Here is a 109459-nt window from a genome sequence, read left to right on the forward strand (position 1 = left end):
AATGGCACCGGAATTTGTCTGAACAAACGGGATGTTGTTCGCCAGTGCGTTGTTCAGTGCGCCCTGGTTATTCAAGGAATTGAAGCCCGCAGTGGTGTCGCCACCGCCAAAGCCCAACGATGCCGACAAGTTTTTGGCTACAGAGCGGTTCATTTCCGCAAAGCGCACTTTCAGCATGACCTGCTGCACGCCACCGACATTCATCAGGTTCGATACACGTTCAGGGGCATACCGTTCTGCCAACTCCAGCGCACGCGCCAGTTTGGCACTGCTGGAAACTGTTCCCGACAAGACGATCCCATCATTGGCGGTCCGAACCTCGATTCGCTCACTGGGAAGAATCTGACGTAAGCGTTCTTTGAATTCCGAAACATCAGGTGAAACACGCACACGCACGTTGGTAATCAGATTACCCGCGCCGTCGAACATTGTCAGGGTGGTTGTACCCGGTGCCCGACCGAGAACATAGATAGTGCGGTCCGACAGGGTCGAAATATCCGCTATGCCTGCATTGGCAATGCTGATGTCTGCGAACGGTTGTTCGCTTTCCACCACGATTGCGCGATTTACGGGGACATCCAGCGTTTCCGCTGTACCCTTTTTAACCACGCGAAGATTTTGGGCCCAAGCGGCATCGCCGATTGGGCTCACAACTAGCGACAACCCCAGCAGGGTTGCGCTGATCCAGGAACGTATTGTCATGTGACCTGCCTCTCCGATCACCACTCGATTTTTTTTGGGTCTTATGCCCTATGCTATGAAACCCTGCGACAGAACCAGATTTATTGCAATAATCAATGGTTTCTGGAAAGTTCCTTATGTGGATTATGCGCAACAACACAAAGAAAGAGACCGCGCAAAATGCGCGGTCTTTGTCTCGTAAAGGTCTGAAACTTAGTTAGTTTGTGCAGGGAATTGGGGTCTCTACCGTCTCGCCACCACGACGGGTGCGGATTGTGCAGACCTTCTCCGGAGCTGCGACGGGGGCCGGGGCCCTCTCTTCAATGCCAAGCAAAGACTGCTGATCGACTTCAACCACCTCTGCCACCTTGTCATCTTGAGCGCCAACCAGTGCCAGCGACATGCGACCCGTGTTCTGAGCCTGTGCCAAAGCGGCGATCTGTTGTGGCGTCGCTGCAACTGTGACCGTGCGAGCAATCGTTGTGCCGGTCACATCCAGACCCGCCGACTGATCAACAGCGACCAATTCGATGTTCGTCAGCACCAAACGAGTAATCTCACCGCGGCCAGAATCGCTGGTGCCACGTAATGAGCCGGTCCAATACACGTCCACCGTATCGCCCGGGCGCAAAAAGCCCGATACGCCAGATGCCACGTCAACGCTTATCGCAAATGCGCGCATTCCCTTGGGCAATTGTGACCTGAGGCCAGCAGTCTCGCCTGGATTGGTGACTTTGACTTCCATAATCGCTTCGTCTTTCTCCATCGCGCGGAGAACGAATCGTTCATTGTTTTTGATTTCCGGGAATAGGGTTGTCATGTCCACGAAGGCACCCTCGGGAATCGCATCCTCTGGCCACTGAACGACGCGGATATCTTCCTGGTTCAAACGTTCGCCGTATTTGAAGGAGCGATTCGAAACCAAAACGCCTACGGTCGGGACGATGCCCGCCTGTGCATTGGCAAGCGCCTCTTCGCGCAACTTGCGTTCCTGTGCAAGTTTGGCCTGATTGTCCGTGATGTATTCGCGTGCCATATAGACAGCACCACCGGCCAACGCGACCCCGATGATAAGAACAAGTCCAAAAACAGCTCGCATTTGTCCCTCTTTATTTTCCGTAGACCGCGACTCTTGAAGTCACATCGATTCAGGATCCAAGATATTTTTCAATTGTGTCGAAAAAGCGGACAATCCCGGTAATTTTTGGCAGAAAATACGCTTATTCGCAGGGTTGCCGTTTCGCTAGTAAATGGGAACGGGCCCGCGCTACTCAAAGACCATCTCTTCTACTTCTACATTTGCGATCGGCTGTCCCGCTGTTAGAAGTCCTTGGCTCAGGATGAAGTAGATTATTGCGGCGAGACCTGCGATTGCAGCAGTTAAAACCACCCAGTCTACGGTTATCGCGCCGGTCTCATCGGTTCGGAAACTATATACTCTTTTTAACATTGGACTATACCGGATCGCTCTCTTCTGAAAACAAAGGGGCCACGCCTTTGAGTAAAGACATGGCCCCAAGTTGTTATGCTAGACCGATAACAGATTATTCGGTATCCGGAACTGTCACAGTTACCGAACCCAGAGCGTCATCGATGTTGCCTGCCAGGCTGCTGGCACCATTGTGGATCTGGTTGTAAGCAACGGCTGCCAGGCCAACAACAGCTGCGGTCAGAACGACCCAGTCTACAGTTACGGCGCCGTCTTCGTCTTTGCGGAAGTTCTTGATGAACTTGATCATGTTATGTCCCTCCTAAAGGATCAAAAATTAATTAACCTCGGCGTCTTTCAGAGCTTTCTCTCTCAGTCCGCTCCCGATCGTCTCGGTATGGATATATGTTTGACCCCTGTGCGTGGCAGGAATTGGGCCAAACCAATATTTTTTTGCTCAAAGCTTAATTTTTTGTTGGTGAATTTAGTAACTAATTGGAAATAAATAAAAAAAATCACACCTTTTTTGTACTTCCGTTGTGTGGGCGATGCAAAATGGCGGCAATTGAGGCGAAATTGCCCCAATTCGCTTGGTTTTTCTGGTGTTGCGGGCCGTTATGATGTTCAAAATGCTTCAAAAGATAAGAAATCGAGGCAGGCAAATGTATTTCCGGGACGCAGTATTATGCGCCGGTGCAGCAGTGTTTCTGATGGCGGGTGCAATTCCTGTCACTGCAACCGAAACCGAGCCGCGCGGCGTCTATAAGCGCATAAAGGCCCCTAAACCGGGGACACGTCCGCGCGTGACGATTCAAATCACGCCCGAACAACATGCAGCATCACCATCAGCCCCCAGCACTGGCGCCAAGCTGGAAGTGCCTGAGATTGCCGCTATCGCAAAGCCGCCCCCATCGGTTCCTCAGAAGATCGCGGGGGCGACCAAGCCAGTTGGCTCTTATAAAGCATTCTGGAGCCGGGTATCCCCCGATCTAGCGCAGGCCAGCGCAGGTAGGCTGAGAGAGGCCGTTCAAGCGCTTACTGCCACGGGTGTCGCGGCGCCGCGTCTGCAGACCTTGCAAGACATCGCAGAAAAGCGAGGGGTGGATATTCTACGTTCGACCGTAGGGACGAATGTCTCACCCGCACTTGTCCTAGCCGTGATCTCAGTGGAATCTGCGGGCCGCACACAGGCTGTCAGTTCTGCCGGGGCGCAGGGCTTGATGCAATTGATGCCAGCTACCGCCGAACGTTTTGGGGTAGAGGACAGCCTGAAACCTGAACAGAATATCAAAGGTGGGGTGAAATACCTGCATTGGCTTATGAACGAGTTCGACAATGACCCGATTCTCGTATTGGCAGGCTACAATGCCGGCGAAGGGGCCGTGCGCAAGCATAGTGGTGTGCCACCCTATGCCGAGACCAGAGACTACGTGCCCAAGGTTCTGGCCGCGTTTCAGGTCGCGAGTGCTCTTTGTACAACAACACCGCAGTTCGTTTCGGACCCCTGCATTTTTCAGACTTCGAACTAAAAAAGGCCCGCGTCGCAGCGGGCCTTATGTTTCATTGACCTAAGGTCAATCTACGATTGTTGCCTGAGTCGCTCCTCGCATCTCGTCCTCGCTGACGCCATCGGCCAGTTCGACGATCTTCAGGCCGCCTTCGACGACATCCAGAACACCCAGATTGGTGATGATGCGATCCACGACGCCCTGGCCAGTCAGAGGCAGCGTGCATTCCTTCAGCACTTTTGAATCACCATGCTTGTTGGTGTGATCCATCACTACAATCACGCGACCAACGCCAGCGACCAGATCCATCGCACCGCCCATACCTTTGACCAGCTTGCCGGGGATCATCCAGTTGGCCAAGTCTCCTTTCTCGTCCACTTCCATCGCACCCAAAATCGCAGCAGCGATCTTACCGCCTCGGATCATGGCGAACGAGGTCGCGCTATCGAAGTAAGAGGTGCGGGACAGTTCGGTAATCGTTTGCTTGCCCGCGTTAATCAGGTCAGCGTCTTCCTCGCCCTCAAACGGGAAAGGCCCCATGCCCAACATACCGTTTTCGGACTGTAGGGTGATGTCCTTGTCCCCTACATAGTTCGCCACCAGCGTCGGAATACCGATGCCGAGGTTCACATACATGCCGTCTTCCAGCTCTTCTGCCGCACGTGCGGCCATCTGATTGCGATCCCAGGGCATTATGCGTCCTCCTTCTTGCGGGTGGTGCGCTGTTCGATGCGCTTTTCGTGGCTGCCTTGGATAATGCGATGCACATAGATGCCGGGCAGGTGGATGCCATCCGGGTCCAGCGAGCCGCGCGGGACGATTTCTTCAACCTCAGCCACACAAATCTTGCCGCAAGTCGCTGCGGGCACGTTAAAGTTGCGGGCGGTCTTGCGGAACACGAGGTTCCCGGTGTCATCGGCTTTCCACGCCTTTACGATCGCGAGGTCGGCGAAGATGCCTTCCTCCATGATATAGGTCTCGCCGTTGAAGTCCTTGTGCTCTTTGCCTTCCGCGATCACCGTTCCTACGCCCGTCTTGGTGTAAAACCCGGGGATGCCAGCGCCACCGGCCCGCATCCGCTCGGCCAGTGTGCCTTGTGGATTGAATTCCAGCTCCAGTTCTCCACTCAGATACTGGCGCATGAATTCGGCGTTTTCCCCAACGTAAGAGCTGATCATCTTTTTGACCTGCTTAGTCTGCAGCAGGATGCCGATGCCAAAATCATCCACACCTGCGTTATTCGAGGCAAATGTCAGATCCTTCGCGCCTGAGGCCTTGATTGCTTCAAGCAGCATTTCCGGGATACCGCACAGCCCAAAGCCGCCCGCAGCGATCAGCATGCCGTCCGATATCACCCCATCGAGCGCCTCATCGGCATTGTCATAGATTTTCTTCATGGAAAACTCCCCCAATGACATGATGTTGGGCCGATTTGTGCCGCCACGTCACGGGGAAGTCAACGAATCCAAGGGGCAGGTGGTATTTCTACCTAACTTGCTTTCTTGGTGGTCTTCTTGGCAGCAGCTTTCTTCTTGGGGGCTGCCTTTTTCTTTGTGCCTTTCTTGGCCGCGCGTTCATTGACCAGTTCGATGGCCATTTCCTGGGTCACATCCTCGGGCTTGATGTCTTTGGGGATCGTCGCGTTGACCTTTTCCCATTTCACATACGGTCCATAGCGCCCGTCCAGTACCTGTATCGCGCCGCCATCGGGATGGTCGCCCAGCTCTTTCAGCGGCTTCGCGGCCGCCCGACGTCCGCGACCTGGATTGGCGCGTTTTTCGGCCAACAGTTCGACGGCGCGGTTCATGCCGATCTCAAACACATCGTTCGGGTCTTTGAGGTTGGCGTAGACGGGCTTTGCCTCGTCGGCCAACTGATGCATTAGATAAGGTCCAAAGCGACCAAAGTTCGAACTGATCATGCCGCCTTCGGGGTGCTCGCCGATCTGACGGGGCAAGGACAGAAGAGTCAGCGCTTTCTCCAGACCCATGTCGTCTTTGCTCCAGCCACGGGGCAGGGACGCACGAGGAGGCTTCTTGTTCTCAGGCGTGGGCTCTCCACGCTGGACATATGGCCCAAAGCGACCGGATTTCAGCCAGATCTCATCGCCCCCATCTTCGCCCAGCAAACGCTCGTCACCTTCCGCGCCCTCACCAGCGATCGGACGGGTATAAGTGCACTCAGGATAGTTGCCACAACCGACAAACCCGCCGGTGCGCGAAGTTTTCAGATGTAACTGGCCAACACCGCATTTCGGGCAAATGCGCGGGTCCGAGCCATCTTCACGCGGCGGATACAGCTGCGGTGCCAGCGCTTCGTCCAGCTTGTCCAGCACTTCCGAGATACGCAGCTCCGATGTCTCACCAATCGCGGCAGAGAAATCGCGCCAGAACTTGCCCAGCAGATCCTTGTAGTCGCGTTCACCTGCGCTGACGTCGTCAAGCTCTTCTTCCAGATTGGCGGTGAACTCGTAGCCCACATACTGGCGAAAGAAATTCAGCAGGAAGATGGTGACGATCCGGCCCTTTTCTTCGGGGATCAGCCGATTCTTGTCTTTACGTACATATTCACGATCCTGAATCGTGGTGACAATCGAGGCATAGGTCGACGGACGCCCGATCCCCAGCTCTTCCATCCGTTTGACCAGCGTGGCCTCTGTATAGCGCGGGGGGGGTTGGGTGTGGTGCTGCAGCGCCAGAACGGATTCGTTCTCGGCCAGAATGGCGGCCTTTTCCGAGTCGGCGGTGGCCTTGGCAAACTGATCACGCAGCGAGGTCTTGGCAAAACGTGCGGGATCGCCCTGCATGATCTGTGGCAAGCGCTTGTCGTCATCGTCGACCACGTCATCGCGGCCTTCTTCGTAAACGCGCATGAAGCCATCGAACAGCACCACCTGACCAGTGGCGCGCAGGCCAACCTGGCCGTCCGTGCTGGTAATCTCAACAGTCGTGCGTTCAAGCCGTGCGGCAGCCATCTGACAGGCAATGGTGCGTTTCCAGATCAGATCATAAAGCTTGCGCTGATCCTCATCGGTCACCTTCAGCGCCTTGGCATCGCGCGACATATCTGTCGGGCGAATACACTCGTGTGCTTCCTGAGCGTTTTTGGCCTTGTTTTTGTACATGCGCGGGCTGTCTGGCACGTATTCCGCACCATAACGGTCGGCGATTGCATCGCGCGCTGCCGCCACGGCCTCGGGGGCCATGTCGATACCGTCGGTTCGCATGTAGGTAATGTATCCGGCCTCATACAGCCGCTGGGCCACCTGCATCGCATGGCGTGCGCCCATGCCGAACTTGCGGCTGGCTTCTTGCTGTAAGGTCGACGTCATGAACGGGGCAGAGGGGTTGCGCGCGGCAGGCTTGGCCTCGACCGATGTCACGCTCAGATCACGGCTGGTGATCGCCTGAACCGCCAGTTCGGCTTGCGTTGCATTCGCTAGATCGTGCTTGTCCAGTTTCTTGCCTGCCAGCGTGACTAGACGCGCCTCGTAGGTCTGGCCCCGAGGCGTCTCGAACACAGCTTTGACCGACCAGTATTCGACCGGCTTGAAGGCTTCGATCTCCATCTCGCGTTCAACGATGAGGCGCAGGCAGACCGATTGCACGCGCCCCGCTGAACGGGCACCCGGCAACTTGCGCCACAGAACGGGTGACAGGTTGAACCCTACCAGATAGTCCAGCGCGCGGCGGGCCAGATAGGCCTCGACCAGCGGCATATCGACCTCACGCGGGTTCTGCATCGCCTCGGTCACGGCGTCCTTGGTGATCGCGTTGAACGTCACACGGCTGACTGGCGTGTCCTTCTTGATCGAACGCCGCTTGGTCAGCGCTTCTTGGAGGTGCCAGCTGATTGCCTCGCCTTCTCGATCAGGGTCGGTCGCGAGGATCAGTGCGTTGTCTTCTTTCAGAGCGTCGGCGATCGCCTTGACATGCTTACGGCTGTCATTGCCGACCTCCCATTTCATTGAAAATTCATGCTCGGGATCGACCGACCCATCCTTCGGCGGCAGGTCCCGCACATGGCCATATGAGGCCAAAACGGTGTAGTCGGGGCCAAGATACTTATTGATCGTTTTTGCTTTGGCCGGAGATTCTACAACAACTACGGGCATTTAAGAGGAATCCTCGCTCGACGGATTTTGCGCTTTGTATGACCGTGCAAAATGTGTGGGGCAAGATCGAATTGTCAATGCGTTCGTTTTCACCACCAAAAATACTTTGTATTAAAGCCTGATCTGGTCGTGCCGCTCGCGGAATCAGGTGTCGAATCCATTCGATAACTTAGGCGCAAAGTGACAGCAGGCCGCCTGGTTGCCGCTGAATCTTGCCCTCAAGCTCCAGATCGACCAACACAGGGCCGACTTCGCCCGCAGATGCAGCGATGTCCCGGATCAACTGGTCTTCCGCGATCGGAGATGGGCCAAGTCGAGTCAGAATCGCCTCGTGCAAGGCTTGGGGCGTGATTTCGGCTGTGTCTGCCTCGGGTCCAAGGGGCAGGATTTGTTGGGCGGAGGATTGTAGCTGTTGCTTGGGCAAAGCATCAATCACGTCTTCTGCATTGCGGACGAGTATAGCCCCGTCTCGGATCAGCAGATTGCATCCTGCCGCGCGGGCGTCAAAGGGATGGCCGGGCACGGCCAGAACCTCGCGCCCTTGGTCCAGGGCGTCCCGCGCGGTGATCAAGCTGCCGGATTTCGCCGCGGCCTCGACAACGACCACTGCCTGCGCCAGACCCGAGATAATGCGATTGCGGCGTGGAAAGTGTCTTGCCTGAGGCGTTGTGCCCATCGGTTGTTCAGACAAGCGAAGTCCGGCGTCTGCGATATCTCGCGCCAGATCGGCATTTTCGGCCGGATAGATCACATCAACCCCACCTGCCAACACTGCCACAGTACCGGTCGCCAACGCGGCGAGGTGCGCCGAGGTGTCAATGCCGCGGGCAAGCCCCGAGACCACGACATAGTCTTGCTTACCCAGATCCGTCGCCAACGCCCGCGCCATGCGCGCGCCCAGCGAAGAACAGTTCCGTGCCCCGACCATTGCAACTGCCCGGCGTTTCAAGATCGACGGATCGCCGATTGCCCAAAGCATCGGGGGCGCATCCGAAAGGTCACATAACGCGTAAGGGTAATCGGCGGCCCCAAGGCACAAAAGCCGCGCTTTTGCGATCTTTGCGGCCTTGAGCTCCGCCTCAATTACGCCGGGCGGGCAGATTTCATAATCCTCGATCCCGGCAGCGCGCGCCATTTCCGGCAACGCGGCCAGCGCGTTCTGCGCCGAGCCATGTTCGCGCAATAAGCGCCGGAATGTTGCCGGCCCTACTTTGCGTGAGCGCAACAGACGGAGCCAGGAAAACCGGTCCTCTTCCGTGGTGGGTGGGAGTGGGGGGTGATTGGAAGAAAGCTGCTCTTCGGTCATCCGATGCTCCGCCTGATTGCAAAACTGGTTTACGGTGCAGCGGGTTAACAGCCTGTGAATCTTAGAAAATTAGATCGGTATTTTTCGAACCCATCCCTCGGAGAGATGATTATGTCATTGAAAGAAAGAAAGAAAATTCGTGCGAATTATCTTGGCTCACATATCCATGGATGAGTTTTTGATTTGACGCGAAGAGTAGTGTGTTAACTCTTCGCGCCTTGATTCTTCTTTTGAGCCGACTCAGGTGGCAGAGCCGCCCACGGTCAGCCCATCCATCAAAACGGTAGGTTGGCCGACACCGACCGGCACCCATTGCCCATCCTTTCCACATGTGCCCATGCCGGGATCCAGCGCCATGTCATTGCCCAGTCCCCGAATGCGTTTTAGCGCCGAGGGGCCGTCGCCAATCAGCGTCGCGCCTTTGACCGGAGCGCCGATCTTGCCGTTCTCGACACGATATGCCTCGGTGCAGGAGAACACGAACTTGCCGTTGGTAATGTCGACCTGGCCACCGCCGAAGCCCACAGCCCAGATGCCGTCTTTGATATCTGCCACCAACGAGGCCGGATCGGCATCGCCACCCAACATGATTGTGTTGGTCATGCGCGGCATCGGTTTATGGGCATAGCTTTGACGCCGGCCGTTCCCGGTTGGAGCAACGCCCATCAGGCGTGCGTTCTGGCGGTCCTGCATATATCCGGTGAGGATTCCATCCTCGATCAGAACTGTACGCGAACTGGGTGTGCCCTCGTCATCCACTGATATCGAACCGCGTCGGTCTGCAATCGTCCCATCATCCACGACTGTTACACCTTTCGAGGCGATCTGCTGCCCCATCAGCCCGGCAAAAGCGGAACTGCCCTTGCGGTTGAAATCACCTTCAAGCCCGTGGCCGATGGCCTCGTGCAACAGAATACCGGGCCAACCGGGGCCCAACGCGACTTCCATCACGCCGGCAGGGGCAGGGACGGCATCCAGATTGACCATCGCGATCCGCAGAGCCTCACGCGCCTTATCTTGCCAGTCTGAGGGATCGATCAAGCCATCCAGCCCAACGCGACCGCCACCTCCGGCAGAACCGCTTTCGCGTCTGCCGCTCTGTTCTACGATAACCGAGATGTTCAGGCGGGTCATCGGGCGTATATCGCGCACCTGCACACCATCGGGGCGAAGAATCTCGACCTCCTGCACTGCAGCGGCAATCGTGGCGCTGACTTGCACAACCCGGGAATCCAGACCACGGGTAAAAGCGTCTATCTCGCGCAGTGTCTCGATTTTGACCGGGAAGGCGGCGGATTCGATCGGGTCTTCATCGGTATATAACCTGGTATTGGTGGCACGTGGTGGCCCGGCCAGCGTCCCTCCACCATCGCCGACCGCCAACCGCGCGGTTTCGGCTGCACGCTTCAGAGAGGGAATCGAAACATCCGTTGAATGCGCGTATCCAGCCACTTCACCCTGCACCGCGCGAAGACCGAATCCCTCGGAAGCGTCGTAAGAGGCCGTGCGCAATCGGCCGTCATCAAACACCAAAGATTCGGATTTGCGCCGTTCTACGAACAGTTCCCCATCCTCGGCGCCATCAGTTGCAGCCTTCAGTACAGCAAGCGCTTCATCCTTGGGAAGAACGCTTTCAAACGGGCGAAACGGGGCCTGTGTCATCAGTTGTGACCTTTCGGGTTTGATCCAGATCAAAAATAGCGTCTGTTTGACGCAAGCATTTTGCTTTATCTACCCGACGGAATATGGTTTTTAACGCGGCCAAAGACAACGGGAGAGGTGCGACCGATTCACACCTTTTCGCGAGAGACGCAAAGATCAAACGATCAGGACAGAAAATGAAGAATGCTTTGATGCTTTCCGGGCTTGCTACGGCCCTCTCCAGCCTTCCCGCCATGGCTCAGGAGCTTGAGATTATTGGCAAGCCGGTTGACGGCGGCATGGGGTTCCAGCCTGCTGCCACCAGCCTTGCCGAAGGGATTCAGTCGCTGGACAACATGATTCTGGTGATCATCACCGCGATCTGTGTGTTTGTTGCGGGTCTGCTGGTTTACTGCATCGTACGCTACAACCAGCGCGTAAACCCGAACCCGGCTCGGTTCTCGCATTACACTCCGGTTGAGATTGCCTGGACTTTGGGCCCGATCCTGATTCTGGTCTTCATCGGGGCTTTCTCGCTGCCGGTTCTTTTCAAGCAACAAGAGATTCCCGAAGGCGACATCACCATCAAAGTCGTGGGGAACCAGTGGTACTGGACCTACGAATATGTCGATCATGACTTTGCCTTCGATAGCTATCTCCTGGGCCACCCGGCCACCCTCGACGAGGGCGCGCGCCCGGCGGATGCCGACGTAACACCGTTTGTTCTGGACGATGCGATGCGGGCGAAGCTGGCCGATGCAGGCTATGGCGAAGACGAATGGCTGCTCGCCACCGACACCGCGGTCGTTGTTCCGGTCGGCAAGATTGTCGTGATGCAGGTTACTGCATCGGACGTGATCCATTCCTGGACCATTCCTTCGTTCGGCGTGAAGCAGGACGGCGTTCCTGGTCGTCTGGCCGAACTGTGGTTCGAAGCAGACAAGGAAGGCGTCTATTTCGGACAGTGTTCTGAGCTGTGCGGTAAAGACCATGCCTATATGCCAATCACTGTCAAAGTGGTCAGCGAAGAGGCATATGAACAGTGGCTGCAGGGCGCGCTTGAAGAATATGCAGGTCAGCCTGCTTCCTACCAAGTGGCCTCGAACTAAGCCCTTTGCGGCCTAGATAAACACATGCGAGCTGCGCGGAAATCGCGCAGCTTTTGCCCCGAAAAGGACCGGATATGAGCGACGCAAGCTTCAATGCCAGCACCGTCTCTGCGCAGACCCGCGCGGACGAGGCCAGCTTTGGCGATTATTTCGCCCTGCTGAAGCCGCGCGTGATGTCGCTGGTCGTATTCACGGCTTTGGTCGGACTGCTTGCGGCTCCGGTTCCGATACATCCATTTGTTGGCTTCTGCGCCATCCTGTTCATCGCTATTGGTGGCGGTGCATCCGGCGCGCTGAACATGTGGTGGGACGCGGATATCGACCGCGTGATGAAGCGCACCAAAGGCCGTCCAATCCCCTCTGGCAAAGTTGAAGAAGGCGAGGCATTGGCGCTGGGTCTGGCTCTGTCTGGCCTGTCCGTGATTATGCTGGGTTTGGCAACCAACTGGTTTGCAGGGGCGTTTCTGGCCTTCACTATTTTCTTCTATGTTGTCGTCTACACGATGTGGCTGAAACGCTCGACGCCTCAGAACATCGTCATTGGTGGTGCCGCGGGAGCGTTCCCGCCGGTCATCGGATGGGTCGCGGCCACTGGCTCGATGACGCTCGAACCGTGGTTGATGTTTGCCCTGACATTCATGTGGACACCTCCGCATTTCTGGGCGTTGGCCTTGTTCATGCGCTCGGACTATGACGATGCCGGGGTGCCGATGTTGACCGTCACCCATGGTCGACGCGCGACGCGCTGGCATATTCTGGTTTATACCGCGTTGCTGGCGTTGCTGGCGGTGGGGACTGCGTTCTCGGATATCGGAGGCCCGATTTATCTAGTTGTTGCGCTGGTTCTGAATGGCTTGTTTCTGCGGGGGGCCTGGCAGATTTCTCGTCGAAACGAAGACGATTCGGAGGCCGACAACTTCAAGGTCGAACGCAGTTTCTTCAAACTGTCGCTGCTGTACCTGTTTCTGCATTTCGGCGCGATTCTCGTCGAGGCCCTGTTGAAACCTTACGGATTAGGAGGCTGGTCATGAGCCTGCGCAAAACTCACGAACTTCACCAAAGACGGTTCAGCCGCAATCTGGGCGTCGGCCTGACACTGGCCGCGTTCATCGTGATCATCTTCGGCCTGACAGTCGTCAAGGTCTCGAACACAGATTTTAGTCTGGCGACGCAGCAGGTGCAGAACTGATGAAGTTGACGGGGCCACAGAAAACGGTCGCGCAACTGGTCGGCGTCGTCGTCCTTATGGGCGGTTTGGCATGGGCAGCGGTGCCGTTTTATAATTGGTTCTGCCGGGTCACGGGGTATGGAGGGACCACCGGGGTTGCCGAGAAAGCCCCTGATGACATTCTCGACCAAGTGGTGACGGTCCGATTTGATGCCTCCAAGGCCAAGGGTATGCCGTGGGAATTCAAGCCCGTCGAACGCGAGATGAAAATACGTATCGGTGAGACAGGTCTGGCGTTCTACGAAGCGTACAACCCAACCGACAAGCCCGTCGCAGGGCAGGCGTCCTACAACGTGGCGCCCTATTCCGCCGGGGGGTATTTTCAGAAAATCGCCTGTTTCTGCTTCGATGAACAGGTGTTGGAGCCGGGTGAGCGAGTCGAGATGCCCGTTACGTTCTTCGTCGATCCCGAACTGATCGAAGATCCCGAAGCAAAATATGTGCATACGATCACGCTGTCGTATACATTCTATGAGATTGATCTGCCCGAGGGCTATGCCGCCCTTGACGTGCAGGCTGAGACAAACAAGAACTAACGCCTGTAGGTGAGGGACGCTGATGGCACACGCAAAAGACCATGATTACCACATTCTGAACCCGTCAATCTGGCCACTGATCGGCGCGGTAAGCGGATTTGTGATGCTGTTCGGGGCCGTTCTTTGGATGCACGGGATCACCCCGTGGATCTTCTGGATGGGGTTGGTCGGGGTTCTTTATACCATGTTTGCATGGTGGTCCGAAGTCGTGGTTGAAAGCCGTCAGGGCGATCATACGCCGGTCGTGCGTATCGGCCTGCGCTATGGCTTTATCCTGTTCGTGATGTCCGAGGTGATGTTCTTCTTCGCCTGGTTCTGGTCGTTCTTCAAACATCGCATGTATCCGATGTACGACTATGCCGGTACTGAATACATCCAGCCGGATATCCACGCCGTTGATCCGTTCCACCTGCCGCTGATCAACACTTTGGTCCTGTTGCTGTCGGGTTGTGCGATTACTTGGGCCCACCACGCGCTTGTTCATGACAATGACCGCAAGGCGCTGATCAATGGTCTGGCCATTGGTATCGTTCTGGGCATCGCCTTTACTGCGCTTCAGGCGTTTGAATACTATGAGTTACTGGCCCATGAGGGTTGGGAGTTCGGTGGCGATCAGTTCTATTCGAACTTCTTCATGGCAACCGGTTTCCACGGCGCGCATGTGATTATCGGCACCATCTTCCTGTCGGTCTGTCTGATCCGCGCCCTGAAGGGGGACTTTACGCCCGAGAAACACGTCGGTTTCGAGGCTGCCGCATGGTACTGGCACTTCGTTGACGTCGTCTGGCTGTTCCTGTTTTTCGCCGTCTACATTTGGGGTCAGGCCCCGCTGATGTAACGCCACGCAGGTGATCCAATTGCAAAAGCCGCCCCACGGGGCGGCTTTTTCTCAATCAGGGGCGCAAGATTGCGCCCCATACAATTACATGGTTGCACTTCGGTTCACGTGCCCCTTAACAAGGCGCCGGTTCCCGCAACAAGGTCTGATCCCAATATGCATCGCATTCTGTTTCTGTTGATCTTCGGCTTTGCCGGTCTGGGCCTGCTGCTGTCGCTGGGCATTTGGCAACTGCAGCGGCTGACCTGGAAACAGGAGGTGCTGGCCGAGATCGAAAGCCGCATCGCTGCCGATCCTGTCGCCTTGCCATTGCAAGTGTCCGAGGATGTGGACAAATACCTTCCGGTGACGGTCACAGGCGAGATCGAACCGGGCGAGATCCACGTTTTGGTTTCGGTCAAGCAGGTGGGGCCGGGGTATCGGATCATCCAGTCCTTTGCCACCGACGACCGGACTATTCTGGTGGATCGCGGCTTTGTGCCGACCACAGCCAAGCAGGCTGATCGCCTGACTGGCCCGATGGAAATCACCGGCAACCTGCACTGGCCCGATGAAGTCGATGGCTACACGCCTGACGCAGATATTGACGGCAACATCTGGTTCGCCCGTGATGTGCCCAATCTGGCCGCCGCGCTGGGGGCTGAGCCGGTGTTGCTAATTGCACGCTCGGAAACCGATCCGAATGTAACGCCAATGCCGGTGAATACGGCGGGCATCCCCAACGATCATTTGCAATATGCAATCATCTGGTTTGGTCTAGCTCTGGTCTGGGCCGCAATGACCGGATACTTCCTGTGGCGCAGCCGTGCCAATTCCGAAAGTGACGCGACATGAAATACATCTCGACCCGCGGGCAGGCGCCCGAACTGACCTTTGAAGAGGCGATGCTGACCGGACTGGCCCGCGATGGTGGTCTGTACTTGCCCGCTGAAATTCCGGTGATGTCGCAGGACGAAATTGCTGCGTTGGCTGGCCTGTCCTATGAGGAAATCGCATTCCGCGTGATGTGGCCTTATGTGAGCGGCTCGTTCTCCGATGATGAGTTCAAAGATATCATAGCGCGCGCTTATGAGGGCTTTGGCCATGACGCCCGCGCGCCGTTGAAGCAGCTGAACGAGAACCATTTTCTGCTGGAGCTGTTTCACGGCCCCACGCTGGCCTTCAAAGATTTCGCCATGCAGCTAATCGGCCAGCTGTTCCAGGTCGCGCTCAAACGGCGCGAAGATCGCGTGACCATTGTCGGCGCGACGAGCGGGGACACCGGTTCTGCCGCCATCGAGGCGTTCCGTGGGCTGGACGCGGTGGATGTGTTCATCCTGTTCCCACATGGCCGTGTTTCAGAAGTGCAGCGCCGTCAGATGACTACGCCCGCAGACAGTAATGTGCACGCTTTGGCGGTAGACGGCGATTTCGATGACTGCCAGGCCGCGCTCAAAGACATGTTCAACGACTTTGATTTCCGCGACGGTGTGAAACTTGCAGGCGTCAATTCGATCAACTTCGCCCGCGTGTTGGCACAGATCGTTTACTATTTCTCCGCCGCCGTCAGCCTCGGCGCGCCACATCGCAAGGTCAGCTTCACCGTGCCGACAGGGAATTTCGGCGATATCTTCGCAGGCCATCTGGCCAAACGCATGGGGCTGCTCATCGATCGTCTGGTGGTGGCGACCAACCAGAACGACATTCTGCATCGCTGTCTCTCCGGCGAGGGGTATTTCAAGGGCGATACGATCCCCTCAATCAGCCCTTCGATGGATATTCAGGTTAGCTCGAACTTTGAGCGCGCACTGTACTACGCCTATGGCGAAGATGGCGGCGCAGTCGCTCAATTGATGGATGAACTCAAGAGCGGAGGCTTCAATGTCAGCCAAGGCGCGATGGAGGCTCTGCGAGAAAACTTTGACTCGGGCCGCGTTTCTGAGGACGAGACGCTTGAGACGATCAGGCGCACGATGGTCCACAGCGCCGAGTTGGTTTGTCCGCACACCGCCGTTGGGATCAAAGTGGCTGAAGACCACCGCGCTGCCGATGTGCCCATGATCACGCTCGCAACCGCGCATCCCGCGAAGTTCCCGGCAGCCGTCGAGAAGGCAAGCGGCGAACATCCGCCTCTTCCATCCCGCATGTCTGATCTGTATGAACGTCCGGAACGGGTGACCCGCGTTGCGAACGATCTGGGTGCCCTTGAGGATCATATCAGAAGGCATATTGCTGAGTGACAGTCAGACAGGACCAACTGAAGAACGGATTTCGTATCGTCAGTGAACATATGCCGGGGCTGCAATCTGCGGCCATCGGCATCTGGGTAACCGCCGGTGGGCGGCACGAGCGGATCGAGCAGAACGGTATCGCGCATTTCCTTGAGCATATGGCGTTCAAGGGAACCCAGCGGCGTTCTGCGCTGCAAATCGCCGAAGCGATCGAGGATGTGGGCGGGTACATCAACGCCTATACCTCGCGCGAAGTTACGGCCTATTATGCACGCGTACTGAAGGACGATGTGGCGCTGGCCATGGATGTCATCGGCGACATCGTCCTGAACCCGGTATTCGACCCGCGCGAGATCGAGGTCGAGCGCGGAGTGATCCTGCAAGAGATTGGTCAGGCCTATGATACGCCGGACGATGTAATCTTTGACTGGCTGCAAGAGCAGAGCTATCACGACCAACCCCTTGGCCGCACCATTCTGGGCCCGACCGAGCGCGTCAGTGCGTTTTCCCGCGAGGACTTGTCTGGTTTCGTGGCCGAACACTACGGGCCGGAACAGATGATCCTGTCTGCAGCTGGAGCTGTGGACCACGATGCGCTGATGAAACTGGCCGAAGAGATGTTCGGCCACCTGCAGCAGCGCAAGGGTCTGATCCCCGACGCTGCGCGGTTCACTGGTGGTGAGGCGCGGCAGGAGAAAGAACTGGAGCAGGCGCATTTCGCGCTGGCGCTGGAAAGTCCGGGCTATCGCGATGATGCGATCTATACGGCCCAGATTTACTCGACCGCTCTGGGTGGAGGCATGTCCTCGCGCCTGTTTCAGGAAGTGCGCGAGACGCGCGGGCTTTGCTATACGATCTTTGCTCAGACCGGTGCTTATGCGGATACCGGTACGACAACGATTTACGCAGGCACCTCGGCCGATCAGGTGGGCGAATTGGCGACGATTACCATCGACGAGATGAAGCGCGCTGCCGAAGACATGAGCGCAGAAGAGGTTGCCCGTGCGCGGGCCCAGATGAAGGCCGGGATGCTGATGGGGCTGGAAAGCCCATCGAACCGGGCCGAACGTCTGGCGCGACTGGTGCAGATCTGGGGACGTGTGCCCTCGCTTGAGGACACCGTGGCCAAGATCGATGCGGTCAGCACCGAGGACGTGCGTGCCTTTGCCGAAGACATGGCAGTCAAAGCCCCGGCCGCGCTGGCGCTTTATGGCCCGGTCTCGGGTGCACCGTCACTGGCTGACTTACAGGAGAGGCGCGCGGCGTGATGCTGTTAGGCAGACGCAAGCTGAAACTCGAAACCGAGCGCTTGACTCTGCGCCCGCCCATGCATTCCGACTTCAACGACTGGACCGCCCTGCGGCGTGCCTCAAAGGACTATCTGGTGCCGTGGGAGCCGGTTTGGGCCAAGGACCATCTGAGCCGAAAGTCGTTTACCAACCGGGTCTATTGGGCCCAGCGCTCAGTCGCGAGTGGAACGGCGATACCTCTGTTCCTGTTTCGTCGCACAGACAATATTCTGCTGGGGGCGATCACGTTGGACAATGTTCGCCGTGGTCCGGCGCAGGCTGGCACCTTGGGCTATTGGACTGGGCAGGCCTTCGCGCGTCAGGGTTTCATGCGCGAAGCAATTGGCGCCGTTGTTCATCACGCCTTCACCCGTCTGGATTTAAGCCGGATCGAGGCCGCGTGTTTGCCTGAGAACAAGGCCTCTCGCGGTCTGCTGGAAAGCTCAGGCTTCAAATACGAAGGCGTGGCGCAGTCTTATCTGCAGATCAATGGGCGCTGGCGAACACATGTTCTGTATGCCAGCCTAAGGTCCGATCGTCGGGGCAAGACTGAGGCAGGCTAGAGAGCTCTGCCGCCAGGCATGGCAAGCCTCCTGTCCTGGAGATATCCGTGGCCAGATCAACAAGGGCATGACTTGTTGGCCCATTGCGCTACACTTGCCCTATGTGGCGGTTTGTTGCGGGACTGATGATGATTGCAGGCGGGGCTGTGGCGCAGGAGCGGCGGCCTAGTCACTGTATCGCCATCGCAGATGCGGCACCGGGGATTGAATATCTTCACAAAGCGGCGTGGCAGGATCCCGTGCCCGAGTTTTCGGTTCGTATCAGCTATGTCGCGCATGCATCGTTTCTGATCCAGACACAGGGCGGGCTGAACGCGGTGACCGATTTCACCGGTTTTATCGGCGGCGCTGCGCTAATTCCTGACGTGGTCACAATGAACCATGCGCACAGCACCCACTGGACTGCCCATCCCGATCCGGCCATCCCGTATGTCTTGCCGGGCTGGGGCGAGTTCGGCGAAGGCATCGAGCACCATCTTGATCTGGGTGAGATGCTGATTCGCAATGTGTCGACCGATATCCGTTCGGCCTATGGCGGTATTGAAGATCGCGGAAACTCGATCTTTGTGTTCGAGGTCGAAGGGTTGTGCATCGGCCATCTGGGGCATCTGCATCACATTCCGTCGGATGAACAATTCGCTGCACTGGGTCGGCTGGATGTGGTCATGGCGGCGGTGGACGGAGGCACCACGATGCCCTTGCCCGAGATGGTTCAGGTTCTGAAACGCCTCAAAAGCTCGGTCATTATCCCGATGCATTGGTTCTCGGACTTTTCGCTCCAGCGGTTTTTGGTGGATATTCGGGATGAATTCCCGGTTGAACGGGATGGGGTGTCCGAGATTGTCGTCTCGTTGCGCACGTTGCCCGACAGGCCGACGGTTGTGGTGCTGGAGCCTCAGTACCTGATAGAGCTGGAATAGGGCTTGTCGCGGCCCGTGGCCTTTGGCAGGGAAGAGCCATGAAACTGAACCCTGCAGACAGCCGCCTTGCCGAAGCAATCAGAGCCCGATTGGGTGCTGACGTTTTGCGCCCGATTGCAGATCGTTACCTTGAAGAGCCGCGTCAGCGGTTTGTCGGGCAGCCCGGTTTGCTTGCCTTGCCGCGCACCGTGGAAGATGTGTCGGCTCTGGTGCAATTGGCCGCAGACGCTCGGGTGCCTGTTGTCCCTTATGGCGGCGGCACCGGTCTGGTAGGAGGGCAGGTTGTTCCGGATGGTCCTGTCCCTTTGATCGTTTCCCTGGAACGGATGACGGCGATACGGGCGACTTACCCCACCGAGAACATACTTGTGGCCGAGGCCGGTGCCATTCTGGCCGACGTCCAGACTGCCGCTGAAGACGCGGACCGTCTATTTCCCCTGTCGCTGGCTGCGCAGGGTTCTTGCCGGATTGGCGGCAATCTGGCCACTAATGCGGGTGGCGTGAATGTGCTGCGCTATGGCAATGCACGCGATCTGTGCCTGGGGCTTGAAGTGGTATTGCCCAGTGGTGAGATATGGCACGGGCTTAGCCGGTTGCGTAAGGACAACACCGGTTATGACCTGCGTAACCTGATGATCGGGTCCGAAGGGACACTTGGCATCATTACGGCGGCGGCGTTGAAGCTGTTCCCGCGACCCAAGGGCGTTGGAACCGCAATGTTTCAGGTCTCCTCACCCGAGGCTGCCATTGATCTGTTGTCAGTGGCGCGGGATCAAGTGGGGGAAGCGGTCAGTACGTTTGAGTTGATCCATGGGCAGGGCCTCGAATTCCTGACCGAGGTTTTGCCCGACGTGCGGCAACCCTTTGCGGCAACACCTGAATGGAGTGTGTTGATCGAGCTGGGCCTGTCTGTCGGCCAAGACCCTTCGGACATGCTTGAGGCGATTTATGTCGCCGCTGATGAGCGCGATCTGGTCCGCGATGCGGTTATCGCGCAGAGCGAAGCACAGCGGTCCGAACTCTGGGCCGTGCGCGAGCGCATCCCCGAGGCCAACCGGCTGATCGGATCAGTTTCCAGCCATGATATCTCGGTCCCGATTTCCCGCATTCCAGAGTTCATTCGGCGCGGCGCGGATGTGGTGGCCGGGCAGGGGCCGTTTCGCGTGAACTGCTTTGGACATCTGGGCGACGGTAATCTGCATTATAACGTGTTTCCACCCGCCGGGCAGGACAAGTCAGAGTTTGTTGCGCAGCGGGGCGCGGTCAAACGCGCGGTACATGATCTGGTTCATGAATTTGGTGGATCGGTCAGTGCCGAACACGGTGTCGGTCGGCTCAAGACAGATGATCTGGAACGCTATGGCGATCCGGTCAAGATGCAGGCCATGAGGGCGATCAAAGCAGCGCTTGATCCTCAAGGGATTATGAACCCCGGGGCGGTTCTGGCCTAATAGACGCGCCCCGGACGTATACCGGGGCGCTGCGGTTCTTTACGAAGCGGGCAGAATGACCTTGTCGATCACATGGATCACGCCGTTCTCGGCTTCGATATCGGCTTGCACAACGTTGGCATCATTCACCATGACGCCATTGTCGAGATCGATGGTGATATCTCCGCCCTGCACGGTGGCGGCGGTCATGTCATCGGACAGATCACCCGACATCACTTTGCCCGGGACAACGTGATAGGTCAGCACTGCGACCAACTGGTCCTTGTTTTCGGGCTTCAGCAGATTTTCGACCGTGCCCTCGGGCAGCGCTGCAAAAGCCTCATCCGTTGGGGCGAAAACGGTGAACGGCCCTTCGCCTTTCAGCGTTTCAACCAGTTCGGCGGCCTGAACGGCAGCGACGAGCGTTTCAAAACTGCCCGCGCCCACCGCAGTATCGACGATATCCTTGGCGTGCCCATCTGCCAAAGCAGAGGTGGTCAACAGAAGACTGGCAACTCCAGCAACAGCGAATTTGCGCAACATGACATGATTTCCCTTGTTGAGAATGCCCTAGGTGGCATCATTCGGGGTACGCAGTCAGGTCGCGACAAGATCACAGAATCCAGAGGCAACTGTTTCTTGAATGTGACCCCAATCGCGCTAAGCCTGCGGCGCACGCGATTTCCAGTCACGAGTTTGTGAAGTTTGTGGAGATCAGAGCCCTTCGAACTCGCACAGAACGTGCACGTCCATGCCCAAATCTTCCAGCGCTTTGCGACCACCCAATTCGGGCAGATCGATGATGAACGCGCATGAGATGATCTCGCCGCCCAGCCGTTCGATCAGCTTGATCCCCGCGGCGGCGGTGCCTCCGGTAGCCAGAAGATCATCAACGACCAGGATCTTCTCACCCGGCTGGATGGCGTCATCGTGAATTTCGACTATCGCCTCTCCATATTCCAGCTTGTAGTCTTGGCTGATCGTGGTGCCGGGCAGTTTGCCCTTTTTGCGGATCGGCACGAATCCAACGCTCAGCTGGTGGGCAATCGCACCGCCCAGAATAAAGCCGCGCGCCTCAAGGCCCACAACTTTGTCGATTCGCTCACCGGCGTAAGGGTGCAACATCTGGTCGATTGCCATGCGGAACCCACGCGGGTCGGCAAACAGGGTGGTGACATCGCGGAACATGATCCCTTCATGCGGGAAATCGACGATGGTCCGAATGTAATCCTTGACCGTTTTGTTTCTGGACATGGGCCACCCCTTTGGCATCAAACACGCGCGGGGTATTTCGCCCATAAGGTGCGGTCATGCAAGAGAACTCTGGCCCCTGCGGCTACTTGCTGCGGCCGCGCATGGCGTTAGGCAGGCCGTAGTAGCGATACAGCGCGTTCGGAAGCCAGGACAGGTGCGGCTTGCGCCAGTTGCGTTGATCCCGAAGAAGAATGGCTTGCGCGACATGAAGGTTCATTGCTTTAATCTCACTTTTGCTGTTATGTGCGCGATATCTACTTTATATTCTATGTATATACAATGCATCGCGCTTAGAATCAAGGGCAGGACGGGGACTGGACGTGTGACCAAGAAAGATGGAAAGAAATCTACCAAGAAAAACAGTCAGTTGGTTTTGCGTCTCGACAAGGATGAGCGCGATGCATTCGTCGAGTTGTGCAGGGATCTGGACACCTCCGCCGCCCGCGAAATTCGCCGGTTTATCCGGGGGTTCATGAAGGAAAACGCTGAAAACTGAAATCACGCCGGGCGGCGCAGAACCGCTGTGGCGATGCCCATTCCGATCAGGGTCAACCCTCCGAACCGGGTCATGGTCGTGATGACATTCGCGCGTCCGATCATCCGGCGCAGCTTGTCCGCCAGCAGCGCATAGGCCAGCGCGTTCAGCCCCGCGAGACCCACAAATGTTGCGATCAGGATCGCGAATTGCGGACCCAAAGGCTCGGCTGGACGCAAGAATTGCGGTACGAAAGCGATGAAGAAGGCAATGGACTTCGGGTTCAGCGCGGTGACTGCAGCGGCATGGCCAAAAACACTGCGGGCGGTCACGTCACGTTCGGTTTCAATTGCTTGCAGCCCGCCCGACGGCGCGCTGCGCAGGAGTTTGACACCAAGCCAGACAAGATAGGCTGCCCCAACCCATTTCAGCACGGCAAACAGTGTGGCAGAGGCCAGCACCAGCGCCCCCAGCCCCAGCAGCGACGCGGTCATCGCCACCAAATCCCCCAATGCGACCCCAGTGGCCGAGGCAACCGCCACACTGCGTCCTTTCGACAGCGCATAGCTAAGCACCAGCAACACGGTCGGGCCTGGGATCAGCAGCAGCGCGGTCGAAGCGGCCACAAAGGCCAGCCAGATTTCAATGGACATGGAGTATCCTATTAGAGTGTTTCCCATAGCAAGCCTTGGCACGACGTATTGGTCAAGGCTTTGCGGGCACATTCTCGTGGTGAAACACCGTCTCCAACGGGTTGGCGTTCGGATTTGCGAAGCCGGGGTCGCCTAAATACCAAGGACATGGGGCAGGGAATTCAAGCGTGCAATGCGGTCTGGGATTGCCGCAACAGGTTTAAGATTGGATGAAGCTTGGCTTATGCATCTTGAAACGCCTCCAATGTACCCCACTCTCGCAATGCGACCCAAAGGAGGGAGCCATGGTTCAAACCCAACACGCTGAGGCCGATACCGGCCGCGCCAGATCCGGTGTCGAGCGCCTCAAAAGCATCTTGGTAGGACTGCTGTTGGCCGCGGCGATCTTGTATGCGGGCGTCCTCGGATACATGTTTTTCAACCAGCAATCTCTGCTGTACAAACCCGAAGGTACGTTACCGGATCCGGCTTCGGTGGGGTTGGCGGATGTTGATGCGCTATCGCTGACAATGGCTGATGGTACTGCCCTGACGGTCTGGGCAGCACCCGCTGCAATCCCGGATGCACCGACCGTCCTATTCTTCCACGGCCAAAGCGGCAATCTGGGGGACCGTGCTGAACGGCTGCGCGAAATCCTAAACTCGGGCTATGGGCTGCTTGCCCCCAGCTATCGCGGCTTTCCGGGCAGCGAAGGCGAGCCCTCGGAACTGGCGCTGATCTCTGATGGAGTTCAGCTCTATGACAGGCTGGCGGGTCAGGGCAAAGCTGTGGTGCTGCACGGTCAGAGCCTCGGCACCGGCATTGCTGCCGCTGTGGCAGCCGAGCGTCCCGATGCAGAACTTCTGGTGCTTGAGGCCCCGTTCACTGCAACCGTTGATGTCGCGGCGGAACGCTATCCTTTCCTGCCGGTCTCAGCCTTGATGAGGGATCAGTTCGCCACACGTGATCTTATCGAACAGATCTCGGTGCCGACGTTGATTTTTCACGGCACCGAGGATGAAACTATTCCACTGCATCACGGAAAAGCTCTGGCCGAGATGTCCGATACCGCGCAGATTTACGTGATCCCCGACGGTACCCACAACGATTTGTGGTCGCATGGCCTATGGGACGAGGTGCAAAAGAAACTGTCGCAGTACTGAGTTTATAACACCCGCCCAGCCACAGCATCCAGCTTGGCCAACAATTCCGGATCGCGCTTTTCAGGCGCGGTCAGGATGGCATACTCCAGCGCCTGGTCGCAGCCATGCGGGCAGGGCGCACGGTCGGTCCCCAGCAGAGTGGGCAGACCTTTGACCAATGCCCGGCCTTTTTCCGCATTACCGGTCAGCGTGGCGATGATCGCGGCCACGTCGACTTCACCGTGATCAGGGTGCCAGCTGTCATAGTCGGTGACCATGGCGATTGAGGCATAACAAAGCTCGGCCTCGCGGGCGAGTTTCGCTTCGGGCATGTTGGTCATGCCGATCACGTCGCACCCCCATTGTTCGCGATATAATTTGGATTCCGCCAATGACGAGAATTGCGGTCCTTCCATCGCCAGATAGGTTCCACCTCGGTGGATGGTGATGCCAGCCGTCTTGCCAGCAGTCTCGCAAGCGTCCGACAGGCGCGGGCAGGTCGGATGCGCAACACTGACATGGGCGACGCAGCCAGTCCCGAAAAAGCTCTTTTCACGGGCAAATGTTCGATCGATGAACTGATCCACGATCACGAAATCACCCGGCGCCATATGTTCGCGGAACGACCCGCAGGCCGAGACCGAGATCACATCCGTTACGCCAAGCCGTTTCAACGCGTCGATATTGGCGCGATAGGGCACCTCGGTCGGCGAGTGCACATGTCCGCGACCGTGACGCGGCAAGAAGGCCATTTCGACCCCATCCAGCGACCCGGTCAGGATCTGATCCGACGGATCGCCCCATGGCGTTTCTACTGTGACCCACTCGGCATTCTCCAGACCATCGATGTCATAAATGCCCGATCCTCCAATGACGGCGATTTTTGTTTGGGTCACGAGTGCTCTCCGTTGAAAATTCCTGCTGTGTGAGTTCTGCGGGCCACAGCTTCATTTGACAAGTGGGTTCAACGGTTTGTGTGCGCTTGGGTCAAGCTATGCGCAGGGCGCATATCAGGGTCCCGCCTGGCGCGGTATCTCAAGACCGGTTTGACCGCTAGAAGGCCCCTTTCGCGCGAACAAAACCGACCAACAGGACCGATCCATGCCCCGAGCCATGCTGGCAAGCTTTGCCAATCGTATAGCCAAACCCGATTTGCGCTGGGTCCCGGATGAGGGATTGACCTTTTCCCGCCTGCGTATCGAGTTGCTGTCCGGTCTCACCGTCGCCTTGGCGCTGGTCCCCGAAGCCGTGGCCTTTGCCTTTGTCGCCGGGGTGCACCCTCTGGTCGGGCTTTACGCAGCGTTTCTGGTCGGTCTGATCACTGCTTTGATCGGCGGTCGCCCCGGCATGATCTCGGGCGCGACCGGGGCGCTTGCGGTTGTCATGGTCGCACTGGTCGCACAACACGGGGTCGAATACCTGTTCGCAACGGTGGTGCTGATGGGGATTATGCAGATCATCGCAGGTGCGATGCATTGGGGCCGGTTCATCCGACTTGTGCCGCATCCGGTGATGCTGGGCTTTGTGAACGGCCTGGCGATTGTGATCTTTCTGGCGCAGCTGGGGCAATTCAAAGTGCCCGGAACCATGGAAAATACCGGCCACGGCATGGGCGGTGGCGAGTGGCTTTCGGGCGTTCAGCTCTACACAATGCTGGGTCTGGTTGCGCTGACCATGGCTGTGATCTGGATCATGCCCCGCATCACCCGCGTCATCCCAGCGCCTCTGGCCGGGATTTTTGTTGTCGCTGCTTTGGTCATTGGCATTGGGCTGGACGTCCCGCGTGTCGGTGATCTGGCTTCGATCGAAGGCGGCCTGCCCAGCTTCCATATACCTATGGTGCCGCTGAACTGGGAGACCTTTGAAATCATCCTGCCCTATGCCCTGATCCTTGCCGCAATCGGTCTGATTGAATCCCTGCTGACGCTAAACCTTGTGGGTGAGATCACCGGCAAGCGCGGTGGTGCTTCGCAGGAATGTATCGCGCAGGGCACAGCGAACGTAGTCACCGGTTTCTTTGGTGGTATGGGCGGTTGTGCGATGATCGGTCAGTCGATGATCAACGTGAAGTCAGGCGGGCGCACGCGTATCGCAGGTATCGCTGCAGCGCTGTTTCTGTTGCTCTTCATCCTAGTGGGTTCGCCTCTGATCGAGCAGATTCCACTGGCCGCACTTGTCGGTGTGATGTTCATGGTGGTGATCGGAACCTTCGCCTGGAATTCGCTGAAGATCATGCGCAAAGTGCCTTTGATGGATGCGTTCGTGATCGTACTGGTGACAGTCGTCACCGTGATGGAAGACCTTGCGGTGGCTGTTGTGGTCGGTGTGATTGTCTCTGCCCTGGCTTATGCATGGAATAACGCCAAACGCATCCACGCGGTTACGCGCGACTCGGAAACGGAAGAAGGGGCGAAGGTCTATGAAATTCAGGGCCCGCTGTTCTTTGGTTCGTCCGAGGGCTTCGTGGAGCTGTTCGACGTAAGAAACGACCCCGAGACCGTCATCATCGACTTTGCAGCCAGCCGTGTGGTGGACCAATCCGCGCTGCAGGCTATCGAAAACATCGCCGCCAAATACGAAGCGGCTGGCAAACGCGTCATGCTGCGGCACCTGAGCCGTGACTGTCATACACTGCTGAACAAGGCCGGCCATCTGATGGTCGACAGCGATGATGACCCGGATTACGAACTGGCTGTGGATTATTCGGTCCGCACCGGTATTCTGGGCGGGCACTGAATACGCGAAAGGGCGGCCGGATTGGCCGCCTTATATCTCAGAAGCAATGCGCTCCAACGCATCGATATTGCCTGAAAGCAAGGCATCTTCGGCCCGAGTGATGGTTTCTGCGGGCCAATCCCACCATCGCAAGTCTTGCAGCCTTTCAATCACATCGCGATCAAAACGATAGCGCCGGACTTTTGCCGGATTGCCGGTAACGACTGCATAGGGTGGAACCTGACCCCGCACGACCGAGCCTGCGCCAACAATCGCGCCATTTCCGATCTGCGCTCCGGGTAAAATCAAAGCTCCGTAACCGATCCAGACATCGTGCCCGATAACGGTATCACGTGTATCAGGCTGGTAGCCTGACATGCGATCCGGATCGAAGATTGGAAATGGAAAGCAGGTCAAGCCATCGGTCGCGTGATTTGCGGAGGCAGTGATAAACCTTACTCCATGAGCGATTTGGCAGAACTTGCCCAGCATCAGCTTTTCTTCTGAAAAGGGAAACAGATACGGTGCAAGCCGCTGCGCCCAGTCCTTCGGTGCATCGAAATCCGACGCATAAGTGTAAGCTCCTGCCTCAAAGCGGGGATGATCGATGGCCTGAGACAGAAACACTGTTCCGTTGTGGCTAGAGCCGTCGGGCAGAACAATCGGATATCTGCGTGTACGATCAGGCAGTGGCATTAGTCATCCGGGCGTGAAAGGCTGAACAATTCTGTCACCACAGAATAGTCCCGATAACCCAACCGCGCGAGCGGGTTGAATGAGGTCACGTCAAGTTTGCCGTCACGGATGTGGTCATCGTGCAGGTGCACACCAGTGACCTCTCCGAACACCACCCGATTGGACTCACCCGGCAGAGTTACGATCTGAGTAAGTTTGCATTCCAGCGCTGCGGGCGCTCCCTCGACCCGAGAGCAATTTATGGTTTCGCATTCAACTGGTGTCAGCCCAGCATGAGCGAACTCGTCGACGTGCTTTCCCAAACCCTCTGAGCTGGCATTCATTGCGTCGCGATGCGCATGGGCTACCACGTTGACGCAGAATACCTTCGTGGCCTCGATATTGGCGATGCTGTCCTTGTCGCCATCCTGATCGTGTTTGGAGCCGGTTGAGGCGAACATCACCTGGGGCGGTGTATAAGCGACACCATTGAAGAAGGAATACGGGGCCAGGTTGTTGATCCCGTCAGCATCGCGCGTCGAAATCCAGCCGATCGGGCGTGGGGTTATGATGGCGTTGAAGGGGTTGTGCGGCAGGCCGTGGCCGTCTTCGGGGCGATAGAACATATGGACTCCAAGCGTTTGCCCAAGGCCTATCGAAGTGCTAGGGCGATTTCCAGCAAGGATAAGAGGGCGCGCGTGCAGCAATTCAAGATCAGGCCGGAAGAGCCGGAAGACTGGTGGGAAGTCGAAGCGCTCTATGACCTGTGCTTTGCTCCGGGGCGCGAGGCGTTATCGTCTTATCGTCTGCGCGATGACGTGCCGCCTGTCGCTGGCCTGTCGCAGGTCGCGCGCGATGGGCAGGGCATTCTGGCTGGTGCAATCCGGTTTTGGCCCGTGCATGTGGGTGAACATGACGCGCTGCTGCTAGGTCCAGTGGCGGTCCACCCGACCCATCAAGGCGAAGGGTTGGGCGGATATCTGATCCATCAGGGGGTAGAGGCCGGGCGCGCCAAAGGGTGGGATCGCGTCATGCTTGTGGGCGATGCGCCCTATTATGCCCGGTTCGGGTTCACCCCGCTGCCGGGTGTCGAAATGCCTCCGCCCACCAACCCTGATCGCATACTGGGTTTGGAACTGACCCCCGGAGTTTGGTCCGAAATTCAGGGGCTTGTTAGTCGCTGGACCCGTTGACCCATTGAAAACCCGCTGCAAAGTCCCGATGTTTTCAGGACAGGAGGGCACAGATGCAGGACGTGGTTCTTGTCGAAAAACTCGATCCCGAGGCCGAGCTTGATCGGCTTGCGCAGCTGTACGGTGCGGCAGGTGGCGCAGGAGTGAATCTGCTGAACAAGCTTGGTGGTTCGGCGGAATCCTTATTGGATCAGTTACCTAAGCCGGTGCGAGAAGGTCTGACCGAAGCAACCGAACAGGCGCTTTGGCTTGCCATGCATGCGGCCGAAGGCTCTCGGCGTGCCGTGCCGGACCAGAAACCATGGGTCAACACAGCCTTAACTACTGCCATGGGCGCAGCCGGAGGTCTGGGTGGAGTGTCCACAGCACTTGTCGAGCTGCCCGCGACAACCGCCATGATGCTGCGCGCGATCCAAGGCGCAGCGATGCGGGAAGGATTTGATCCGACCGCCGAGAACGTGAAATTCGACTCGATCCGAGTGTTGTCAGCCGCAGGTCCTTTGGCCGAGGATGACGGGGCTGATCTGGGCTTTTTCTCAATGCGCATGACCCTGACCGGACCGACCATGCAACGCCTCATTGCGATGGTGGCGCCGCGCTTGTCCGTAGTGCTGGGCCAGAAGCTGGCGGCGCAGTCTGTACCGTTGCTTGGGGCGCTTGCCGGGGGCGGTACAAATTTTGTCTATACCCGCTACTACCAGCAGATCGCGCATGTGCATTTTGGGCTGCGTCGATTGGCGATTGATGCCGACATCCCTCATGACGAGCTGGTGCGGCGTTTGTCGGGGCGGATGGCTCTGAACAAGGGGGCTTTCCCGTAAAGCTTGGCAGACTCTGCCGGATATGATAAATATCACTTTATAAACCGCAACATAAGCGGAGCGAGCAGTGGATATGAACCGTGTTTGACGGGCGCAGTATTGATGCGATTGCCGGGCTTTCGGCAGAAAACCTCTCCCTTTCCGGGGCGCTGCCTGTTTATGCACAATCCGCTGCGCTTTGCTATCGAACCAATGATGACCTGCCAGAGATTTTATTGATCACAACGCGCAGGGCACGGCGCTGGATCATTCCCAAGGGTTGGTTGATCAACGGGCTGACCCCGTCTGAAACAGCCGCCCGCGAGGCCTGGGAAGAGGCTGGTGTTTTGGGGCAGTGCGGAAGCGAAAGCCTTGGTCGGTTTGCCTATATCAAGAACCGGCCTGGCAAGCCATCGGCGCTGTGTCTAGTTGATGTGTTTCCGCTGCATGTGCAGCGATTGGAGGCGCAGTTTCCCGAAGCGGGTGAGCGCAGGCGCAAATGGGTTTCGCCCAAAAAGGCATCGTTGAAGGTGTCGTCGCCCGATCTTGCTGCGCTTTTGGGCGGATTCGGGTTGCATCGGCAATAGCGGGCCAAGATCAAGACTTGATATTGCCATGTTGGTCGGTATCTATTCGCCAACCGGACTTTGGATGTGATATGATTCAATACGCATTGAAATGCAGCAATGACCACAGCTTTGACAGTTGGTTTCAATCCGCAGCCGGCTTTGACAAACTGTCAGCGGCCGGGTTGGTAACCTGCGCGGTATGCGGCTGCGACAAGGTGGAAAAGGCGGTGATGACACCGCGTGTCCGGCCTGCGCGCAAGGCGGTGACCGAGGTTGCACCAGCGCAGCCTTCTGCGGATGAGATCAGCATGGCAACACCTTCGCCCGAGATCGCTGAGGTCCTCAGCGAACTGCGTCGAAAGGTCGAGGAAAACTCGGACTATGTGGGCAAGGATTTCGCCAAAGAAGCCCGCAAAATCCATCTGGGGGATGCGCCCGAGCGCGCGATCTATGGTGAGGCCAAGCCCGAAGAGGCGCAATCGCTGATTGAAGACGGCGTGCCGGTCGCACCGTTGCCGTTTGTTCCTAGCCGCAAGACCAACTGACCCATGCACATCGTTATTACGGGCACGAACCGAGGGATCGGGAAATCCATTGCGGATCAGTATCGTGCAGAAGGTCATGAAGTGACCGGAACTGCCCGGGACGGTAGCGCAGATATCGTGCTGGATGTCACGGACCCAGAACAGCACGCTGCAATGGCCGAGCAACTGCGAGGCCGCCAGATTGACCTGCTGATCTGCAATGCGGGCGTTTATCTGGACAAAGGACACGACATTAGTGGCTATCCCGCCGAGATGTGGGCGCAAAGCTTCGCCGCCAACGTGACAGGCGTGTTTCTTACCATCCAGTCCTTGTTGCCGAACCTGCGAACCGCGCGGGGCCGGATCGCCATCGTTTCGTCTCAGATGGCGTCACATACGCGCGCGCCGGGTGGCAGCTATATCTACCGTGCGTCAAAGGCGGCGGCGCTGAATTTGGGCCGCAACCTGGCGACTGACCTACAGGCGGATGGCATTGCGGTGGGAATCTACCATCCGGGCTGGGTGCAGACGGACATGGGCGGAGCTGCGGCAGAGATCACGGTCGATCAGGCGGCAAACGGCTTGATCGAGCGATTTGCGGCTCTCTCGCTCGATACTACCGGTTGTTTTGAAACTTGGGATGGTCGGGCGCACCCTTACTGAGAGTTCAGGGCCGCGTTGGGGATTTCGTAGACTTCACCGGGATCAATGAAGATCACCATGATATCACCGCGTGTCTCATAGGTCAGTTTCGATGTCGAACTGCTGGAATCCGGCACACCTTTGGTGAAGTAAATCCGCCGAACCTCGCCAGTGTTCAACTGAACCGCCAACGTCGCCGTTCCATCTTCGCGCTTCCGCAATTCGGCCGGACAACTGGCCAGTGTATCACCTGCCAATGCAGCGCATGGAACGGTGCCTAATGAGTTCTCGCCATCCGTTCCCGATAGGGTGGCCACTTGGGCATTTGCGGCAGTCGAAACCAGGCTTAGGGCAAGGGCAAAGCGGAACATTGAAATCCTCGTGGAATAAGACTTTGACCGAACGCTTACACCACGCACGACCAAAGTAAAGCACTGCGGTGCAGACTTTGCCCACTTGCCCTTGCGCCCCCCCTCGCATAAGAGGCACGGGATCAGAAATTCAAGGCGCGGAGACACTAGCCCCCATGCCCGTACTCGTGATGAAATTCGGCGGCACATCGGTCGCCAATCTGGACCGGATCCGCCGTGCTGCCAAACGGGTTGGTGTCGAGGTAGCCAAAGGCTATGACGTCATCGTCATCGTTTCGGCGATGTCCGGCAAGACCAACGAGCTGGTGGGCTGGGTCGATGAAATCTCTCCGCTCTATGACGCGCGCGAATATGATACCGTTGTCTCCTCTGGTGAAAACGTTACAGCTGGCCTGATGGCGCTGACCCTGCAGGAAATGGACATCCCGGCGCGCAGCTGGCAGGGTTGGCAGGTGCCGCTGATCACCAACGGTGCCCATTCAGCGGCCCGGATCGAAGAAATCCCGCCCGAGAATATCAACCAGAAATTCGGCGAAGGGATGCGCGTTGCGGTGGTCGCGGGCTTCCAGGGCATCAGCCCCGAAGGACGCATTACCACGCTGGGTCGGGGCGGATCGGACACCACGGCTGTGGCTTTTGCCGCCGCTTTCGAGGCCGAGCGCTGCGATATCTACACGGATGTGGACGGCGTCTATACGACCGACCCGCGCATCTGTGAAAAGGCGCGCAAACTGGACAAGATTTCGTTCGAGGAAATGCTCGAACTGGCCTCGCTGGGGGCCAAGGTGCTGCAGACCCGCTCGGTCGAGCTGGCGATGCGCTACAAGGTGAAACTGCGCGTTCTCTCAAGCTTTGAGGAACAATCCGACGAGGCTGGTACGCTGGTCGTCGACGAGGAGGAAATCATGGAATCCAATGTAGTCTCGGGCGTGGCCTATTCGCGGGATGAGGCAAAGATGACCGTTGTCTCGGTTGCCGACCGTCCCGGCATTGCCTCGATCATTTTCACCGCACTCAGCGATGAAGGCATCAACGTTGACATGATCGTCCAGAACATCTCGGACGAAGGGCGTACCGACATGACGTTCTCCTGCCCGACCAATCAGGTGGCACGCGCCGAAAAGGCACTGCTGGCGATCAAGGAACAGGGTGAGCTGAACTATGCCGAGCTGGTTGCGGACGAAGACGTCTGCAAGGTGTCGGTTGTGGGGATCGGTATGCGCTCGCAATCCGGTGTTGCGGCCAAGATGTTCAAGATTCTCTCGGATGAGGGGATTAACATCAAGGTCATTACAACCTCCGAGATTAAAATTTCCGTCCTGATCGACAGGAAATACATGGAACTTGCGGTTCAGGCACTGCATGATGCTTTTGAACTGGACAAGGCGGCCTGAGCATTCAGCCACGTGTCCCGTCTGAAACCGTAACGTGGGTGGGCCATGGCGGAAGGCACGGAAACAGAATCCCGCAAGCTGCTTGGGCGGCTGCGCGAAGAGATGGCGAGCGAGGCCGCCGGTCAGGAACGTCTTGACCGGATCACGCATCTGATTGCCGACAGTACCGCGCGCGAGGTCTGCTCGATCTATCTGTTCCGGGATGAAGATACGCTCGAGCTTTGCGCCACCGAAGGTCTGTCCCCCGAGGCGGTGCACAAGACCCGGATGCGTATGGGCGAAGGGCTGGTCGGTCGCGTCGCCAAATCCGGCAAGGTGGTAAATACGGCTGATGCGCCCTCGGCCAAGGGCTTTCGATACATGCCGGAAACCGGCGAGGAACGGTATTCGTCGTTCCTGGGTGTTCCGGTGCAGCGTCTGGGGCAGAAGCTTGGCGTACTGGTTGTGCAGTCACGGGACGCGCGTGAGTTTTCAGCGGATGAGGTCTATGCGCTGGAAGTGGTCGCGATGGTTCTGGCTGAAATGGCCGAACTGGGCGCGTTCGTGGGCGAAGGCGCAGCCTTGTCACCGCTGCACCAGCAATCGGTGCAACTTACCGGTGGCCCGGCGCAGGAGGGATCTGCTGAAGGCCATGTCTGGCTGCATGAACCTCGTGTTGTTGTCACCAATCCCATTGCCGAAGACCCGCATCGTGAGCGTGAGCGGCTGACCGAGGCCGTTGAAGAGCTACGCGTCGGCGTCGACAAGATGCTTGAGATTTCTCAGGGCGGCGACAAAGAGCAGTTGCAGGTTCTGGAAGCCTACCGGATGTTCGCCAACTCCAAGGGTTGGATGCGCCGGATGGAGGAGGACATCGCTCTTGGTCTCAGCGCAGAGGCGGCGGTCGAGAAAGAACAATCTCAGGCGCGGGCCCGCATGGGGCAGGTCACCGATCCGTATTTACGTGAACGGTTGGCCGATCTGGACGACCTCAGCAATCGGTTGCTGCGAATTTTGACTGGACAGGGCAACGGCAACGGGGCTGACCTGCCGCCCGATCCGATCCTAATTGCGCGAAATATCGGCCCCGGTGATCTGCTGGAATATGGCCGTTCTCTCAAAGGGATCGTATTGGAAGAAGGCTCGGTCGGAAGCCATGCCACTATCGTGGCGCGCGCGTTGGCGATCCCACTGGTGGTGCATGTAGGCCGCATCACCACCGAAGCGCTGAATGGCGATCACATATTGGTGGATGGGGATAGCGGTGTCGTACATCTGCGCCCCGAGGACACCGTCGTCAGCGCGTTCCGCGACAAGATCGCGATGGAGGCCAAGGCGCAGGAACGCTACGCCTCGATCCGTGAAACGCCCACCGTCACGCAGGATGGTGCGCGAATCAACATGGTGATGAACGCGGGCCTGATGGCCGATTTGCCCTCTCTCAGTACCTCTGGTGCCGAAGGGGTGGGCCTGTTCCGCACCGAGTTGCAGTTTCTGATCCGCAATCAGATGCCCAAGCGATCCGAGCTGGTGACGCAATACAAACGTGTCCTGGATGCCGCGGGCGAAAAGCGCGTGGTGTTCCGTACACTCGATATCGGGTCAGATAAGGTTCTGCCTTATATGAAACATGTGGAAGAGCCGAACCCGGCGCTGGGCTGGCGGGCGATCCGGGTGGGTCTGGACAAGCGCGGCGTGATGCGGATGCAGTTGCAGGCGCTGATCCGCGCAGCTGATGGCCGCCCGCTGACGATCATGTTCCCCTTCGTGGCGCAGGCTGACGAGTTTCGCGAGGCACGATGGGAGGTCAAGAAAACGATCGAGCGTGAACGGCGTCTGGGCCATGTTCTGCCTGAATCGCTCGAAGTGGGGGCGATGCTGGAAACGCCTTCACTTGCCTTTGCGCCGCAGAAGTTCTTTGACGAAGTCGGCTTTATCTCGATCGGTGGGAACGACCTGAAACAGTTTTTCTTCGCCGCCGACCGCGAAAATGAACTGGTTCGCCGTCGCTACGATACGCTGAATGTCAGCTTTCTGAGTTTCATTGAACGTATCGTTGAGAGATGCTCGATCTCGGACACACCGCTCAGCTTCTGTGGCGAAGATGCCGGTCGCCCGGTCGAGGCGCTGTGTCTCGCGGCCATGGGCATCCGTACCCTTTCGATGCGCCCGGCCTCAATCGGGCCGGTCAAAAGCCTGTTGTTGCGGTCGAACCTTCAGGATGTGCGTAAAATTATCGCCGATGCCCGCCATCGTGGGGAACAATCCGTGCGTCCGGCGGTGATGGACTGGCTGCGGACGCAGTCCTGACTGATCTTCCGCGATGCCCGCTGCAAATCCGCGCTTGATTTTTGCGCTCAGGTTTTCTATTCAGCCGGTGAATGTTAGCGATAACATAGCTAATGACGCACATGCGTTTTAATCCCGGGCTGAAACCTTGCTTATGCTGGCGGGGAATTCGAAAGGAGCCTTGCAATGGTCTCACGCGTAATTCCGGTAGATCCGTTCGACCTTGTGTTGTTCGGCGCGACAGGCGATCTGGCGCAGCGTAAAATCCTACCGGGCCTCTATCATCGCTTCGAAGTCGGCCAGATGCCTGAGGATGCGCGCATCATTGGAACCGCCCGATCCGACATGGACAGTGACGGGTTCCGTGAACAACTGCGTGCGTCGATGCAAGAGTTTGCGCCGGGTTTCAAAAAGGATACGCTTGATCGCTTTCTGTCCCGCGTCGAGTATGTTCCGGTAGATGCGCTTGGCGATGCGGGTTGGTCTGACCTAGCGAAAACGCTGCGACCGGATGTGGTACGCGCCTTCTATCTGTCAGTAGGCCCAAGCCTTTTCTCGGGCATCGCCCAACGTCTGAACGAGCACGGCCTGTCCACACCTGACAGTCGTATCGTGGTCGAGAAACCCTTTGGTCACGATCTGGCATCAGCCAAAGCGTTGAACGAAGGGCTGCGGGCCTGTTTTGAAGAACATCAGATTTACCGGATCGATCATTATCTGGGCAAGGAAACCGTGCAGAACCTGATGGCGCTGCGCTTTGCCAACTCGCTTTTCGAACCGCTCTGGAACGCCACTCATGTTGATAACGTCCAGATCACCGTGGCCGAAACCGTGGGCGTCGAAGGGCGCGGTGCTTATTATGATCAGTCCGGCGCGATGCGCGACATGATCCAGAACCATCTGGTTCAATTGCTGTGCCTGACGGCGATGGAACCGCCTTCGAAATTCTCACCCAACGCGGTGCGCGATGAGAAAGTCAAAGTGATCGAAGCGCTGGAGCCGGTGGAACCCAAGGATATCGCTCGTGGTCAGTACCGCACTGAAAAAGGGGGCGATGGCTATCTGGATCACGTCGGCAACCCCGCCAGCCGTACCGAAAGCTTCATTGCGCTGAAGGCGCATATCGGCAACTGGCGCTGGGCCGGTGTCCCGTTTTATCTGCGGACCGGCAAGCGCCTGCGCGCACGTGAATCCGAGATTGCAGTGTTCTTTCGCGATCCGCCGCATACGATTTTTCCGAATGTCGGACCATTGCATGGCAACGTGCTGGTGATCCGCCTGCAACCGGACGAAGGCATCACGCTACGCACCACCATCAAGGAACCGGGGCAGGGCGGGTTCCGCCTGTCCGACGTTGCACTCGACATGAGTTTCGCTGATGCGCTGGGCGATGACGGCCAATCCCCGGATGCCTATGAACGCCTGATCATGGATGTCATCCGCGGCGACCAGACTTTGTTCATGCGCGGCGATGAGGCCGAGGCCGCATGGGCCTGGGTCGATCCCATCATTCACGGCTGGGAAGAGCGTGGAGATAAGCCCGCGAAATACGATCAGGGCAGCTCGGGGCCTGAAGAAGCATTGATGCTGATGCATCGCGATGGACGCCGCTGGCGTCAGATCGGAGGGTAATCATGGTCAACACAGTTATATCCGACGTCACCAAACGCATCATCGACCGCAGCGACGATCTGCGTGGCCCGCATCTTGAACGAATGGAGCAGGCCAAATCCAAGGGCCCTGCGCGTGCGCACCTGTCCTGCAGCGGGCAGGCCCACGCCTATGCCGGGGCGGGCGAAGATCAGGACTCCATGGCCACCGGCACGGCTGGCAATCTGGGGATCGTTACCGCCTATAACGATATGCTCTCGGCCCATCAGCCTTTCGAACGCTACCCGGCCCTGATCCGCGATGCGATCCGCGCAGCAGGCGGCACAGCGCAGGTTGCAGGCGGCGTGCCAGCCATGTGCGACGGCGTCACGCAAGGCGAGGCGGGGATGGAACTCTCGCTGTTCTCGCGCGATGTGATCGCGCTGGCGACCGGAGTGGCGCTAAGCCACAACACTTATGACGCCGCCGTTTTCCTGGGCGTCTGTGACAAGATCGTGCCCGGCCTGATCATCGGCGCGCAAGCCTTTGGGCATCTTCCTGCCGTCTTCCTGCCTGCAGGTCCGATGACCAGTGGCCTGCCGAATGACGAAAAGGCCAAGGTCCGCCAAAAATTCGCTGCCGGAGAAGTCGGCCGCGATGAATTGATGAAGGCCGAGATGGCCGCTTATCATGGCCCCGGCACCTGCACCTTCTACGGCACCGCCAACACCAATCAGATGCTGATGGAGTTCATGGGTCTGCACCTGCCGGGCTCCAGCTTCGTCAATCCCAACACGCCCCTGCGCGATGCGCTGACCGAAGAAGGTGCGCGCCGCGCCCTTTCCCTTAGTGCACTAGGCAATCACTACACACCGGTCTGCCAGATCCTTGATGAGCGCGCTTTCGTGAATGGCATCGTCGGCCTGATGGCCACCGGCGGTTCCACTAACCTACTGATCCACCTGATCGCCATGGCGCGTGCCGGTGGTATCGTGCTGGACTGGGAGGATTTTTCCGACATCTCCGCTGTCGTGCCTTTGGTCGCGCGCGTCTATCCCAACGGTCTGGCAGACGTGAACCACTTCCACGCTGCGGGTGGCCTGGGCTTTGCCATCGGCACGCTGCTGGAAGATGGCTTGCTGCACCCCGATACGCTGACTGTCGCGGGGCAGGGCCTGCACAACTACACCAAAGAACCCAAGCTGAAAGACGGCGAGTTGGTCTGGGAAGAGGGCGCGGGCCACAGTCTGAACGAAAAGATCGTTCGCCCGGCCAAAGACCCGTTCCAACCCACGGGCGGGCTCTCTCGCTTGACAGGCAATCTGGGCACAGGGGTCATGAAGGTGTCGGCTGTAGCACCTGAACACCAAGTGGTCGAAGCGCCCGTGCGTGTATTCCACGACCAGAACGCCGTAAAAGCCGCTTTCAAAGCCGGAGAATTCACCGATGACGTCATCGTTGTTGTTCGCTTCCAAGGGCCAAAAGCCAACGGTATGCCTGAACTTCATTCGCTGACGCCGATCCTGTCGATCCTGCAGGGCAGGGGGCAGAAGGTGGCTCTGGTCACCGATGGCCGTATGTCGGGCGCATCCGGCAAAGTGCCCGCCGCCATCCATGTCTGCCCCGAGGCGCTGGATGGTGGACCGATCGCCTATCTGCAAGACGGTGACCAGTTGCGCGTTGATGCGGTCAAGGGCGAGTTGGAAATCCTGACCCCCGGTGTTCTCGACCGCAATCCGGCCACCGCCGACCTTACGGCAAACCAACACGGCGTTGGCCGTGACCTCTTCGGCGCCTTCCGTCAGAATGTCGGCTCAGCCGACACCGGCGCCAGCATTTTCGGAGTGTAACCCAATGTCCAAAACCCAACGCACCCGCGAGATCTGCGCGCTGGCCCCGATTGTTCCAGTCCTGGTCGTCGACGACGCGGCCCATGCGCGCCCGTTGGCCGAAGCTTTGGTCGCAGGTGGCCTCCCGGCGCTTGAAGTCACCTTGCGCACTCCCGCCGCGCTCGCCGCGATCCGCGCCATGGCCAACGTCCCCGGCGGTGTTGTCGGGGCGGGTACACTGGTCACGCCCGAAGATGTCCGCGCTGCCAAAGAGGCTGGCGCTCAGTTCGGCGTCTCCCCCGGTGCGACCGATGCCCTGATCGCCGCCTGCGAAGCCGAAGGTCTGCCCCTTCTCCCCGGTGCGGCTACTGCAAGCGAAGCCATGGCTCTGCTGGAAAAGGGCTATGACATGCTGAAATTCTTCCCCGCCGAGGCCTCAGGAGGGGCTCCCGCCCTAAAAGCCATCGGCGCACCGCTACCGCAGATCACCTTCTGCCCAACTGGTGGCGTATCGCCGTCAAATGCCCTCGATTACCTGTCGCTGTCGAATGTTGTCTGCGCCGGCGGCAGCTGGGTCGCGCCCAAGCAGATGGTTCAAAACGGTGATTGGTCCGGGATCGAAACACTTGCCCGCGAGGCCGCCAGTCTGCTGGATTGACGCCGCAGGGCAAGACGCTAGGGTAGGCCTCAATTCAAACAGGTTGCCCTCATGACAAACCAAACCTCCCTCGCGCATGGGCGCGAGTATCTGGCCATCCCCGGCCCTTCGGTCATGCCCGATACGGTGCTGCAGGCGATGCACCGTCCGTCGCCCAATATCTATGACGGCGAATTGATCGAGATGATGCCCGCGCTCACCCGAGACTTGAAACGCGTTGCCGGAACCCAGCACAACGTCGCCATCTATATCGCCAACGGCCACGGTACATGGGAGGCTGCGCTTTGCAACGTCATTGCACCCGGTGAAACCGTGCTTGCCCCGGCCTCTGGCCGCTTCACCCACGGTTGGGCCGAGATGGCCGAAGGAATCGGCGCCAAGGTTGACCTGATCGATTTCGGAATGTCCTCGCCCTGGGATCTTGACCGCATCGCCGAGGCCCTGCGTAACGATACCAGCCACAAGATCAAAGCGGTCCTTGCGGTCCACGTCGATACGTCCACATCGATCCGTAACGATATCCCGGCCTTGCGAGCGTTGCTCGACGACCTTGACCACCCAGCCTTGCTGATGTCTGACTGCATCGCGTCGATGGGCTGCGACCGGTTCGAGATGGATGCCTGGGGTGTCGACGTCACTGTCACGGCTTGCCAAAAGGGACTTATGACCCCGGCGGGCGCCGGCTTTGTCTTCTTCAACGACAAGGCGCAAGCCAAGCGCGCCACAATGCCCCGCGTCTCGCATTATTGGGACTGGCAGCCACGCGCCAATCCAGATCTGTTCTATCAGTATTTCAACGGCACCGCGCCAACCCACCACCTGTATGGCCTGCGCGCCGCACTCGACCTGATCCATGGCGAAGGGATCGAACAGGTCTGGGCCCGCCACGAACACCTGGCAACGGCCATCTGGGCCGCCTGTGAAATCTGGGCGCAAGGTGGCGCGCTGCATTTCAACGTCGCCGACCCGGCCCATCGCAGCCACGCGGTCACTGCCCTCCGCCTGACCGAGGGGCGGGGCACGCCGCTGCGCAGCTATACCGAAACCCAACTGGGTCTGACGCTGGGCATCGGTCTGGGAATGGAGGATTGGGACGGCTGCTTCCGCCTTGGCCACATGGGGCACGTAAACGCTCAAATGGTCATGGCCATGCTGGGTGGCGTCGAAACCGCTATGGCTGCGCTCGATATACCCCGTGGTCAGGGTGCGCTCGAAGCCGCCGCCGCGACGCTGGCCGGATAAGCCCGATCCGCCTCTTCATCTGGCTCGAAATACCTTCGGGGGAAATCGCGCATGGGCGCGATAGGGGGCAGACAGCCCCCATTACGAGGCTCGGGCTTTTGCCAGGGCCGTGGGCAGAGCAGCTTCAAACGCCGTCATTTCCACCTCACCTCCGCAGCTGACCCGAATGCACCGGTTCTGGGGCGCGGCAAATGGCATCCGCACGAACACGCCTTGTTCAACGAGCGTGTCCAACACGGCCTTGGCAAACACCCCATCGCGCCCACAATCAATCGCCACAAAGTTTGTCGCAGACGGCAAAGGCAGCAGACCATTCGACCGTGAAATCTCTTCGATGCGGTTCCGGGACCCGGCAATCCTTTGCTGCACATGCGTCAGCCAATCTTCATCTTTTAGCGCGGCCAATGCCCCTGCCTGCGCGGCTCGGTTCATGCCGAAATGGTTGCGCACTTTGTTGAAGCTCGCAATCAACTCGGATGAGCCGATAGCATAGCCTACCCGCGCCCCGGCCATGCCATAAACCTTGGAAAACGTTCGCATCCGGATCACACGTGAATCATCAGCAGCGACAGGTGCAGCGGTCCCCTCGGGCGCGCATTCGACATATGCCTCGTCAAGAACCACCAAACAGCCCTCTGGCAAAGCCTCCAGAGCGGACACGATATCCTTACCTGCATGCCATGTTCCCATCGGGTTGTCCGGGTTGGCCAGATAGACCAACTTGGCGTCTACCTCCGCCGCTTTGGCGAACAGCGCCGTCGGGTCCTCGTGATCGTCGTGGTAGGGGACCTTGTGCAATACCCCACCAAACCCGGCCACGTGGTAATTGAAAGTCGGATAAGCTCCATCCGAAGTCACAACTGCATCGCCGTGACCAACCAGCAGGCGCACCAGATAGCCCAGCAACCCGTCAATGCCTTCGCCAACCACGATGTTTTCAGGCGCGACCCCATGATGTACCGCCAGCGCATGGCGTAGTTCGTAATTCTCGGGATCGCCATACATCCATATCTCGCCCGCGGCCCGTTGCATTGCATCGATGGCGCGCGGGGACGGGCCAAACACGCTTTCATTCGCACCGATCCGGGCCACGAAGGGCGCGCCACGTTGGCGCTCCTGCGTTTCGGGGCCGACAAAAGGCACGGTCGCGGGCAGCGTGAGGGCAAGCGGGGTATAACGAGGACCAGTCATGGCCGCAGATAAGCGCAACCGATCAGGCGGGGCAAGCCTTGCCAGAAGTTCAAAGGAGGCTTCGGATGCGCGGTTTGCCCTGACGTCGCTGTGGTGCTGCTGGCGTCTTGCTGGCATGTTTATACAGCAAATCACGCCCCGGAGGTCCCATGTCCCGCGTATCCATCGAATACAAAGACCACATCGCACGTGTCACGCTGACCCGTGGCGACAAGATGAACGCGCTGGACGATGCGATGATCAAGGCGATCCTTTCGGCCGGTCAAGAGGTCGCCGCAGCCGACATCCGCGCCGTGGTGCTATCGGGGGAAGGCAAAAGCTTTTGCGCTGGGCTCGATATGGCCAGCTTTGCCAGCATGGCGCACACAGACCCAACCGAATGGCTGATGACCCGCAGCCACGAAGATGCCAACGAAATGCAGGAACTTGCCTTGATCTGGCGGCGCGTCCCGGTGCCGGTGATCTGCGCTATTCAAGGCGTCGCCTATGGCGGTGGGCTACAGATCGCGCTGGGTGCCGACATCCGCATCGCGCATCCCGAAGCCAAGCTGGCAGTGATGGAGATGAAATGGGGCATTATCCCCGACATGGGCGGCATGGTTCTGCTGCCAGAGCTCGTGCGCTCGGACGTGCTGCGCCTGCTGACCTATACCGCCCGCCCTATCGGTGCGCCACAGGCGGCAGATTGGGGGCTTGTTACCAAACTGTCGGATGATCCCCTGACCGAAGCGCTGGCGCTGGCCGAGGACATCGCGGGTAAAAGCCCGTCCGCCATCCGCGCCGCCAAACGGTTGATTGATGTGGCAGAAACCCGTGACCGTGCTGATGTTCTGTTGGCCGAATCTACCGAACAGGTCGACCTGATCGGTAAGTCGGATCAAATGGAAGTTGTCATGGCACAGATGCAGGGCCGAAAGCCCGAGTTCAAATGATCACCGCATGAATGCGCGCCGTGCATCGCGGGCCATGTTGTATCGCATCTCAAGATCAGCAATCTTTTTCATTGCTGCCCTGCGGTCCTGATTGTCAGTCAGCGCTGCAAACTCCTTGCGGGCGGCGTCGAGCTGTTTCTTGATGTCGAACTCCTCGGGCAGAACTCCGGCCTGCGCCATTATCCGATGACCCGCAGCAATGACGGGATCGCCTTGTGCCTCGCCCGAGCGGTCGGGTAACGGGGCACCTTCGCCTTCAAGACCCTGCAGTTGGCCTTCGGCCTGCGCCTTTTTGATCTGGCGTTCAATCAGTTTTCCAAGCGATCCGAACATGCACTTATTTTACCGCCTGAGGGGTTCTGATGAAAGGGCTCAGCGCACTCGGTTTGTTGCCAGATATGCGATACCCCCAGCCAACAGCCCCCAGACTGCCGCGCCCAACCCAAAAACCGTTATTCCAGAGGCTGTGATGGCCAGTGTCAAAATAGCCGCTTCGCGCTCGACAGGGACGTCCAGTGCGGCATGCATGGCATTGGCCAGGACCCCGATCAGGGCCACACCTGCCAGAGTGCCCATAAGCAGCGGGTCGGCATAGGCGGCAAAACTGGTGATCGCCACGGCAAAGATACCGAAGAGGCAGTAGAACACGCCCCCCATGATTGCCGACCAATTACGCTGCGCCGGATCGGGGTGGCTTTCCTCGTTGGAACACATCGCTGCGGTGATTGCGGCCAGGCAGGTTGCAGGCGCCCCGAAAGGGGCCGAAAGCATGCTTGCGCCACCGACGGATGAAAACAACCGGCCGGGAACAGGATCAAAGCCAAAGCTGCGCATCACCGCGACGCCGGGGATATTCTGTGTCGGCATCGTGACGATAAACAGCGGTACGCCGATCCCGATGGCCGACGCGACCGAGAATGATGGCATGGTCCAGATCGGAGCCGCGATCAAACGATCCGGCATCAATTGGGCATCTCCTGCGTTCAGCGACACAATGATAGCCGCCGCGACCACAGCTGCCGGAACCGCGATCAACCGATTGAAACGGCCCGCGACAAACCACGTCAGGATCACCGGCAACGCCTGCCATGGAATCTCGACCGCCGCCTGGAAGGGCACAAGGCATAGTGGCAAGAGCACGCCTGCCAGCATTGCTTGCGCCAGTGTTGTGGGAATTGCTGCTGCCAACCGTCCCAGCGGCTTCCACAGCCCTGCCAGAACCGTTAATGCTCCGGCGCACAGGAACGCACCAATCGCGCCTGAAAATCCCTCGACCGGGGTGGCCGAGACGGCTAACAGAGCGGCCCCCGGGGTCGACCACGCAACGCTGATCGGCATTTTGTACCGCAGGCTGAGGACGATGGCTGCAAGCCCCATGGCAATCGCCGCACTCATCAGACCCGAGGCGGCTTCCTGCGATGAAGCTCCCATTGCGCCCAACCCTTGCAATACGATGGGAAACGAGCTGAAGAACCCGACAATGGCCACAACCAACCCGGTTGAGACGGTCTGCATCGGAGGGAAAGATCGCATCGTCAGTGCCTCGCCAGGTTGTGTCGCCGAAGTGCTAACAAGCGGGGCGTGGCGTGAACAAGGGGAAAGCTCTGAGGGTAAAGAAAAACCTCACCGCCGGTTGGGTGGTGAGGTTCGATTTCAATATATCAGCAGCAGGAAAAAGATCAGGCAATTTCAGCCAAACGGGCGAGAGCTTCGTTTAGCTTGGCTTCTTCTTCTTCGCGGGCGGCAAGGTTAGCTTTGGCTTCCGCAACAACCTCTTCCGGGGCCGATGCCACGAATTTCGGGTTGTTCAGGCGCCCGCGCAGACCGCCGAGTTCCTTGGCCAACTTGCCTTTGGCTTTTTCCAGCCGTTCCTTTTCCGCACCAATGTCGATGATGTCCGCCAGTGGCAGGCCAAAGGAGGCACCGGGGGCGGCAATCGAGATCGTGCCCTTTGGCAGTTCATCCTCCTTGGTCAGGCTGTCGATCCGCGCCAGACGTTTGATCAGCGCTTCGTTGCGGTCCCATGCAGCTTGGCCGTGCGCGTCAATCTCAGTCACCAGCATCGGCACGTATAGGCCAGCAGGAACTCGCATCTGCGCGCGGGCCGAGCGGGTGTTTTCGATCACCGAGATCACCCAGTTCATCTCGCGATCCGCATCCGCGTCGATCAGGTTAGCCGCCGTATAGGTTGGCCAATCTGCGTGTACGACCATTTTGGCACGCTTACCGGTCAGGCCCCACAGCTCTTCGGTGATGAAAGGCATGATCGGGTGCAGCATGACCATGCACTGGTCCAGAACCCAGCGCATGGTGGCGCGGGTCTCGGCCTGTGCCTCGGCGTCATCGCCTTGCAGCAAGGGTTTAGAGAGTTCCACGTACCAGTCGCAGACCTTGCCCCAGACAAAGGCGTAGAGCCCGTTGGCCGCGTCGTTGAAACGATAGCTTTCCAGCGCCGCGTCGACCTCTTCCCGCACACGGGCGGTTTCACCGATGATCCAGCGGTTCACGGCGGCTTTGGGTTTCAGGTCAGCCACGTCCAGTTGCGGGACAGCGTCGGTGAAGACCTCATTCATCTCGGCAAAGCGGACGGCGTTCCACAGTTTGGTGCCGAAGTTACGGTAACCTGTGATGCGCTCGCGCGACAGTTTCAGTACCCCGCCAATAGCCGCCATCGAGGCATTGGTAAAGCGCAGCGCGTCAGCACCGAATTCGTCCACGATCTCCAACGGGTCGATCACGTTGCCGGTGGTTTTGGACATCTTCTTGCCCTTCTCGTCGCGGACGAGCTGGTGCAGATAGACGGTGTGGAACGGGATCTCGTTCACTACGGCCAGTTGCATCATCATCATCCGCGCGACCCAGAAGAACAGGATGTCAAAGCCGGTGATCAACACATCGGTTGGGAAATAGCGCTCTAACTCTTCGGTCTTTTCGGGCCAGCCCAGCGTGCCGATAGGCCAGAGGCCGGAAGAGAACCATGTGTCGAGCACGTCGGGGTCGCGCCAGACCGGGTAGACCAGCTTGGTCGGGTCTTGTTCGACTGCGTATAGGGCAAGGCTTTCGGCGAACTGATGGATCGCTTCCTGCTTATCGGCAACTTCGATGACCGTCGCGTGGCTCAGCGGGCTGGGTATGTTGGCATTGTCGTCGAGGAATTTCTCTGTAACTGCCTCAAGGCTTGCCGCGCATTCCATGACATTGCCACGATGCAGCATGCCGCCTTCGTTCAGCAAACGACCCAATTCGACCAAATCAAGGTCGCCGTCGTTTTCGTCGTCCTTGAAATTCTCAGCCGAGAGATCGAGGCCATACCAAACCGGTATCTGATGCCCCCACCACAGCTGGCGCGAGATGCACCAGGGCTCGATGTTTTCCAGCCAGTGGTAATAGGTCTTCTCGCCCGATTCAGGGATGATCTTGACCGTGCCGTCCTTGACCGCGTCCAGCGCAGGGCCGACGACCTTGGCGGCGTCGACGAACCATTGGTCGGTGAACATCGGCTCGATGACGACTTTCGAGCGGTCGCCGAAGGGCTGCATGATCGGTTTGCTTTCGACCAGCGGCACCAGCTTGTCCGCGCCTTCGTGTTCCGGCTTTAAAGCGGTCGAACCCAGACGTGGATCATCGGCGCGAGTCATGACAGCCAGACCGTCTGCAGTGATCTCCTCGACGACCTTCGCACGTGCCTCGAACCGGTCGAGGCCGCGCAGATGATCAGGGATCAGGTTGATCGCGTCGATCTCGTTCTCGGTGAACTCACGCCCGCGCGCGTATTCCTGCGCCTTGTCCGCCTCTTCGGCATAAGGCGCACCATCGGCGCGCATTGCGCCTTTGGTGTCCATCAGGCGATACATTGGAATGCCGCCGCGCTTGGCGACCATATTGTCGTTGAAGTCATGTGCACCGGTGATTTTCACCGCGCCCGAGCCGAAATCTGGATCAGGGTAATCATCGGTGATGATCGGGATCTGACGGCGATGCTCTTTCGGGCCAACCGGGATTTCGCAAAGTTTTCCGACGATGGGCGCATAGCGCTCATCCGATGGGTGAACCGCAACTGCGCCGTCGCCGAGCATGGTTTCGGGGCGAGTCGTGGCGATCGAGATATAGTCGCGCTCTTCCTCCAGCACGATATTCCCGTCCTCATCTTTCTCGACGTAGGTATAGGTCTCACCGCCCGCCAGCGGGTACTTAAAGTGCCACATATGGCCCGCAACTTCGATATTCTCGACCTCAAGGTCCGAAATTGCGGTCTCGAAATGCGGGTCCCAATTGACCAGCCGCTTGCCGCGATAGATCAGGCCCTTTTCGTACATGTCGACGAAGACCTTGATGACCGCGTCGTGGAAGTTCGGCGAGTTCTCATGACCTGTACGCGGGTCGCGCGGCGCACCTGCCATGGTGAAGGCATTACGCGACCAGTCGCAGCTGGAGCCCAAACGCTTGAGCTGCTCGATGATCGTGCCGCCGTATTCTCCCTTCCATTCCCAGACCTTGTCCAGAAACGCCTCACGTCCCAGCTCACGACGTCCCGGCTGCTGGGTGTTGGCCAACATCTTTTCCACCTGCATCTGCGTAGCGATACCAGCGTGGTCCTGACCGGGCTGCCATAGCGTGTCGAACCCGCGCATCCGGTGCCAGCGGGTCAGAATATCCTGCAGTGTGTTGTTGAACGCGTGGCCCACATGCAGCGCACCCGTCACGTTCGGTGGCGGGATCATGATGGTAAAACTCTCGTCGCGCGATTTGTTCGCGCCTGCCTTGAAGGCTCCGGCCTGTTCCCAGGCCTCGTAGATGCGGGCCTCGGCCTCGGCCGCGTTGAATGTCTTTTCCATCGCCATGGGATGCGTCCTGCGTCGTCTATCTTGGGTCAGCGCCTGCAATAGCGAATGGACGCAGGAAGGGGAAGGCCTTGCGCGGCGGTCCTGCGCTGATCAGCCGGGATTTGACGGAGCGGGCGCGTAAAGATCCAGCTTTTCGCTGGCACCTTGTCCCATCGCCTTGGCCTGATCGCTGCGGATTTGTGCGTGCAGGTCCAGCGCCTCGGGCGCAAACAGCTCGGTTGGCTCAGGGATATGGATGAAATTTCCCACCCGATCCTCGCCCCGCGCCAGAATGGCATAGTCGCGATCCGCCACTTTCTGCTGCGCATTGGGGTTGAGATAGCGGATGGCGAGGCCAATTCGACGATCATCCGACACGTTCGGCCCTGACCCGTGAATGGTCAGACCGTGATGCAGCGACATCTGGCCGGGCTGCAGCTCGATATGGGTTTTGTCTTCCTCTGTGACATCGACCGCCACCTCTTGCCCACGCGACAGCAGGTTGTTGTCGGAAAACGTATCATTATGCGGCAGGATCGGGTTCTTGTGGCTGGCCTTCACGAAATCCATGCAGCCACTTTCAACCGTCGCAGGGGACAGGGCGATCCAGGCGGTCAACTGGTCCGAGGTTTCACCCATACCCCAATATGTCAGGTCCTGATGCATGCCCACCACTTGCGTCGTGCGCGGTTCCTTGATGAACAGCTCAGCTGACCACAGCAGCAGGTCTGGGCCCAAAACACCTTCGACAACGTCCAAAACGCGCGGATCCAACGCGATGCGAGTGGCAAATGGCATCACCACATGCGCGTTGATGCGTTTGTACATGTTCAAGGGTAGCGGCAGGTCAGCCTCGCGCCAGCTGGCCTCGACATCTTCCAACTCGGCACGGTACCCGGCGGCTTCTGCGGCAGAGAACACGGGGATCGGAAATATAAACCCATCATCCCAATAGGCCTCGGCACTTTGGCTGTCCAATCGGCCATTCGTCAGCTTGATTTCTTTGGGCATGGAAACCTCCACTCGACTGAGTTTAGGTTCAGCCTAGGCGCGGCCCAGATCGGCGCGCAACGCTGTTTCTAGACATGAATGTCGCTTTCAGACCGTGCGGAGTTAATTTTCTCAGCCACTGGACAAGGTCCTGCTTCACGCTAGGGTCGCGCATTCAGGCAGCCAGAGGATCATCCCATGGAAAAATTCGGCAAAAGCCAGCCCATCAAACGGACCGAGGACCAGCGGTTTCTGACCGGGCAGGGGCAATACATGGACGATTCTGTGCCCGAGAATGCGCTGTTCGCAGCATTCTTTCGCAGCCCGGTGGCGCATGCCACGATCACGTCGCTGGACCTTGAAGATGCACGTACAGCGGATGGGGTGCGCTTGGTCATGACGCTGGAAGATCTGACTGCTGCCGGGATCGATACGGTGATGAACGCGACTACAGTCGCCAACCGCGACGGCAGTCAAGGCGCTGCGTCCGAGCGGAACATGCTGGCCAAGGACCGCGTGCGTTTCGTCGGAGAACCCGTTGCGGTCGTCATTGCCGACTCGTTGTTACAGGCCCGCGATGCAGCCGAATTGATCTGGATGGAAACCGAGGACCTGCCGGTCAAGACGGATGTCGCTGCGGGTGGGGAACCTTTGCATCCACAAGCCCCCAACAACCGCGCCTTTAACTGGGGCTTGGGTGATGAGAAGGCGACCAATGCCGCCTTTCATGCAGCGGCGCGCACCGTCGCGCTGAACGTGCATGACAACCGGGTCATCGTGAGCTCGATCGAACCGCGTGGCTGTCAGGCCGATTGGTCGGATGGCCGTATGCATTTCTCATATGGCGGGCAGGGTGTCTGGGGGATGAAAGCGCAACTGGCACAAAAGCTGAAACTGGACCCCGAGGCGATCCGCGTCACTACGCCAGATGTCGGCGGCGGATTTGGTATGAAGGCGATGCCTTATCCCGAATATTTCACCGTTGCTGTTGCTGCCATGAAACTGGGCCAGCCGGTGCACTGGATGTCGGACCGGTCCGAAGCGATGTTGTCCGATCACCACGGCCGCGACCTGACCTCACTGGCGGAGCTCGCCTTTGATGCCGATCACAAGATCACTGCTTACCGGGTCCACAGCAAGATCAACCTTGGCGCTTATAACAGCCATTTCGCGCAGGCGATCCAGACCAGCCTGTTCAGTAAGGTTTTGATGGGTGTCTACGATGTTCAGACCACCTACTTGCGGGTCGAAGGATTCTTCACCAACACCACGCAGGTCGACGCCTATCGCGGTGCCGGGCGACCCGAGGCGATCTATGTGCTGGAACGCGTCATGGACCGTGCTGCGCGTGAGTTGGGGATTGATCCGTGGGAGTTACGGCGCAAGAATTTCATCCGACCCGAAGCTTTCCCCTATAAGACCGCAACCGGCGAAACCTATGATGTGGGTGAGTTCGACATGGTCCTCAGCCGCGCCGCCGAACAGACTACGGGCTTTGAGGCCCGCAAGGCGGCGGATGCCGAAAACGGTCTGATCCGGGGGCAGGGGCTTTGTTACTATATCGAAAGTATTTTGGGAGACCCTTCCGAAGGCGCGAAGATCGAGTTTTGCGAGGACGGAACGGTGAACCTCTATGTCGGCACTCAGTCCAATGGGCAAGGGCACGAGACCGTCTATGCCCAGTTCCTTTCGGACCAGACAGGGATTCCTTCGCACCTGATCAATGTTGTGCAAGGCGACACGGACAGGCTGGCGCAGGGCGGCGGGACTGGCGGTTCACGCTCGGTCACGACCCAAAGCAACGCGACACTGGTCACAGTTGATACGATGATCGCCGCATTCACGCCCTATCTTGCGGATAAGATGGGGGTCGAGGAAAGCGATGTGACCTTCGACCATGAAACCTTCCGCGCGCCGGGGTCCAACCTGACCCCCACGCTGACCGAGGCGGCCGAGATGGCGCGCGCGGACGGACGCACGGATCTGTTGCATCACGAAGCCCGCGCCACGCTAGATGCACGCAGCTATCCCAATGGTGCACATGTTGCCGAAGTCGTTATCGATTCTTTCACTGGTGAAACATGGGTCGACCGCTACACGGTGGTGGATGATTTCGGCAATCTTATCAACCCGATGCTGGCCGAGGGGCAGGTGCATGGCGGCGTAGTGCAGGGTATCGGCCAAGCACTGACCGAGCATGTTGTTCATGATGCCGAGGGGCAACTGCTCACGGCTTCGTTCATGGACTACGCCTTGCCCCGCGCTGCTGAGATACCCATGATAGAGTTTACCTCGGCGCCGGTTCCGTCAACCGCCAACCCGATGGGGATGAAAGGCTGTGGCGAGGCAGGCACCGTGGGCGCACTGGCCGCAGTGGCGAACGCGGTACAGGATGCGCTCTGGGATCACGGGGTGCGGCAGGCGGATATGCCTTTCACACCTCACAAAGTTTGGGAATTGTTGACGCATGGTTCTGTCGCGGCTGAGTAGAAAGGTACTGGGATGGCTCGGACGGCCTCTGCGGTCCGAGCACTCGGCCGAAACGCGCCACCGCGAACCTGTCAGCCATGTCATCATTCTTGACGGTACCATGTCGACGCTGGAAGCAGGGCGGGAAACCCACGCGGGCCAGACTCTGCGCCTGTGCTGCGAGATGGGCAGCCAGGTTTCGGTTTTCTACGAATCCGGCGTGCAGTGGGAAAGCTGGAAGTCGACTATGGACGTGATGATGGGGCGGGGTATCAACCGTCAGATTCGTCGGGCCTATGGTTATTTGGCTTCGCGTTACAAACCCGGTGATAAGATCTTTTTCATCGGCTATTCACGCGGCGCATACGGGGTCCGCAGCCTTGCGGGCGTGATCGATGCTATCGGGTTGCTCAAGGCCGAACACGCCACTGTCCGCAATATCAAACAGGCCTATCGACACTATGAATGTAACGCCAATGGCGAAGCGGCGGCGGTCTTTCGTCGGGAGTTCTGTCACGAGGATGTCGCCATCGAGATGGTCGGCGTCTGGGACACGGTCAAGGCGCTGGGCCTGCGCCTTCCGCTGCTCTGGCGCTGGGCCGAGGAACGCCATGCCTTCCACAACCACCAGCTTGGCCCTGCCACCCGCCACGGCTATCACGCCATGGCGCTGGACGAGACCCGCGAGGTGTTCGAGCCGGTGCTGTGGAAATGCACGCCTGACTTCAAAGGCCATATCGAGCAGGTTTGGTTCCGCGGCACCCACGGCGATGTTGGCGGCCAGCTGAACGGGTTCGAAGAGGCCCGCCCCCTCAGCAACATCTCCCTGATCTGGATGCTCGACAAGGCCGAGCTGCACGGCCTGCCCCTGCCCGAAGGTTGGCGCGACCGTTTCCCTACCGATCCGCATGCGCAATCCGTGGGCACCTGGCGTGGCTGGGGTAAGATTTTCCTGCTGCGCAAGCATCGCAAAGTAGGGCGTGACCGGTCAGAGAAACTGCATGTCTCGGTTTCGCCTGAGGAACTACCCCGATGGGTGCCGATGCCAAATCTGCCTTCGCATCCGGCGCAGTAACAGAAGCAACAGCTTGCCTTCCTATGAAAGTTGTATCAACAGCAGCCACAGCATTTCTGTCCCGTCAGTGCCGGGTGGACGTCTTAGCATCATCGAAAGACATGTGATTTATGCCGGATCCATACTTTTCTGAGCTCAAATACTTAGGTGGCCCGACCCTGGATTTTATTGAGGTCGCGGTTGACGCTGGTACGGATGTCTCGGGGTTGGTCGTGACGATCTATTTGAGCAATGGCTCGATCCGAACCACCAATACTCTGGCCGGTATCACGCCGACAACGGTTGCCGGTCGCGATATCTATGTTATCGACACGACAAGTTCCGGGACATTTAACGGATTGGGTAAAACCAATGGTATCTCGCTCTCCGAAGGGACAACGGTTTATCAGTTTAATTCTTTCAGCGATCCTCCAAGTCCCGGCCCGATCACTGCGAACACTGGCCCGGCCAACGGTATGCAATCGACAGTCATCGGGCAGGCCGGCGCTGGCGATTCGCTGGTCTCGACCGACAATGGCGGCACATATACAGTCAATACCGATCCGACCCCGGGCAGCATCCCCTGTCTGACTGCGGGAACACTCGTATCCACTGATTTGGGTCCGGTGCCGGTAGAAGATCTGAAGCCTGGCCAGCTGCTTTTGCTGGCGCGGGGTGGCAACCAGCCTTTGCTGCAGATCTTGCGCCGTTCACTCACTGCGCGCGAGTTGCGCCGCAATCCGAAACTTTATCCAGTGCGAATTTGCGCGGGCGCACTTGGACAAGGCCTGCCCCGACGTGATCTGCTTGTCTCGCGTCAGCATCGCATGCTGGTGTCCTCGGCGATTGTGAAACGCATGTTCGGTCGTTCTGAGGTTCTGGTCGCCGCGATAAGGCTGACCGATCTGCCGGGGATTTATGTCGATGAAACCGTAGACAGCGTCACGTATTTCCATCTGGTCCTGGCGACGCACGAAGTGATTATCGCCGAGGGTGCCCCGACCGAAAGCTTGCTGATAGGACAGGAAGCGTTGAATTCACTCCCTCCTGCAATGGTCGAGGAACTTACTGTATTGTTTTCGGGCATTTCGACCGGGGGCCTCTCGGATACCAGTTATCTGGTGCCGGACAACGCGCGTCAGAAACAGCTGGTGTCGCGCCACGCTCAACACGCCCGATCATTGCTATCCGACTATACGGAAAGCACCCGTTCCGCAGACTAATGTCGATCGGGCGCTGGCCAATCAAGGCCAACCCCCGCTGTCATGTCTAAGAATTACCGCCGCCGATCTCTGCGCGAACTCATCGGCTGGAACGCCACGCCCACATGCGCTTCGCAATAGGGTTTGCCTGCCTCGACGGGCAGGCCGCAGAACCAGAAATCCTCGGTCGCGGGGTCGCCGACAGGCCATTTGCAGGTCTTTTCGGTCAGCTCCATCAAAGACAGCTTCTTGGCCTTCTTTTCAATCTCGTTGACCTTGGCCAAAGCCTCGGGGCTGATCTCATTGGCCGACGGTTGCGGAGGCAGCGGCTGGCCGGCGGGTATGATCTGGCGACGGGCCGGGGTGACCGGTTTGGCCTCGGGGGCTGGCACCGGGCGGGCCGGTTCAGTCTTGGGTGCCGGTTTCGGTTTGGCCTCGGCCTTGGGCGCGGGGGCCGGTTTTTCCTTAGGCTCGGCCTTTGCCGGGCTTGCACCGGTGGCGCGGTTCGACAGGCCCAGACGGTGAACCTTGCCGATCACCGCATTGCGGGTCACGCCGCCCAGTTCCTTGGCGATCTGGCTGGCCGACTGGCCCTCGCCCCACATCTTTTTCAGCAGCTCTACACGCTCGTCAGTCCAGGACATCATTTGCCTTTCAAAAGCGGAAAGCGGCCCCGGATTCGGGCCGCCTTGGGAAATCATCTCAGCGCCCTATTCTAAACACTGCGGCCCGAGTTACAAGCGGTCTTCGAATCAGGTATGGGGCAGAGCATGCATAATCTCATGGATCACGACGCACGCCGCTTTGGCGCGGTGAATTGGATGGGCCTCTATACACTGGCGCAGCGCGAAACCCTGCGCTTTCTGGCCGTGTGGACGCAGACCCTGCTGGCACCGCTGGTGACGGCAGGCCTGTTCCTGCTGATCTTCAACATTGCCATTGGCCCCAGCCGACCGGATGTGATGGGGGTGCCGTTTCTGACCTTTCTGGCACCGGGCATCATGATGATGACCGTGATTCAGAACGCCTTTGCCAATACATCGTCATCGATGGTGATCGCCAAGGTTCAGGGTAATATCGTCGATACGCTGATGCCGCCGCTATCGCCGCTGGAAATCCTGTTGGGTTATCTGGCCGGAGGCATCGCCCGCGGTATCCTGATCGCCCTTGTCGTCGCAATCGCTCTGGCGTTGGTTCTGGGCATCGTGCCGCAGAACCCGATGATCGCACTGATATTCGTGGTTTTAGGCGGCGCGTTCATGGGCGCGCTTGGGCTTTTTGCCGGGATTTTTGCCAACAAGTTCGACCAGATGGCGGCTATCACCAATTTCATCGTCACGCCTTTGGCTTTCTTGTCCGGCACTTTCTATTCTGTGCAGGCGCTACCGCCAGTGCTCAATCGGCTAAGCCATGCGAACCCGGTCTTCTATCTGATTGACGGGTTGCGCTATGGGATGATCGGCGTGTCCGACAGCTCTCCTTGGTTGGGCATGGCGATCTGCGCCAGCGCGACATTGTTGGTTGGAGGATTGACCTGGCAGATGTTGCGCACCGGCTACCGGCTCAAGGCCTGACGGTGTATCGCCTCGCGCCAGACCAGAATCAGACCTCCGGTCAGGATGATGGCCGAGCCGATCAGGCTGATCCCATCCGGTATCACCTTGAATACCGCGAAATCGTAGAAGGCAGCGAAGATCAGCGTAGCGTAGCTGATCGGAGCCACAAAAGAGGCATCCGCCCGCGCCATTCCGTTGACGAAACAAGCCTGCGCACAGGCCATTAGCACACCAATCGAGGCCAGCGCCGCCCATTGCTGAGGCGTCGGCATCTGGAAAACGAAACTTACCGCGACTGTCGCAATGGTCAGACCCATCGCATTGTTGATCAGCAGAATCTGGATCGGTATTTCTCGGCCCGAGAGCTTTTTGATAAAGATCAGTTCCATCCCAATTATCACTGCTGCGGTCAGGGCCAGTAATGCAGCGGGTTGAAAGCTAGCGGGCGTTGGACGCAACAGAACCAAGGCACCGATCAAGGCCACGATGGCGGCCAACCAGCGCCACGGGCCGACACCTTCTTTCAGCAGCGGGATCGCCAACATCATGGCAAAGACCGGGTTCAGGAACGAGATCGCCGTCGCATCCGCAATCGGTATGAAAGCAACGGATGCAAACATCAGCGTGATCCCTAGCCAGCCGAAGCTTGTCCGTCCGATATGCAGACCCCAATGCGGGCGGCTCAGGCGGGGGCGCATGATGCCGACGGCTGTCACGATTACCAGAAAGGCAAACAGAAACCGTCCATGGCTGATCTGCATCGGATGCAGGGCGGGGCCAAGCACATCCGTCCCCAGTGCTTTCGCCAGCAATGTGGTCCCTGCGAGAAGGGCGCTGGCCGCAAGGATCAGCAGGGCCGCAAGGGCAGGATTCTGACGTATCGGTGTCATGGTTCAGCCGTGCGCCAGCGTCGGGTAAATGACAAGCGGTAAATCCCAGTCTCAGAATGATTTTTGCCCCGATCGCAAAAACGGGGTTTTCAGACCCGGTGCACCCCGCTATACGGCCTCACATGATCAATACCGCACATATCCTGCGCCTCCGACGCCGACGCCTGACCGCATAATCGGCCCGTTTGATCCATTTGCGCTGTCCAAATCCGCGCAAACCCCACCAAATCAGTTGACGACCATGGCCCCAGTGTATCACTCACAGGGCTCAAGCTATTCGAAAAGGATGATCCGATGATCCCGTCCGTTCTGCCGACCTATAACCGCGCGCCCCTGACATTCGTGAAGGGCGAAGGCGCCTGGCTGACCGAGGCGGATGGCCGACGTTTTCTGGATCTGGGCGCGGGCATAGCGGTGAACGCGCTGGGTCATGCGCATCCGGCGCTGGTGGCGGCCCTGACGGAACAGGCGCATGCGCTGTGGCATGTTTCAAACCTCTATAACATCCCGCAACAGCAGGCACTGGCGGACAAGCTGGTGGAACACACCTTTGCCGATACGGTGTTCTTCACCAATTCGGGCACAGAATCCTGCGAATTGGCCGTCAAAATGGCCCGCAAGTATTTTTATGACAAAGGTCAGCCCGAGAAGGTCGAGATCATCACCTTCGACGGCTCATTCCATGGCCGGTCATCGGCGGGTATCGCCGCCGCCGGGTCCGAGAAGATGACCAAAGGCTTTGGACCGCTGCTTCCCGGCTTTGTGCATCTGACATTCGGAGACCTCGACGGTGTCACCAACGCCATCACCGACACCACGGCAGCCATCCTGATCGAACCGGTTCAGGGCGAAGGCGGCATCCGCCCCGTTCCGGATGCAGAGCTGAAAGCCTTGCGCCAGATTTGCGATGATAACGGCCTTTTGCTGATCCTCGATGAAGTCCAATGCGGCGTGGGGCGGACCGGCAAACTCTTTGCCCATGAATGGGCCGGCATCACGCCGGATATCATGATGGTCGCCAAAGGCATCGGCGGCGGTTTCCCTCTGGGTGCGGTTCTGGCCACCGAAGAGGCCGCCAGGGGCATGACGGCAGGCACCCACGGCTCGACCTATGGCGGCAACCCCTTGGGCTGCGCTGTAGGCTGCGCGGTGATTGATCAGGTCGCTACTCCGGCCTTCCTCGAAGGTGTGAATCGCAAGGCAGGCCTGCTGCGTCAGAAGCTCGAAGGCCTGATCGCGGACCACCCCGAAGTATTCGAGGAGGTGCGCGGCTCAGGCCTGATGCTAGGCCTGAAATGCAAGCCCACCAATATCGACGTGGTCAACGCTGGCTATGACAACGAGGTCATAACGGTTCCCGCCGCAGATAACGTGATCCGCCTGCTGCCGCCGCTGACCCTCACCGAGGATGACATCGCACAAGCCCTGATCCGCCTCGAGAAAACTGCGGCACAAGTCGAAAACGCAATGGCTTCGGCCTGAACTCGCCTGATTAAAAAGTGAATTAAAATGAACCACTTCCTTGATATCCACAAAACTGACGCAGGTGATCTGCGGAACATGATCGATCAGGCCAGCGCGATGAAACAGGCGCGCCTTGGGCGTCCCAAAGCCGCCCCCGACGACGAGCAGCCTCTGGCAGGCCGCATGGTTGCGCTGATCTTTGAAAAGCCATCAACGCGGACCCGCGTGTCCTTCGATGTTGGCGTGCGCCAAATGGGCGGGCAGACCATGGTGCTGTCCGGCAAGGACATGCAGCTGGGCCATGGCGAGACCATCGCCGACACCGCCCGGGTCCTGTCGCGCTATGTCGACATGATCATGATCCGGACCTTTGATGAAACCATCCTGACCGAGATGTCCGAATACTCGGACGTTCCCGTCATCAATGGTCTGACCGATCGTACACATCCCTGCCAGATCATGGCCGATGTGCTGACCTATGAAGAGCATCGCGGCCCCATCGCAGGAAAAAAGGTCGTTTGGACCGGCGACGGCAACAATGTCTGCGCTTCATTTCTGCATGCCGCCGGTCAATTCGGTTTCGACCTGACATTCACCGGCCCGGCGCAGCTGGACCCGGAAGAAGAATTCATGGGGCTTGCACGTCAGAAGGGCTCGAAAATCGTGATCGAACGGGACCCGCACAAAGCTGTTGAAGGGGCCGACCTCGTGGTCGCCGATACTTGGGTCTCAATGCACGATTCTCAATCCGCGAAGGAGCGCCGCCACAACATGCTGCGCCCCTATCAGGTCAACGCCGAGCTGATGTCGCATGCCAAGCCAGACGCGTTGTTCATGCACTGCCTGCCTGCGCACCGCGAAGAAGAGGCCACATCCGAGGTCATGGACGGCCCGAACTCGGTGATCTTTGACGAGGCCGAAAACCGCCTGCATGCGCAAAAAGCCGTGATGCGCTGGTGTCTGGGCGTCTGAGGCCGACAGCAATCTGGGAGAGCGATAGATGGCTCTCTTAAATCTCGGAGCAACCAATGCCACACATCACTCTGGAATTCTCTGCCGGGCTCGAAAAAACTCATGATTTTCAAGCCATCTGTGAGCAGCTCTATTCCGAGCTCGCCGCGCATGAAGTATTCGATGCCCCAACACTCAAAATCCGTGCCACCTCGTTTCCGTATTTCCGCATCGGGACCGAACCGCAGACCTTCATTCATGCCACGCTCTTGTTGTTGCAAGGCCGAGATGAGGCAACGCGCGCCGAGTTGAACGCGATCATTCTGAATGTTCTGGCTGCGTCTGCGCCCACGGTCGGCAGCATCACCGTGCGGGATGTTGAAATAGATCGCGCGACCTATGCCAAACGCCTGTCAGCCTGACGCGGCCCCGGTATGCGTATGGGAGGACTAAACGCGTCGGGACACTTCCCAGACCCGTAATCTGGCGAGCGTAGCGACGCACGCCAGAACTACCAGCACACACAATGCGATCTTGGTCATGATCTCCATCGTGCCCTCAATCAGCAGGGCGTGTACGACACTGCCCAGAATGGTTACCAGCGCCAGTCCTGTGTGCCCCAGACGCCAGAGCCGAAATCGCAGGTTCAGGCGTAGGCGCAGAACGCCCATCGTTGCTGCAGCAAAACCCGTCCACATCGCGATCACACCCCAGACGGAAAAGGGTGTGGCTGATACGAATAGAAGCGCGTCCACGACATCCGGCGGGCTCGTAATCCACAAACCGCCCACATGGATTACGATCGCTGCGACAAGGGCCAGACCGCACCGCCTGTGCCATAAGCGGCTGCGCACAGGTGAAAGCCCAGGCAACCAGCGTCCGGCCAGCAAGGGTTGCATCAGCAGAAGGCACATCCCGACGATGCCCGCAAACCCGGCAAGGATGTAGATCGGCTCGCGCCACGCCAGATAAGGGCTGAATGCTGCCGCGATAACCGGCACCAGAAGGGCGACAATCAACGCTGCCCAGATCAGTATGCGCCTCAACACGTATCAGGCAGGCTGCAAGACGAAATGCGCGGCAAGCGTTTTATCCTTCGCGCTCGACATCACCGGGCGTAGGAAAACCGTTTCGAATTCGCCGCTGTCATAGGCCAGATGCCCGTGCGGTTGGCCAAAGGCGGGCACGATTTGTGGCATCTCAAGCCGAAATTCACCGTTCGCATCCGTCAGCGTCGCCCCATGGCTGCGCTGGTCGCGCTCGTGCCCCTCGGTCGTATGCGCCCAGATCTGGATACGTTGGCCGGGCAAGGGGGCACCGTCGCCTGCGCGGCGCACGGTGCCGGTCATCCAGAAACCTCCGCCGCCGATGCGCTGCACAATAGGGGCGCCGGGGCGATAGTTGTTCGATCCGCCCCGCATGGACGGGGTCGGTGCAACGCCCTGCGCCCGCGCGGGCGTGGTCAGCCCGGCCGTGCCTAGCGCTGCAAAACAGCCCGCCGTAACCAACGCGCTGCGGCGGGTAAGAAGAACGTGCGACATCGAGAGGGCTCCTTTCGATAACGGGCATGTTGTCTGGCCTGATACTCAATCTAGCACGTTTGTTGCGAAAGCCGAGTTAAGCTGGTCTGAAGATCGGGTCATTTCATCACCGTCACGTGAGCGTTGCCGCCGTTTCCGCCCATCGTGCACTGTATATGTGCACTCATGCGCTATGCCAGATAATAAATCATACTATATTCCACATTATCAAACATATTGAAGCCCAAGCCAGATCCTGACCTAAGGGAGAGCGAGAATGAGCTGGAATCCGACCCATACCCCCGACTGCCGGTCCGAGAACCCGGCGCTAGACAGCCTGATCATCCCCCGTGCCCGTGATCTGGGCGGGTTCGAGGTGCGCCGCGCGCTACCCTCGGTCAAACGGCAACTGGTCGGCCCCTTCATCTTCTTCGACCAAATGGGTCCGGCCGAATTCATCACCGAAGGCGGTATTGACGTACGGCCGCATCCCCATATCGGACTTGGTACCGTGACCTATTTATATCAGGGCGAGTTTGAACACCGCGACAGTCTCGGCACGCATCAGATGATCTATCCCGGCGAGGTCAACTGGATGGTCGCTGGGCGTGGTGTGACCCATTCCGAACGTACCAGTGACCAAACACGCGGCAAGAAACACAGCCTGTTTGGCATCCAGACTTGGATCGCCCTGCCCGAAACTCACGAAGATATGGCCCCCGATTTCGAACACCACAAACAGGGCGCGTTGCCCCATATTCAGGATGCAGGCGTCAGCGCCCGCCTGATCCTTGGTTCCGCCTATGGCGAAACCAGCCCGGTCACCATGCTGTCCGAGACCTTTTATCTCGACGTCCAGCTCGAACCGGGTGCCTCCTTCCCGCTGCCCGACAATCACGAGGATCGCGGTGTCTATGTCACCACAGGCTCGGTCGAGATCGCAGGCGACAGCTTCGAGGCGGGTCGCATGATGGTCTTCCGCCCCGGCGATCACCTGTCCGTGAAGGCCGGACCACTGGGTGCGCGGCTGTTGCTGCTGGGCGGCGCGACCTTGAACGAAGATCGTTACATCTGGTGGAACTTCGTCTCCTCTTCGAAGGAGAAGATAGAAACGGCCACACGCGAATGGAAAACTGCCGACTGGGCGGACGGCGCCTTCCACCTGCCGCCCGGTGATGATCAGGAGTTCATTCCGATCTCGGAAGACCTCGAACGCACCCGACCCAGACGCGCCCGCGTCTGACCTCACGTCACGCTGGCTCCGTTGAACGATCCCGGCGATCCTTGGAGGCACAGCGGAGGTAAGCCATGAATATTGTCATCGCCGGTGCAGGCAGCATTGGCTGCTTTTGCGGCGCATTGCTGGCCGCAGCGGGACACAGCGTGACGCTGCTGGGCCGCGCGCGGGTGCTGAACGCCATCCGGGGACAAGGGCTGACGGTGACAGATTTCTCGAACCTGCATCGCCACGTCGCCGCCGCACAACTCACGCTCAGCGAAAACCCTGCCTGTCTTGGGGATGCCGAGTTGGTCATCGTCACGGTAAAAACCGGCGCGACCGCCGAGATGGCAACGCTGATCGCCGCACACGCCACGGAAACGGCCCCGGTTCTGTCTTGGCAGAATGGGCTCGAGAACGCCCGCACCCTGCGCACCGCTCTTCCCGGACGCGACGTTCGGGCTGGAATGGTGCCGTTCAACGTGGTGCCGACGGGCCCGGCAACCTATCACCGCGCCACATCGGGCGAGATCGTCATCGAGCATGGCTCCCGGTTTCTGGCTGAACGCCTAAGCGCCCCAGATCTACCCGTCAGCGAAAGCGACCAGATCGAGGCAGTGCAATCGGGTAAGCTGGTGATCAACCTCAACAATGCATTGAACGCATTGTCCGGCCTGACCTTGCAAAACCAACTGCTCGACCGAAACTGGCGTCGCCTGATGGCTGATCAGATGGCCGAGGCGCAGCGTGTTTTGAAAGTCGCCGAGATCGAGGCCACCTCCACAACGCCACTACCCGCATGGATGACACCGCACATTCTACGTCTGCCAACGCCAATTTTTACACGAATTGCGGCAAAAATGCTGACCATCGACCCAAATGCGCGCACCTCGATGGCTTATGATCTGACGGCGGGTCGCCCGACCGAAATCGACAGTCTACAGGGCGAAATCATCAAACTCGGCCAACAGTACGCGATCCCAACCCCGATCAATAGCCGAGTCTCTCAACTCATCCACCAATCACCGGACACGCCGCTCACAGTCGACCAGATCATAACCTGATCCGTCTCTTCATCTGGCCTAAAATACCTCGGAGCGCGAGGCAGAGCCTCGCAAATTCCGATCAAGCGAACGCAGTCAAAACCCAGAAAATTAGCGCCGACATCACTGCCGCTGCCGGTACCGTGACCACCCAGGCCGCCACGATGGTCATGAAATGCGACCGCCGCACCAGCTTGCGCCGCCGCCGTTCCTCGCGCGCCAGTCGCAGCTCCGCCGGCCGCTGGCGGTTCGAGTATTTCCACCGCCGTTCTGCATGCCACTCCCGATAGAAGCCAACACCAAAGACGGCCCCAACCGCGATATGAGTCGAACTGACCGGCAGACCCAGCCAACTGGCGACGATGACCGTGATCGCCGCCGATAGCGCGACACAGAACGCCCGCATCGGGTTCAGTTTGGTGATCTGGCTGCCGACCATACGGATCAGCTTGGGACCGAACAGGAATAGGCCGAACGAGATACCAAACGCGCCGATCACCATGACCCATGTCGGGATCGATACTTTCGTGGCAAAATCTCCGAACTCGGCCGCATGCACGATTGCCGCCAGTGGACCCACCGCATTGGCCACATCATTGGCCCCATGCGCAAAACTCAGAAATGTGGCCGAAATCACCAGAGGCAGGCCAAACAACGTCTTCAACGACCGGGTCCGGTTCTCCAACCCTTCAGACTTGCGCTTGACCCACGGTACCGTCGCAGCCCAGACCAGGCCGCCAAAGGTCAGGCCGATCAAAAGGGCAAATTGAAGATCAATTTTGACGATCCGCTTCAGGCCTTTGACCGACAAGTAGGTGGCAAACGCCCCTGCCATCACGGCAACCAGAATGGGCACCCAGCGCCGTGCTGCCGCGATCTTGTCGTCCTGATACTGGATCTTGTGTTTGATCAATGCCAGAAAGGCGGCTGCAATCATCCCGCCCAAAACGGGTGAGATCACCCAACTGGCGGCAATCGCGCTCATCGTGCCCCAACTCACCGCACTTAGGCCCGCCGCAGCAATGCCGGCACCCATCACGCCGCCGACCACCGAATGCGTGGTCGAAACCGGTGCCCCGACCCAGGTAGCCAGATTGACCCACAGTGCCGACGATATCAGGGCCGCCATCATCGCCCAGATGAACACATTGCTGTTCTGCACCGACATCGGATCGATGATGCCCTTAGAGATGGTCGAAACCACATCCCCCCCTGCCAGCAACGCGCCTGCGCTTTCTGCGATGGCGGCAATCAGGATGGCTCCGCCCATGGTCAGAGCATTGGCCCCCACTGCCGGGCCCATATTGTTGGCTACGTCGTTGGCACCGATATTGATCGCCATGTAAGCGCCGAATGCCGCAGCTGCGACAACGATCACGCCACCATCGGCCCGTCCGAACAGAAGCGCTGCAGCCAAACCTGCCAGCGCGATAAAGGCCAGTGCAATTCCGGGGGCCAACAGAGGACGCGATACTTGGGCATTGGCGTGCTCAACGCGCGAGATACGCTGCAGGTCGCGGTCCAGTGCGTGCCAACGGGCTTTGGTGGGGTGGTCTGACATCGGTTCACAGCGGCTGTTTTGAATGATGCCCGCCGCTAAACGGTTCCAATGGGCGCGGCAACCTTTGTCATCAGTTTTTTACAATATTGTTACAATTGCAGTAGCAAGTCGCGCAGTTCCGGCTCTTGCACGCGTTCGGCGGCCACCTTTGGGGACACCCAGCAGCGCTTACGCTGATCGGACTCGGGGAATACATCCGCCAGATCGGTCACCTCGATCCGATAAACGCTGGTGATAACCGGCAACGCCGTGCCGTCATCCAACCTTTTGTCGTAAGAGTAATGACCAACGGGATCTTTCTGCACCTCAGTCGCGCGCACTCCAGCCTCTTCCCAGGCTTCCCGCAATGCGGTTTCCGGCCCGTTGAGCCCATCAATGGGCCAGCCTTTGGGGATAATCCAGCGTCCGGTGCCCCGACTGGTGATTAACAAAACGTCGTCACCGGGACCTGCCTTGCGGGTACACAACGCAGCAACCTGCACCCGGCTTGGGCGCTGGATCAGCGGTCGCGCGACCTCTTCCCAGATGTTGCGTATCCATGTCGTCATGCCAGGCCTGCTCGGGCGTGTTCTTTTTGTAATTCGAAGAAGTTACATAATCATGTATTGCTGAGTTAACAATACCGCCCTCGGATAACCGCAAAATATGGCCTGAACTTTCGGTGTTTCGTGTATTTTTGCAGCAATTTGTGCGCTTTGCACTGTTTCCGCCAATGAGGCTTATTTACGCCCACCTGATCAACTCAGCCTTTGCGCCGCTTCGCGCGCAGCGTCGGATCCGCCTGAGTTGGATCTTCGGGCCAGGGATGTTTTGGGTACTGCGCCCGCATGTCCTTGCGCACATCGGCATATGACCCGGCCCAGAATCCGGGCAGATCACGGGTGATCTGGATCGGTCGCTGGGCCGGTGACAGCAGCGTGATCTTCAAAGGCTCGCCCCCAACCACCGGATGTTGCGTAACGCCAAATACCTCTTGTAGCCGAACCGAGATTTCGGGCACCGCACCGCCATAGTCAATTGGCAGCTTGCGGCCCAACGGAGTCACAAACGAGCCCGGCGCCCGCCGATCCAGTTCCTGCATCTGGTCCCAGTCCAGCCGGGCGCGCAGCGCGGGCAGCAGGTCGAACCGCTTCCAGTCATCGGCATTGCGCACACCCGAGAGCATCGGCAGCAGCCAGTCTTCCAGCGTATCCATCAGCCCGGTTTCCGAGAAGTCCGGCAAATCAGCGCCTTCCGCGCGGATCAACTCGACCCGAGCGGCCAATCGCGCTGCGGCCCCGTTCAGCCGCACACCCAGATCGCGCACCCCGTCCAACATCGCCCGCGCCAACGCATCCTCGGGGACATCTTTCCAGATGCGGTCGTCCAGCGTGATTGCTCCGAACCGCTCTTGCCTGCGCGCCACCACACGGCGTTCGCGTTTCGACCAGTCGCAGCTGTCGACCCACGCGATCTGATCGCCGAATAGATCGCGAATTTCCCCCTCGGAAATCTGCGCTGCCATGCGCACGCGCGCTTCACGCGGGTTCCCATCCGTATCCGTCACCACAAGATAGGGTGCACCCGCCAACGTATCACCGGCTTCCAGCACGACGCCTTTGCCACCCGACAGGACATAACGCGGGACATCTCCCTTGCGTCGCTGTCCGATGCGATCGGGATAGGCCAGCGCCGCCATCGCCGCCGGGCTCAGACCGCCCGCATCCTTAGATTGCGCGCGCAACCGTTTTGCTTCGCCCTTGATCCGATCCAGCGCGCCCATGTTGACCTGCCAGACCCGATTGCGCTGAAACGCGCGCACGTCCCGCAGCACCTCAAGCCTCAAAGACAGATCGACCGGCGCGCCCCGCAGCGGATCGCGTTCCGCCATCAGCGCCGCCAGTGTCGCGGCCTCAGGTCCCGCGTGCAGCAGCATGTGCCCCAGCCGAGGATGCAGCGGCAGCGCCGCCAGCGCCCGCCCATGTTCGGTGATCCTACCTTTGCCATCCAGGGCACCCAGCATCGCCAGCAACGCGCGCGCCTCGGCCAGCGTGCCTTCGGGCGGAGCGGTCAGAAACGCAAGATCACCCGGTTCTGCGCCCCAGAGCGACAATTCCAACGCCAGCCCGGTCAGATCGGCTGCCTCGATCTCGGCAGGCGGGTAGGCGGCTAGTGCACCTTCTTCGCCCTTGGACCACAACCGATAGCAGACACCTTCGGCCACACGCCCCGCACGGCCTGCGCGCTGCGTCGCTTCGGCCCGCGTCACCCGCTCGGTCACCAGCTGCGACATGCCTGATCCGGGATCGAACCGTGCCCGCCGGGCTTGCCCCATATCGACCACCACGCGGATATCGGGAATAGTCAGCGAGGTTTCGGCAATCGACGTCGCCAGAACCACCTTGCGACCTTGCTTAACCGGCGCAATCGCCGCGCGCTGGGCGGCAAAGGGCAGTGCTCCGAACAATGGCCGCACTGAACAGGTGTCGGGTAGACGGCTGGCCAAAGCCGCCTCGGCCCGCCGAATTTCACCTTCACCGGGCAGGAACACCAGCATGCCCCCTTTGGTTTCCCGTTCGGCTCGCACCACCAGATCGATCAGCGCGTCCAGTCGCCGCGCCTGCGGCGCCAAAGGCCGGTCCAACCAGCGGGTCTCGACCGGATAGCTGCGCCCTTCGGATGTCACCAGAGGCGCGTTCATCAGCTGGCCCACCGGTTCAGCATCCAGCGTCGCGGACATCGCCAGCAAGATCAGGTCATCGCGCAACGCTCCAGTCACCTCAAGGCACAGTGCAAGCCCAAGATCGGCGTTCAGGGACCGTTCGTGGAATTCATCGAATATCACAGCACCTACGCCGGGCAGGTCAGGTTCGGATTGCAGCATCCGTGTCAGGATACCTTCGGTCACAACCTCGATGTGCGTCGCCTTTGAAACTTTCACGTCTCCACGGACACGATAGCCCACGGTCTGGCCCACGGGCTCACCCAGCGTCTCGGCCATGCGTTCGGCGGCGGCGCGGGCGGCCAGCCGCCGGGGTTCCAGCATGACGATCCGGCCCTCGCACAGACCGGCCTGCAGCATCTCAAGCGGCACGCGGGTTGTCTTGCCCGCACCCGGCGGCGCCTGCAGCACCGCGCGCCCATGCGTTCGCAAGGCGTTCAGAAGATCGGGAATGGCGTCATCAATGGGCAACCGGGTCATATCGCCTTATCGCCAAAGCCTCGGCCAAGGTCCAGCGTCGCCAAACTCGGCTTCGGTTGGGGCTGGACAAACCGGGTCATCCCCCCTCATCTAGGGCAAATTCCAGCCGGGGACTTACCGATGAACATTGCCGAGCTTGGCGACAGGATCTTGAACGGAGAGCGCAGGGCATTGGCCCGTGCGATCACACTGGTCGAAAGCGGGCGTGAAGATCATCGGGCGCAGGCAACCGCGCTGCTGGATCAATTGAGCGGCGCCGGACGCCAGGCGTTGCGGATCGGCCTGTCGGGCACGCCGGGTGTGGGCAAATCGACCTTTATCGAAAGCTTCGGCATGATGCTGACGGGGCTGGGGCTGCGCGTTGCGGTTCTTGCAGTTGACCCCAGCTCGGCCCGTTCGGGGGGCTCGATCCTGGGCGACAAGACCCGCATGGAAAGGCTGAGCCGCGAGAAAAACGCCTTTATCCGCCCGTCCCCCAGCCAGAGCCATCTTGGTGGCGTGGCGCGCCGCACACGCGAAGCGATTGCACTTTGTGAGGCGGCTGGTTTTGACGTCGTGCTGATTGAAACCGTGGGTGTGGGCCAATCGGAAACCGTTGTGGCCGAGATGTCTGACCTGTTCCTGCTGCTGCTGGCCCCGGCGGGTGGAGATGAGTTGCAGGGCGTCAAGCGCGGCATCATGGAGATGGCCGACATGATCCTGATCAACAAGGCCGATGGCGACCTGAAAGCGACTGCAACCCGCACCTGCGCCGATTACGCGGGCGCGCTGCGTCTGCTGCGCAAACGCCCGCAGGACCCCGAAGGGTTTCCCAAGGCCATGACCGTTTCAGCAGTTGAAGAGCATGGGCTGGAACAGGCCTGGGACGAGATGCAGGCCCTGACAACCTGGCGGCGCGAAGCCGGGCATTGGGTATTGAACCGCGCCACACAGGCAAAATACTGGTTCGAGCAAGAGGTACGCCACGCATTGCTTGCGCGTCTCGAAACGCCACAGATGCGCAGTCGGATGAGCGATCTTGGCGCTCAGGTCAGTGCGGGCCACCTCAGCCCATCGGCGGCGGCCGAACAAATCCTCTCCGGGCTGTCCGACGCGTAACACTCTGGCGGTATGATGCGTGCGCGGCTGGTGCGCTGACCGCTAATCGTGTATTAAAGCTACATATATTGTTGTGTTTGAGTGTAAGTCACTGCGTTTGAACCGGGTTGAGAAAGGGCTTGGTCAGCTCGGATCGTGCCCGGATTCTCCGAGGAACGGGACACGTCAGAATGCCCAATATCAATGGTACCAACGGCGACGACGATATCGATGTCACAAATGACAACGGTACTCTGAACGGAAACCCGGCGACGCCTCCGGTGACCGGTATCCGCGGCCGTGGCGGCGATGACGATATCACCATCACCAATAGCACCATTGCCAACAATGTCCTGGGCAATGCAGGCACCGACACGATCATTGTCACCAACAGCACGGTTGGCGGGCGCATCGCTAGCGGGTCGGATGCGGATACGGTTGATATCAGGGGGTCAACCGTCGGCGATATCCGGCTTGGTGCCGGTAATGACACGCTGAATTTCACCAGCACCACGGTGTCGGGTGACATTCGCGGCGGCAGTGGAACCGACACGCTGAACCTCCCTGAGGGCACTGTTATCACGGACGATACTTTCGGGGTGATTACGGTCGAAGACGGGGTTGGTTATTCAGTCTCGAGCGGCACATTTACCCTGCCTTCAGGCATCACCGTCACGTATTCAGCGTTCGAGAACGGGTCGGGTATGCCCTGTTTCACGCGCGATACATTGATCACGACACAGGATGGGCGATCCCTGATCCAGTCGTTGCGCACCGGTGACCTGATCCCCACGCTGGGGCAGGGCCTGCACCCGATCCGTTGGATCGGGCGGCGCGAATTTGATCGCTTCCAGCTTGAAGCCAACCCCAGACTCTGGCCTGTGCGTATCCTTGCAGGGGCATTGGGCGAGGGGCTGCCGCATCGCGATCTGCTGGTCTCGCGCCAGCATCGGATGCTGGTGCACTCAAAGATCGCCCAACGCATGTTCGGCACGACCGAGGTTCTGATTCCGGCCATCAAACTCACCGCAATGCCGGATATCTACGTTGATGAAAGCGTGGAAAGCGTCGAGTATTACCACCTGCTGTTCGACCGCCATCAGGTGATCTTTGCCGAGGATGCGCCAACCGAAAGCCTCTATACCGGCCCCGAAGCGCTGAAAATGCTGAGCGCCGCGTCGCGTCGCGAGATATTCGAGATTTTTCCCGAACTGACAGACCTTGACTACCGCGCCGACCCGGCCCGCATGATCCCCGGCGGGCGGCTGCAAGCGCAGTTGATCACACGGCATTTGAAGAATAACAAGCCGCTGTTGCGGATGTCCCCGATCTTGACCTCAAATGAATTCAACTCGGGTGCAAAGATTTCGCCGCAGCCGTCTTGACCCTTCGCGCGATTCCCACTAAACGCATCCAACCAGTTTTCGGGCGCGACTTCGGGTTGCGCCCCTTGTGATTTGGCCACGGGTCTTGTACCCGGCCTCCAGAAACAAAGGAAGAAACCATGTCGCGCCGTTGCGAACTGACCGGAAAAGGCCCGATGACTGGCAACAATGTCAGCCACGCCAAAAACAGAACTCGTCGCCGTTTTCTGCCCAACCTGAACGACGTTACCCTGCAGTCGGAAACTCTGGGTCGTGGCGTCAAGCTGCGCATCTCGGCAGCTGCCCTGCGCTCGGTCGACCACCGCGGTGGTCTGGACGCGTTCCTGGCCAAAGCCAAGGATGACGAGCTGTCGGCGAACGCCCTGAAAGTGAAGAAAGAAATCGCCAAGGCACAAGCCTCGGCCTAAGCGCTTTCTCACGCAAGAATTCAGCCCTGCACCCTGCGGTGTGGGGCTTTTCTTTTTTGCATTCGCTGCCCCTGTGCGAATGATTGTCTCTGAAATGGTAATAAAACGCCCCGCTTCGTGACGTTGTTCACAGAACGCCTGCTGAATATCGCATATGTTTATGCATATTCATGTTGAGGGGGTTACCATGTCACTCAAAGCAAAGAATTTTCTGTTTTTACTGCCACGATCAATTGCAAAAGCCGTGATCCGCTGCACCCGGATGCAGCGCCGGGTAAACCGACTGCATACGGGGATGAATGCCGAGGCGTTCAGGCCGCCGAAAAGCTGAGCTAGGCCATACTGTCTCAGCCACTGCTTTGCGCTTGAAGCCGGTTCAGTGGGCGGCGTATATACCAAGCTGACATGACAGGCTTTTTCCGCACATTTCTGCCTTATGCGCTGTCCTTGATGGTGATCCTCACCGGGCAGGGACTGGCCGTGTCGCGGGGTATGGAGCGCGCGGTCGGGCAGATGGTTTTGTGCACCGGCAGCGGGCCGGTCGTCGTCTATATGGACGAAGACGGCCAACCGACCCGCGCACCGCAATACTGCCCTGACTATGCGCTCAACCTTCTGGGCGCGATCCATGAAGCCTCGGTTGCCGTACCTCCGGCCCCGTCGCGCGCGCTCCCCGCGCCGTCGCTCCTTTCCCAGCATCTGATTGCCGCGCCGTTGCCGCGACACCCAGCTCGTGCCCCGCCGGTTTCTGCCTGATTCCAGTTTCCAAACTCTATCAGACAGTTACCAAGGAGAGGCATAATGACCCTCAAATCCAGCCTGCTTGCAGTCCTGACTACCTTTTCGCTGACCGGTGCGGCGCTGGCTGCCGATACCATCTCGGTCGTAGACCCTTATGCACGGTCTTCGGGCAAAACCGCGAAGGCGGGTGCCGCCTTCATGATGATCCAGAATCAAGGCGATACCGATGACCGCCTGATCGGCGTGACCTCGGATGCGGCTGCCCGAGTGGAACTGCACACTCATAAGGTTGACGAAAACGGTGTCGCCAAGATGGTGCATGTGAAGGAAGGCTTCGCCATTCCGGCGGGCGAAACCCACATGCTGAAACGCGGCGGTGATCACGTCATGTTCATGGGCCTGACCGCGCCTTTCGAACAGGGCGGAACCGTTCCCGTCACTCTGATCTTCGAAAATGCTGGAGAGGTCGCGGTCGAGATCCCGGTCGATCTTGAGCGCCAGGACAAAGGCGGCCATTCGAACTAACGCCTGTCTTCAGGCTGTGGTACAGCCATCATCCATACGACAGGCCGGGCAATGCCCGGCCTGTTGCGTCATCTGTTGACGGTTTTCATCTCCAATCGATCGCCCGCTTTTTTGAACCGTGCCGCCAGAAAGAACATCACCACCGCCGAGGTCAGCGCGAAGAAGGCAATTGCCCAGCCCAACGCCACCATGCCGCTGCCGGGCCAGAAGATCAGCACCAGCCCGACGATGAGTGCGAAGATACCTGAATTACGCACCGTTGCGCGCTCGGGGTCTTGTGGATGCATTTGCGGCAGCGCCATGAACGAGCCGATCGCAACGAACAGCGCCATCGCCCCCATGAGGGTGAACGCCAGCCAGGCCACGCCCTGTGGCCAGATCAGCAACACCAAACCGATCAGCGCGGCACCGATACCGACGCCTCCGATCAGCCCGCGCCGCCCAAAACCCAGCCAGGTCAGCGCGCCATCCAGAATCAGCAGCGCCCCTACCAATCGCAGCAATAATGAGATGCTGCTGGTCGGCCAGAACAGCGCTGCAATCCCGATCAGACCCGCGAGAATTCCACGCAGCAGAAAGGTCCACCACAGGCTGGCCAGATTGGTACTTAACGTATCGCGCGCGTCGATACTGCTGTCGTCAAGGATTTCTCCGTCTTTGGGCGGTAGATCGGTCATGTCACTCACTCGGGTTTGCGTTTTCTGCACCATAGACGGGAAGACGCGCCGCTGTCTGCCCCTATCGCGTGCTGCCTCGCGCCAACAGCTCATCGACCCAGCGCGGTACTGCCTCTGAGGCTGGCCCCAGCCGGGTTTCATCAAATATTCCGGCGGATGGCTCAAGGTTCAATTCGATGGTCCGCGCGCCCACGGCCCGCGCCTCTTGTACAAACCCTGCCGCCGGATAAACCTGCCCCGAGGTGCCGATCGAGGCGAACAGCGATGCTTCCATCAGATGGTCGTAGATCTCATCCATGAAATATGGCATCTCGCCGAACCATACGACGTCGGGCCGGGCCGAGGGCTGGTGACAGGACGGGCAGGGCTCATCCACATCCATTTCGGGTGGCGAAGCCCAACGATATCCGCACGCCGCACACAAAGCCCCAGCCAAGGTGCCATGCATATGGATCACATGCGCGGCCCCTCCTGCCTCGTGCAGGCTGTCGACATTCTGGGTGACAAGGATCACCTCTCCAGGCCAGCCCTGCTGCAACCGGGCCAGCGCCTGATGCGCCGCGTTGGGTTGCGCCTTGGCGGCCTGTACTCGGCGGGCATTGTAAAACTGATGCACCAGCGACGGATTGCGGGCAAAGACCTCGGGCGTGGCCACATCCTCGATCCGGTGCTGCGCCCACAGGCCCCCTTCATCGCGGAACGTGCCCAACCCGCTTTCGGCGGAAATCCCAGCCCCGGTCAGAATGACGATCTTTTCCATACCTGCCCCACGCGCTAAACCTCTCTTATGTCACACCGTATCCTTTTCGTCTGCCTGGGCAATATCTGCCGGTCCCCCGCCGCCGAGGGTGCTTTTCGCGCCCGCGCCCCGCATCACCAGACCGACAGCGCCGGAACCTCGGGCTGGCATATCGGAGACCCGCCTTACGGCCCAATGCAAAAGGCCGCCCGCGCGCGTGATATCGACCTCAGCGACCTACGCGCGCGCCAGTTCTTGGCCCAGGATTTCAACCACTTCGACCTGATCGTCGGAATGGACGCAGAAAACATCGCGAACATCGAAGATTTGCGCCCGGACGGCAACGACACCCCGGTCCGCCTGTTGACCGATTTTGCGCCTGACAGCGGCGCGGACCACGTGCCCGATCCCTATTACACCCGGGATTTCGACGGCGCGCTGGACCTGATCGAAGAGGCGGTGCAGGGGCTCGAGGCACATGTGCGGGCCTAGCTTGAATATACCATTCATTTACGACGGCAGATGCGGACGGCATTGTTCCCCATGCGATATATGTCCAATTCTGGACTGATGGGTATGTCGAACTCAATTTGTAACAACTAAATTTGAGCCAAGTGTTTCAAATAGGTTCTACGGCAAAAATGGGGCAAAGCAGGTGGTGGCTGAAGCTTCCTTATGTAGCGCTATCCTCATCCGGGCATGGGCAAATCTCATCCATTGCTTCCAGAACGATCTTAGCAATAACAGTAACTGGAACAACGGTGTCGGCCGTAAATTCAGCGATTTCAGTCGTCAGAGCCATCGCTTCCTCAAGTAGTATAGCTATTGTCTCATTGTTCTCTCGGAACTTATCGTATGCCTCGGTTGCCAACAGTACGCGATCTTCCTGAAGGCTCCGGATAAAGCCGACAGCAGTCCGGGCTTGTTTGCGCCGTCGGCAATAGTCGATTTTGTCACAAAAATCCTCAGGTTCGCCAGGTGGTTTTCTCTTGACTTGTCGAGCAAGCAAGCGACCCGACCAGCCAATAAACCGTGCCTTCTGCTCTTGCCACCAGCTAACAATCGAGTAGCTTCGACCATGCGCGTTAGCTATGCGTCTGAGATCGCTTGAAATTTGTCGATCGAGCGCTTTGGGTGTCAGAAGCAACGCTTGTTCAAGAGTTAGAGCATCTTTGTAACCCGGCGGCTCTGCACCGATGCCATCTATAGTCATCGTCATTCTAAAAAAACTTTCGTAGCAAATTCAAAACATGAAGCGCACACTATGTTGCAAAGGCAATGCTTGGCAACGTACTTTAATGAAAATGGTGACTTGCCGCTAAAAAGAGAGGCGCCAGAGTCCATCTGGTTTCGTTGTAGAAGAAATGCTGCGTTCTTGAGATAAACTTTTGAAAGTCGCAAATTAGAGCGATAGCAAATAATCGTATTCGCTGCCTCTCGCTCTATCCCACCACCTTCAACTGACCACCTAACCACGGCAATTGCGCAATCGCTGGATCAACGATCTGGCTGCGCATCAGACGTCGGATCATGTCGGCCACTTCCTGCGGTACCTGATCGGACCAGTCGGTCCGTGTAAACAAGGAAATGGTGCGTGCGAACTCACCGAACGGGGCAGGGTGCGCCTCCATCCCGTCGTGGAAGCGGGCGGCGCGCATATAGCCCAGCGGCGTGGTAATCGCCCAGCCGAGGCCGCGCGCAACCATCGCCATCAGCGCGAGGTGTGAGCCGATTTCGAACCGTTCCTCGAATTCCAGCTGCTGCCGGGCCAGATGGCTTTCGATCTGACGGCTGATCAACTGCTCGCGGGCATAGCGCAGAAAGGGCAGATCCTGCACTGGTTGCGCAACGCCCTTAGGCGCGACCAGAATGAACGGATCCTGCACCAGCGGATATTCGACCACGCCCTCCAGCACCTCGCCAGAATGGGCCGAGACCGCCATGTGCAGGCGCTGCGCCTCAAGCTCGGCAAACAGGTCCAGACTGGGCAGCGTGATCAGCTTGAATTTCGACCGGGTCAGACTGTCGGCCAGCAACGTCGCCAATCGCGGCGTCAGGTCGTTGTCGAAATCGTCGATCAAGCCGATGGACAGGGTGGTCAGATGCCCCAGATCCATCACCGCCAGTTCGCCTTGCGCCATCTGCAACTCGGCCAGCACTGCCTCGGCCCGCGCCAGGAAACTGCGGCCGGCCTGCGTCAGTCGCATCGGTCGCCGCCCGTGATCCACCAGATCGGTGCCCAAAGCCTTTTCCAGATTGCGCAACTGCTGGGAAACCGAGGGCTGGCTGAGCCCCGTGATCTCGGCCGCCTGCGCCACCGATCCGGTCCGCGCCAGCGCCTCGAACACTTCAAGGCCCCGCAGGGTCAGCCCTTTCATCACCATCGCAAATACCTTTCGCTGCGCCATTTCTGAGGCGCAGCGGGCATCAGGTCAAGGATTGACAGGGCTCAGTTGCAGATCGCTTGCGCCATCTGGCCAAAGTTCTGATACCGATCCCACAGCGCATCATCGCGCGCGGTCTGCGACATCTTTAACTCCTGCGCCTGATGCGGGTTGGTGAACCACTTGGCGACGGTCTTCTGATCACTACGCGTCAGCGCCTGATCCGCCACGCGCTGAATACACCGGCACCGCGCCCGCGTCGCCGCTTCACGGTCTGATGCCAGACACGCCCGCTTGATCTGCGCCGCGTCCACTGTGTGGGCCACCGACGTCAGCGATGCCGCACAAAATGCGATTAAGAGGAACTGTTTCATACTCGAGCCTCGTTTTTTGCCTGCCCGGACGGGTCTTATGCCCCTCTCGGTCTGCGGCGGAGTATGAATCAAAGTGGATTCGGGATCAATTGGGTGGTTCGAAAAAGTGATTGCACGCGGCTGGGATGTCGCGTTTTCTGGCCAGACATTGTTTAAATCTCTTTCATGAGACCACTATGCTTAAGAAATACGGGCGCACTTCCATCTGCCGGAGTCTCCCGGGGCGACCAGCGATGATAAGATCATGTCCAGCGTTGATAAACTGGCTTCGGCTGAGGAGGCCGTCTTCACCGAAAAACTGGACGGTGAGAATACAACGATTCATAGTCAGGGCTGCCACCCCCGCAGTATTGACGCGCGTTACCACCCGTCCCGAGATTGGATGAAGGCCTTCGCTACCGGAATTTCGCCACAGCTTGACGAAGATGAGCGCATAGTCGGTGAATATCTGTTTGCGCGCCGCTCGATAGCGTACTCGGCGTTGCCGACTTATTTCCTGGGCTTCGCCTGGATCAAGGCAAAGCGCGTGCAATCGTGGGACGCGACGCTTTCACGCTTTCTCGAGCTGGGGATTGCTGCCGTTCCCGAACTCTATCGCGGACGGTTCTCTGTTAAGGTTCTGGCAGATGTGATCGCGGGCCTGGATCTGGATACTCAGGAGGGTTTTGTCGTTCGCACAACTGCAGCGTTTAACGAAGAAGACATGCCCACTCACCACGCGAAATACGTGCGCGAGGGTCATGTGCAAAGCGAGACGCATTGGATGAACGCGGAGTTGGTCAAAAACAGGTTGCTCTGAACGGTCAGAGGCCTCGCAATCAAAGGGTTTCGCTGGGGCTTCGTCCCACCTTGACCACAGCCCATTTCCGACGCATATCCCCAACCCATGACAGACCTCGCTCATATCCGCAATTTCTCCATCGTCGCGCATATCGACCATGGCAAATCCACCCTTGCTGACCGGCTCATCCAAGAGACCGGAACGGTTAAGGATCGCGACATGAAGGAACAGTTGCTCGACAGCATGGATATCGAGCGTGAGCGTGGCATTACCATCAAGGCCAACACGGTTCGCATCGACTATACCGCCGACAATGGCGAGGCGTATGTGCTGAACCTGATCGACACTCCCGGCCACGTGGACTTTGCCTATGAGGTCAGCCGGTCCATGCGCGCGGTCGAAGGGTCTTTGCTGGTTGTGGACTCGACCCAAGGGGTCGAAGCGCAGACGCTGGCGAATGTCTATCAGGCCATCGACGCAGATCATGAGATCGTGCCGGTGCTGAACAAGATCGACCTGCCTGCATCCGACTGTGACCGCGTGGCCGAACAGATCGAGGATGTGATCGGCATCGACGCCACCGACGCCATTCAGGTCTCCGCCAAGACGGGGCAGGGCATCCACGAAACGCTCGAAGCCATCGTGCAGCAACTGCCCGCGCCACAGGGCAATCTGGACGCGCCGCTCAAGGCGATGCTGGTGGATTCCTGGTACGACGCCTATCTCGGCGTCATCGTTCTGGTCCGCATCATGGACGGCACGCTGAAAAAGGGGATGCGGGTGAAGTTCATGTCGAACAACACCCTGCACCATGTCGACCGCGTCGGCGTCTTCCGGCCTGAGATGGAGATGGTGGATTCGCTGGGCCCCGGTGAGATCGGCTTCCTGACCGCCTCGATCAAACAGGTCCGCGACACCCGCGTCGGCGACACCATCACCAATGACCGCAACGGCACCGAAGAGGCCCTGACGGGATTCAAACCCGCGCAGCCGGTGGTGTTCTGCGGCCTCTTCCCCGTCGACAGTTCCGAATTCGAAGACCTGCGCGATGCGATCGACAAACTGGCCCTGAACGACGCCAGCTTCAGCTTTGAAATGGAAACCTCGGCGGCATTGGGCTTTGGCTTCCGCTGCGGTTTCCTCGGCCTGCTGCACCTAGAGGTCATCCGCGACCGGATCGAACGCGAATACGATATCGAGCTCATCACGACGGCTCCCTCGGTGATCTATCACGTCTACATGAAAGACGGCGAGATGATCGAGCTGCACAACCCCGCCGACATGCCCGACCCGTCGAAGGTCGACCATATCGAGGAACCGCGCATCAAGGCGACCATTCTGGTGCCGGATGAATACCTCGGCGACGTGCTGAAACTCTGCCAAGACCGCCGTGGCATCCAGCTGGACCTGACATATGCGGGCACCCGCGCCATGGTCGTCTATGACCTGCCGCTGAACGAGGTTGTCTTTGACTTCTACGACCGCCTGAAATCGGTGACCAAGGGCTATGCTTCGTTCGACTACCAGATGACCGGCTACACCGAGGACAATCTGGTCAAGATGTCGGTGCTGGTGAATGACGAACCGGTCGACGCGCTGTCGACCATGGTTCACCGCGACCGGGCCGAGATGCGGGGCCGTGCAATGTGCGAAAAGCTCAAGGACCTGATCCCGCGCCACATGTTCAAAATCCCGATCCAGGCCGCCATCGGAGGCAAGGTCATCGCCCGCGAGACCCTCTCGGCCTTGCGCAAGGACGTGACCGCCAAATGCTACGGAGGCGACGCCACGCGGAAACGCAAACTGCTGGACAAGCAGAAGGCGGGTAAGAAAAAGATGCGTCAGTTCGGGAAGGTGGATATCCCGCAGGAGGCGTTTATTTCAGCGTTGAAGATGGACAGCTAAGGCTGTCCTTCCTCTCCGTTGATCGGTTCTATACGGCCTCAGGATCAGCGTCACTCTGACCAAGTTCCGCGAGTTCACTCCAAACCGCTCTTGGGATATCCCAATCCGCCCATTCGAGTGTTTGTCTCACATGCTGTGGCCAAGTCACTCCACACACCGTTGACGCAATTTTTGCGTCCCGCATCGAGAATTGCAGCGCTAAGGCGCCTAAGGGCACGTCATAGCGGGCACAGATTTCCTCAACCGCGCGCACGGGTGCGAGCGTTTCTTCTGTTGCTGGCTGATAGACGTAGAAATGATGGATTGCGCTGCCTCTGGCCAAGATTCCGCCGGCGTAAGGCGCTGCGTTCAATACCGTAACGTCCTTCGAGTTGGCCAGTTCGATCAGCGGCGCCGCATTCATGTTTACAAGCGTGTGCCGGTTGTGAGTCATCACCACGTCGAAATCCCGTTCGCGCAGCATTGGCATCAACACATCCAACTGCCCGCCCGCCAGACCAACTGCAGTTGCCAATCCTTCCTCTTTAATTTTGAATAATTCGTCCAGCGCACCTCCGCTGCGGGTAATCTCAGTTACGTCACCAGCGTATTCCGGGTCGTGCAGATGAAGGATGTCCACGCGATCTACCTCAAGAGCCTTGAGGCTTTGTTCAAAGGACCGCCGCGCTTGGGCGGCGTCGAAAACATTCGTTTCCATGTCACGGTCTACTTTTGTGGACAGAACGCGGCCTTTCGGCCAGCCACCGAGTTCACGGATGACACTCCCGATGCGCTCCTCGCTACGCCCCAACGCATAGCCTCGGGCGGTGTCGATAAACCCGTCGGGCCGGGCAAGTATGGCGCGTATGGTCTCGTGCGCCCTATTCTCATCAACTTCGTAACCGTAAATCTGTGGAATGTTGCCTATACCGGTTGATCCAAAGCCAATTCGTGGGATTCGCACTACGGTTTGACCTATTTCGCAAAGTGTTGTCATTGCACCCCTCCCCAGTCGCATATGAATAATTGAATTTTGAACAGGTCGACCCATCACTGCAAGTTCGGGGGCAAAAAACACTAGAAGAAAAGCGAGAATGGAACCTGAAACTGTGACCCACCTCACAGCCCTAAATCAGCCCATCTGCTACAGTTGACCCAACGGCAACCTTTGCAGGAGGCCCTTATGTCTACATCGCTTGTTCCCCTTATCGCTTTTGGATCAGCAGGCCTTTATTCCGTTGCCATGATCGCGATGAAGTTCTGGTGGAAACTCCCCGGCGTGGGTCTTGGTCTACTGATCGTCGCGACCCTGCTGGCCGGGGCCACGCTCGAACTCGCCGCTCTGCGCGAGGAACGGCTGGGCATCATCTATACCGGCATTCTTGGGGCCGAGGTGGTTCTGATCGCCATCGCCTCATTCTTTCTGTTCGGCGAGAACTTCTCGTATCGCGAGGCGGCAGGTATCGGTCTGGTCATCCTCGGCACTGCGCTGGCCTGGGCCTGACGCAAACATTACCGGTTCATGAAGTTTCCCTTAGGTAAGTTGTAACCGGCGCACCTCCGCCCAATCTGTATGCCACAGCAAGGATGTTCGCTTTTGAACTCCAAAGGGTCGCTTTCAGGAGGAGATCCCCATGACCAGATACATGACTGCCGGAGCCGCCGCTCTGGCCACGTCCCTCGCCCTCGGAACCGCAGCACTGGCCGATACCACACCGGATCTGCGCGGCACGTGGGTCGGGTCCTACACGACCGTGCAGCCCAGCCATTATTACAAGGGCGATCAGCCCCGCTTTAATCAGGCCGAATGGATGCTCGACGTCCAGATGCAGGAAGACAATGTCTTCTGGGGGCCCAGCAAGTGGCGTCGGGATGGCGACACTGAATGGAATGAATACGAGGCCACCGGAACCATCAGCCTCGATGGGTCTGGCTCGATCGGCATCGTTGAAACTTCCCCGCTGGTGATTGGCGCCAATGCGTTGATCGATGCGCGGTACGAGGACGGCAAGATCTTTGCCGATTTCCGTAGCCTGCGGAACGGAACGACCTACAGCACAGTTCTGGAACGTCAGGTGAACTGAAGCGTTTCCGGCCCGATCGGATGTTAAAGGGGGTTAATGCCGCTGAGATTTGTGACTGCGGCAGGAGTAGTAGGTACCCCGGTCAGGTCGGAGCGCTTCTCATAAACAACTGTCTCCACAGGGAGGCGACGGGCCGGGCGGCGATCTCGCCGCCCGCGACAGGGTCCAGACCCCCGCGCTTGAGAATGCGGCGTTCCTCGGCACGGGTCATCTGGATCTCGCGGACCTTCAGCGCGGCGTCGCGCGCGGTGAGGTAAGAACCGTCCGGCCCAGGTTCCATCCCCGGAATACCACGCCCCTTCGACCACCACCCGCGCACCCCGCTGAGCGGGTGTTTGCGTCCGATGGTGTCATCATCCATTAACTCCCAAATCCGCTGCGCCTCGTTCATCGACACCAGTGCGGCGATCGGTTTGCCATAACGGGTCAGCACGATCACTTGCCGGGGGTCTTGCGACAAGGTGGCCAGTTCGCCCAAACGGGCGCGAGCTTGAGAAATGGTCAGGCGCATAGGCGAATCTCCGGTTGTACGATTCGAAAGATTGGGGGCTTGAGTGTTGTACAACTCGGACAATACCCCCCTAATTCAGCGCGCGGGACCTTCGCAGGTGCAGAAACCAAGCGAATTCTGGCCGGCGATCCATATTTGACTTTTTCCATCCCCAAGCCCGCGCGATGACGCGAATTCTCGGGTTATCCACATGGCTCTCCCGGCGGATATCAACAGCTTATCCCCGTCTAATTTTTATGCTGCAGTGCTATTTTCTTGCCGGATCATGACGCTGATGTAACAGTCTGGTTACTGCTTCTGATCTTCGGAACAGGGGCGGGACGCAAGGGCCAAGGGGGCCACAGCAGCGAAGGCGGATTTTAGGATTTGTTTGTAGTTGCAATGGCTTACCGGTGGTGGAGCAGGTGGTCTGGGCTTCGGTTCGGGTTAAATGCTCAGCCTCTCAGAAGGTCCGCGCGGACTGCGACGCGACATAGCGCGTGTGGCAGTGGCCAAAGTCCCTTCGGGGGCCGAGGCAACTGGACCGGGAAGCCCCTCGGGCGGAACGGACCGGCAAGGCGTCAGGAGTGTCCGCAAGGATGCATGCAAAGACCGCGTCTGAGCACCTGACGCCTTTTCCTTTTTGAGAACCCAAGGTTCATACAGGCTACCACGCACCACCCTCCGGACCAAAACGGGGTTCTTTCGCTTGCGCAAAAGAACCCCGTCAAAGTGTCAGAAATGCAATGCCGCGTCTATGCACCTGTACCGGCACACTACTCGGGTTGAGTCGGTGTGGCAACTACATATTGCGGGTAAGCGTTGCCTGAACGCAACATCCCGTCACGATCAGATGTTTTCCTGCACGTCCTCGGCCGCGTTCTGGATGGCATCTCCGGCGTTTTCGATATCTTTGCCAGCGCCCTTTGCGGTTTCACAGGCGGTCAAGGTGAACAGGGCCAGGCCAATCAGAATTGCGCGGATCATCGGTTGCTCCATAAGTGCTTGTTTCGAATTGACTAGCAGCTTTCCCGGGCCATAGCTACAGGTTTTGCATGGCCGATTTCGAAGGGCTAAAAACTAGGCTCAGGTCGCATCCTGAGCGCAAAACAGTTCGTACACCACTTCCAGTATTCGGGCTGGTCGATCATCTGCCAGCCGGTAATATATCGCCTTGCCTTCGCGACGAGGAACAACCAGCCCCTCAAGTCTGAGCCGCGACAGTTGCTGAGAAACGGCGGCTTGGCGGGCCGATAGCAATTGTTCCAGTTCAGTAACGGATTTCTCGCCCGAGACGAGGTGACACAGGATCATCAAACGCCCTTCGTGGCTTATGGCTTTCAGAAAGTTCGACGCGCGCGTTGCGTTTTCAACCATCCGGTCAAGGTCGCCGGGTGACATATCCTCGGTCATTTGCGGAAAAGCCATGATCGTATTCCCTCGTTAGTGCCGCCGAATCCCGTCGCCTGACCGGCGCCGCATCCGCAGCGAGAACTCTTGGTACAATTTCCAGGCATGTATTTCCATATGCATGGATCAAAATAGCGTGATGTAACCAGCACGTTTCCGCGCAATCCGTCAACCGACCTGTAGCGGCGTGTGCATTCGGGTCGAGCAGGTAGACGGAATTCGTGGGAACGTTCGGCCCCCCTTGCAGCCCCCCTGTGGCGGCACTAAGACTCGGGTAACTACTCTTCGGGTAATGTCCCGATCCATCGCAAAACAGGCAGGTTCCGAATGTTCGATCCAGTTGATACATATATGAACACACTCGTCCCCATGGTCGTCGAGCAGACCAGCCGGGGCGAGCGCGCATACGACATCTTCTCGCGCCTTCTGAAAGAGCGGATCATTTTCATCAACGGCCCCATCCATGACGGTATGAGCCATTTGGTGGTCGCTCAGCTGCTGCACCTTGAGGCGGAAAATCCGAACAAGGAAATCTCGATCTACATCAACTCTCCCGGTGGCGTGGTCACCAGTGGTTTGTCGATTTACGACACAATGCAGTATATCAAGCCGAAATGTTCCACATTGGTGATCGGTCAGGCGGCGTCGATGGGTTCGGTTCTGCTGGCCGGGGGCGAGAAGGGAATGCGCTTTTCGCTGCCTAACAGCCGGATCATGGTGCACCAGCCCAGCGGCGGTTATCAGGGCCAGGCGAGCGACATCATGATCCACGCGGCCGAGACGCAAAAGCTGAAAGATCGCCTGTATGACATCTATGTGCGCCATACCGGGCAGACCAAAAAGGCGGTTGAAAAGGCGCTGGATCGTGACAATTTCATGAGCCCGGAAGAGGCCAAGGATTGGGGCCATATCGACGAGATCGTCGAGAACCGCGCCAAGATGGATGGTGAAGAGGCCTAGGTTCAAATCCGCGCGCGTCCGGCGTGAGGGATGATTTTGAGATTGTAGCTGCCAGAACGCTGGCCTAAGCTGCAGGCATATACGGCAAGCGCGGTCCTTGAGAGGGGCCGCTGAGACGGAGCCCGAGGGGTAAAGCATGGCGACGAATTCAGGCGGTGACGGCAAGAACACGCTCTATTGCAGCTTTTGCGGCAAAAGCCAGCATGAGGTGCGTAAGCTGATCGCAGGCCCGACCGTGTTCATCTGCGATGAGTGTGTCGAGCTGTGCATGGATATCATTCGCGAGGAAACCAAGGCCAGCGGTCTGAAATCCTCGGACGGTGTGCCAACACCCAAGGATATCTGCGAAGTGCTGGATGACTATGTGATCGGTCAGGCCACCGCCAAGCGGGTGCTGTCGGTTGCGGTACACAACCACTACAAGCGTCTCAATCATGCCCAGAAAGCGGGCAGCGATATAGAACTGGCAAAATCCAACATCTTGCTGATTGGCCCCACCGGCTGCGGCAAAACCCTGCTGGCGCAAACGCTGGCGCGGATTCTTGACGTGCCGTTTACGATGGCGGACGCAACCACGCTTACCGAAGCCGGTTATGTGGGTGAAGATGTTGAAAACATCATCCTCAAACTGCTGCAGGCCAGCGAGTACAATGTCGAACGCGCACAGCGCGGCATCGTCTATATTGACGAGGTCGATAAGATCACCCGCAAGTCTGAAAACCCTTCGATCACCCGCGACGTATCGGGCGAGGGCGTTCAGCAGGCCCTGCTGAAACTGATGGAAGGCACCGTGGCCAGCGTTCCTCCGCAGGGTGGGCGCAAACATCCGCAGCAGGAATTCCTGCAGGTGGATACCACCAACATCCTGTTCATCTGTGGTGGCGCATTCGCCGGACTAGACAAGATCATTGCACAGCGTGGCAAAGGCTCGGCCATGGGCTTTGGTGCCGACGTGCGTGACAATGACGAGCGCGGCGTGGGCGAGATCTTCAAGGATCTGGAACCCGAAGACCTGCTGAAATTTGGCCTGATCCCCGAATTCGTCGGCCGACTGCCGGTTCTGGCGACGCTGGAAGATCTGGACGAAGACGCTTTGGTCACCATCCTGACCAGCCCGAAGAACGCTCTGGTCAAGCAATACCAGCGGTTGTTTGAGTTGGAAGATGCGGAACTGGCCTTTACCGATGATGCGTTGAAGGCGATCGCCAAGAAAGCGATCGAGCGTAAAACCGGTGCACGTGGTCTGCGTTCTATCCTGGAAGACATCCTGCTGGATACAATGTTCGAACTGCCGGGCATGAAGAACGTGACCGAAGTTGTGGTCAACGAAGAGGCTGTGACGTCGGATTCTCAGCCTTTGATCATCTACGCAGACGCGGCGGAATCGGCTTCGGCGGGTTGAACCGCATAGATTGATGCACACACGGCGCGGCAATGCCCGCGCCGTTTTCGTTTGAGGACACGATGACAGTAAGACGTATCTCTTCGGGTGGTGAGTTTGAAGCCAAGGTTGGCTATTGCCGCGCGGTTGTCGCGGGTGGCTGGGTTCATATCGCGGGAACTGTTGGGCAAGGTGAAACGGTCGTGGAGCAATGCCGCTCGGCGCTGTCTATCATCGAAAACGCGCTGGCCGAGGCGGGTGCTTCATTCTCTGATGTCGTGCGCATCACTTATATGCTGCCGGATCGAACCGAATTTGAACCTTGCTGGCCCATTCTGGCCGAAACCTTTGGCGCGAACCCTCCTGCGGCGACGATGATCGAATGCGGATTGATCGATCCGAAATACCGGATTGAAATTGAAGTCACCGCTATCCTGCCGGAATGACGCAGGTAGCGCTGGCAGTACTGGACCTTAGCGTGCCTTTGGTCCATATCTTCGGGGACAGAAATGCCGGAGGCAGCCGATGGGAATCCTGAACAGTCTTTTGCGGGCCGTGACCTGGTGGAACGGGGCCACCCTGAACACGCAATTCTATACTGCGCGCAAGGGGATCAAGGTCGGTGAGGACGACGAGGGCAACGTGTTCTATCGCAATGCCGACGACAGCAAGCGCTGGGTGATTTTCAATGGCGAAGCCGAGGCCAGCCGGATCGATCCCGATTGGCATGGCTGGCTGCACCGCACATGGGATGAACCGCCAACCGATAAACCTCTGGCGCACAAGTCCTGGGAAAAACCGCATCAGGAGAATCTGACCGGCACCGCGCTGGCCTATGCACCTGCCGGTTCTCTGCGTCGTGCCGATCCGGTTGAACGTAGCGATTACGAGGCGTGGAGCCCGGAATAAGCGAGGCCAGATGTCTAATCATACGAAGACCGAAGTTATCGTCGGCGGTGCCGTGCTGGCCTGCGCCATTGCGTTCGGTGTCTACGCCAGCCAATCCACAGGCCTGTCTCAATCCGGCGCAGGATACGAGCTGGGCGCGTCTTTCCGCTCGCTCGAAGGTGTGGGCGTTGGCACGGATGTACGCCTTGCCGGGGTCAAGATTGGGACGGTGACCGGCGTTACGCTAAACTCTGATACGTACCGCGCGGACACCCGATTTTCCGTGGCAGATGGTATTCTTATTCCAGACGATAGCGCCGCTGTGATTTCTTCCGAAGGCTTGCTGGGTGGCAACTTTGTTGAGGTTATGCCGGGCGGTTCCCCGTTCTATTTTGAGGCGGGTGATGAGATTACCGATACGCAAGGCGCGGTCAGCCTGATCTCGTTGCTGGTCAAATTCGTGGCCGGGGACGGAAGCGAATGATCCGCGCTGCACTGGTGGCTCTGATGGTCACCGCAACCGGAGCTGCTGCGCAGCAAAAGGTCGAATCCGGCCCCGGCGCAATGTTGCGCGGGTTGGACAAGGTCAGCGGGCAGACGGTGGACATCGAAATGCAGAACGGCGAGACCACGTCGGTCTTTGGTCTGGATGTCGCGCTGGGTGATTGTCGCTATCCAGCCGAAAACCCGACAGGTGACGCCTTTGCCTATCTGACCATCTGGGAACAGGGTAAGGCGCAGCAGCTGTTTGATGGCTGGATGATTGCGACCTCACCCGCGCTGAACGCGTTGGATCACGCCCGCTACGATGTCTGGGTGATACGTTGTATCACACCCTGAGGGGTCTGCTGCAGATCAGCGGTGAAATCTGCTTTCAGGTCAAGCGCTTGTTTCAATTCGCTATGATAAACCGCACGCGGGATCTCGATCGCGCCTAACGAGGCCAGATGCGCCGTCAGAAACTGCGTATCGAACAGTGTGAACCCGGTTTGGCGCAGTCGATCCACCAGATAGGCAAGTGCAATCTTCGATGCGTCCGTGCGACGCGAGAACATGCTTTCGCCAAAAAAGGCCGCGCCGAGGACTACGCCGTAAACGCCGCCAATCAGTGAAGCGCCGTCCCAGACTTCGAGGGAATGCGCGCGGCCGGTCCGGTGTAGTTCCTGATACAGACGGCGCAGTTCGGGATTGATCCAGGTATCCGATCGGTCGGCGCAGCCATCCACGACGCCCGCAAAATCGCGATTGATGCTTACCGAAAACCCACAGGTCCGGATACGCCGCGCTAGGCTGCGGGAGATGTGGAACCCATCCAGGGGGAACACGCCGCGAAACTTCGGGTCGACCCAGAACAACTCGGGGTCGTCGCGATGCTCAGCCATCGGAAAAATGCCGATGGAATAGCCATGGAGCAGAAGTTCAGGGGAAAGGCTCATGCCGGGTGCCTCGGGGCCGAAGGGGGGTTGTCCTTCGGCCCTTTGGTCAGATTAGGCCATGTTCTCCGCAAGCCAGTGCTCCAGCCAGTGGATGTTGTACTCGCCGCTGTGCAGGTCAGGTTCCTGCAGCAGCGCGTGGAACAGCGGCACGGTGGTGTCGATACCGTCGACGATCAACTCGCCCAAAGCACGTTCCAGACGGGCCAAAGCTTCAGCCCGGTCACGGCCCTGAACGATCAGTTTGGCGATCAACGAGTCGTAATATGGCGGGATCGAATAGCCGTCATAGAGCGCGGAATCCATCCGCACGCCCAGACCACCTGGCGCGTGATAGGCCGTAATCTTGCCCGGGCAGGGCGAGAAGTTCGGCAGTTTTTCCGCGTTGATGCGAACCTCGATGGCGTGGCCATTGATCTCAAGATCGTCCTGACCGAACGACATGTCCTCACCAGCGGCGACGCGGATTTGTTCGCGCACCAGATCGACGCCGAAGATGCCTTCGGTCACGGGGTGTTCCACCTGTAGACGCGTGTTCATCTCGATGAAGTAGAACTCGCCGTTTTCATAGAGGAACTCGATGGTGCCTGCGCCGATATAGTTGATCTTGGCGACCGCATCGGCACAGATCTTACCGATCTTGGCGCGTTCTTCCGGCGTGATACTGGGGCCGGGGGCTTCTTCGAACACCTTCTGGTGGCGGCGCTGCAGCGAACAGTCGCGTTCGCCCAAATGCACTGCCTTTCCCTTGCCATCGCCGAAGACCTGAATCTCGATATGGCGCGGGGTTGTCAGATATTTCTCGATATAGACCTCGTCATTGCCAAAGGCGGCCTTGCCCTCGGCGCGTGCGGTCATGAAGGCGCTTTCCATCTCATCGGCGTTTTGTGCCACCTTCATGCCGCGACCGCCGCCACCGGCGGTTGCCTTGATGATGACGGGATAGCCGAACTCTTCACCAATGCGCTTGGCGTCGGCCAGCGTTGGCACACCGCCGTCAGAACCCGGAACGCAAGGTACACCCAGTTCCTTCATCGTGTCCTTGGCGGTGATCTTGTCACCCATGACACGAATATGTTCGGCGGTGGGTCCGATGAAGGTAATGCCGTGATCTTCGACGATCTGCACGAACTCGGCATTCTCGGACAGGAAGCCATAGCCGGGATGGATCGCCTGCGCGCCGGTGATTTCACAGGCCGAGATGATCGCGGGCACGGACAGATAGCTTTGCGGGCTGGGCGGGGGGCCGATGCAGACCGATTCGTCCGCCATGCGCACATGCATCGCATCGCTGTCGGCGGTGGAGTGCACGGCAACCGTCTTGATCCCCATCTCGCGCGCAGCACGGATCACACGCAGGGCGATCTCGCCTCGGTTGGCAATCAGGATTTTGTCGAACATGGGCCCGCCTTACTCAACGATGACCAGAGGCGTGCCGAATTCCACAGCATCACCATCGCCGACTAGAATGCGTTTGATGGTGCCCGACCTGGGTGCGTGGATGTGGTTCATTGTCTTCATGGCTTCGACAATCAATAGCGTGTCACCTTCCGAGACCGATGCACCGACCGAGATAAACGCAGGCGCGCCCGGTTCCGGTTGCATGTAAACCGTGCCTACCATGGGCGAGGTCACAGCGCCTGGATGGCTGGCGGGATCATCCACGGCAGCGGGCGCTTCGGCAGCGGCCGGCGCGGCAGCAGGTGCGGCAACCGGTGCAGCCGCAGGAACCGCAACCTGAACCGGAGCGGCCACGGTCTGCGACATGCGGCTGACACGGACATTCAGGCTGTCTTCCTCGCCATATTCGCGCTTGACCTGCAATTCGGTCAGGTCATTCTCGCGCAGCAGTTCGGCCAGTGCCTTGATAAACGCGACATCCGCTTCGTGTTTGGTATCTGTCATGAGTGTCCTCGAAGGTTCCCCTATGCCCGTCTGTTTGCTGCGGGCTTGGTTTGATTACGCAGGGTTATAAGCCATGCAGACGGCCATGAAAAGCGCCGTCTAAGCCTGCCAAATGGGGGTTTTTGCGCGAATTACGAGGGCTGTCGCGATTACAGCGGCGTTCCAGACAATTTTGCGACCAGTTCTGGTAGCTTGCGGGCTCCGTATTTTTCCAAAAGGCGGGCGCGATAGGCCTCGATCGTGCGGTAACTTAGCCCAAGTTCAACGCCAATTTCCTTCGCGGACAAACCCCGGCATGACAGGATGGCCACTTCGCGTTCGCGGGTTGTTAATTGCACCAAGGGGCGCTCTTCCGAGATGTCCGAAAAGCTCCATATCCCGTGCCGGAACGGATCGTCTGGCGTCAGCGAACGCCCCCGCGCGCGGCACCAGAACAGGTCACCGTCGCGTCGCCGCATCACCCGTTCGTCTGTGTAATAGCCTGTATCGCGCATCACCTGCAGACTACGCGCGCCGATCCGTTCCCAATCGGCGACCGAAGGATAAAGATGCAGCAGGGGCATGTTGCGATAGTCAACCTCATCCCCGCCAAAGGTCCGCGCAAATTGCAGATTGCACCGTCGGATGATCCGGTTCTCAAGCTCAACAAGGCCGATGGGGGCGTATTCAAAGGCGGGATCGCTCATGTTCTTATGGTGACGGGTATTGCGTCGAAAGAGAAGGGTGGGCGGCAGGAAAGGGCGGGTTTCTTTCTGTTGCTGTTGTCAAAGTTGTAAATCTTCTTTGAAAATTAGTCAGCAACAGATAATAAATACTTAGTTAATCTGCAAATCCAGCCGCAACAGCCAAGGATCTAAACGCCATGCGCGACACGCTGACCGGCAGCCGGATACGCGAAAGACGGCAAATCTCTGGGCTGCGACAGGCGGAGCTGGCGCGGCAGGTGGGGATTTCGGCATCGTATCTGAACCTGATCGAGCACAACCGCCGCCGCATTGGGGGCAAACTGCTTGTCGATATCGCGGCGGCTTTGTCCGTCGAGCCGTCGCTGCTGACACAAGGGATCGAAGAGACGCTCATCGCCGCTCTGCGCGAAGCCGCGGCGGATGCAGTCGGTCAAAAGGCCGAGGTGGACGGGCTGGAAGAATTCGCCGGCCGCTTTCCCGGTTGGTCGGGTGTTCTGGCGCAGATGCATCGCCGCGTAGTGTCGCTGGAGCGCACTGTCGAAGTTCTTTCCGACCGACTGACCCATGACCCGCATCTGGCGGCCTCAATGCACGAGGTGCTGTCGACCGCCGCCGCCATCCGCTCAACAGCTGCAATCTTGGCTGAACCGGGAGAGATCGAACCGGAATGGCGCGACCGTTTCCATCGCAACCTGCATCAGGATGCCGAGCGACTGGCCGAAAGTTCCAAAGCGCTGGTGACCTATCTGGATGACAGTGACGGGCAGCGCGATCTGCGCGGTATCCCACTGGACGCGGTCGAGGCGTTTTTTGCCGAGCAAGGATATCATTTCCCGGAACTCGAAGCCGGTGGGCAATTGACCGAAGTGCCGCTGGATGGGCTCGATTCCGCTGCGGCCAACACTGTGGCCTCGGGGTTGCTGGACCTTTATACCGCCGACGCGCGCGCTATGCCGCTGGATCAGGTGTGTGCGGCGCTGGATGCAGCAAACCCCGATCCTCTGGCGTTGGCGACGGTGTTTTCAGTGGACCTTGCTACGGTGCTGCGACGGTTGGCCTTTCTGCCTGAAGGCACGCTGGCGCGTCCGGCTGGCTTGGTGATTTGCGACGCCTCCGGCAGCGTTCTGTTCTTTAAACCCGCGCCGGGGTTTGCCCTGCCGCGCCATGGCGAGGCCTGTCCGCTCTGGCCCTTGTTCACCGCCTTGAATCGGCCCTTGGTCCCGATCCGGAAACGGGTCGTTCAGCTTGGTCGAACTGCTGCTGAGTTTGAGTGTTTTGCAATCGCAACCCCTCAGCCAGCTAAGGAATTCGGGGCCGAGCCGGTCTATCGTTCGGTCATGCTGGTGCTGCCGGTCGAAGACACGGTGCAGCCTGCGGAAAACGCGGCGCAAGCCGGAGCCAGTTGTCGGATATGCCCGAAACGCGAATGCAGCGCGCGGCGCGAGCCATCGATCCTGAGCGAAGGGTTTTGACAGTTTCGTGACGCAGCGCTTAATCTGGGCTGGACGGGTGGCCGGACGTGCAATCCGTCATGGGGAGGATATGCAAATATGAGCCGCAAGGTTCTGTTGATCGAGGATGAGCCCAACATCACCGAGGCGATCCGGTTTCTGCTGACACGCGAGGGGTGGCAGGTTGAAACCCATGCCGAGGGAACGGATGCGGTGCAGGTGATTCTGTCCGCGCGGCCGAATCTGGTGATTCTGGATGTGATGTTGCCGGGAAAAAGCGGGATGGATGTGCTGCGTGATCTGCGCGAACATGATGATATGAAGGCGTTGCCGGTTTTGATGCTGACCGCGCGCGGGCAATCCCGCGATCGTGAAATGGCCGAGCAGGCAGGGGTCAGCCGATTCATGACCAAGCCGTTTTCGAACACCGAAGTCCTGACAGCGGTGCGCGACCTGCATGCGCAGGCGTCTCAGTTATGAGCTCCGCGGGCGACGGCAAAGATCGGCCCTCGCCAGTTCGTCCGTCCCTGTTTCTGGAACGGCAAAGCTATCGTCGGCGCAGGCTGGCGGATGCAGCGCGGCTGCTGCCGTTTCTAGGTGCCGCAATGCTCGCGCTGCCGCTTCTATGGCCGGATGATAGCGCAGGCGCCGAGGCTCTGTCGCTATCGACGGCCATGTTCTACATCTTTGCGTGCTGGGGTGTTCTGATCCTGATCAGCGTGATCTTCGGCTTCGTCGCCAAACGCATGACCGCGCGCGAGACTGCCGAGCCCGAGGCCGAGACATGGCAACCCTGAATGTCCTGATTCTGGTCTGTCTTGGCTATGTGGTTCTTCTGTTCGGCGTCGCCTTCGCAGCGGACCGGCTGGCTGCGCGTGGCGGCGGGAAATGGTTGCGTTCCCCGCTGATCTACACCCTGTCACTGTCGATCTATTGCACTGCATGGACGTTTTATGGCGCGGTTGGCAACGCCGCGCGTTCTGGGCTTGAATTCGTAACCATCTATCTGGGTCCTACACTGGTGATGATCAGCTGGTGGTGGGGCCTGCGCAAACTCGTGCGCATCGGACGCAGCCAGCGCGTGACGTCGATCGCTGACCTGATCTCGTCACGATACGGCAAGTCCAACACACTGGCGGTGTGCGTGACCATTCTAGCCGTTCTGGGCGGCACACCTTATATCGCGCTGCAATTGCAGTCGATCACGCTGTCCTTTTCGATCTTTGCCGAGGCCGATCCCTCAGGTCTCTATCGCGAAGGCTCCAGTGTGTTCTGGGTCGCGGCGGGCTTGGCCGTCTTTGCGATCCTCTTCGGGACGCGCAATCTGGATGCCAATGAGCGCCACCACGGCGTTGTTACCGCTATTGCGTTGGAATCTGTGGTGAAACTCTTCGCCCTTCTGGCCGTTGGCATCTTTGTTGTCTGGGGCGTCGCTGGCGGCTTGGGGCCGATGATGGATCAGATCGATGCCTCGGAAATTGGCCAATGGCATGTGGATGCTGGGCGCTGGACCACTTTCATTTTCCTTTCGGCAGCGGCCTTTGTCTGCCTGCCACGGATGTTTCAGGTCATGGTGGTCGAGAACGACGATGAGAGCCACCTGCGCACCGCCGCCTGGGCCTTTCCGCTCTACCTGCTGCTGATGAGCTTGTTTGTCGTGCCCATCGCCGTCGTTGGGTTGGACCTGATGCCCGAAGGCTCGAACCCCGACCTGTTTGTGCTGACCGTGCCGCTGTCGCAGGGCAATGACTGGTTGGCGATGCTGTCGTTCATCGGCGGGTTTTCCTCGGCCACATCAATGGTGATCGTTACCGCGATGGCGCTGTCAACCATGGTCTCGAACCATGTGGTCATGCCGATCTGGCTGAATACGCAGGAAGGCACCGCGTCGGTCTCTGGTGATGTGCGAACAGTCGTGCTGATGGCGCGGCGCGTCTCGATCGCGGCGATCATGGCGTTGGGCTATTTCTACTTCCAGCTTTCGGGGGGCGGGGCTGCCCTGACCTCGATCGGACTGGTGGCCTTTGCCGGGATTTCCCAGATTCTGCCCGCACTGGTGGGCGGCCTGTTCTGGCGCGGCGCGACCCGAACTGGGGCGTTGGTCGGGCTCAGCGTCGGGTTCTTTCTCTGGATTTACACACTGCTGCTGCCTGGCATGGGTGGCGGCATTGTCCCGGCATCGGTGATTGAAAACGGACCCTTCGGCTGGGGCTGGCTGCGCCCGCAGGCGTTGTTCGGGATCGAAGGGATCGACCCGATGGTGCATACGGTCATGTGGTCGCTGTCGCTGAATACAATCGCCTTCTGCGTCGCCTCGATGCTCAGCTTCCCCAGCCCGCTGGAACGCCTTCAGGGTGCGCAATTCGTAAATGTATTTGACCATTCGGTTTCAGCCCGTGGCTGGACCGGTTCGGTGGCGCAAAGCGAAGACCTGATGATCATGACCCAGCGGATTCTGGGCACTATTCCCGCGCAAGAGTTCTTTCAAGCCGAAGCCGAGCGCCAGAATGGTCGCCCCGGACGACTGCCCGAGCCCACGCCGCAGTTTCTGGAACGGCTGGAACGCGAACTCAGCGGCTCGGTCGGGGCCGCAACCGCGCATGCGATGATCGGTCAGATCGTTGGCGGGGCGTCTGTGTCTGTCGAAGACCTGTTGGCCGTTGCCGACGAGTCCGCGCAGATGTTGGAATATTCCAGCCAGCTTGAGGCGAAATCGACTGAGCTCAGCCGCACAGCGCGGCAATTGCGCGAGGCGAATGCCAAGCTTACGCAAGTCTCGAAACAGAAAGACGCGTTTCTTAGCCAGGTCAGCCACGAATTGCGCACGCCCATGACCTCGATTCGGGCGTTTTCTGAAATTATGCGCGACACCGATGGCCTCAGCGCCGAGGAACAAATCCGTTATGCTGCGATCATACATGATGAATCGCTGCGTCTGACCCGGCTACTGGATGATCTGCTCGACCTTAGCGTGCTGGAAAGCGGCCAGGTTAGCCTGAACATGGGCGAAGCCACCCTAAGCGAAGTTCTGGACCGCGCCGTTTCAAGCGCGCTGGCGGGCAGTGATCGAAAGATTGGCGTACGGCGGGTGCGCGCAAGTGAACGTATCCCGCTGCACACGGATCTCGACCGGCTGGGGCAGGTGTTCATCAACCTGATTTCCAACGCCCAGAAATATTGCGACGCCATTGAACCGGTGCTGACCATCTCGGCCCATGATGTCGGCGGGCAAGTGGTAATCGATTTCATCGACAACGGTGGTGGTATCCCGGCCGAGGCGCAATCGATGGTATTCGAGAAATTTGCCCGCGTCGGCTCGGACAAGGCAGGCGGGGCAGGGTTGGGGCTGGCGATCTGCCGAGAGATTATGCAGCGCTTGGGCGGCGAAGTTGCCTATCTGCCGGGGCAGGGAGGGGCGGCCTTCCGCGTCAGCCTTCCGCTGGCTTTTCGTCAGGCCGCGCAATGAGGGCGTCATAAAGACATTCGTAACCTCCGCCGGGTTAGACAAATTGTCATCGCATCGACAAACGGCGGAACGGGGCCATGACCACATCAGCACTGGCACGAAAGCTTTCAGCGGGGCAATGCGGTGCCGACACGCCCCGCTCGGTCCTGCGCGCCTTGCGGCTGGGGTTGGCACGCGCCTCCGGCGAAAGCATGGGGCTGGCGCTGTCGGTCATCGGGGCAAAGCAGGCCGTACGTGCGCAGGAAGATATAGCCGACCGGCTGAATGAGGGGTGGTTGATGCTGCTGTTTACCTCGGATCAGGGCGGCCTGGCTGCGGCCTGTCTGGACCCGGGTTGCGTCTCTGCCATCGTCCAGCAGCAAACGATTGCCATGGTCACCTCTGACCCACCACCCGAGCGTGCGTTTACCGACACCGACGCTGCCATGGTCGCCCCTCTGATCGAGGATATGCTGAGCCGGGCTCTGAAACTGGTTGAGTCCCCGGCAGACATGGCCAGCCTGTCCGGGTATGAGTTCAGCTCACGCGCCGAAGGTCGGCGCGCACTGAACCTGGCGCTGGTGGATGAGGTCTATCGCATGTTTGATCTGACGGTCGAACTTGCCGGTGGTCCGCGTCAGGGCGAGGTCAGTATCCTGCTGCCCGAACGCCCGCTCTCGGATCAGGAACAGGTTGCGGATATCACCCAATCGGGGGTGAATCTTGATCAGGCATCCGGGGTAATTCGGGCTGAGCTGAACACCGTGATCTGCCGCCTGTCTTTGCCGCTGACAGCGCTTTCGGAATTGTCCGTTGGGGATGTCCTGCCGCTGCAGGGCGCGCGGGTGGATCGGGTTGAAGTTCTGTCAATCGATCGTGCACGAACCGCCATCGGACGTCTGGGTCAGTGCGGCGGAATGCGTGCGGTACGGATCAACGAACAAGGCCCTCCTTCTGCGTTGCCCGCCAAGGACTGCGCCGGATTTCTGGCTAGCAAATCAAGCTTGACGCCCTCGGCCCCGGATGACGAGATGTCGTCCCCGCTTGATGACGATATAGTAGCGCATGATCTGACGACCGAGGATTCCCTCCTGGAACCCGACGACTTGTTGCCTGCCAGTTCCGAACAGCGTGTCACGGAAATCTCGCACCTCGCCGGTCTGCCAGCGCCCGAAGGCAATGGCCGCGACTAGGAGGCTTATCCGCGCCCTCGCAGCTGTTCCAATGCCGGGCGCAACCCGTCGAGCGCATAGCCTGCTTTTCCGGTCGCATCGAGGATTTCATCCGTGCTTAGCCGATCGCACTGTCCCAGCGCCCAGACCACCGAACATCGTGTGCCAGAGGCGCAATAGGCCAGAACCGGCCCGCTGCAGCTTTCGGCCAGATCGCGTTGCAGCGCCACGTTTTCCGGTGTCATCGTCTGGTGTGTCAACTCCAGAACCTCATATTCCATCCCGGCCTCGCGAACGGCTTGACCGATGGCGTCTGACTGCTGATCCGGCGGAACTTCGGTATTGGGACGGTTGCAGATCACCTTGACGAAACCGGCCTCGGCAATGGCTGGCACGTCCTCCACCGAGATCTGAGGTGAGACGGCGTAGCGGGGGGTTATCGGTCGAATCTCCATGGCAATTGCTTAGGCTGCGTCGGCGATCCTGTCCAGTTGCGCACCCAGCTTTGGTGCCGCAAACATGCCCGCGATCATCGCAATCAGGAACACAATCCCGCCAACGCCTCCATATCCAAGCGAGGCCATCGCCGGGCCCGGGCACAAACCCGCCAATCCCCAACCGACGCCGAACAGGACCGACCCGACGATCAGACGGCGATCCAGTTCAACACGGGGCGGGGCGGGGAACTGTCCGCCCACTACAGGGATCCTGTTCCGTGTCAATCGCCACGCCACCAGCATCGGCAGGATCGCCCCGCCCATGACAAAGGCGAGCGTCGGGTCCCAATTGCCGAACACATCCAGCCACCCCCGCACCTTGGTGGTGTCGGTCATGCCTGAGATCAAAAGCCCGATGCCGAACAGCGATCCGGCGAGAAAAGCAAACACTGAGCGCATTAGATCACCCCCAAAGCATGGCGAAACAGCGCAACCGTCAGACCACCTGCAAGAATGTAGAACACCGTTGCGACGATCCCGCGCAACGAGAAGCGAGAAATCCCACAAACGCCGTGACCCGAAGTGCAGCCATTGGCGATCCGTGTTCCAGCCCCCACCAGCAGCCCAGCAAGGATCACGATCGCCAGATCCGGGGTCAAATGGGTCTCGGCCTGCGGCGCAATCAATGGGCGCAGCAATAAGGGCATCCCGACCAAGCCAGCGACGAAAGCCAGGCGTTCCGTTAATACGCTCCGGTCGCTGCGTTCCAGCAGTCCGCCCAATATGCCGCTCGCCCCCATGATCCGCCCATTACACAGCAGATAAACGCTGGCACCCAGCCCGATCAGCAGACCACCAGCCAGACCCGAAATCCATTCGATATTCATTGTCTCGTCTGCCCTCGTATCAAAGCTTATTGACTGGGATTTTCATGAAAACGTCGCCCTGCTCATCCGCTGGTGGCATCTGACCGGCCCGCATATTGACCTGCAGCGAGGGCAAAATAAGGCGCGGCATCGCAAGGGTTGCATCCCGCGCATCACGCATCTCGACAAATTCTTCGACGCTGCGGCCCTGACCGATATGAACGTTCAGCGCCTTCTGTTCGCCAACTGTGGTCTCCCACGCGTATTCATCGCGACCAGGCGCTTTGTAATCATGGCCTACAAAAATCCGCGTCTCGTCAGGCAGAGACAGGATTTTCTGGATCGAGGCATACAGGTCCGCCGATGACCCGCCGGGAAAATCGCATCGGGCAGTTCCGAAATCTGGCATGAACAGCGTATCGCCCACAAAGGCCGCATCGCCGATCACATAGGTCATGCAGGCTGGCGTATGGCCTGGCGTGTGCAAAACGTCCCCGCGCATCTGGCCGATGTGAAAGCTGGACCCTTCGGCAAACAGTGCATCGAACTGGCTGCCATCACGCTGAAACTCGGTGCCTTCGTTGAAGACCTTGCCGAACGTGTCCTGAACGACCACGATATTCTCGCCAATCCCGATCTGACCACCCAGCTTTTCCTGTAGGTAAGGGGCTGCTGACAGGTGGTCGGCATGGACATGGCTTTCCAGAATCCACTCCACCTTCAGTCCCTGTGCCGTCACATAGTCGACAATCTGGTCGGCCGAGCTGGTGTCGGTCCGCCCCGAGGCGTGATCGAAATCCAATACACTGTCGATGATGGCGCAGGCCTGCCCCTGAGGTTCCTGCACAACGTAAGAGACGGTGAAGGTCTGCGGGTCGAAAAAAGCTTTCACACTTGGCGTCATGGGTTCCTCCGTTCAGCTTGCATACATATAACAATAGTGGAATATGTTTAAAGCCCCTAATCACGAGTTGATGTCTGTCAAAGCAATCTCCGCAATTTGAGCGTATGCTTTAGGCGACCATGGACATATTGACGGTTTTTTGCCTGACTAGGCAAGAATTCGCGATGTTTTGTTCCGGTCTCGTGCTCGTCTTAAACTCGTTACCTATATCAGGCACATTGGCACCATATGGGAGGAAGGAAATGACTGCTCAGGATCTTTTTACCGAAGCGGAACGGCTTGAACAAAAGCTGAATGGTGCGTGTCTTGAGACCCGGCTAGAGCTTCAGCCACATGTCAGCATGGTTCTGGATAAAATGCGCGCGCAGGGGGTTCATATCCCATCGCGCTTGCGTCGGCTGGATGCTGCGCTATGCGAAGACGTGCTTGAAGCGCGGTTCGACAATATGCCGATCTGATCGATCTGGTTATCCCAGCGAAATGCCCAGGATAACCATCATCAGCCCAAGTACCGACAGGAAAAGCGACGCCAGATTCCAAGGCAGAACACCCTGAACTGCAGCGCGCAACTCGTCATCCGTCAGGTTGGCTTTGCGCGCTTTCATCACTTGCAGGATGCACCAGACCAGACCGACCAGCCCGGCCACAGACAGGGCGGCCCCGCCCCAGACGATAATGTCGAACATGGTTGTTTACGCTCACCCTTTGAATCCGTGACCGCGCTTATCGGATCGGCGCAGGTCAGACAAGCCCGCCGTGCAGAATGCACGCTTGCGGTCGGGTCGGTGCCGATGTATCCGGCACCTTATTTTCAGCCCTTGGGAGAGACGCAGATGGAAGACATCACCGAAGATCAGGCCGCAGCCAACTACCGAGTGACCGCAGGCGAGCTGCGCCAGTTCGTCGAACGGTTCGAGCGTCTTGAGGCCGAAAAGAAAGATATCGCCGACCAGCAGAAAGAGGTCATGGCCGAGGCCAAGGCCCGCGGCTACGACACCAAGGTCATGCGCAAGGTCGTCGCCCTGCGCAAGCGCGACAAGGACGACATCGCCGAGGAAGAGGCGGTGCTGGAAATGTACAAGGAAGCGCTGGGCATGTAGCGCCAGCCGGTTACGGGTTCAGAAAACGTATATCTGGCATGGCCTGCAGCCGTGCCAGATCCTGCTCATAAAGCTCGGTAAAGGCGGTAACGATATCTTCGTTCCAGCCAGGCAGCTCCACCTCTTCTTCGATTTCATCCGTCAGCGCATGCTGCTGAAACACCTGCGCCAGCCTGCCCCTGAGCACGGGATCATTGGGGGCCGCTTGATGCTCTAACAAGCTCTGAATCTCCTGTTTGCCCATGTCTGAGACAAGTGAGGACAGCAGCGCGTATTCCTGTTCCAGCGGCGTGTCCTCGGGTAGCCCCACTAGCGCGCGCGCGATGTCGCCGCAGATCAGCGGCGAATCCTCGTTGCTCCACAAAGTGATTTTGACATCTGGCGCTAGGTCGCGAATGTCTTCGATCATGGCGAGCCAACTCAGGCAACTCAGATCGGTGGTGGCAATGATATGCTCGCGCTCAGGCGCCGACAGCAGCATCAGCACCTTGGGAATAAAGCTGCCGGGATTACGTAGCCCCACGAATAGCTCAACCGTCGAATCGCTGAACAGATTATCCAGATAGGCCAACCTTTGACCGGCATTCGCGTAAAATTGCCCATCCATGATGATGGAAGGCCGTTCCCCCAGGTAAAGCGCGCTCGACAAGATCGCCCGGTCAACCTGCTGCCCATTGGGGAACAGTTTATGAAATCGCGCCAGTGTATCCTGATGTGATGGCCGGTCGGCAGAGGGTTTCAGCGCAGGTCGAAAGATCTTTCTGAACGGACGAAGCCCCCAAAAGGCAGTATGATTTCCCGCAACCAGATCCGCATTCGCCTGCAGCAGATTGAGCAGGTGATCATGGTCGGTAAAGTGCGCTCCGGCTTGGATGACCATCTGCATATCGGAATTGTCCTTACCTCGGTCGGGATCGCCGCTTGGGTTACAACCTGTCCCCGGTGCAGTCAAATTCGGATGAGGCCTGTTATTACTGTTATCCTAAGGCAAACCAGCACAAAGTTAAGATGACCCGAAATTTCGGGCTTGCAGTCCCTGTTCCGAGATATTAATCGACACCCAGTGCCCCTATAGCTCAGCTGGTAGAGCAACTGATTTGTAATCAGTAGGTCCGCGGTTCGAGTCCGTGTGGGGGCACCACTCAATCACTTAAAATTTTGATAAATAAAGATTTCCAGAAACGACTGCTCTGTATCCCCTGATTTATCCCCCGAATTTTCATTGATAACCGCTGATTTTGAACAGGTTGTGATTCCGCGCCTCTTGCCCATTCCTGCCTTTAAGAAATGGTTGGCATAATTTCACGTTTTTTCAGGTTCTGCAGTTGTTGATTGGAGGGGCCTCCATAGTATGGATAGCCTTTACGGATCCCGCGAAACGTCGACGCGCGTAGAAAATCACAACCGGGCTGCTATTGAATAACTGTCGCAGGGGTATCACAGTCATATGATGAAGCTTTTGTTGCACCGATATCGTCAGGTTCGTCTCAGCATCGAAAACTCACGGATTTGGGAATTTGCCACAAAAACCACCTTAAGACTTGTAATCAGTTCATTGATTGTCTTCACGGCTGCAATGCTCACGATGCTTGTCTCAGTCTTTCTCTTCACATGGAGCAAGGTTCTCGGTTTATTGGCCTGCGCAGCATTTGTAGCGCTATTGTTAGTCGTCAACATTTTGGCAGATGAAGGTCGTCGGCGGGGAAAGGTGCGCTAGGGGCTCCGCGCGGACATTGGCAACAAAGAAACCGCCCGGTTCAATGGGCGGCTTCCTGCGGTGGAGGTGGGTGGCGGCACAGCCTAGATATTCACGAAGCCTAGCAGCCTATCCGAGTCGGCCCGTATGAGCCGGTGGTGATTGTCATCGATGACCCCATCGGAGCGGGCTGATATGCGGCCCTTGATGGCAAGGTCTTTGAAATCCTGCGATGGTATTTCCATTATCTTGTCTTCAAGCGCCATGAACTCGACGCACAAAGGGTCTACGCATTTCTTGTAGTGGTCTTCTATCAGCCCGTAGCGGTCTGGATGGTTTTCAGCCATCAAGCGCTTTTCAACAGCATGGTTTTCATCAATGGCGTTACCGTAACGGTTTCCGATGTCAGCCCACGCGGGGTACAGGCGCTGAATTGGGGTGGCAGAATTGCTGTCCAGCAGGTTGCTGGCAACAGCGCCAGTTGCGATTGTTCCAGCTAACATGGGCAGGCTCGATTTCAGCATAGTTCTACGATGGATAGTCATGTGCACCTCTCAAGTCAGGGATTTCAGGGTGGCAAGAACGTTGCGCAGGATTTGGCCGTCCAGATCCCCAGCAACGCCGCCAACCAGTTCAAAGTTGGCTTCATCGCTCATGGCAAATTCCAACTGTGCCACTGCACCCTCGGGTGTCGTCGCGGGCGTCTGACAAAGCTTGTCCTCAATTTCCTTGGCGCGAACCCAGTCCGGGTTATCGGACTCAAGATCCGGGGCATCAGGTGCAAACAAGTGTGCAAGAATGGCCTTGTGTTCAGCGGCCCACGCGGAGTGGGGGTCTTTGGTCTCTACCTGCACTGCGCCCCCGATAGCGAGTGCAGCAAGGGGCGCAGATTGGACTACTGTGCGGCGGTTAATCATGTTGGTATCTCCTTTCGTGTGGATCAGTCGTTAATGGCGTCCAGAGCAGTATTGAGTTTGGCGGCGCGCTGATGGGCCATCTCAATGAGCAATATTGTCTCGTCGTTCGGATCGGGTGCGTTGCGCATGGCCATTGCTGCGTTAAGCAAGCACTTGATGGTCAGCGCTTCGGATTGCATTTCATCGCGGGTCATGTGGTCCCTCTCATTGCGTGAAGTGGTGAATGTGGCCGTCAGCAGCGATCCGGGAGACGGTTGCGAGGTTTACAGAACGCGGGGCCTGTGCCTCAGTATCCCAGACAGCCAACAGGTGCGGGTGGCGATGTGCGCGCGTCTCAATGGCCTTGCGGGCCGCTTTCGACGCTGCATCGCCCTTGATGTGCCGGCGCAGGGTGGCGGGCTGTACGCGCATGGTGCGCTGTGTGCCGTCCTGCTTAGTGAAGGTGACGGAAACGAACCGGCCTTTTGCGCTGGCAATCAGGTCGCGCTTTTCTGCGTAGTCGTCTGCCTTGGCTTCATGGTCCTGCGCGGTACGCAGAGCCAGAACCAATTCGTCATGTTGGCGGTAGTCCGCCTCTGTCCATGTGTCCTTGTTTTCCAGCATGCTAATCGCTTCGCGGATGTGGTCCGCCTCGGTCATGCTGGCACGGCGCACAGCTTCCTTTGCCTCACCCCATGCCTGCCACAGTGATTGCCGCCAGAACACGCGATGAAACGGGCGGTTGCCCATGATGGCCCAAGCGCGGTTCATGATGTTCTGACGGTCGTACATGGTGAATTTCCTTACCTTGCCGTTTTGTTTACTGTGTATTAAGTATAGATACAGTGTAAACACAAAGTCAATATGCTGTATAAAGTAGTTTATATGGAGTATACAGAATGAGGCCAGAGCAAGTCAGAATGGCACGTAGCGCACTAAGAATTTCGGTTCGGGAGTTAGCCGAAAAAGCTGGCGTGTCGTTCATGACCATCAACAGATTCGAAACGGAAAAGGGGGGAATGCAGCACAACAATGCAGAGGCGGTACGAAAGGCCTTAGAGGCCGAAGGCATCCAATTCATCGACAATGGAGACACGGCTGACGGTACTGGTGTTGTACTGGTCAAAAAAGGTGACCAGCCATGAAAGCAACTGCCTTACCTACCATTGCGGCACTGCTGCATACTACCGGTCATCTGAATGCCCAACCAGAACCCGATCCGTGCGATTGGGCGTTCTCGGACAAGCTCATAAGCAAACTTTGCGACTGTATGAATCTTGATAATGATATTGAACGACTGGCCTGTTATGACCAGCAAGCAGCGCTGCAAGTATTGGTTAAGCGCGCGATGTATGAGCGTGTCAGGCGTATTGCGGAAACAGAGGCTGGACGGGCAGCAATGAGTGATGTTTTGCGCGGATACGAAACGGAATCCACAGATGGCAGTGACTGACGAAATATACCGAACAACCATTCATGAAGCTGGCCACGCCGTTGCCCTCGCGCGCATCGACAATATTGATAGGGCAGGCTATCCGTGGCCCAGTGTTCATTTATCAGTTTAAACAAAGTGATTTCAGAAAGTACCCCATTGGGGTTGCAAGGGTGCCCCATTGGGCTATATAACAAAAATGCAGACAGTAACAGAACTTCCCTTCTTCACTGCTCAGGCAGAATCTATCGTAACTGAGGCGCAAAAGAAGGAAATCATAGACTTATTGGCTGCCGATCCTGAATGCGGGGATGTGATTCCTGGCACGGGTGGAATTAGAAAGGTTAGAGTTGCCCTTCTGGGTAGAGGAAAGCGTGGTGGCGCACGGGTAGTTTACTATTACCTAGACGAAACCATACCAATATATGCTTTGGCTATCTATGCGAAGAACGTGCAGACTGACCTAACGCAGGAACAAAAGAAGGCTCTGGCTGCATTGGCGAGAGCAATCAAGAAAGAAGCAAGGAACAAAGCATGACACAGTTTGGTGACGACCTGATTCAAGCAATGAGTGAAGCCCTTGCCCATGTTAAGGGTGAAGGCCCTGGCGTCGTTCATGAGCCTGCCGACCCGAAAGCTGTCCGCGCAAAAGCTAAGCTGACACAAAAAGAAATGGCCCCCCTTATGGGAATGTCAGTATCCGGTTACCGGAAGTGGGAGCAAGGTGAGCGCTCTGTAAGCGGGCCAGCAGAGGTGCTTCTTAAGGTGATTGAGAAAGAACCCGAGGCAGTCGCGCGGGCTCTGGCGTAAATCGCAAACTGTGGCGGCACTGCTGCAAAGCATCCGCATTAAGACCCTACCAAGGGCCACTGGCCATCAGGACGAAAGCAAGTCTCCGGCCAGTGCTGAATACGGCCCCGCTTCGGCGGGGCCTTTGCTCTTCTAAGCTGTACTTTTATCAATTTGATAAGTGGCCATTCTTCCGCTGTTGCCTACGCTCGCCCTTCCCAAGTTCCTTAAGAGCCTGTGCCGCTCTGCTTGCCGATGCCAGCATTTCGGCCTCGCTCGGATAACCGCGTAAGTCTCTGAAATCCACCATACGCGTTTTCGGCGGCTCCTTACATCTTTCAACCAACTCCCCGAGTTGGCTTTCATCCAAACGAATTACTCTGCCAATGCGGACCAAGAACCCGTGTTCTTCGGCGGCAGTGCGTAGAGAGCCTTTTGGTACGTTAAGAAGTTCGGCGGCTTGCTCGATGGTTAAGAGCTTAGTCACGCTTGTCTACCTCCAGTGTTCGGCTGCCTCAGTCATGAAAGCCGCTTATACGCCTTTCGCCGCTCCACAAAGGCAATATCACCCTCGGTACGCACGTTAACTAGCGCCGGTGGTATTATTGAGCGCTTGCCATCAGATTGAACTCGCTCGTGGGCGCGTCTCAGGTGAGGCCTCGGGCTGGCGCGTGCGCCGCCGCGATCCACGCTTTCTTTGGGGGAATTGAGCGCGGTTAGATACTCGCCTGCGTCAGTATTGTAGTGTGCAGGTATCGGAGTTTTCCCGGCCCTTATACGCCTTTCGTTCTTGATGCTTGGCGCACGCTTCAAATCAATTCGGCACCCCCGCGTATTTAGGATTGCGACAGCGAGTGGGTAATTGGACATCGCTGCAAGTTCTTCAGTGTCGTCATCGCGCATAGCAGACTTGGCAATTACAATGCGAGTGCCGGTTTCGGTGTGTTGGAACACTAATTGGGACATGAAATGAACACGCCTGGGCATCACCATGTACTGATTGACCAAAATTCTGCCGTCAACATGCGGCCTAACTACCTCCAAAATGGTCAGCGGCTTCGTTTCCCCATCCGTCTCAAAGGTGGAGTAGTCCAGCACAAAGGCCCAGGGGTGCACCCCGAATGGCTGGAACACGTGATCCTTGAGCCCCTCCAATACATCTACCACGCGCTCATGGTCCAAATTGGTCCGACTGAAGGTACCCAATGCAAAGATCCGGCCTTCATCAATAACTCCCTGCGGAACCACGTTGCGACCAACCAAATTGGGCATCATCTCTAATGTTCGGGACAGTTTCATGACGGCATCATTGCCTCAAGTCTTAGCGGAGTGCCAGTAACCAGTTGCTTCTATTTTGGATTTCCAAGTTGGGCTGGGTGACATTCGCAAGGATTGCATCACTGGGTAGCGCGGAGTTTAGCCTTATGCCGGAACGAGAAGTGGTCTATGTCGTCATCGACAAGGCGAGAATTGAAAAACTAGAGCGTCAACTGAATCGCATCGCGGCTGCGCTGAATGTAGTGCTCAAACCAAAGCGCCAAGATTGGATAACTGTTCAGGAATGCGCCAAGCTAGTAGGCCGAAGTGAGTCCACGGTAAACCGCTGGGCGCGTGAGAGCAGAATTGAAGCAAAGTCTGTAGGTGGGCAGCGACTGGTCAGGAACCCCTGCTAAATTCGCTAAACCTGCTAAACGTCGAAGGCGTAATTTAAGGTATTGCCGCTATAACGTCTCCTGAGTGACAAAATTCACTGTGATTGAACCACTAAGTTGATTGAGTACAGTGGATCAGTAACAAGGTGAGTTCCAAATGAAGTTTATTCCCGCAACCGCCCAATCAGTCGTTGTCCATGCATACGAGCTGGCTGCCAACGACCAGGAAAAGAGCATGGCAATGTGGGCGGGTAGTCAACTCATGGCGCTTTACGATACGCGCTCGGTGCTTTTGCAGGAACATGCTGACATCTGGGCCGAGAAGCTCAAAACACGAGATCCTCTTTCTACGGCAAAGAGATGAAACCACGCACCACAGAAAACACGAGGGCGGCTTAGCCACCAACCTCACGTTCTTCATTACGTTCAAAATACCGCAAAGCAGCGTTTCCAACAGGCAATCCGATTAAGAACCCTACGACAAAGGAAACGATGTGGTATGCGATGACCTCAAGCATAGCGGGCTCCAAATTTCGAATCTGAGAGCAGGATTACCGAGGTTTCATGACAATTTGGCTACAGGCGCTGATACGTTTCTATCCTAGGTGGCACTGCCCTAGGAGGAGTGGTTGGAAATCGGTTCGGTGGCGGAACAGGCAAGACCCTGGCGACAGCAGCGGGCGCAGGCGTCGGGATGTATGCAGGGCAATCAGCCTGTAACTAACAAATTACGGAGGGCGACATCGCCAACGGAGCTAGCGCGGATTTGGCAGCCTAGCACTTAATGAATGGGCTGGCTAAACTAGCTGTCGACTAATCTGAACGGCTCGAAACTATTGCCAAGACCATTTCCAACCAATGCGGGTTGTCTCATCAATACAGGTCTTAGGTTCACTTTCTATCCTCTCGGAGTATGGCTCACTACCACACGCGGCGGATCTTTTCGCAACATACACCGGACCCCATTTTGCCGGGATTGAGCAATGATAGTTGTATTCGACGTGTCCCAGAAAGTCCTTTTTGCTATCCTCGCTTCTTGTTTCTTGCCCCCAAATGATTGACTCACCAACGGCTTGTTCTTTGCGTCGCTTTACATCATTGCACCAGGCCAACTGATTGTACCCTCCATCTCGCCAACCACTCGAACCGCGTACCGTTTCCGAATGCTGATAGCTTGATACACCGTGACTTGGATCTGCGCATAGTTTGAACTCGTGTTCGCGGTAAGAAACTGTTTTTTCGTTAAACCCACATACTTCGCCACTAGTAACCAGCGCATACTTTGGTTCCACCAATGAAAGGACGCCAATCGCCAATCCTGCTAAAGCTAGGAAAAAAGTCATATATGGATGTTCAACAAACCAACGCATTGGGCACCTTAAGGTAGATTTAGAAGTTCATGTGGTAGATTGAGCTCTGAAACTGCCACTCCTTTATACCTTTGTAAGCAGTCGAAGCGGGCACGTCCCTATTTCTCGTTGAAATAACTTAGGGCTGAATTGAGAAGTTCGCGACTACCGGGCGATGGTCGGGGCCGCCAACCATCTCTGCATCGCAGAAAGCGCTATCAGTCTCGTGAATGGTAACGTCTATCGTGTCGATGTTAGGGCCTCCTTTCAAAAAGAAGAGATCCAGCATGGAGTTGAAATCATCACTGCACTGGGTCTTTATCGGGTTCTGTGGGCGCTCCCACTTCACTACGCTTTCGAGAGTTTTGAAGGCATCCGAGCCTTGGTTGCCATCCGCGCTGGAAGGCTCGACTGGAATGTTGAAATCACCTGTCAAGATGACCTGAACATCAGACCTTTCTATCCATGACTTGATGATTTCGGCTTGATGGGCTCGGGTATCTTTACCTTCTCCGCAGCACTTCAGGTGAACATTTCCGACATAGAATTCAACACCGGTATCTTTGTCTTGCAGACGAATGAACAATGCGCCGCGCAGGTTCCAGTCAGGCTCACCCAATCTGCCACCAACCGCGCCGGGCTTGGATCGAATGCCGTGAAGCTCGACGTTTTCGACCTGCCTAAACCGGGATGAGTTGTACACGATGGCGAGTTGGTCGTCTCGGCGGTGCTGCTGAGTAATAGTGCCACTCTCGCTAACTATTGCGCGATAGCTGCTTCTCCGACCAACCGCGCCAGCCGCTACTGTGTATTCCTCGACTGCTGTTAGGCCCGCTACTTCCTGTAGCGCCCAAATATCGACCTTACCAATATTGCGTATGGTTCGGCTGACAATGAAGGGTTGCGTATCCGACGCAGATTCTGTGTTCAGTGTGCCTACCTTGAAGTCCTGGGCAAAGACGGGAGTGGCAGAAAGAAAAGATACCAGTGCAATTAACCGCAACATTTGAATCTCCAATAACTAATCAAAAAAGAATTTGAGTATTATACACTGATTCAAGTGGAACTTCGAAACTCAATCTCTTTCAGCAAAAGGTCACGGTGCTCAGACCCTGGTTGGTATCAGCAACCGGTGGTTCGACTATGTTGTCAAACAGTGCGGTTCTTCAGCTTAATGCCATGACCAACTCGACCTCGCCTTCGACAATCCTACCTGTCCGACTAAATCCAAACCGCTCATAGAGCGGCAGTGCACCCCCAGGTTCATCGACCACGCTTATGACCAGATTTGCACGACCCTTTTCCTGAGCAAGAGCCTTTGCAAAATCCAATGCAGAACGTCCAAAACCATTCCCCTGATAGGCTTGGTCAACCATGAGTCGCCAGATATACACCCTATCCGGGTCGTCACCTTCATCCAGATCCGCGTCGGGGTGCGACATGTCCACGACTGCTAGTAGTCCGACAGGAGTTTCATCTTCCCAAATGCCGTAAATCTCGGAGCCAGGTTCGAACAACGATTGGGCCATTGTCATGAGGTTCGGCGCAACGAATGTCGTTTGGTCGTCGCGTACGCTCAGCGCCGCGATGGGACGGAGTGTCTCCCGCGTCAAAAGTCGAAGTTCAGGCATATGAACATCCTATGCGAATAGGGCTGCTCTGTGAAGTTCGCCGGAGGGCGAAGATTGGTATAAAAGGCCCCCCGCACCGGGCGCAGCCGGTGCAGGGCCAGAACACTAGCGAGTAATGCTATATGCAGTCGCTCGCAACAATTCAGCTATAGTGTTCCCGTAAGTCGTCATTAGCACTTGCAACAATTGATTATGTTGGTTCAGTTCTTCAGCCGTAAGGCTAAGCGTGCCACTCTCCATCAGTTCTTGCATGTCGCGCAACTTTTGCAGGTCCGCGAATTCGCCTAGAAATTCAGACGTCCATTCTGCATTTGGTGAATGATCCAACGAGTCTGCCCATTCTTCAAATCCAACATCCAAATCATTGGAATCCAAGTTCAAACCCAAATCATTGGAATTATTCTCATAATCCTGCGATCCAGCTTCAATCACATATGAACTGTCCACGTCGAAAGTGACGTCACTAAAGTCAAACATTGCCGCACTCCATTAACTTAAAGAACTCGGGAAGTGTTATTAATGAAGTCGCGTTATGGTTTGAAAAAGCCAAAGTTAACTTTGCTTAATGTGCGTTAATCCATTGCATCGCCATGGTATGCTAGCCAGCCCGACAGGTCATGAAGCATTGAGCCGACGCGTGTTTAGACCAAAACTGCCGCCTATCAGAATCACACGCTTTAAGGTAAGCACATCGTATTGATTTAAGCTTTGAGGTGTTTCCATGACCACTGTACGCACCCCGACTGAATACCGTGCCGCCCTACGCGAAATTGAGTACCTGTGGGGATCAGAACCAGATACCGAGGAAGGCAAGCAACTCGTGGAGTATCTGGCAGCCGTTGAGCGATATGAACAACTAATCACGCCAGAGCCAGCGTTGCAGGGATAGCGCTCTTAGCGCCGGAGAGCGGCCTGTGTCGGGAACTGCGACCAATGACATTGAATGGCTACATCGCATTCTTAACTTTCGATTTGGCCCTTGCGTCCATCTGCGCTAGCGCCTTGCTCCGATTGAGCTTTGTTGGCAATCCAAGGCATCAATCGCTCTTGGCCTTACTGGAGCTAGTGCTTTTGGTATGGGCGTTTTATACGGCGTTTTCGTACCTTTTTCTGACACCGGTATCCGTGTGGTGGTTAGTATTGATTGCATTCGCAATCTACCATTTCAGCCTCTTCTTAGTTTCAACCGATATGACAACTGCAGTTGTGTTTTCGATCACGCAATTCATAGTGATTTCATTATTGTCATTTTTTTTGCTAGTTGCGGCTTCTGGAAACGGCATCTTTCTTTCGCTTGCAAGCTCTTTGGCTATATTCGGATTAACTATAGCGGCACAAAAAATATATCATGCCGCCTTCACGTTGTATGGACATGAAATATCGGACGATGCGATGGAAGAGATAGAAAGCATTGGAGAGCTACCAGGACGCGAGCCATCACCCCTTGAGAAGCTATTTATAAAAGCTCTGGCAACGGCATTAGTACTGATAGTGTCGCTGCAATTATTCGCGGCATGGTATTGAACTAAATCGGTTTAGACCTTCGCTTCCGTGCGGCCATCTTGCGACAGCCTTCTTTGCAATACCTGGCGTCCACCCGTTTCCAT

The 109459-nt window shown here is 58.1% G+C and carries 126 protein-coding genes, 1 tRNA gene and 1 pseudogene (2 of these 128 only partly in view); 70 read left to right on the top strand and 58 right to left on the bottom strand.

The annotated features are described in order from the left end of the window. The 3 genes from I5192_RS02535 to I5192_RS02545 all read right to left on the bottom strand — a co-directional run. A protein-coding gene (locus I5192_RS02535) for a type II and III secretion system protein family protein (protein ID WP_170397343.1) crosses the window boundary here: on the bottom strand, window positions 1-702 show its 5' portion. It extends 705 nt beyond the left edge of the window; 702 of the gene's 1407 nt are visible here — the first part of the coding sequence; its start codon is at window positions 700-702; its stop codon lies off the left edge, out of view. 196 nt (window positions 703-898) lie between these two features. After that, window positions 899-1780, bottom strand: a complete 882-nt coding sequence (cpaB, locus tag I5192_RS02540; RefSeq protein ID WP_170424295.1) for a Flp pilus assembly protein CpaB — start codon at window positions 1778-1780, stop codon at window positions 899-901. Window positions 1781-2225: 445 nt separating this feature from the next. Next, complete coding sequence (locus tag I5192_RS02545; protein WP_170397337.1) at window positions 2226-2420, bottom strand: hypothetical protein; 195 nt, start codon at window positions 2418-2420, stop codon at window positions 2226-2228. 352 nt (window positions 2421-2772) lie between these two features. Here I5192_RS02545 and I5192_RS02550 point away from each other — a divergent pair, with 352 nt between their 5' ends. Further along, window positions 2773-3639: a lytic transglycosylase domain-containing protein gene (locus I5192_RS02550; RefSeq protein WP_223117677.1), complete on the top strand. Its 867-nt coding sequence runs from the start codon at window positions 2773-2775 to the stop codon at window positions 3637-3639. Between the two features lie 45 nt (window positions 3640-3684). On the opposite strand, the gene I5192_RS02555 is transcribed toward I5192_RS02550, so the two are convergent. The 5 genes from I5192_RS02555 to tldD all read right to left on the bottom strand — a co-directional run bounded on the left by I5192_RS02555 (window position 3685) and on the right by tldD (window position 10700). Further along, entirely contained in the window at window positions 3685-4311 is a 627-nt protein-coding gene (locus I5192_RS02555) for a 3-oxoacid CoA-transferase subunit B (protein WP_170397333.1), read from the bottom strand. Then, a complete protein-coding gene (locus I5192_RS02560) occupies window positions 4311-5015 on the bottom strand; it encodes a CoA transferase subunit A (protein ID WP_170404323.1) in 705 nt (234 codons plus the stop codon). Before I5192_RS02560 ends, I5192_RS02555 begins: the two co-directional genes overlap by 1 nt. 92 nt (window positions 5016-5107) lie before the next feature. Continuing rightward, the gene (topA, locus tag I5192_RS02565) at window positions 5108-7732 is read right to left on the bottom strand and encodes a type I DNA topoisomerase (protein ID WP_223117678.1); all 2625 of its coding nucleotides are present in this window, start codon (window positions 7730-7732) and stop codon (window positions 5108-5110) included. 169 nt (window positions 7733-7901) lie between these two features. Continuing rightward, a complete protein-coding gene (dprA, locus tag I5192_RS02570) occupies window positions 7902-9038 on the bottom strand; it encodes a DNA-processing protein DprA (RefSeq protein ID WP_223117679.1) in 1137 nt (378 codons plus the stop codon). Between the two features lie 240 nt (window positions 9039-9278). Next, window positions 9279-10700 (bottom strand): metalloprotease TldD, encoded by a 1422-nt coding sequence (tldD, locus tag I5192_RS02575; protein WP_223117680.1) that lies wholly within the window; start codon window positions 10698-10700, stop codon window positions 9279-9281. Window positions 10701-10876: 176 nt separating this feature from the next. On the opposite strand from tldD, the gene coxB reads away from it, so the two are divergent. The 11 genes from coxB (at window position 10877) to I5192_RS02630 (ending at window position 20823) form a co-directional block, all read left to right on the top strand. After that, complete coding sequence (coxB, locus tag I5192_RS02580; RefSeq protein ID WP_170397324.1) at window positions 10877-11788, top strand: cytochrome c oxidase subunit II; 912 nt, start codon at window positions 10877-10879, stop codon at window positions 11786-11788. Between the two features lie 74 nt (window positions 11789-11862). Further along, a complete protein-coding gene (gene cyoE / locus I5192_RS02585) occupies window positions 11863-12819 on the top strand; it encodes a heme o synthase (protein WP_170397322.1) in 957 nt (318 codons plus the stop codon). Then, entirely contained in the window at window positions 12816-12977 is a 162-nt protein-coding gene (locus tag I5192_RS02590; RefSeq protein ID WP_170397320.1) for a hypothetical protein, read from the top strand. The genes cyoE and I5192_RS02590 overlap by 4 nt, the downstream gene beginning before the upstream one ends. After that, window positions 12977-13552 carry a cytochrome c oxidase assembly protein gene (locus tag I5192_RS02595; RefSeq protein ID WP_170397318.1) on the top strand — a complete coding sequence of 192 codons (576 nt, stop codon included), beginning with the start codon at window positions 12977-12979 and terminating at the stop codon, window positions 13550-13552. The genes I5192_RS02590 and I5192_RS02595 overlap by 1 nt, the downstream gene beginning before the upstream one ends. 22 nt (window positions 13553-13574) lie before the next feature. Beyond that, window positions 13575-14390 carry a cytochrome c oxidase subunit 3 gene (locus tag I5192_RS02600; protein WP_170397316.1) on the top strand — a complete coding sequence of 272 codons (816 nt, stop codon included), beginning with the start codon at window positions 13575-13577 and terminating at the stop codon, window positions 14388-14390. 156 nt (window positions 14391-14546) lie between these two features. Beyond that, window positions 14547-15224, top strand: coding sequence for an SURF1 family protein (locus tag I5192_RS02605; protein ID WP_223117681.1), 678 nt, complete (start codon window positions 14547-14549; stop codon window positions 15222-15224). Continuing rightward, the gene (gene thrC, locus I5192_RS02610; RefSeq protein ID WP_223117682.1) at window positions 15221-16609 is read left to right on the top strand and encodes a threonine synthase; all 1389 of its coding nucleotides are present in this window, start codon (window positions 15221-15223) and stop codon (window positions 16607-16609) included. The genes I5192_RS02605 and thrC overlap by 4 nt, the downstream gene beginning before the upstream one ends. Continuing rightward, window positions 16606-17868, top strand: a complete 1263-nt coding sequence (locus I5192_RS02615) for a pitrilysin family protein (protein ID WP_223117683.1) — start codon at window positions 16606-16608, stop codon at window positions 17866-17868. Before thrC ends, I5192_RS02615 begins: the two co-directional genes overlap by 4 nt. Beyond that, window positions 17868-18452 (top strand): GNAT family N-acetyltransferase, encoded by a 585-nt coding sequence (locus I5192_RS02620; protein WP_170397308.1) that lies wholly within the window; start codon window positions 17868-17870, stop codon window positions 18450-18452. The genes I5192_RS02615 and I5192_RS02620 overlap by 1 nt, the downstream gene beginning before the upstream one ends. Before the next feature lie 128 nt (window positions 18453-18580). Further along, on the top strand, window positions 18581-19372 hold the full coding sequence (locus tag I5192_RS02625) for an MBL fold metallo-hydrolase (RefSeq protein ID WP_255612132.1): 792 nt from the start codon (window positions 18581-18583) through the stop codon (window positions 19370-19372). A 38-nt stretch (window positions 19373-19410) separates the two neighbouring features. Continuing rightward, entirely contained in the window at window positions 19411-20823 is a 1413-nt protein-coding gene (locus tag I5192_RS02630; protein WP_223117684.1) for an FAD-binding oxidoreductase, read from the top strand. A gap of 39 nt (window positions 20824-20862) precedes the next feature. On the opposite strand, the gene I5192_RS02635 is transcribed toward I5192_RS02630, so the two are convergent. The 3 genes from I5192_RS02635 to I5192_RS22425 all read right to left on the bottom strand — a co-directional run bounded on the left by I5192_RS02635 (window position 20863) and on the right by I5192_RS22425 (window position 22273). Continuing rightward, window positions 20863-21345 (bottom strand): fasciclin domain-containing protein, encoded by a 483-nt coding sequence (locus I5192_RS02635; protein WP_170424274.1) that lies wholly within the window; start codon window positions 21343-21345, stop codon window positions 20863-20865. Between the two features lie 171 nt (window positions 21346-21516). After that, the gene (locus I5192_RS02640) at window positions 21517-22056 is read right to left on the bottom strand and encodes an adenine phosphoribosyltransferase (protein WP_010441681.1); all 540 of its coding nucleotides are present in this window, start codon (window positions 22054-22056) and stop codon (window positions 21517-21519) included. A gap of 82 nt (window positions 22057-22138) precedes the next feature. Further along, window positions 22139-22273: a hypothetical protein gene (locus I5192_RS22425; RefSeq protein WP_255612018.1), complete on the bottom strand. Its 135-nt coding sequence runs from the start codon at window positions 22271-22273 to the stop codon at window positions 22139-22141. Window positions 22274-22378: 105 nt separating this feature from the next. On the opposite strand from I5192_RS22425, the gene I5192_RS02645 reads away from it, so the two are divergent. After that, window positions 22379-22552, top strand: a complete 174-nt coding sequence (locus tag I5192_RS02645; protein ID WP_170397300.1) for a hypothetical protein — start codon at window positions 22379-22381, stop codon at window positions 22550-22552. A gap of 2 nt (window positions 22553-22554) precedes the next feature. Here the strand turns inward: I5192_RS02645 and I5192_RS02650 are convergent, their stop codons facing one another. Next, entirely contained in the window at window positions 22555-23184 is a 630-nt protein-coding gene (locus I5192_RS02650; RefSeq protein ID WP_223117685.1) for a LysE family translocator, read from the bottom strand. Between the two features lie 284 nt (window positions 23185-23468). Between I5192_RS02650 and I5192_RS02655 the strand changes: the two genes are divergently transcribed. Beyond that, window positions 23469-24326, top strand: coding sequence for an alpha/beta hydrolase (locus I5192_RS02655; protein WP_223117686.1), 858 nt, complete (start codon window positions 23469-23471; stop codon window positions 24324-24326). Window positions 24327-24328: 2 nt separating this feature from the next. On the opposite strand, the gene I5192_RS02660 is transcribed toward I5192_RS02655, so the two are convergent. Beyond that, window positions 24329-25201, bottom strand: coding sequence for an S-methyl-5'-thioadenosine phosphorylase (locus I5192_RS02660; RefSeq protein ID WP_223117687.1), 873 nt, complete (start codon window positions 25199-25201; stop codon window positions 24329-24331). A gap of 205 nt (window positions 25202-25406) precedes the next feature. Here I5192_RS02660 and I5192_RS02665 point away from each other — a divergent pair, with 205 nt between their 5' ends. Next, window positions 25407-27041 carry a SulP family inorganic anion transporter gene (locus tag I5192_RS02665; protein WP_170564740.1) on the top strand — a complete coding sequence of 545 codons (1635 nt, stop codon included), beginning with the start codon at window positions 25407-25409 and terminating at the stop codon, window positions 27039-27041. Window positions 27042-27071: 30 nt separating this feature from the next. Here I5192_RS02665 and I5192_RS02670 read toward each other — a convergent pair whose 3' ends face one another. Together I5192_RS02670 and I5192_RS02675 are read right to left on the bottom strand one after the other, a co-directional pair. After that, window positions 27072-27716, bottom strand: coding sequence for a CatB-related O-acetyltransferase (locus I5192_RS02670; RefSeq protein WP_223117688.1), 645 nt, complete (start codon window positions 27714-27716; stop codon window positions 27072-27074). Then, window positions 27716-28321 carry a flavin reductase family protein gene (locus tag I5192_RS02675; protein WP_223117689.1) on the bottom strand — a complete coding sequence of 202 codons (606 nt, stop codon included), beginning with the start codon at window positions 28319-28321 and terminating at the stop codon, window positions 27716-27718. The genes I5192_RS02670 and I5192_RS02675 overlap by 1 nt, the downstream gene beginning before the upstream one ends. A gap of 72 nt (window positions 28322-28393) precedes the next feature. On the opposite strand from I5192_RS02675, the gene I5192_RS02680 reads away from it, so the two are divergent. The 5 genes from I5192_RS02680 to I5192_RS02700 all read left to right on the top strand — a co-directional run bounded on the left by I5192_RS02680 (window position 28394) and on the right by I5192_RS02700 (window position 31444). Then, window positions 28394-28888, top strand: coding sequence for a GNAT family N-acetyltransferase (locus I5192_RS02680; protein ID WP_223117690.1), 495 nt, complete (start codon window positions 28394-28396; stop codon window positions 28886-28888). 53 nt (window positions 28889-28941) lie between these two features. Next, window positions 28942-29709, top strand: coding sequence for an EcsC family protein (locus I5192_RS02685; protein WP_170404266.1), 768 nt, complete (start codon window positions 28942-28944; stop codon window positions 29707-29709). An 80-nt stretch (window positions 29710-29789) separates the two neighbouring features. Then, on the top strand, window positions 29790-30275 hold the full coding sequence (locus tag I5192_RS02690) for an NUDIX hydrolase (RefSeq protein ID WP_170736487.1): 486 nt from the start codon (window positions 29790-29792) through the stop codon (window positions 30273-30275). Between the two features lie 71 nt (window positions 30276-30346). Beyond that, window positions 30347-30802, top strand: coding sequence for a DUF1178 family protein (locus I5192_RS02695; protein WP_170736481.1), 456 nt, complete (start codon window positions 30347-30349; stop codon window positions 30800-30802). A 3-nt stretch (window positions 30803-30805) separates the two neighbouring features. Further along, window positions 30806-31444 carry an SDR family NAD(P)-dependent oxidoreductase gene (locus tag I5192_RS02700; protein ID WP_223117691.1) on the top strand — a complete coding sequence of 213 codons (639 nt, stop codon included), beginning with the start codon at window positions 30806-30808 and terminating at the stop codon, window positions 31442-31444. On the opposite strand, the gene I5192_RS02705 is transcribed toward I5192_RS02700, so the two are convergent. Next, entirely contained in the window at window positions 31438-31794 is a 357-nt protein-coding gene (locus tag I5192_RS02705; RefSeq protein WP_223117692.1) for a hypothetical protein, read from the bottom strand. The genes I5192_RS02700 and I5192_RS02705 overlap by 7 nt on opposite strands. Before the next feature lie 155 nt (window positions 31795-31949). Here I5192_RS02705 and I5192_RS02710 point away from each other — a divergent pair, with 155 nt between their 5' ends. The 6 genes from I5192_RS02710 (at window position 31950) to I5192_RS02735 (ending at window position 40775) form a co-directional block, all read left to right on the top strand. After that, complete coding sequence (locus tag I5192_RS02710) at window positions 31950-33188, top strand: aspartate kinase (RefSeq protein WP_223117693.1); 1239 nt, start codon at window positions 31950-31952, stop codon at window positions 33186-33188. 45 nt (window positions 33189-33233) lie between these two features. Further along, entirely contained in the window at window positions 33234-35477 is a 2244-nt protein-coding gene (ptsP, locus tag I5192_RS02715) for a phosphoenolpyruvate--protein phosphotransferase (RefSeq protein ID WP_223117694.1), read from the top strand. Window positions 35478-35642: 165 nt separating this feature from the next. Then, window positions 35643-37088 carry a glucose-6-phosphate dehydrogenase gene (gene zwf, locus I5192_RS02720; protein WP_223117695.1) on the top strand — a complete coding sequence of 482 codons (1446 nt, stop codon included), beginning with the start codon at window positions 35643-35645 and terminating at the stop codon, window positions 37086-37088. 2 nt (window positions 37089-37090) lie between these two features. Beyond that, complete coding sequence (edd, locus tag I5192_RS02725) at window positions 37091-38896, top strand: phosphogluconate dehydratase (protein WP_255612019.1); 1806 nt, start codon at window positions 37091-37093, stop codon at window positions 38894-38896. A gap of 4 nt (window positions 38897-38900) precedes the next feature. Further along, the gene (gene eda, locus I5192_RS02730; protein WP_223117696.1) at window positions 38901-39533 is read left to right on the top strand and encodes a bifunctional 4-hydroxy-2-oxoglutarate aldolase/2-dehydro-3-deoxy-phosphogluconate aldolase; all 633 of its coding nucleotides are present in this window, start codon (window positions 38901-38903) and stop codon (window positions 39531-39533) included. A 51-nt stretch (window positions 39534-39584) separates the two neighbouring features. Further along, window positions 39585-40775: an alanine--glyoxylate aminotransferase family protein gene (locus I5192_RS02735; protein ID WP_223117697.1), complete on the top strand. Its 1191-nt coding sequence runs from the start codon at window positions 39585-39587 to the stop codon at window positions 40773-40775. Window positions 40776-40856: 81 nt separating this feature from the next. Here I5192_RS02735 and I5192_RS02740 read toward each other — a convergent pair whose 3' ends face one another. Then, window positions 40857-41966 carry a pyridoxal phosphate-dependent aminotransferase gene (locus I5192_RS02740; RefSeq protein ID WP_223117698.1) on the bottom strand — a complete coding sequence of 370 codons (1110 nt, stop codon included), beginning with the start codon at window positions 41964-41966 and terminating at the stop codon, window positions 40857-40859. Window positions 41967-42115: 149 nt separating this feature from the next. Here I5192_RS02740 and I5192_RS02745 point away from each other — a divergent pair, with 149 nt between their 5' ends. Further along, window positions 42116-42898: a crotonase/enoyl-CoA hydratase family protein gene (locus tag I5192_RS02745; RefSeq protein WP_170612155.1), complete on the top strand. Its 783-nt coding sequence runs from the start codon at window positions 42116-42118 to the stop codon at window positions 42896-42898. On the opposite strand, the gene I5192_RS02750 is transcribed toward I5192_RS02745, so the two are convergent. From I5192_RS02750 to I5192_RS02765, 4 genes are all read right to left on the bottom strand, one after another. After that, a complete protein-coding gene (locus tag I5192_RS02750) occupies window positions 42899-43231 on the bottom strand; it encodes a DUF1992 domain-containing protein (protein ID WP_170404239.1) in 333 nt (110 codons plus the stop codon). A 39-nt stretch (window positions 43232-43270) separates the two neighbouring features. Continuing rightward, entirely contained in the window at window positions 43271-44431 is a 1161-nt protein-coding gene (locus I5192_RS02755) for a benzoate/H(+) symporter BenE family transporter (RefSeq protein ID WP_223117699.1), read from the bottom strand. Window positions 44432-44577: 146 nt separating this feature from the next. Then, complete coding sequence (locus tag I5192_RS02760; protein ID WP_223117700.1) at window positions 44578-47739, bottom strand: valine--tRNA ligase; 3162 nt, start codon at window positions 47737-47739, stop codon at window positions 44578-44580. Window positions 47740-47832: 93 nt separating this feature from the next. Further along, window positions 47833-48732 (bottom strand): phytanoyl-CoA dioxygenase family protein, encoded by a 900-nt coding sequence (locus tag I5192_RS02765; RefSeq protein WP_223117701.1) that lies wholly within the window; start codon window positions 48730-48732, stop codon window positions 47833-47835. Window positions 48733-48909: 177 nt separating this feature from the next. Between I5192_RS02765 and I5192_RS02770 the strand changes: the two genes are divergently transcribed. The 3 genes from I5192_RS02770 (at window position 48910) to I5192_RS02780 (ending at window position 53457) form a co-directional block, all read left to right on the top strand. Continuing rightward, the gene (locus tag I5192_RS02770) at window positions 48910-51201 is read left to right on the top strand and encodes a xanthine dehydrogenase family protein molybdopterin-binding subunit (RefSeq protein ID WP_223117702.1); all 2292 of its coding nucleotides are present in this window, start codon (window positions 48910-48912) and stop codon (window positions 51199-51201) included. Beyond that, on the top strand, window positions 51179-52255 hold the full coding sequence (locus tag I5192_RS02775) for a DUF2235 domain-containing protein (protein ID WP_170397244.1): 1077 nt from the start codon (window positions 51179-51181) through the stop codon (window positions 52253-52255). The genes I5192_RS02770 and I5192_RS02775 overlap by 23 nt, the downstream gene beginning before the upstream one ends. A 110-nt stretch (window positions 52256-52365) precedes the next feature. Next, window positions 52366-53457: a Hint domain-containing protein gene (locus tag I5192_RS02780; protein WP_223117703.1), complete on the top strand. Its 1092-nt coding sequence runs from the start codon at window positions 52366-52368 to the stop codon at window positions 53455-53457. A 53-nt stretch (window positions 53458-53510) separates the two neighbouring features. Here I5192_RS02780 and I5192_RS02785 read toward each other — a convergent pair whose 3' ends face one another. Continuing rightward, on the bottom strand, window positions 53511-54080 hold the full coding sequence (locus I5192_RS02785; RefSeq protein WP_170564771.1) for a GcrA family cell cycle regulator: 570 nt from the start codon (window positions 54078-54080) through the stop codon (window positions 53511-53513). A 126-nt stretch (window positions 54081-54206) separates the two neighbouring features. On the opposite strand from I5192_RS02785, the gene I5192_RS02790 reads away from it, so the two are divergent. Continuing rightward, window positions 54207-55010, top strand: coding sequence for an ABC transporter permease (locus I5192_RS02790; RefSeq protein ID WP_170511463.1), 804 nt, complete (start codon window positions 54207-54209; stop codon window positions 55008-55010). Here I5192_RS02790 and I5192_RS02795 read toward each other — a convergent pair. After that, window positions 54992-55882, bottom strand: a complete 891-nt coding sequence (locus I5192_RS02795) for a DMT family transporter (protein WP_170397236.1) — start codon at window positions 55880-55882, stop codon at window positions 54992-54994. The two genes, I5192_RS02790 and I5192_RS02795, sit on opposite strands and share 19 nt — an antisense overlap. A 294-nt stretch (window positions 55883-56176) precedes the next feature. Here I5192_RS02795 and I5192_RS02800 point away from each other — a divergent pair, with 294 nt between their 5' ends. Genes I5192_RS02800 through I5192_RS02810 form a run of 3 tightly spaced genes read left to right on the top strand, consistent with a single transcriptional unit; the run spans window position 56177 to window position 58719 of the window. Continuing rightward, window positions 56177-57364, top strand: coding sequence for an aspartate aminotransferase family protein (locus tag I5192_RS02800; RefSeq protein ID WP_223117704.1), 1188 nt, complete (start codon window positions 56177-56179; stop codon window positions 57362-57364). Window positions 57365-57391: 27 nt separating this feature from the next. Further along, the gene (gene argF / locus I5192_RS02805) at window positions 57392-58318 is read left to right on the top strand and encodes an ornithine carbamoyltransferase (protein WP_170404219.1); all 927 of its coding nucleotides are present in this window, start codon (window positions 57392-57394) and stop codon (window positions 58316-58318) included. A gap of 56 nt (window positions 58319-58374) precedes the next feature. Further along, window positions 58375-58719 carry a 5-carboxymethyl-2-hydroxymuconate Delta-isomerase gene (locus I5192_RS02810; protein ID WP_170647577.1) on the top strand — a complete coding sequence of 115 codons (345 nt, stop codon included), beginning with the start codon at window positions 58375-58377 and terminating at the stop codon, window positions 58717-58719. 27 nt (window positions 58720-58746) lie between these two features. On the opposite strand, the gene I5192_RS02815 is transcribed toward I5192_RS02810, so the two are convergent. Further along, window positions 58747-59343 carry a ferric reductase-like transmembrane domain-containing protein gene (locus tag I5192_RS02815; protein WP_370644448.1) on the bottom strand — a complete coding sequence of 199 codons (597 nt, stop codon included), beginning with the start codon at window positions 59341-59343 and terminating at the stop codon, window positions 58747-58749. A gap of 6 nt (window positions 59344-59349) precedes the next feature. After that, window positions 59350-59838 carry a twin-arginine translocation pathway signal gene (locus I5192_RS02820; protein ID WP_170397223.1) on the bottom strand — a complete coding sequence of 163 codons (489 nt, stop codon included), beginning with the start codon at window positions 59836-59838 and terminating at the stop codon, window positions 59350-59352. Between the two features lie 256 nt (window positions 59839-60094). On the opposite strand from I5192_RS02820, the gene I5192_RS02825 reads away from it, so the two are divergent. Both I5192_RS02825 and I5192_RS02830 read left to right on the top strand, forming a co-directional pair. Further along, on the top strand, window positions 60095-61060 hold the full coding sequence (locus I5192_RS02825) for a pirin family protein (protein WP_170663849.1): 966 nt from the start codon (window positions 60095-60097) through the stop codon (window positions 61058-61060). 65 nt (window positions 61061-61125) lie between these two features. Then, window positions 61126-62100 (top strand): 2-dehydropantoate 2-reductase, encoded by a 975-nt coding sequence (locus I5192_RS02830; protein ID WP_223117705.1) that lies wholly within the window; start codon window positions 61126-61128, stop codon window positions 62098-62100. A 61-nt stretch (window positions 62101-62161) separates the two neighbouring features. On the opposite strand, the gene I5192_RS02835 is transcribed toward I5192_RS02830, so the two are convergent. The 3 genes from I5192_RS02835 to hrpB all read right to left on the bottom strand — a co-directional run bounded on the left by I5192_RS02835 (window position 62162) and on the right by hrpB (window position 66821). Then, window positions 62162-63640: an inorganic phosphate transporter gene (locus I5192_RS02835; protein ID WP_223117706.1), complete on the bottom strand. Its 1479-nt coding sequence runs from the start codon at window positions 63638-63640 to the stop codon at window positions 62162-62164. A gap of 89 nt (window positions 63641-63729) precedes the next feature. Further along, window positions 63730-64188 (bottom strand): NUDIX hydrolase, encoded by a 459-nt coding sequence (locus tag I5192_RS02840; RefSeq protein ID WP_170404203.1) that lies wholly within the window; start codon window positions 64186-64188, stop codon window positions 63730-63732. 194 nt (window positions 64189-64382) lie between these two features. After that, window positions 64383-66821, bottom strand: coding sequence for an ATP-dependent helicase HrpB (gene hrpB / locus I5192_RS02845; RefSeq protein ID WP_223117707.1), 2439 nt, complete (start codon window positions 66819-66821; stop codon window positions 64383-64385). 120 nt (window positions 66822-66941) lie between these two features. Here hrpB and meaB point away from each other — a divergent pair, with 120 nt between their 5' ends. The 5 genes from meaB (at window position 66942) to I5192_RS02870 (ending at window position 70956) form a co-directional block, all read left to right on the top strand. Beyond that, complete coding sequence (gene meaB, locus I5192_RS02850; RefSeq protein ID WP_170511476.1) at window positions 66942-67919, top strand: methylmalonyl Co-A mutase-associated GTPase MeaB; 978 nt, start codon at window positions 66942-66944, stop codon at window positions 67917-67919. A 170-nt stretch (window positions 67920-68089) separates the two neighbouring features. Next, entirely contained in the window at window positions 68090-69283 is a 1194-nt protein-coding gene (locus tag I5192_RS02855; RefSeq protein WP_170612173.1) for a Hint domain-containing protein, read from the top strand. A 119-nt stretch (window positions 69284-69402) separates the two neighbouring features. Continuing rightward, window positions 69403-69690 (top strand): 50S ribosomal protein L28, encoded by a 288-nt coding sequence (rpmB, locus tag I5192_RS02860; RefSeq protein WP_008756960.1) that lies wholly within the window; start codon window positions 69403-69405, stop codon window positions 69688-69690. Between the two features lie 405 nt (window positions 69691-70095). Beyond that, window positions 70096-70446, top strand: coding sequence for a hypothetical protein (locus I5192_RS02865; protein ID WP_170424215.1), 351 nt, complete (start codon window positions 70096-70098; stop codon window positions 70444-70446). A 45-nt stretch (window positions 70447-70491) separates the two neighbouring features. Then, complete coding sequence (locus tag I5192_RS02870) at window positions 70492-70956, top strand: copper chaperone PCu(A)C (protein ID WP_223117708.1); 465 nt, start codon at window positions 70492-70494, stop codon at window positions 70954-70956. Between the two features lie 68 nt (window positions 70957-71024). Here the strand turns inward: I5192_RS02870 and I5192_RS02875 are convergent, their stop codons facing one another. Both I5192_RS02875 and I5192_RS02880 read right to left on the bottom strand, forming a co-directional pair. After that, window positions 71025-71633, bottom strand: a complete 609-nt coding sequence (locus I5192_RS02875) for an HdeD family acid-resistance protein (RefSeq protein ID WP_170397206.1) — start codon at window positions 71631-71633, stop codon at window positions 71025-71027. Between the two features lie 61 nt (window positions 71634-71694). After that, window positions 71695-72393 carry an NAD-dependent deacylase gene (locus tag I5192_RS02880; RefSeq protein ID WP_223117709.1) on the bottom strand — a complete coding sequence of 233 codons (699 nt, stop codon included), beginning with the start codon at window positions 72391-72393 and terminating at the stop codon, window positions 71695-71697. Between the two features lie 27 nt (window positions 72394-72420). Between I5192_RS02880 and I5192_RS02885 the strand changes: the two genes are divergently transcribed. After that, window positions 72421-72864, top strand: coding sequence for a low molecular weight protein-tyrosine-phosphatase (locus I5192_RS02885; protein ID WP_223117710.1), 444 nt, complete (start codon window positions 72421-72423; stop codon window positions 72862-72864). Window positions 72865-73045: 181 nt separating this feature from the next. On the opposite strand, the gene I5192_RS02890 is transcribed toward I5192_RS02885, so the two are convergent. The 3 genes from I5192_RS02890 to I5192_RS02900 form a co-directional block, all read right to left on the bottom strand. Further along, on the bottom strand, window positions 73046-73591 hold the full coding sequence (locus I5192_RS02890; RefSeq protein WP_223117711.1) for a hypothetical protein: 546 nt from the start codon (window positions 73589-73591) through the stop codon (window positions 73046-73048). 223 nt (window positions 73592-73814) lie between these two features. Then, window positions 73815-74756, bottom strand: a complete 942-nt coding sequence (locus tag I5192_RS02895; RefSeq protein ID WP_170397757.1) for a LysR family transcriptional regulator — start codon at window positions 74754-74756, stop codon at window positions 73815-73817. A gap of 65 nt (window positions 74757-74821) precedes the next feature. Further along, window positions 74822-75130, bottom strand: coding sequence for a hypothetical protein (locus I5192_RS02900; protein ID WP_170404173.1), 309 nt, complete (start codon window positions 75128-75130; stop codon window positions 74822-74824). 244 nt (window positions 75131-75374) lie between these two features. Between I5192_RS02900 and I5192_RS02905 the strand changes: the two genes are divergently transcribed. Next, entirely contained in the window at window positions 75375-75929 is a 555-nt protein-coding gene (locus I5192_RS02905) for an RNA ligase family protein (RefSeq protein WP_223117712.1), read from the top strand. Window positions 75930-76016: 87 nt separating this feature from the next. Continuing rightward, the gene (gene lepA / locus I5192_RS02910; protein ID WP_170397199.1) at window positions 76017-77816 is read left to right on the top strand and encodes a translation elongation factor 4; all 1800 of its coding nucleotides are present in this window, start codon (window positions 76017-76019) and stop codon (window positions 77814-77816) included. 28 nt (window positions 77817-77844) lie between these two features. Here the strand turns inward: lepA and I5192_RS02915 are convergent, their stop codons facing one another. Further along, window positions 77845-78792 carry an aldo/keto reductase gene (locus I5192_RS02915; RefSeq protein ID WP_223117713.1) on the bottom strand — a complete coding sequence of 316 codons (948 nt, stop codon included), beginning with the start codon at window positions 78790-78792 and terminating at the stop codon, window positions 77845-77847. Window positions 78793-78978: 186 nt separating this feature from the next. On the opposite strand from I5192_RS02915, the gene I5192_RS02920 reads away from it, so the two are divergent. Continuing rightward, the gene (locus I5192_RS02920) at window positions 78979-79299 is read left to right on the top strand and encodes a hypothetical protein (protein WP_170397195.1); all 321 of its coding nucleotides are present in this window, start codon (window positions 78979-78981) and stop codon (window positions 79297-79299) included. A gap of 130 nt (window positions 79300-79429) precedes the next feature. Beyond that, window positions 79430-79879: a hypothetical protein gene (locus tag I5192_RS02925; protein ID WP_170466098.1), complete on the top strand. Its 450-nt coding sequence runs from the start codon at window positions 79430-79432 to the stop codon at window positions 79877-79879. A gap of 82 nt (window positions 79880-79961) precedes the next feature. Here the strand turns inward: I5192_RS02925 and I5192_RS02930 are convergent, their stop codons facing one another. The 3 genes from I5192_RS02930 to I5192_RS02940 form a co-directional block, all read right to left on the bottom strand. Beyond that, the gene (locus I5192_RS02930) at window positions 79962-80390 is read right to left on the bottom strand and encodes a type II toxin-antitoxin system Phd/YefM family antitoxin (RefSeq protein WP_223117714.1); all 429 of its coding nucleotides are present in this window, start codon (window positions 80388-80390) and stop codon (window positions 79962-79964) included. Between the two features lie 828 nt (window positions 80391-81218). Continuing rightward, the gene (locus I5192_RS02935; protein WP_010443271.1) at window positions 81219-81356 is read right to left on the bottom strand and encodes an entericidin A/B family lipoprotein; all 138 of its coding nucleotides are present in this window, start codon (window positions 81354-81356) and stop codon (window positions 81219-81221) included. 99 nt (window positions 81357-81455) lie between these two features. Next, a complete protein-coding gene (locus I5192_RS02940; protein WP_170397190.1) occupies window positions 81456-81797 on the bottom strand; it encodes a helix-turn-helix transcriptional regulator in 342 nt (113 codons plus the stop codon). A gap of 309 nt (window positions 81798-82106) precedes the next feature. Here I5192_RS02940 and I5192_RS02945 point away from each other — a divergent pair, with 309 nt between their 5' ends. From I5192_RS02945 to I5192_RS02970, 6 genes are all read left to right on the top strand, one after another. Then, window positions 82107-82739, top strand: a complete 633-nt coding sequence (locus tag I5192_RS02945) for an ATP-dependent Clp protease proteolytic subunit (protein WP_170564807.1) — start codon at window positions 82107-82109, stop codon at window positions 82737-82739. Window positions 82740-82875: 136 nt separating this feature from the next. Beyond that, entirely contained in the window at window positions 82876-84141 is a 1266-nt protein-coding gene (clpX, locus tag I5192_RS02950; RefSeq protein ID WP_170397188.1) for an ATP-dependent Clp protease ATP-binding subunit ClpX, read from the top strand. A 62-nt stretch (window positions 84142-84203) separates the two neighbouring features. Beyond that, complete coding sequence (locus tag I5192_RS02955) at window positions 84204-84566, top strand: RidA family protein (protein ID WP_170663838.1); 363 nt, start codon at window positions 84204-84206, stop codon at window positions 84564-84566. Between the two features lie 79 nt (window positions 84567-84645). Continuing rightward, window positions 84646-85029 carry an NADH:ubiquinone oxidoreductase subunit NDUFA12 gene (locus I5192_RS02960; RefSeq protein WP_010443266.1) on the top strand — a complete coding sequence of 128 codons (384 nt, stop codon included), beginning with the start codon at window positions 84646-84648 and terminating at the stop codon, window positions 85027-85029. Between the two features lie 10 nt (window positions 85030-85039). Next, on the top strand, window positions 85040-85492 hold the full coding sequence (mlaD, locus tag I5192_RS02965; protein WP_170466091.1) for an outer membrane lipid asymmetry maintenance protein MlaD: 453 nt from the start codon (window positions 85040-85042) through the stop codon (window positions 85490-85492). After that, window positions 85489-85848 carry a DUF2155 domain-containing protein gene (locus tag I5192_RS02970; protein ID WP_170466088.1) on the top strand — a complete coding sequence of 120 codons (360 nt, stop codon included), beginning with the start codon at window positions 85489-85491 and terminating at the stop codon, window positions 85846-85848. Before mlaD ends, I5192_RS02970 begins: the two co-directional genes overlap by 4 nt. On the opposite strand, the gene aat is transcribed toward I5192_RS02970, so the two are convergent. The 4 genes from aat to I5192_RS02990 form a co-directional block, all read right to left on the bottom strand. Next, window positions 85812-86444, bottom strand: coding sequence for a leucyl/phenylalanyl-tRNA--protein transferase (aat, locus tag I5192_RS02975; protein ID WP_170663837.1), 633 nt, complete (start codon window positions 86442-86444; stop codon window positions 85812-85814). The two genes, I5192_RS02970 and aat, sit on opposite strands and share 37 nt — an antisense overlap. 51 nt (window positions 86445-86495) lie before the next feature. Then, entirely contained in the window at window positions 86496-87842 is a 1347-nt protein-coding gene (accC, locus tag I5192_RS02980; protein ID WP_170397180.1) for an acetyl-CoA carboxylase biotin carboxylase subunit, read from the bottom strand. Window positions 87843-87851: 9 nt separating this feature from the next. Next, on the bottom strand, window positions 87852-88346 hold the full coding sequence (accB, locus tag I5192_RS02985) for an acetyl-CoA carboxylase biotin carboxyl carrier protein (protein WP_170564810.1): 495 nt from the start codon (window positions 88344-88346) through the stop codon (window positions 87852-87854). A 149-nt stretch (window positions 88347-88495) separates the two neighbouring features. Continuing rightward, the gene (locus I5192_RS02990; protein ID WP_170397176.1) at window positions 88496-89032 is read right to left on the bottom strand and encodes a helix-turn-helix transcriptional regulator; all 537 of its coding nucleotides are present in this window, start codon (window positions 89030-89032) and stop codon (window positions 88496-88498) included. Window positions 89033-89208: 176 nt separating this feature from the next. On the opposite strand from I5192_RS02990, the gene I5192_RS02995 reads away from it, so the two are divergent. From I5192_RS02995 to I5192_RS03015, 5 genes are all read left to right on the top strand, one after another. Next, window positions 89209-90504, top strand: coding sequence for a helix-turn-helix domain-containing protein (locus I5192_RS02995; RefSeq protein ID WP_170818042.1), 1296 nt, complete (start codon window positions 89209-89211; stop codon window positions 90502-90504). Between the two features lie 78 nt (window positions 90505-90582). Then, on the top strand, window positions 90583-90963 hold the full coding sequence (locus tag I5192_RS03000; protein ID WP_170397172.1) for a response regulator transcription factor: 381 nt from the start codon (window positions 90583-90585) through the stop codon (window positions 90961-90963). Continuing rightward, complete coding sequence (locus I5192_RS03005; RefSeq protein WP_170397170.1) at window positions 90960-91280, top strand: hypothetical protein; 321 nt, start codon at window positions 90960-90962, stop codon at window positions 91278-91280. Before I5192_RS03000 ends, I5192_RS03005 begins: the two co-directional genes overlap by 4 nt. After that, window positions 91268-93949 (top strand): ATP-binding protein, encoded by a 2682-nt coding sequence (locus tag I5192_RS03010; RefSeq protein ID WP_170397168.1) that lies wholly within the window; start codon window positions 91268-91270, stop codon window positions 93947-93949. The genes I5192_RS03005 and I5192_RS03010 overlap by 13 nt, the downstream gene beginning before the upstream one ends. A 77-nt stretch (window positions 93950-94026) precedes the next feature. Further along, the gene (locus tag I5192_RS03015; protein ID WP_223117715.1) at window positions 94027-95121 is read left to right on the top strand and encodes a FliM/FliN family flagellar motor C-terminal domain-containing protein; all 1095 of its coding nucleotides are present in this window, start codon (window positions 94027-94029) and stop codon (window positions 95119-95121) included. A 5-nt stretch (window positions 95122-95126) separates the two neighbouring features. Here I5192_RS03015 and I5192_RS03020 read toward each other — a convergent pair whose 3' ends face one another. Genes I5192_RS03020 through I5192_RS03035 form a run of 4 tightly spaced genes read right to left on the bottom strand, consistent with a single transcriptional unit; the run spans window position 95127 to window position 97307 of the window. Continuing rightward, a complete protein-coding gene (locus I5192_RS03020) occupies window positions 95127-95555 on the bottom strand; it encodes a TIGR01244 family sulfur transferase (protein ID WP_170397163.1) in 429 nt (142 codons plus the stop codon). 9 nt (window positions 95556-95564) lie between these two features. Further along, window positions 95565-95996: a DUF6691 family protein gene (locus I5192_RS03025; protein ID WP_223117716.1), complete on the bottom strand. Its 432-nt coding sequence runs from the start codon at window positions 95994-95996 to the stop codon at window positions 95565-95567. Continuing rightward, window positions 95996-96424 (bottom strand): YeeE/YedE family protein, encoded by a 429-nt coding sequence (locus I5192_RS03030; RefSeq protein ID WP_223117717.1) that lies wholly within the window; start codon window positions 96422-96424, stop codon window positions 95996-95998. The genes I5192_RS03025 and I5192_RS03030 overlap by 1 nt, the downstream gene beginning before the upstream one ends. A gap of 19 nt (window positions 96425-96443) precedes the next feature. Further along, the gene (locus I5192_RS03035) at window positions 96444-97307 is read right to left on the bottom strand and encodes an MBL fold metallo-hydrolase (protein ID WP_170397158.1); all 864 of its coding nucleotides are present in this window, start codon (window positions 97305-97307) and stop codon (window positions 96444-96446) included. Between the two features lie 242 nt (window positions 97308-97549). On the opposite strand from I5192_RS03035, the gene I5192_RS03040 reads away from it, so the two are divergent. After that, window positions 97550-97765: a hypothetical protein gene (locus I5192_RS03040; protein ID WP_170397156.1), complete on the top strand. Its 216-nt coding sequence runs from the start codon at window positions 97550-97552 to the stop codon at window positions 97763-97765. A gap of 9 nt (window positions 97766-97774) precedes the next feature. Here I5192_RS03040 and I5192_RS03045 read toward each other — a convergent pair whose 3' ends face one another. Further along, window positions 97775-97993 (bottom strand): hypothetical protein, encoded by a 219-nt coding sequence (locus tag I5192_RS03045; protein ID WP_170397154.1) that lies wholly within the window; start codon window positions 97991-97993, stop codon window positions 97775-97777. Between the two features lie 147 nt (window positions 97994-98140). Between I5192_RS03045 and I5192_RS03050 the strand changes: the two genes are divergently transcribed. Next, window positions 98141-98407 (top strand): DUF2312 domain-containing protein, encoded by a 267-nt coding sequence (locus I5192_RS03050; RefSeq protein WP_170397751.1) that lies wholly within the window; start codon window positions 98141-98143, stop codon window positions 98405-98407. Window positions 98408-98417: 10 nt separating this feature from the next. On the opposite strand, the gene I5192_RS03055 is transcribed toward I5192_RS03050, so the two are convergent. Beyond that, a complete protein-coding gene (locus I5192_RS03055; protein ID WP_223117718.1) occupies window positions 98418-99293 on the bottom strand; it encodes a hypothetical protein in 876 nt (291 codons plus the stop codon). Window positions 99294-99472: 179 nt separating this feature from the next. On the opposite strand from I5192_RS03055, the gene I5192_RS03060 reads away from it, so the two are divergent. Further along, a tRNA-Thr gene (locus tag I5192_RS03060) sits at window positions 99473-99548 on the top strand. A 309-nt stretch (window positions 99549-99857) separates the two neighbouring features. After that, window positions 99858-100124 (top strand): hypothetical protein, encoded by a 267-nt coding sequence (locus I5192_RS03065; RefSeq protein ID WP_223117719.1) that lies wholly within the window; start codon window positions 99858-99860, stop codon window positions 100122-100124. 83 nt (window positions 100125-100207) lie between these two features. On the opposite strand, the gene I5192_RS03070 is transcribed toward I5192_RS03065, so the two are convergent. Genes I5192_RS03070 through I5192_RS03085 form a run of 4 tightly spaced genes read right to left on the bottom strand, consistent with a single transcriptional unit; the run spans window position 100208 to window position 101791 of the window. After that, entirely contained in the window at window positions 100208-100648 is a 441-nt protein-coding gene (locus I5192_RS03070) for a hypothetical protein (protein WP_223117720.1), read from the bottom strand. A 9-nt stretch (window positions 100649-100657) separates the two neighbouring features. After that, window positions 100658-101020 carry a hypothetical protein gene (locus I5192_RS03075; RefSeq protein ID WP_223117721.1) on the bottom strand — a complete coding sequence of 121 codons (363 nt, stop codon included), beginning with the start codon at window positions 101018-101020 and terminating at the stop codon, window positions 100658-100660. Window positions 101021-101043: 23 nt separating this feature from the next. Continuing rightward, the gene (locus tag I5192_RS03080) at window positions 101044-101214 is read right to left on the bottom strand and encodes a hypothetical protein (protein WP_223117722.1); all 171 of its coding nucleotides are present in this window, start codon (window positions 101212-101214) and stop codon (window positions 101044-101046) included. A gap of 10 nt (window positions 101215-101224) precedes the next feature. Next, entirely contained in the window at window positions 101225-101791 is a 567-nt protein-coding gene (locus I5192_RS03085; RefSeq protein WP_223117723.1) for a hypothetical protein, read from the bottom strand. 191 nt (window positions 101792-101982) lie between these two features. On the opposite strand from I5192_RS03085, the gene I5192_RS03090 reads away from it, so the two are divergent. From I5192_RS03090 to I5192_RS03105, 4 genes are all read left to right on the top strand, one after another. Continuing rightward, window positions 101983-102144 carry a hypothetical protein gene (locus tag I5192_RS03090; protein WP_255612026.1) on the top strand — a complete coding sequence of 54 codons (162 nt, stop codon included), beginning with the start codon at window positions 101983-101985 and terminating at the stop codon, window positions 102142-102144. Continuing rightward, window positions 102141-102452: a type VI secretion protein gene (locus I5192_RS03095; RefSeq protein WP_223117725.1), complete on the top strand. Its 312-nt coding sequence runs from the start codon at window positions 102141-102143 to the stop codon at window positions 102450-102452. Before I5192_RS03090 ends, I5192_RS03095 begins: the two co-directional genes overlap by 4 nt. 160 nt (window positions 102453-102612) lie before the next feature. Then, window positions 102613-102969 (top strand): type II toxin-antitoxin system RelE/ParE family toxin, encoded by a 357-nt coding sequence (locus I5192_RS03100; RefSeq protein WP_255612027.1) that lies wholly within the window; start codon window positions 102613-102615, stop codon window positions 102967-102969. Further along, on the top strand, window positions 102966-103241 hold the full coding sequence (locus I5192_RS03105) for a DNA-binding transcriptional regulator (protein WP_223117726.1): 276 nt from the start codon (window positions 102966-102968) through the stop codon (window positions 103239-103241). The genes I5192_RS03100 and I5192_RS03105 overlap by 4 nt, the downstream gene beginning before the upstream one ends. A gap of 148 nt (window positions 103242-103389) precedes the next feature. Here I5192_RS03105 and I5192_RS22735 read toward each other — a convergent pair whose 3' ends face one another. Further along, window positions 103390-103707 carry a helix-turn-helix domain-containing protein gene (locus I5192_RS22735; protein ID WP_223117727.1) on the bottom strand — a complete coding sequence of 106 codons (318 nt, stop codon included), beginning with the start codon at window positions 103705-103707 and terminating at the stop codon, window positions 103390-103392. Window positions 103708-103739: 32 nt separating this feature from the next. Next, window positions 103740-104492: a hypothetical protein gene (locus I5192_RS03115; protein ID WP_223117728.1), complete on the bottom strand. Its 753-nt coding sequence runs from the start codon at window positions 104490-104492 to the stop codon at window positions 103740-103742. A 152-nt stretch (window positions 104493-104644) separates the two neighbouring features. Between I5192_RS03115 and I5192_RS22740 the strand changes: the two genes are divergently transcribed. From I5192_RS22740 to I5192_RS03125, 3 genes and pseudogenes are all read left to right on the top strand, one after another. Further along, window positions 104645-104893, top strand: a complete 249-nt coding sequence (locus I5192_RS22740) for a helix-turn-helix domain-containing protein (protein ID WP_370644369.1) — start codon at window positions 104645-104647, stop codon at window positions 104891-104893. Window positions 104894-105029: 136 nt separating this feature from the next. Further along, a complete protein-coding gene (locus I5192_RS03120; RefSeq protein WP_223117729.1) occupies window positions 105030-105236 on the top strand; it encodes a hypothetical protein in 207 nt (68 codons plus the stop codon). Window positions 105237-105467: 231 nt separating this feature from the next. Continuing rightward, window positions 105468-105578, top strand: a pseudogene (locus I5192_RS03125) (glycine zipper 2TM domain-containing protein); the annotation flags it as partial. Between the two features lie 127 nt (window positions 105579-105705). Here I5192_RS03125 and I5192_RS03130 read toward each other — a convergent pair. The 4 genes from I5192_RS03130 to I5192_RS03145 form a co-directional block, all read right to left on the bottom strand. Next, window positions 105706-106242, bottom strand: a complete 537-nt coding sequence (locus tag I5192_RS03130; protein ID WP_223117730.1) for a hypothetical protein — start codon at window positions 106240-106242, stop codon at window positions 105706-105708. A 118-nt stretch (window positions 106243-106360) separates the two neighbouring features. Further along, window positions 106361-107239: a hypothetical protein gene (locus I5192_RS03135; protein ID WP_223117731.1), complete on the bottom strand. Its 879-nt coding sequence runs from the start codon at window positions 107237-107239 to the stop codon at window positions 106361-106363. Window positions 107240-107387: 148 nt separating this feature from the next. Beyond that, entirely contained in the window at window positions 107388-107852 is a 465-nt protein-coding gene (locus tag I5192_RS03140; RefSeq protein WP_223117732.1) for an N-acetyltransferase, read from the bottom strand. A 105-nt stretch (window positions 107853-107957) separates the two neighbouring features. Continuing rightward, window positions 107958-108329: a hypothetical protein gene (locus tag I5192_RS03145; protein ID WP_223117733.1), complete on the bottom strand. Its 372-nt coding sequence runs from the start codon at window positions 108327-108329 to the stop codon at window positions 107958-107960. Between the two features lie 244 nt (window positions 108330-108573). On the opposite strand from I5192_RS03145, the gene I5192_RS03150 reads away from it, so the two are divergent. Then, window positions 108574-108741 carry a hypothetical protein gene (locus tag I5192_RS03150; protein WP_223117734.1) on the top strand — a complete coding sequence of 56 codons (168 nt, stop codon included), beginning with the start codon at window positions 108574-108576 and terminating at the stop codon, window positions 108739-108741. Window positions 108742-108785: 44 nt separating this feature from the next. Beyond that, complete coding sequence (locus I5192_RS03155; RefSeq protein ID WP_223117735.1) at window positions 108786-109376, top strand: hypothetical protein; 591 nt, start codon at window positions 108786-108788, stop codon at window positions 109374-109376. 1 nt (window position 109377) lies between these two features. Here the strand turns inward: I5192_RS03155 and I5192_RS03160 are convergent, their stop codons facing one another. Continuing rightward, window positions 109378-109459: the 3' end of a hypothetical protein gene (locus I5192_RS03160; RefSeq protein WP_223117736.1), read on the bottom strand. 179 nt of this gene lie beyond the right edge of the window; only the last 82 of its 261 coding nucleotides appear in the window; the start codon falls outside the window, past its right edge; its stop codon occupies window positions 109378-109380.

Source organism: Ruegeria sp. SCSIO 43209, from assembly GCF_019904295.1.
Taxonomy (GTDB): Bacteria; Pseudomonadota; Alphaproteobacteria; order Rhodobacterales; family Rhodobacteraceae; genus Ruegeria.

Coding starts and splice junctions, on each gene's coding strand:
- cpaB (WP_170424295.1), bottom strand. CDS start 1,780: ATGCGAGCTGTTTTTGGACTTGTTCTTATCATCGGGGTCGCGTTGGCC.
- I5192_RS02545 (WP_170397337.1), bottom strand. CDS start 2,420: ATGATCAAGTTCATCAAGAACTTCCGCAAAGACGAAGACGGCGCCGTA.
- I5192_RS02550 (WP_223117677.1), top strand. CDS start 2,773: ATGTATTTCCGGGACGCAGTATTATGCGCCGGTGCAGCAGTGTTTCTG.
- I5192_RS02555 (WP_170397333.1), bottom strand. CDS start 4,311: ATGCCCTGGGATCGCAATCAGATGGCCGCACGTGCGGCAGAAGAGCTG.
- I5192_RS02560 (WP_170404323.1), bottom strand. CDS start 5,015: ATGAAGAAAATCTATGACAATGCCGATGAGGCGCTCGATGGGGTGATA.
- topA (WP_223117678.1), bottom strand. CDS start 7,732: ATGCCCGTAGTTGTTGTAGAATCTCCGGCCAAAGCAAAAACGATCAAT.
- dprA (WP_223117679.1), bottom strand. CDS start 9,038: ATGACCGAAGAGCAGCTTTCTTCCAATCACCCCCCACTCCCACCCACC.
- tldD (WP_223117680.1), bottom strand. CDS start 10,700: ATGACACAGGCCCCGTTTCGCCCGTTTGAAAGCGTTCTTCCCAAGGAT.
- coxB (WP_170397324.1), top strand. CDS start 10,877: ATGAAGAATGCTTTGATGCTTTCCGGGCTTGCTACGGCCCTCTCCAGC.
- cyoE (WP_170397322.1), top strand. CDS start 11,863: ATGAGCGACGCAAGCTTCAATGCCAGCACCGTCTCTGCGCAGACCCGC.
- I5192_RS02590 (WP_170397320.1), top strand. CDS start 12,816: ATGAGCCTGCGCAAAACTCACGAACTTCACCAAAGACGGTTCAGCCGC.
- I5192_RS02595 (WP_170397318.1), top strand. CDS start 12,977: ATGAAGTTGACGGGGCCACAGAAAACGGTCGCGCAACTGGTCGGCGTC.
- I5192_RS02600 (WP_170397316.1), top strand. CDS start 13,575: ATGGCACACGCAAAAGACCATGATTACCACATTCTGAACCCGTCAATC.
- I5192_RS02605 (WP_223117681.1), top strand. CDS start 14,547: ATGCATCGCATTCTGTTTCTGTTGATCTTCGGCTTTGCCGGTCTGGGC.
- thrC (WP_223117682.1), top strand. CDS start 15,221: ATGAAATACATCTCGACCCGCGGGCAGGCGCCCGAACTGACCTTTGAA.
- I5192_RS02620 (WP_170397308.1), top strand. CDS start 17,868: ATGCTGTTAGGCAGACGCAAGCTGAAACTCGAAACCGAGCGCTTGACT.
- I5192_RS02625 (WP_255612132.1), top strand. CDS start 18,581: ATGATTGCAGGCGGGGCTGTGGCGCAGGAGCGGCGGCCTAGTCACTGT.
- I5192_RS02630 (WP_223117684.1), top strand. CDS start 19,411: ATGAAACTGAACCCTGCAGACAGCCGCCTTGCCGAAGCAATCAGAGCC.
- I5192_RS02635 (WP_170424274.1), bottom strand. CDS start 21,345: ATGTTGCGCAAATTCGCTGTTGCTGGAGTTGCCAGTCTTCTGTTGACC.
- I5192_RS02640 (WP_010441681.1), bottom strand. CDS start 22,056: ATGTCCAGAAACAAAACGGTCAAGGATTACATTCGGACCATCGTCGAT.
- I5192_RS22425 (WP_255612018.1), bottom strand. CDS start 22,273: ATGAACCTTCATGTCGCGCAAGCCATTCTTCTTCGGGATCAACGCAAC.
- I5192_RS02650 (WP_223117685.1), bottom strand. CDS start 23,184: ATGTCCATTGAAATCTGGCTGGCCTTTGTGGCCGCTTCGACCGCGCTG.
- I5192_RS02655 (WP_223117686.1), top strand. CDS start 23,469: ATGGTTCAAACCCAACACGCTGAGGCCGATACCGGCCGCGCCAGATCC.
- I5192_RS02665 (WP_170564740.1), top strand. CDS start 25,407: ATGCCCCGAGCCATGCTGGCAAGCTTTGCCAATCGTATAGCCAAACCC.
- I5192_RS02670 (WP_223117688.1), bottom strand. CDS start 27,716: ATGCCACTGCCTGATCGTACACGCAGATATCCGATTGTTCTGCCCGAC.
- I5192_RS02675 (WP_223117689.1), bottom strand. CDS start 28,321: ATGTTCTATCGCCCCGAAGACGGCCACGGCCTGCCGCACAACCCCTTC.
- I5192_RS02685 (WP_170404266.1), top strand. CDS start 28,942: ATGCAGGACGTGGTTCTTGTCGAAAAACTCGATCCCGAGGCCGAGCTT.
- I5192_RS02695 (WP_170736481.1), top strand. CDS start 30,347: ATGATTCAATACGCATTGAAATGCAGCAATGACCACAGCTTTGACAGT.
- I5192_RS02700 (WP_223117691.1), top strand. CDS start 30,806: ATGCACATCGTTATTACGGGCACGAACCGAGGGATCGGGAAATCCATT.
- I5192_RS02705 (WP_223117692.1), bottom strand. CDS start 31,794: ATGTTCCGCTTTGCCCTTGCCCTAAGCCTGGTTTCGACTGCCGCAAAT.
- I5192_RS02710 (WP_223117693.1), top strand. CDS start 31,950: ATGCCCGTACTCGTGATGAAATTCGGCGGCACATCGGTCGCCAATCTG.
- ptsP (WP_223117694.1), top strand. CDS start 33,234: ATGGCGGAAGGCACGGAAACAGAATCCCGCAAGCTGCTTGGGCGGCTG.
- zwf (WP_223117695.1), top strand. CDS start 35,643: ATGGTCTCACGCGTAATTCCGGTAGATCCGTTCGACCTTGTGTTGTTC.
- edd (WP_255612019.1), top strand. CDS start 37,091: ATGGTCAACACAGTTATATCCGACGTCACCAAACGCATCATCGACCGC.
- eda (WP_223117696.1), top strand. CDS start 38,901: ATGTCCAAAACCCAACGCACCCGCGAGATCTGCGCGCTGGCCCCGATT.
- I5192_RS02735 (WP_223117697.1), top strand. CDS start 39,585: ATGACAAACCAAACCTCCCTCGCGCATGGGCGCGAGTATCTGGCCATC.
- I5192_RS02740 (WP_223117698.1), bottom strand. CDS start 41,966: ATGACTGGTCCTCGTTATACCCCGCTTGCCCTCACGCTGCCCGCGACC.
- I5192_RS02745 (WP_170612155.1), top strand. CDS start 42,116: ATGTCCCGCGTATCCATCGAATACAAAGACCACATCGCACGTGTCACG.
- I5192_RS02750 (WP_170404239.1), bottom strand. CDS start 43,231: ATGTTCGGATCGCTTGGAAAACTGATTGAACGCCAGATCAAAAAGGCG.
- I5192_RS02755 (WP_223117699.1), bottom strand. CDS start 44,431: ATGCGATCTTTCCCTCCGATGCAGACCGTCTCAACCGGGTTGGTTGTG.
- I5192_RS02760 (WP_223117700.1), bottom strand. CDS start 47,739: ATGGCGATGGAAAAGACATTCAACGCGGCCGAGGCCGAGGCCCGCATC.
- I5192_RS02765 (WP_223117701.1), bottom strand. CDS start 48,732: ATGCCCAAAGAAATCAAGCTGACGAATGGCCGATTGGACAGCCAAAGT.
- I5192_RS02770 (WP_223117702.1), top strand. CDS start 48,910: ATGGAAAAATTCGGCAAAAGCCAGCCCATCAAACGGACCGAGGACCAG.
- I5192_RS02775 (WP_170397244.1), top strand. CDS start 51,179: ATGGTTCTGTCGCGGCTGAGTAGAAAGGTACTGGGATGGCTCGGACGG.
- I5192_RS02780 (WP_223117703.1), top strand. CDS start 52,366: ATGCCGGATCCATACTTTTCTGAGCTCAAATACTTAGGTGGCCCGACC.
- I5192_RS02785 (WP_170564771.1), bottom strand. CDS start 54,080: ATGTCCTGGACTGACGAGCGTGTAGAGCTGCTGAAAAAGATGTGGGGC.
- I5192_RS02790 (WP_170511463.1), top strand. CDS start 54,207: ATGCATAATCTCATGGATCACGACGCACGCCGCTTTGGCGCGGTGAAT.
- I5192_RS02795 (WP_170397236.1), bottom strand. CDS start 55,882: ATGACACCGATACGTCAGAATCCTGCCCTTGCGGCCCTGCTGATCCTT.
- I5192_RS02800 (WP_223117704.1), top strand. CDS start 56,177: ATGATCCCGTCCGTTCTGCCGACCTATAACCGCGCGCCCCTGACATTC.
- argF (WP_170404219.1), top strand. CDS start 57,392: ATGAACCACTTCCTTGATATCCACAAAACTGACGCAGGTGATCTGCGG.
- I5192_RS02810 (WP_170647577.1), top strand. CDS start 58,375: ATGCCACACATCACTCTGGAATTCTCTGCCGGGCTCGAAAAAACTCAT.
- I5192_RS02820 (WP_170397223.1), bottom strand. CDS start 59,838: ATGTCGCACGTTCTTCTTACCCGCCGCAGCGCGTTGGTTACGGCGGGC.
- I5192_RS02825 (WP_170663849.1), top strand. CDS start 60,095: ATGAGCTGGAATCCGACCCATACCCCCGACTGCCGGTCCGAGAACCCG.
- I5192_RS02830 (WP_223117705.1), top strand. CDS start 61,126: ATGAATATTGTCATCGCCGGTGCAGGCAGCATTGGCTGCTTTTGCGGC.
- I5192_RS02835 (WP_223117706.1), bottom strand. CDS start 63,640: ATGTCAGACCACCCCACCAAAGCCCGTTGGCACGCACTGGACCGCGAC.
- I5192_RS02840 (WP_170404203.1), bottom strand. CDS start 64,188: ATGACGACATGGATACGCAACATCTGGGAAGAGGTCGCGCGACCGCTG.
- hrpB (WP_223117707.1), bottom strand. CDS start 66,821: ATGACCCGGTTGCCCATTGATGACGCCATTCCCGATCTTCTGAACGCC.
- meaB (WP_170511476.1), top strand. CDS start 66,942: ATGAACATTGCCGAGCTTGGCGACAGGATCTTGAACGGAGAGCGCAGG.
- I5192_RS02855 (WP_170612173.1), top strand. CDS start 68,090: ATGCCCAATATCAATGGTACCAACGGCGACGACGATATCGATGTCACA.
- rpmB (WP_008756960.1), top strand. CDS start 69,403: ATGTCGCGCCGTTGCGAACTGACCGGAAAAGGCCCGATGACTGGCAAC.
- I5192_RS02865 (WP_170424215.1), top strand. CDS start 70,096: ATGACAGGCTTTTTCCGCACATTTCTGCCTTATGCGCTGTCCTTGATG.
- I5192_RS02870 (WP_223117708.1), top strand. CDS start 70,492: ATGACCCTCAAATCCAGCCTGCTTGCAGTCCTGACTACCTTTTCGCTG.
- I5192_RS02875 (WP_170397206.1), bottom strand. CDS start 71,633: ATGACCGATCTACCGCCCAAAGACGGAGAAATCCTTGACGACAGCAGT.
- I5192_RS02880 (WP_223117709.1), bottom strand. CDS start 72,393: ATGGAAAAGATCGTCATTCTGACCGGGGCTGGGATTTCCGCCGAAAGC.
- I5192_RS02885 (WP_223117710.1), top strand. CDS start 72,421: ATGTCACACCGTATCCTTTTCGTCTGCCTGGGCAATATCTGCCGGTCC.
- I5192_RS02890 (WP_223117711.1), bottom strand. CDS start 73,591: ATGACGATGACTATAGATGGCATCGGTGCAGAGCCGCCGGGTTACAAA.
- I5192_RS02895 (WP_170397757.1), bottom strand. CDS start 74,756: ATGGTGATGAAAGGGCTGACCCTGCGGGGCCTTGAAGTGTTCGAGGCG.
- I5192_RS02900 (WP_170404173.1), bottom strand. CDS start 75,130: ATGAAACAGTTCCTCTTAATCGCATTTTGTGCGGCATCGCTGACGTCG.
- I5192_RS02905 (WP_223117712.1), top strand. CDS start 75,375: ATGTCCAGCGTTGATAAACTGGCTTCGGCTGAGGAGGCCGTCTTCACC.
- lepA (WP_170397199.1), top strand. CDS start 76,017: ATGACAGACCTCGCTCATATCCGCAATTTCTCCATCGTCGCGCATATC.
- I5192_RS02915 (WP_223117713.1), bottom strand. CDS start 78,792: ATGACAACACTTTGCGAAATAGGTCAAACCGTAGTGCGAATCCCACGA.
- I5192_RS02920 (WP_170397195.1), top strand. CDS start 78,979: ATGTCTACATCGCTTGTTCCCCTTATCGCTTTTGGATCAGCAGGCCTT.
- I5192_RS02925 (WP_170466098.1), top strand. CDS start 79,430: ATGACCAGATACATGACTGCCGGAGCCGCCGCTCTGGCCACGTCCCTC.
- I5192_RS02930 (WP_223117714.1), bottom strand. CDS start 80,390: ATGCGCCTGACCATTTCTCAAGCTCGCGCCCGTTTGGGCGAACTGGCC.
- I5192_RS02935 (WP_010443271.1), bottom strand. CDS start 81,356: ATGATCCGCGCAATTCTGATTGGCCTGGCCCTGTTCACCTTGACCGCC.
- I5192_RS02940 (WP_170397190.1), bottom strand. CDS start 81,797: ATGGCTTTTCCGCAAATGACCGAGGATATGTCACCCGGCGACCTTGAC.
- I5192_RS02945 (WP_170564807.1), top strand. CDS start 82,107: ATGTTCGATCCAGTTGATACATATATGAACACACTCGTCCCCATGGTC.
- clpX (WP_170397188.1), top strand. CDS start 82,876: ATGGCGACGAATTCAGGCGGTGACGGCAAGAACACGCTCTATTGCAGC.
- I5192_RS02955 (WP_170663838.1), top strand. CDS start 84,204: ATGACAGTAAGACGTATCTCTTCGGGTGGTGAGTTTGAAGCCAAGGTT.
- I5192_RS02960 (WP_010443266.1), top strand. CDS start 84,646: ATGGGAATCCTGAACAGTCTTTTGCGGGCCGTGACCTGGTGGAACGGG.
- mlaD (WP_170466091.1), top strand. CDS start 85,040: ATGTCTAATCATACGAAGACCGAAGTTATCGTCGGCGGTGCCGTGCTG.
- I5192_RS02970 (WP_170466088.1), top strand. CDS start 85,489: ATGATCCGCGCTGCACTGGTGGCTCTGATGGTCACCGCAACCGGAGCT.
- aat (WP_170663837.1), bottom strand. CDS start 86,444: ATGAGCCTTTCCCCTGAACTTCTGCTCCATGGCTATTCCATCGGCATT.
- accC (WP_170397180.1), bottom strand. CDS start 87,842: ATGTTCGACAAAATCCTGATTGCCAACCGAGGCGAGATCGCCCTGCGT.
- accB (WP_170564810.1), bottom strand. CDS start 88,346: ATGACAGATACCAAACACGAAGCGGATGTCGCGTTTATCAAGGCACTG.
- I5192_RS02990 (WP_170397176.1), bottom strand. CDS start 89,032: ATGAGCGATCCCGCCTTTGAATACGCCCCCATCGGCCTTGTTGAGCTT.
- I5192_RS02995 (WP_170818042.1), top strand. CDS start 89,209: ATGCGCGACACGCTGACCGGCAGCCGGATACGCGAAAGACGGCAAATC.
- I5192_RS03000 (WP_170397172.1), top strand. CDS start 90,583: ATGAGCCGCAAGGTTCTGTTGATCGAGGATGAGCCCAACATCACCGAG.
- I5192_RS03005 (WP_170397170.1), top strand. CDS start 90,960: ATGAGCTCCGCGGGCGACGGCAAAGATCGGCCCTCGCCAGTTCGTCCG.
- I5192_RS03010 (WP_170397168.1), top strand. CDS start 91,268: ATGGCAACCCTGAATGTCCTGATTCTGGTCTGTCTTGGCTATGTGGTT.
- I5192_RS03015 (WP_223117715.1), top strand. CDS start 94,027: ATGACCACATCAGCACTGGCACGAAAGCTTTCAGCGGGGCAATGCGGT.
- I5192_RS03020 (WP_170397163.1), bottom strand. CDS start 95,555: ATGGAGATTCGACCGATAACCCCCCGCTACGCCGTCTCACCTCAGATC.
- I5192_RS03025 (WP_223117716.1), bottom strand. CDS start 95,996: ATGCGCTCAGTGTTTGCTTTTCTCGCCGGATCGCTGTTCGGCATCGGG.
- I5192_RS03030 (WP_223117717.1), bottom strand. CDS start 96,424: ATGAATATCGAATGGATTTCGGGTCTGGCTGGTGGTCTGCTGATCGGG.
- I5192_RS03035 (WP_170397158.1), bottom strand. CDS start 97,307: ATGACGCCAAGTGTGAAAGCTTTTTTCGACCCGCAGACCTTCACCGTC.
- I5192_RS03040 (WP_170397156.1), top strand. CDS start 97,550: ATGACTGCTCAGGATCTTTTTACCGAAGCGGAACGGCTTGAACAAAAG.
- I5192_RS03045 (WP_170397154.1), bottom strand. CDS start 97,993: ATGTTCGACATTATCGTCTGGGGCGGGGCCGCCCTGTCTGTGGCCGGG.
- I5192_RS03050 (WP_170397751.1), top strand. CDS start 98,141: ATGGAAGACATCACCGAAGATCAGGCCGCAGCCAACTACCGAGTGACC.
- I5192_RS03055 (WP_223117718.1), bottom strand. CDS start 99,293: ATGCAGATGGTCATCCAAGCCGGAGCGCACTTTACCGACCATGATCAC.
- I5192_RS03065 (WP_223117719.1), top strand. CDS start 99,858: ATGAAGCTTTTGTTGCACCGATATCGTCAGGTTCGTCTCAGCATCGAA.
- I5192_RS03070 (WP_223117720.1), bottom strand. CDS start 100,648: ATGACTATCCATCGTAGAACTATGCTGAAATCGAGCCTGCCCATGTTA.
- I5192_RS03075 (WP_223117721.1), bottom strand. CDS start 101,020: ATGATTAACCGCCGCACAGTAGTCCAATCTGCGCCCCTTGCTGCACTC.
- I5192_RS03080 (WP_223117722.1), bottom strand. CDS start 101,214: ATGACCCGCGATGAAATGCAATCCGAAGCGCTGACCATCAAGTGCTTG.
- I5192_RS03085 (WP_223117723.1), bottom strand. CDS start 101,791: ATGTACGACCGTCAGAACATCATGAACCGCGCTTGGGCCATCATGGGC.
- I5192_RS03090 (WP_255612026.1), top strand. CDS start 101,983: ATGACCATCAACAGATTCGAAACGGAAAAGGGGGGAATGCAGCACAAC.
- I5192_RS03095 (WP_223117725.1), top strand. CDS start 102,141: ATGAAAGCAACTGCCTTACCTACCATTGCGGCACTGCTGCATACTACC.
- I5192_RS03105 (WP_223117726.1), top strand. CDS start 102,966: ATGACACAGTTTGGTGACGACCTGATTCAAGCAATGAGTGAAGCCCTT.
- I5192_RS03115 (WP_223117728.1), bottom strand. CDS start 104,492: ATGCCCAATTTGGTTGGTCGCAACGTGGTTCCGCAGGGAGTTATTGAT.
- I5192_RS22740 (WP_370644369.1), top strand. CDS start 104,645: ATGCCGGAACGAGAAGTGGTCTATGTCGTCATCGACAAGGCGAGAATT.
- I5192_RS03120 (WP_223117729.1), top strand. CDS start 105,030: ATGAAGTTTATTCCCGCAACCGCCCAATCAGTCGTTGTCCATGCATAC.
- I5192_RS03130 (WP_223117730.1), bottom strand. CDS start 106,242: ATGCGTTGGTTTGTTGAACATCCATATATGACTTTTTTCCTAGCTTTA.
- I5192_RS03140 (WP_223117732.1), bottom strand. CDS start 107,852: ATGCCTGAACTTCGACTTTTGACGCGGGAGACACTCCGTCCCATCGCG.
- I5192_RS03145 (WP_223117733.1), bottom strand. CDS start 108,329: ATGTTTGACTTTAGTGACGTCACTTTCGACGTGGACAGTTCATATGTG.
- I5192_RS03150 (WP_223117734.1), top strand. CDS start 108,574: ATGACCACTGTACGCACCCCGACTGAATACCGTGCCGCCCTACGCGAA.
- I5192_RS03155 (WP_223117735.1), top strand. CDS start 108,786: ATGACATTGAATGGCTACATCGCATTCTTAACTTTCGATTTGGCCCTT.